At 70.0% G+C, this 115,343-nt stretch carries 94 protein-coding genes, 1 tRNA gene and 1 other RNA gene (2 of these 96 running past the window's edge); 54 read left to right on the plus strand and 42 right to left on the minus strand.

All coding sequences use genetic code 11. From position 1 onward, the window contains the following. Together ITJ62_RS15200 and ITJ62_RS15205 are read left to right on the plus strand one after the other, a co-directional pair. On the plus strand, window positions 1-462 hold the final stretch of the coding sequence (locus ITJ62_RS15200; protein WP_194603819.1) for a Gfo/Idh/MocA family protein. The gene continues 900 nt to the left of window position 1, outside the view; 462 of the gene's 1,362 nt are visible here — the last part of the coding sequence; the start codon falls outside the window, past its left edge; it ends in the stop codon at window positions 460-462. Further along, the gene (locus ITJ62_RS15205; protein ID WP_194603822.1) at window positions 459-1,910 is read left to right on the plus strand and encodes an acetylesterase; all 1,452 of its coding nucleotides are present in this window, start codon (window positions 459-461) and stop codon (window positions 1,908-1,910) included. Before ITJ62_RS15200 ends, ITJ62_RS15205 begins: the two co-directional genes overlap by 4 nt. A 303-nt stretch (window positions 1,911-2,213) precedes the next feature. On the opposite strand, the gene ITJ62_RS15210 is transcribed toward ITJ62_RS15205, so the two are convergent. The 4 genes from ITJ62_RS15210 to ITJ62_RS15225 all read right to left on the minus strand — a co-directional run bounded on the left by ITJ62_RS15210 (window position 2,214) and on the right by ITJ62_RS15225 (window position 7,011). Continuing rightward, window positions 2,214-3,908 carry an aldehyde dehydrogenase (NADP(+)) gene (locus ITJ62_RS15210; RefSeq protein ID WP_194603825.1) on the minus strand — a complete coding sequence of 565 codons (1,695 nt, stop codon included), beginning with the start codon at window positions 3,906-3,908 and terminating at the stop codon, window positions 2,214-2,216. A gap of 81 nt (window positions 3,909-3,989) precedes the next feature. Beyond that, window positions 3,990-5,084 carry a mandelate racemase/muconate lactonizing enzyme family protein gene (locus ITJ62_RS15215; protein WP_194603827.1) on the minus strand — a complete coding sequence of 365 codons (1,095 nt, stop codon included), beginning with the start codon at window positions 5,082-5,084 and terminating at the stop codon, window positions 3,990-3,992. Window positions 5,085-5,086: 2 nt separating this feature from the next. Further along, window positions 5,087-6,028, minus strand: coding sequence for a 5-dehydro-4-deoxyglucarate dehydratase (locus tag ITJ62_RS15220; RefSeq protein ID WP_194603830.1), 942 nt, complete (start codon window positions 6,026-6,028; stop codon window positions 5,087-5,089). Window positions 6,029-6,042: 14 nt separating this feature from the next. Further along, on the minus strand, window positions 6,043-7,011 hold the full coding sequence (locus ITJ62_RS15225) for an NAD(P)-dependent oxidoreductase (RefSeq protein WP_194603833.1): 969 nt from the start codon (window positions 7,009-7,011) through the stop codon (window positions 6,043-6,045). Between the two features lie 126 nt (window positions 7,012-7,137). Here ITJ62_RS15225 and ITJ62_RS15230 point away from each other — a divergent pair, with 126 nt between their 5' ends. From ITJ62_RS15230 to ITJ62_RS15245, 4 genes are read left to right on the plus strand one after another with little or no spacing between them, the layout of a single operon-like run. Further along, on the plus strand, window positions 7,138-9,162 hold the full coding sequence (locus ITJ62_RS15230) for a DUF6807 family protein (RefSeq protein WP_194603836.1): 2,025 nt from the start codon (window positions 7,138-7,140) through the stop codon (window positions 9,160-9,162). After that, the gene (locus tag ITJ62_RS15235; protein WP_194603839.1) at window positions 9,159-10,328 is read left to right on the plus strand and encodes a Gfo/Idh/MocA family protein; all 1,170 of its coding nucleotides are present in this window, start codon (window positions 9,159-9,161) and stop codon (window positions 10,326-10,328) included. Before ITJ62_RS15230 ends, ITJ62_RS15235 begins: the two co-directional genes overlap by 4 nt. Beyond that, a complete protein-coding gene (locus tag ITJ62_RS15240) occupies window positions 10,325-11,374 on the plus strand; it encodes a Xaa-Pro peptidase family protein (protein WP_228498524.1) in 1,050 nt (349 codons plus the stop codon). Before ITJ62_RS15235 ends, ITJ62_RS15240 begins: the two co-directional genes overlap by 4 nt. A gap of 4 nt (window positions 11,375-11,378) precedes the next feature. Then, window positions 11,379-12,491 (plus strand): glycerate kinase, encoded by a 1,113-nt coding sequence (locus tag ITJ62_RS15245; RefSeq protein ID WP_194603842.1) that lies wholly within the window; start codon window positions 11,379-11,381, stop codon window positions 12,489-12,491. Between the two features lie 25 nt (window positions 12,492-12,516). On the opposite strand, the gene ITJ62_RS15250 is transcribed toward ITJ62_RS15245, so the two are convergent. From ITJ62_RS15250 to xylA, 3 genes are all read right to left on the minus strand, one after another. After that, on the minus strand, window positions 12,517-13,560 hold the full coding sequence (locus ITJ62_RS15250) for an NADPH:quinone reductase (protein WP_194603845.1): 1,044 nt from the start codon (window positions 13,558-13,560) through the stop codon (window positions 12,517-12,519). A gap of 161 nt (window positions 13,561-13,721) precedes the next feature. Further along, window positions 13,722-15,155 (minus strand): xylulokinase, encoded by a 1,434-nt coding sequence (gene xylB, locus ITJ62_RS15255; RefSeq protein WP_194603848.1) that lies wholly within the window; start codon window positions 15,153-15,155, stop codon window positions 13,722-13,724. 130 nt (window positions 15,156-15,285) lie between these two features. After that, the gene (xylA, locus tag ITJ62_RS15260) at window positions 15,286-16,476 is read right to left on the minus strand and encodes a xylose isomerase (protein ID WP_064295008.1); all 1,191 of its coding nucleotides are present in this window, start codon (window positions 16,474-16,476) and stop codon (window positions 15,286-15,288) included. A gap of 187 nt (window positions 16,477-16,663) precedes the next feature. On the opposite strand from xylA, the gene ITJ62_RS15265 reads away from it, so the two are divergent. The 7 genes from ITJ62_RS15265 (at window position 16,664) to ITJ62_RS15295 (ending at window position 24,305) form a co-directional block, all read left to right on the plus strand. Then, on the plus strand, window positions 16,664-17,710 hold the full coding sequence (locus ITJ62_RS15265; RefSeq protein WP_194603851.1) for a LacI family DNA-binding transcriptional regulator: 1,047 nt from the start codon (window positions 16,664-16,666) through the stop codon (window positions 17,708-17,710). A gap of 216 nt (window positions 17,711-17,926) precedes the next feature. Beyond that, entirely contained in the window at window positions 17,927-19,117 is a 1,191-nt protein-coding gene (locus tag ITJ62_RS15270) for a Gfo/Idh/MocA family protein (RefSeq protein WP_228498525.1), read from the plus strand. A 50-nt stretch (window positions 19,118-19,167) separates the two neighbouring features. Continuing rightward, a complete protein-coding gene (locus ITJ62_RS15275) occupies window positions 19,168-20,478 on the plus strand; it encodes an extracellular solute-binding protein (protein WP_124769989.1) in 1,311 nt (436 codons plus the stop codon). Window positions 20,479-20,485: 7 nt separating this feature from the next. Then, window positions 20,486-21,412 carry a carbohydrate ABC transporter permease gene (locus ITJ62_RS15280; RefSeq protein ID WP_071258845.1) on the plus strand — a complete coding sequence of 309 codons (927 nt, stop codon included), beginning with the start codon at window positions 20,486-20,488 and terminating at the stop codon, window positions 21,410-21,412. Beyond that, complete coding sequence (locus tag ITJ62_RS15285; RefSeq protein ID WP_194603854.1) at window positions 21,412-22,365, plus strand: carbohydrate ABC transporter permease; 954 nt, start codon at window positions 21,412-21,414, stop codon at window positions 22,363-22,365. Before ITJ62_RS15280 ends, ITJ62_RS15285 begins: the two co-directional genes overlap by 1 nt. A 49-nt stretch (window positions 22,366-22,414) precedes the next feature. Then, window positions 22,415-23,110 carry a ThuA domain-containing protein gene (locus tag ITJ62_RS15290; RefSeq protein WP_064295003.1) on the plus strand — a complete coding sequence of 232 codons (696 nt, stop codon included), beginning with the start codon at window positions 22,415-22,417 and terminating at the stop codon, window positions 23,108-23,110. 61 nt (window positions 23,111-23,171) lie between these two features. Beyond that, window positions 23,172-24,305 (plus strand): Gfo/Idh/MocA family protein, encoded by a 1,134-nt coding sequence (locus ITJ62_RS15295; RefSeq protein ID WP_370581947.1) that lies wholly within the window; start codon window positions 23,172-23,174, stop codon window positions 24,303-24,305. 90 nt (window positions 24,306-24,395) lie between these two features. Here the strand turns inward: ITJ62_RS15295 and ITJ62_RS15300 are convergent, their stop codons facing one another. After that, entirely contained in the window at window positions 24,396-24,899 is a 504-nt protein-coding gene (locus ITJ62_RS15300; RefSeq protein WP_194603858.1) for a metallophosphoesterase, read from the minus strand. A 132-nt stretch (window positions 24,900-25,031) separates the two neighbouring features. Here ITJ62_RS15300 and ITJ62_RS15305 point away from each other — a divergent pair, with 132 nt between their 5' ends. Continuing rightward, window positions 25,032-25,643 carry a hypothetical protein gene (locus tag ITJ62_RS15305; RefSeq protein WP_064295001.1) on the plus strand — a complete coding sequence of 204 codons (612 nt, stop codon included), beginning with the start codon at window positions 25,032-25,034 and terminating at the stop codon, window positions 25,641-25,643. An 80-nt stretch (window positions 25,644-25,723) separates the two neighbouring features. Here ITJ62_RS15305 and ITJ62_RS15310 read toward each other — a convergent pair whose 3' ends face one another. After that, window positions 25,724-26,197, minus strand: coding sequence for a GNAT family N-acetyltransferase (locus ITJ62_RS15310; protein WP_194603861.1), 474 nt, complete (start codon window positions 26,195-26,197; stop codon window positions 25,724-25,726). Window positions 26,198-26,287: 90 nt separating this feature from the next. Between ITJ62_RS15310 and ITJ62_RS15315 the strand changes: the two genes are divergently transcribed. Continuing rightward, on the plus strand, window positions 26,288-27,484 hold the full coding sequence (locus tag ITJ62_RS15315; RefSeq protein WP_370581948.1) for an ROK family protein: 1,197 nt from the start codon (window positions 26,288-26,290) through the stop codon (window positions 27,482-27,484). A 223-nt stretch (window positions 27,485-27,707) separates the two neighbouring features. Here ITJ62_RS15315 and ITJ62_RS15320 read toward each other — a convergent pair whose 3' ends face one another. Next, window positions 27,708-28,727, minus strand: a complete 1,020-nt coding sequence (locus ITJ62_RS15320) for a LacI family DNA-binding transcriptional regulator (protein WP_064294998.1) — start codon at window positions 28,725-28,727, stop codon at window positions 27,708-27,710. A gap of 134 nt (window positions 28,728-28,861) precedes the next feature. On the opposite strand from ITJ62_RS15320, the gene ITJ62_RS15325 reads away from it, so the two are divergent. The 9 genes from ITJ62_RS15325 to ITJ62_RS15365 all read left to right on the plus strand — a co-directional run bounded on the left by ITJ62_RS15325 (window position 28,862) and on the right by ITJ62_RS15365 (window position 40,924). Continuing rightward, a complete protein-coding gene (locus ITJ62_RS15325) occupies window positions 28,862-29,881 on the plus strand; it encodes a serine hydrolase (protein WP_194603864.1) in 1,020 nt (339 codons plus the stop codon). A 513-nt stretch (window positions 29,882-30,394) separates the two neighbouring features. After that, window positions 30,395-31,507: a multiple monosaccharide ABC transporter substrate-binding protein gene (chvE, locus tag ITJ62_RS15330; RefSeq protein ID WP_079706775.1), complete on the plus strand. Its 1,113-nt coding sequence runs from the start codon at window positions 30,395-30,397 to the stop codon at window positions 31,505-31,507. Between the two features lie 137 nt (window positions 31,508-31,644). After that, the gene (mmsA, locus tag ITJ62_RS15335) at window positions 31,645-33,153 is read left to right on the plus strand and encodes a multiple monosaccharide ABC transporter ATP-binding protein (RefSeq protein WP_064295024.1); all 1,509 of its coding nucleotides are present in this window, start codon (window positions 31,645-31,647) and stop codon (window positions 33,151-33,153) included. Window positions 33,154-33,185: 32 nt separating this feature from the next. After that, window positions 33,186-34,439: a multiple monosaccharide ABC transporter permease gene (gene mmsB, locus ITJ62_RS15340; RefSeq protein WP_064294995.1), complete on the plus strand. Its 1,254-nt coding sequence runs from the start codon at window positions 33,186-33,188 to the stop codon at window positions 34,437-34,439. A gap of 41 nt (window positions 34,440-34,480) precedes the next feature. After that, a complete protein-coding gene (locus ITJ62_RS15345; RefSeq protein ID WP_194603867.1) occupies window positions 34,481-36,214 on the plus strand; it encodes a hypothetical protein in 1,734 nt (577 codons plus the stop codon). A gap of 232 nt (window positions 36,215-36,446) precedes the next feature. Continuing rightward, window positions 36,447-38,144 (plus strand): ribulokinase, encoded by a 1,698-nt coding sequence (gene araB / locus ITJ62_RS15350; protein ID WP_370581971.1) that lies wholly within the window; start codon window positions 36,447-36,449, stop codon window positions 38,142-38,144. After that, window positions 38,141-38,848 carry an L-ribulose-5-phosphate 4-epimerase gene (locus ITJ62_RS15355; protein WP_138945110.1) on the plus strand — a complete coding sequence of 236 codons (708 nt, stop codon included), beginning with the start codon at window positions 38,141-38,143 and terminating at the stop codon, window positions 38,846-38,848. Before araB ends, ITJ62_RS15355 begins: the two co-directional genes overlap by 4 nt. Window positions 38,849-38,935: 87 nt before the next feature. Continuing rightward, window positions 38,936-40,453, plus strand: a complete 1,518-nt coding sequence (gene araA / locus ITJ62_RS15360) for an L-arabinose isomerase (RefSeq protein ID WP_056014267.1) — start codon at window positions 38,936-38,938, stop codon at window positions 40,451-40,453. 150 nt (window positions 40,454-40,603) lie between these two features. Beyond that, window positions 40,604-40,924: a hypothetical protein gene (locus ITJ62_RS15365; RefSeq protein WP_194603870.1), complete on the plus strand. Its 321-nt coding sequence runs from the start codon at window positions 40,604-40,606 to the stop codon at window positions 40,922-40,924. Window positions 40,925-40,955: 31 nt separating this feature from the next. Here the strand turns inward: ITJ62_RS15365 and ITJ62_RS15370 are convergent, their stop codons facing one another. The 5 genes from ITJ62_RS15370 to ITJ62_RS15390 are packed head-to-tail and all read right to left on the minus strand — an operon-like array spanning window position 40,956 to window position 46,533. Further along, the gene (locus ITJ62_RS15370; protein ID WP_194603873.1) at window positions 40,956-42,047 is read right to left on the minus strand and encodes a hypothetical protein; all 1,092 of its coding nucleotides are present in this window, start codon (window positions 42,045-42,047) and stop codon (window positions 40,956-40,958) included. A gap of 37 nt (window positions 42,048-42,084) precedes the next feature. Beyond that, window positions 42,085-43,401, minus strand: coding sequence for an alpha-L-fucosidase (locus tag ITJ62_RS15375; protein WP_370581950.1), 1,317 nt, complete (start codon window positions 43,399-43,401; stop codon window positions 42,085-42,087). After that, window positions 43,398-44,276 carry a carbohydrate ABC transporter permease gene (locus ITJ62_RS15380; RefSeq protein WP_194603880.1) on the minus strand — a complete coding sequence of 293 codons (879 nt, stop codon included), beginning with the start codon at window positions 44,274-44,276 and terminating at the stop codon, window positions 43,398-43,400. Before ITJ62_RS15380 ends, ITJ62_RS15375 begins: the two co-directional genes overlap by 4 nt. Further along, a complete protein-coding gene (locus tag ITJ62_RS15385; protein ID WP_194603883.1) occupies window positions 44,273-45,184 on the minus strand; it encodes a carbohydrate ABC transporter permease in 912 nt (303 codons plus the stop codon). Before ITJ62_RS15385 ends, ITJ62_RS15380 begins: the two co-directional genes overlap by 4 nt. Then, complete coding sequence (locus ITJ62_RS15390; RefSeq protein ID WP_194603902.1) at window positions 45,181-46,533, minus strand: extracellular solute-binding protein; 1,353 nt, start codon at window positions 46,531-46,533, stop codon at window positions 45,181-45,183. The genes ITJ62_RS15385 and ITJ62_RS15390 overlap by 4 nt, the downstream gene beginning before the upstream one ends. Window positions 46,534-46,758: 225 nt before the next feature. Here ITJ62_RS15390 and ITJ62_RS15395 point away from each other — a divergent pair, with 225 nt between their 5' ends. Beyond that, window positions 46,759-47,739 (plus strand): cyclase family protein, encoded by a 981-nt coding sequence (locus ITJ62_RS15395; RefSeq protein ID WP_194603905.1) that lies wholly within the window; start codon window positions 46,759-46,761, stop codon window positions 47,737-47,739. 55 nt (window positions 47,740-47,794) lie between these two features. Here the strand turns inward: ITJ62_RS15395 and ITJ62_RS15400 are convergent, their stop codons facing one another. Together ITJ62_RS15400 and ITJ62_RS15405 are read right to left on the minus strand one after the other, a co-directional pair. Then, window positions 47,795-50,677, minus strand: a complete 2,883-nt coding sequence (locus ITJ62_RS15400; RefSeq protein ID WP_194603908.1) for a hypothetical protein — start codon at window positions 50,675-50,677, stop codon at window positions 47,795-47,797. Continuing rightward, the gene (locus ITJ62_RS15405) at window positions 50,674-52,563 is read right to left on the minus strand and encodes an HSP90 family protein (RefSeq protein ID WP_194603911.1); all 1,890 of its coding nucleotides are present in this window, start codon (window positions 52,561-52,563) and stop codon (window positions 50,674-50,676) included. Before ITJ62_RS15405 ends, ITJ62_RS15400 begins: the two co-directional genes overlap by 4 nt. 331 nt (window positions 52,564-52,894) lie before the next feature. Between ITJ62_RS15405 and ITJ62_RS15410 the strand changes: the two genes are divergently transcribed. Further along, window positions 52,895-54,136, plus strand: a complete 1,242-nt coding sequence (locus tag ITJ62_RS15410) for a multidrug effflux MFS transporter (protein WP_205858686.1) — start codon at window positions 52,895-52,897, stop codon at window positions 54,134-54,136. Window positions 54,137-54,347: 211 nt separating this feature from the next. Here ITJ62_RS15410 and ITJ62_RS15415 read toward each other — a convergent pair whose 3' ends face one another. After that, a complete protein-coding gene (locus ITJ62_RS15415) occupies window positions 54,348-54,776 on the minus strand; it encodes a YchJ family metal-binding protein (RefSeq protein WP_194603913.1) in 429 nt (142 codons plus the stop codon). 161 nt (window positions 54,777-54,937) lie between these two features. Here ITJ62_RS15415 and ITJ62_RS15420 point away from each other — a divergent pair, with 161 nt between their 5' ends. The 13 genes from ITJ62_RS15420 to ITJ62_RS15480 all read left to right on the plus strand — a co-directional run bounded on the left by ITJ62_RS15420 (window position 54,938) and on the right by ITJ62_RS15480 (window position 71,445). Then, window positions 54,938-55,723, plus strand: a complete 786-nt coding sequence (locus ITJ62_RS15420) for a phosphatase PAP2 family protein (protein ID WP_228498527.1) — start codon at window positions 54,938-54,940, stop codon at window positions 55,721-55,723. Between the two features lie 262 nt (window positions 55,724-55,985). Then, the gene (locus tag ITJ62_RS15425) at window positions 55,986-57,038 is read left to right on the plus strand and encodes a LacI family DNA-binding transcriptional regulator (RefSeq protein ID WP_194603916.1); all 1,053 of its coding nucleotides are present in this window, start codon (window positions 55,986-55,988) and stop codon (window positions 57,036-57,038) included. 43 nt (window positions 57,039-57,081) lie between these two features. Further along, on the plus strand, window positions 57,082-58,104 hold the full coding sequence (locus tag ITJ62_RS15430) for a LacI family DNA-binding transcriptional regulator (protein WP_194603919.1): 1,023 nt from the start codon (window positions 57,082-57,084) through the stop codon (window positions 58,102-58,104). A gap of 130 nt (window positions 58,105-58,234) precedes the next feature. Beyond that, window positions 58,235-59,572, plus strand: coding sequence for an extracellular solute-binding protein (locus tag ITJ62_RS15435; RefSeq protein ID WP_194603922.1), 1,338 nt, complete (start codon window positions 58,235-58,237; stop codon window positions 59,570-59,572). Window positions 59,573-59,668: 96 nt separating this feature from the next. After that, window positions 59,669-60,625, plus strand: a complete 957-nt coding sequence (locus ITJ62_RS15440) for a carbohydrate ABC transporter permease (RefSeq protein WP_159879807.1) — start codon at window positions 59,669-59,671, stop codon at window positions 60,623-60,625. Further along, window positions 60,625-61,545 carry a carbohydrate ABC transporter permease gene (locus tag ITJ62_RS15445; protein WP_138945098.1) on the plus strand — a complete coding sequence of 307 codons (921 nt, stop codon included), beginning with the start codon at window positions 60,625-60,627 and terminating at the stop codon, window positions 61,543-61,545. The genes ITJ62_RS15440 and ITJ62_RS15445 overlap by 1 nt, the downstream gene beginning before the upstream one ends. Window positions 61,546-61,690: 145 nt before the next feature. Next, complete coding sequence (locus tag ITJ62_RS15450; RefSeq protein WP_194603925.1) at window positions 61,691-63,199, plus strand: alpha-N-arabinofuranosidase; 1,509 nt, start codon at window positions 61,691-61,693, stop codon at window positions 63,197-63,199. A gap of 201 nt (window positions 63,200-63,400) precedes the next feature. Next, window positions 63,401-63,994, plus strand: a complete 594-nt coding sequence (locus tag ITJ62_RS15455) for a TetR/AcrR family transcriptional regulator (protein WP_194603928.1) — start codon at window positions 63,401-63,403, stop codon at window positions 63,992-63,994. Window positions 63,995-64,298: 304 nt separating this feature from the next. After that, entirely contained in the window at window positions 64,299-65,660 is a 1,362-nt protein-coding gene (locus ITJ62_RS15460; RefSeq protein ID WP_194603931.1) for an MFS transporter, read from the plus strand. A gap of 88 nt (window positions 65,661-65,748) precedes the next feature. Further along, a complete protein-coding gene (locus ITJ62_RS15465) occupies window positions 65,749-66,591 on the plus strand; it encodes a sugar phosphate isomerase/epimerase (protein WP_194603933.1) in 843 nt (280 codons plus the stop codon). A gap of 23 nt (window positions 66,592-66,614) precedes the next feature. Beyond that, on the plus strand, window positions 66,615-67,778 hold the full coding sequence (locus ITJ62_RS15470; RefSeq protein ID WP_194604508.1) for a Gfo/Idh/MocA family protein: 1,164 nt from the start codon (window positions 66,615-66,617) through the stop codon (window positions 67,776-67,778). A gap of 102 nt (window positions 67,779-67,880) precedes the next feature. Further along, complete coding sequence (locus ITJ62_RS15475) at window positions 67,881-69,392, plus strand: cryptochrome/photolyase family protein (RefSeq protein WP_194603936.1); 1,512 nt, start codon at window positions 67,881-67,883, stop codon at window positions 69,390-69,392. Between the two features lie 67 nt (window positions 69,393-69,459). After that, window positions 69,460-71,445, plus strand: a complete 1,986-nt coding sequence (locus ITJ62_RS15480) for a helicase HerA-like domain-containing protein (RefSeq protein ID WP_194603938.1) — start codon at window positions 69,460-69,462, stop codon at window positions 71,443-71,445. A gap of 137 nt (window positions 71,446-71,582) precedes the next feature. Here ITJ62_RS15480 and ITJ62_RS15485 read toward each other — a convergent pair whose 3' ends face one another. Next, window positions 71,583-72,458, minus strand: a complete 876-nt coding sequence (locus ITJ62_RS15485) for an aminoglycoside phosphotransferase family protein (RefSeq protein WP_194603941.1) — start codon at window positions 72,456-72,458, stop codon at window positions 71,583-71,585. A 179-nt stretch (window positions 72,459-72,637) separates the two neighbouring features. On the opposite strand from ITJ62_RS15485, the gene ITJ62_RS15490 reads away from it, so the two are divergent. Further along, window positions 72,638-73,240, plus strand: coding sequence for a GNAT family N-acetyltransferase (locus tag ITJ62_RS15490; RefSeq protein ID WP_194603944.1), 603 nt, complete (start codon window positions 72,638-72,640; stop codon window positions 73,238-73,240). A gap of 102 nt (window positions 73,241-73,342) precedes the next feature. Here ITJ62_RS15490 and ITJ62_RS15495 read toward each other — a convergent pair whose 3' ends face one another. Beyond that, entirely contained in the window at window positions 73,343-73,852 is a 510-nt protein-coding gene (locus ITJ62_RS15495) for a hypothetical protein (RefSeq protein WP_194603947.1), read from the minus strand. A gap of 203 nt (window positions 73,853-74,055) precedes the next feature. On the opposite strand from ITJ62_RS15495, the gene ITJ62_RS15500 reads away from it, so the two are divergent. The 5 genes from ITJ62_RS15500 to ITJ62_RS15520 all read left to right on the plus strand — a co-directional run bounded on the left by ITJ62_RS15500 (window position 74,056) and on the right by ITJ62_RS15520 (window position 79,438). Then, window positions 74,056-74,724, plus strand: coding sequence for a GntR family transcriptional regulator (locus tag ITJ62_RS15500; RefSeq protein ID WP_137243771.1), 669 nt, complete (start codon window positions 74,056-74,058; stop codon window positions 74,722-74,724). Window positions 74,725-74,861: 137 nt separating this feature from the next. Then, window positions 74,862-75,872 carry a 1-aminocyclopropane-1-carboxylate deaminase gene (locus ITJ62_RS15505; protein ID WP_194603950.1) on the plus strand — a complete coding sequence of 337 codons (1,011 nt, stop codon included), beginning with the start codon at window positions 74,862-74,864 and terminating at the stop codon, window positions 75,870-75,872. Window positions 75,873-76,242: 370 nt separating this feature from the next. Beyond that, window positions 76,243-77,265, plus strand: a complete 1,023-nt coding sequence (locus ITJ62_RS15510) for an acyl-CoA dehydrogenase (protein ID WP_194603953.1) — start codon at window positions 76,243-76,245, stop codon at window positions 77,263-77,265. Continuing rightward, window positions 77,265-78,710: a bifunctional PIG-L family deacetylase/class I SAM-dependent methyltransferase gene (locus ITJ62_RS15515; protein ID WP_194603956.1), complete on the plus strand. Its 1,446-nt coding sequence runs from the start codon at window positions 77,265-77,267 to the stop codon at window positions 78,708-78,710. The genes ITJ62_RS15510 and ITJ62_RS15515 overlap by 1 nt, the downstream gene beginning before the upstream one ends. Window positions 78,711-78,733: 23 nt before the next feature. Beyond that, window positions 78,734-79,438, plus strand: a complete 705-nt coding sequence (locus ITJ62_RS15520) for a glycosyltransferase family 2 protein (RefSeq protein ID WP_370581952.1) — start codon at window positions 78,734-78,736, stop codon at window positions 79,436-79,438. Here the strand turns inward: ITJ62_RS15520 and ITJ62_RS15525 are convergent. Next, complete coding sequence (locus tag ITJ62_RS15525; RefSeq protein WP_194603962.1) at window positions 79,423-80,187, minus strand: DeoR/GlpR family DNA-binding transcription regulator; 765 nt, start codon at window positions 80,185-80,187, stop codon at window positions 79,423-79,425. The two genes, ITJ62_RS15520 and ITJ62_RS15525, sit on opposite strands and share 16 nt — an antisense overlap. Window positions 80,188-80,243: 56 nt before the next feature. On the opposite strand from ITJ62_RS15525, the gene ITJ62_RS15530 reads away from it, so the two are divergent. Together ITJ62_RS15530 and ITJ62_RS15535 are read left to right on the plus strand one after the other, a co-directional pair. After that, complete coding sequence (locus tag ITJ62_RS15530) at window positions 80,244-80,603, plus strand: DUF4406 domain-containing protein (protein ID WP_194603965.1); 360 nt, start codon at window positions 80,244-80,246, stop codon at window positions 80,601-80,603. A 46-nt stretch (window positions 80,604-80,649) separates the two neighbouring features. Further along, window positions 80,650-81,150: a GNAT family N-acetyltransferase gene (locus ITJ62_RS15535; protein WP_194603968.1), complete on the plus strand. Its 501-nt coding sequence runs from the start codon at window positions 80,650-80,652 to the stop codon at window positions 81,148-81,150. Window positions 81,151-81,359: 209 nt separating this feature from the next. Here the strand turns inward: ITJ62_RS15535 and ITJ62_RS15540 are convergent, their stop codons facing one another. The 8 genes from ITJ62_RS15540 to ITJ62_RS15575 all read right to left on the minus strand — a co-directional run bounded on the left by ITJ62_RS15540 (window position 81,360) and on the right by ITJ62_RS15575 (window position 90,738). After that, on the minus strand, window positions 81,360-82,859 hold the full coding sequence (locus ITJ62_RS15540; RefSeq protein ID WP_194603971.1) for an MATE family efflux transporter: 1,500 nt from the start codon (window positions 82,857-82,859) through the stop codon (window positions 81,360-81,362). Between the two features lie 235 nt (window positions 82,860-83,094). Then, the gene (locus ITJ62_RS15545) at window positions 83,095-83,538 is read right to left on the minus strand and encodes a MarR family winged helix-turn-helix transcriptional regulator (protein WP_194603974.1); all 444 of its coding nucleotides are present in this window, start codon (window positions 83,536-83,538) and stop codon (window positions 83,095-83,097) included. Between the two features lie 298 nt (window positions 83,539-83,836). Then, window positions 83,837-83,924, minus strand: a tRNA-Ser gene (locus tag ITJ62_RS15550). A 143-nt stretch (window positions 83,925-84,067) separates the two neighbouring features. Beyond that, window positions 84,068-86,605, minus strand: coding sequence for a DUF3488 and transglutaminase-like domain-containing protein (locus ITJ62_RS15555; RefSeq protein WP_194603976.1), 2,538 nt, complete (start codon window positions 86,603-86,605; stop codon window positions 84,068-84,070). After that, entirely contained in the window at window positions 86,592-87,974 is a 1,383-nt protein-coding gene (locus ITJ62_RS15560; RefSeq protein ID WP_194603980.1) for a DUF58 domain-containing protein, read from the minus strand. Before ITJ62_RS15560 ends, ITJ62_RS15555 begins: the two co-directional genes overlap by 14 nt. 80 nt (window positions 87,975-88,054) lie before the next feature. Further along, window positions 88,055-89,098: a MoxR family ATPase gene (locus ITJ62_RS15565; RefSeq protein WP_086475010.1), complete on the minus strand. Its 1,044-nt coding sequence runs from the start codon at window positions 89,096-89,098 to the stop codon at window positions 88,055-88,057. Continuing rightward, the gene (locus ITJ62_RS15570; RefSeq protein WP_194603984.1) at window positions 89,095-89,724 is read right to left on the minus strand and encodes a hypothetical protein; all 630 of its coding nucleotides are present in this window, start codon (window positions 89,722-89,724) and stop codon (window positions 89,095-89,097) included. Before ITJ62_RS15570 ends, ITJ62_RS15565 begins: the two co-directional genes overlap by 4 nt. Before the next feature lie 363 nt (window positions 89,725-90,087). After that, window positions 90,088-90,738 (minus strand): SDR family oxidoreductase, encoded by a 651-nt coding sequence (locus ITJ62_RS15575; protein ID WP_194603987.1) that lies wholly within the window; start codon window positions 90,736-90,738, stop codon window positions 90,088-90,090. 154 nt (window positions 90,739-90,892) lie between these two features. Between ITJ62_RS15575 and ffs the strand changes: the two genes are divergently transcribed. The 4 genes from ffs to ITJ62_RS15595 all read left to right on the plus strand — a co-directional run bounded on the left by ffs (window position 90,893) and on the right by ITJ62_RS15595 (window position 95,902). Continuing rightward, an RNA gene (gene ffs / locus ITJ62_RS15580) (signal recognition particle sRNA small type) lies at window positions 90,893-90,989 on the plus strand. A gap of 209 nt (window positions 90,990-91,198) precedes the next feature. Continuing rightward, window positions 91,199-93,367, plus strand: a complete 2,169-nt coding sequence (gene pta / locus ITJ62_RS15585; protein ID WP_194603990.1) for a phosphate acetyltransferase — start codon at window positions 91,199-91,201, stop codon at window positions 93,365-93,367. A 12-nt stretch (window positions 93,368-93,379) separates the two neighbouring features. Further along, the gene (locus ITJ62_RS15590; RefSeq protein ID WP_194603993.1) at window positions 93,380-94,603 is read left to right on the plus strand and encodes an acetate/propionate family kinase; all 1,224 of its coding nucleotides are present in this window, start codon (window positions 93,380-93,382) and stop codon (window positions 94,601-94,603) included. A 186-nt stretch (window positions 94,604-94,789) separates the two neighbouring features. Beyond that, window positions 94,790-95,902, plus strand: coding sequence for a hypothetical protein (locus ITJ62_RS15595; RefSeq protein ID WP_194603996.1), 1,113 nt, complete (start codon window positions 94,790-94,792; stop codon window positions 95,900-95,902). 431 nt (window positions 95,903-96,333) lie between these two features. On the opposite strand, the gene ITJ62_RS15600 is transcribed toward ITJ62_RS15595, so the two are convergent. Next, on the minus strand, window positions 96,334-97,932 hold the full coding sequence (locus ITJ62_RS15600; RefSeq protein WP_194603999.1) for an HNH endonuclease signature motif containing protein: 1,599 nt from the start codon (window positions 97,930-97,932) through the stop codon (window positions 96,334-96,336). 151 nt (window positions 97,933-98,083) lie between these two features. Here ITJ62_RS15600 and ITJ62_RS15605 point away from each other — a divergent pair, with 151 nt between their 5' ends. Further along, window positions 98,084-98,437, plus strand: coding sequence for a hypothetical protein (locus ITJ62_RS15605; protein WP_194604002.1), 354 nt, complete (start codon window positions 98,084-98,086; stop codon window positions 98,435-98,437). A gap of 287 nt (window positions 98,438-98,724) precedes the next feature. Here the strand turns inward: ITJ62_RS15605 and ITJ62_RS15610 are convergent, their stop codons facing one another. The 12 genes from ITJ62_RS15610 to ITJ62_RS15665 form a co-directional block, all read right to left on the minus strand. After that, complete coding sequence (locus ITJ62_RS15610) at window positions 98,725-100,482, minus strand: alkaline phosphatase family protein (RefSeq protein ID WP_194604005.1); 1,758 nt, start codon at window positions 100,480-100,482, stop codon at window positions 98,725-98,727. 129 nt (window positions 100,483-100,611) lie between these two features. Continuing rightward, complete coding sequence (locus ITJ62_RS15615) at window positions 100,612-101,508, minus strand: glycosyltransferase (RefSeq protein WP_194604007.1); 897 nt, start codon at window positions 101,506-101,508, stop codon at window positions 100,612-100,614. Between the two features lie 9 nt (window positions 101,509-101,517). Next, window positions 101,518-102,375, minus strand: a complete 858-nt coding sequence (locus ITJ62_RS15620; RefSeq protein ID WP_194604011.1) for a polysaccharide pyruvyl transferase family protein — start codon at window positions 102,373-102,375, stop codon at window positions 101,518-101,520. Then, window positions 102,369-103,415, minus strand: a complete 1,047-nt coding sequence (locus ITJ62_RS15625; protein WP_194604014.1) for a glycosyltransferase — start codon at window positions 103,413-103,415, stop codon at window positions 102,369-102,371. The genes ITJ62_RS15620 and ITJ62_RS15625 overlap by 7 nt, the downstream gene beginning before the upstream one ends. Beyond that, on the minus strand, window positions 103,405-104,646 hold the full coding sequence (locus ITJ62_RS15630; RefSeq protein WP_370581954.1) for an O-antigen polymerase: 1,242 nt from the start codon (window positions 104,644-104,646) through the stop codon (window positions 103,405-103,407). Before ITJ62_RS15630 ends, ITJ62_RS15625 begins: the two co-directional genes overlap by 11 nt. Window positions 104,647-104,747: 101 nt before the next feature. Next, a complete protein-coding gene (locus tag ITJ62_RS15635; protein WP_194604020.1) occupies window positions 104,748-105,818 on the minus strand; it encodes a glycosyltransferase in 1,071 nt (356 codons plus the stop codon). After that, window positions 105,818-106,768 carry a glycosyltransferase family 1 protein gene (locus ITJ62_RS15640; RefSeq protein WP_194604023.1) on the minus strand — a complete coding sequence of 317 codons (951 nt, stop codon included), beginning with the start codon at window positions 106,766-106,768 and terminating at the stop codon, window positions 105,818-105,820. The genes ITJ62_RS15635 and ITJ62_RS15640 overlap by 1 nt, the downstream gene beginning before the upstream one ends. Continuing rightward, window positions 106,765-107,910, minus strand: a complete 1,146-nt coding sequence (locus tag ITJ62_RS15645) for a glycosyltransferase (RefSeq protein WP_194604026.1) — start codon at window positions 107,908-107,910, stop codon at window positions 106,765-106,767. Before ITJ62_RS15645 ends, ITJ62_RS15640 begins: the two co-directional genes overlap by 4 nt. Next, complete coding sequence (locus ITJ62_RS15650; RefSeq protein WP_194604029.1) at window positions 107,910-109,418, minus strand: sugar transferase; 1,509 nt, start codon at window positions 109,416-109,418, stop codon at window positions 107,910-107,912. The genes ITJ62_RS15645 and ITJ62_RS15650 overlap by 1 nt, the downstream gene beginning before the upstream one ends. A gap of 169 nt (window positions 109,419-109,587) precedes the next feature. Next, window positions 109,588-110,574, minus strand: coding sequence for a hypothetical protein (locus ITJ62_RS15655; RefSeq protein WP_194604031.1), 987 nt, complete (start codon window positions 110,572-110,574; stop codon window positions 109,588-109,590). Next, window positions 110,571-111,170, minus strand: a complete 600-nt coding sequence (locus tag ITJ62_RS15660; RefSeq protein WP_194604034.1) for a low molecular weight phosphatase family protein — start codon at window positions 111,168-111,170, stop codon at window positions 110,571-110,573. The genes ITJ62_RS15655 and ITJ62_RS15660 overlap by 4 nt, the downstream gene beginning before the upstream one ends. Further along, window positions 111,167-112,549 carry a polysaccharide biosynthesis tyrosine autokinase gene (locus ITJ62_RS15665; protein ID WP_194604037.1) on the minus strand — a complete coding sequence of 461 codons (1,383 nt, stop codon included), beginning with the start codon at window positions 112,547-112,549 and terminating at the stop codon, window positions 111,167-111,169. The genes ITJ62_RS15660 and ITJ62_RS15665 overlap by 4 nt, the downstream gene beginning before the upstream one ends. 151 nt (window positions 112,550-112,700) lie before the next feature. On the opposite strand from ITJ62_RS15665, the gene ITJ62_RS15670 reads away from it, so the two are divergent. Continuing rightward, window positions 112,701-113,450: a CPBP family intramembrane glutamic endopeptidase gene (locus ITJ62_RS15670; protein ID WP_194604040.1), complete on the plus strand. Its 750-nt coding sequence runs from the start codon at window positions 112,701-112,703 to the stop codon at window positions 113,448-113,450. 185 nt (window positions 113,451-113,635) lie between these two features. After that, window positions 113,636-115,343: the 5' portion of a DUF4012 domain-containing protein gene (locus ITJ62_RS15675; protein WP_194604042.1), read on the plus strand. The gene runs 17 nt beyond the window's last position; only the first 1,708 of its 1,725 coding nucleotides appear in the window; it begins with the start codon at window positions 113,636-113,638; its stop codon lies off the right edge, out of view.

The following is a 115,343-nucleotide window of genomic DNA, read 5'->3' on the forward strand; positions in this document are numbered from 1 at the left end:
TACGACGGTGGCGCCTCGCTCAGCTACTCCCTGAACGCCCACGCGCCGTGGGAGGGGTATCGCGTCGCCATCAACGGGACGGAGGGCAGGGTCGAGCTCGAGGTCGTCGAGCGCGCCGCCGTGCTCGTGGGGGCCGACGGGCGCGTCGTCCTCGACCCGAGCCTGAGCGGCGACGGCGAGACCGCGGACGGCGCCGCGTCCGTCGCGCCGGTGCGCTCGCGCGGGGAACGCCTCGTGCTGCAACGCCACTGGGAGGAGGCCCGCGAGATCGAGATCCCCGAGGGCGTCGGCGGACACGGCGGCGGCGACGCGTTCCTGCTGCGGCACCTCTTCGACCGCGTCACCGAGGACGAACTGGGACGGCCCGCCGGCTACGACGACGGCGTCCGGGCGATCTCGGTCGGCATCGCCGGGAACGAGTCGCTGCTGACCGGGCGTCCGGTCGCGACGATCGCGCCGTGAGCAGCGGCTCGGAGGCCGGCGCCGGCGCCGACCCGGACGTCGGGTCGACCCCGGCCACTGAGCCGGTGACCGAGCCCGCCCAGATCGCCGAGTCCGTCCCGGCCGGTGAGTCTGTTCCGGTCGCCGAGCCTGTCGAGGTTCGGTCCCGGACAGGGTCGGTCCCGGTCCCGGATGCTGCCTTGCTGGACGGCCCGCTATCGGTCGGCGTCCCGGTTACTAGCCCCGTCCCGGTCACCGAGTTCGTCGAGGTGCGGTCCCGACCGGTCACACCTCCACCTGCGCGCGACCCCGGTCTGCGGGCGCTCGCCGCCCGGTTCCGCGAGTCGATCCGGGGCGTCAGTACCGCAGACGGATCGCTCGACGCCACGCGCACGCGCCTCGCCGAGGTCCTCGGTGTCCTCCCGCGACCGGCGCAGCCCGAGCCGCCCCAGGAGCTCGGCAGCTGGACCCGCGACGGCGTCGACGGGGTCGAACTCCGCTGGTCGACCGGGTTCGGCGCGCCGACGTCGGCGTGGCTCCTGCGGCCGGCCGGCGAGACCGGCGTGCTCCCGGGCGCGCTTGCGCTGCACGACCACGGTGGGTTCACGCGCGTCGGGCGGGAGAAACTCGCGGACGGGCCCGATGGTGTCCCTGCCACGACGTCCGTCGCGCGCGAGGAGTTGCAGGCGTTCCGCGACCGCTACTACGGAGGCCGCGCCGTCGCGTCCGACCTCGCGCGCGTCGGGTTCGCCGTGCTCGTGCACGATGCGTTCGGGTGGGGCTCCCGGCGGATCCCGGACGAGGCCGTCGCCGAACGCTTCCATCGGACCGTCGACCTGCAGCTCGCCGGTCGTCGGGCCGCGGCTGTGCAGCGCGGGGAGCAGGCCACGGCGGTGTCGCCCGGGCAACGGTCCGAGCTCCTCGCGGCGACCAACGAGCCGCAGCTCGCGAAGGAGCTGGGCGTCCTGGGCACCTCGCTCGCCGGTCTCGTCCTCCGCGACGACCTCATCGCGCTCGACCAGCTGGCGGCCGCGCCCGGAGTCCAGTCCGGAGCGATCGCGTGCTTCGGCCTCTCCGGTGGTGGTGCCCGGGCCGTTCTGCTCGCAGCCATGGACGACCGGATCCGCGCTGCCGGCGTGGTCGCGATGATGTCGACGTTCGACGGTGTGCTCGACGGGCATGCCGATCAGCACTCGTGGTCGTTCCTCTCGCCAGGACTGTCACGGGTCGGTGACTGGCCGGAGCTCGCATCCCTGCGCCCCCGCTCGCCGTTGCTCGTCCAGTACGCCGAGCGCGACGAGCTCTTCGAGCCGGCCGGTATGCGTGAAGCGCACATGATCCTCACGGAGCGGTACCGGTCCGGTGGCGAGCGCTCGGCTTACACGGGCACCTTCCACGACGAACCGCACCGCTGGTCCGCGCCGATGCAGACCGAGCTGCGCGCCTGGCTCGCCGCCACCCTCGCCTGACTCGCCCTGGTTTCGTCCCCAACTCAGGAGACGTCCGGTGTGTCGTGCCCGGGCTGGAGCGGCGCGCCGGGGGAGTCCTGAGTTGGGGACGGTGGTCACGGTGTTCGCAATTCAGGACGGGTGCGGCGTGTTGGGGTGTGGGCGGGCGCTGGGGTGGGTGGCGCGCCGGGTGTGTCCTGAGTTGTGAACGTGGGTGGGTGTGGTCGGTGGGGTGTCCCCAACTCAGGAGACGTCTGGTGTGTCGTGCCCGGGCTGGGGCGGCGCGCCGGGGGAGTCCTGAGTTGGGGACGGACAGGACGGCGGTCAGACGCGGGCTGGGACGGGGAGCTCGAGGACGCCGTCGACGCGGCGGGGGACACGGAGCGGGTTCGCCTCGTGCAGGGCCTCGGGGAGCACCCGCTCGGGCGCGTCCTGGTAGACAATCGGACGCTGGAAGCGGCGCACCGCCGACGCACCCACCGAGGTGTGGAGCGAGGTCGTCGCCGGCCACGGTCCGCCGTGGTGCTGCGCCCAGCCCACCGCGACACCCGTCGGCCAGCCGCCGAAGAGCACCCGGCCGGCGATCGGCTCGAGCCGCGACACGAGACCGGTGATGTCCTCACCGGGCGCCGCGTGCACGGTCGCGGTGAGCGCGCCACCGATCTCGGCCAGGACCGCGTGCAGCTCGGCGTCGTCCGCGACCTCGATGACGAGCGTCGCCGGCCCGAAGATCTCCTCGAGCAGGACCTCGGGGGCGTCGAGCACCGTCGCGGCGGTGGTCGCGAGGACGGTCGGAACGCCGGAATCCGCAGCCGTCGTCTCGCCGCCGAGGAGCGTCCGCACCCCGGGATGGCCGGCGGCGCGAGCGGTGCCCGCGGCGTACGCCTCGGCGATGCCCGGCGTCAGCATGCGCCCGGCGACGGTGTCGGCCGCGGCCTGCGCGACGAGCTCGGCGAACCCGCTGCCGCTCGGCACGAGGACGAGGCCGGGGTTCGTGCAGAACTGCCCCACCCCGAGGGTGAACGACGCCGCCAGCCCGCGCGCGAGGTCATGCGCCGCCTCGCCCTGCAGTGCGGCCTCGGTGATGACGACCGGGTTCGTGCTGCCGAGCTCGCCGTAGAAGGGGATCGGGGCCGGTCGCTGCGACGCCAGGTCGAACAGTGCGCGCCCGCCGGCGAGTGAGCCGGTGAACCCGACCGCGGTGATCGCCGGGTGCTGCACGAGGGCGGTGCCCTGCTCACGATCCTCGACGAGCGCGAACGTGCCGTCCGGGGCGCCGACCGAGCGCAACGCCTCGACCACGATCGCCGCGGTCAGTCGCGAGAGCCGCGGGTGGGCGGAGTGCGCTTTGACGATGATCGGACATCCGGCCGCCAGCGCCGACGCCGTGTCGCCACCGGCGACCGAGAACGCGAACGGGAAGTTCGACGCACTGAAGACCGCCACCGGCCCCGTCGGCCGGAGCATCCGTCGCAGCTCCGGCTTGGGCGGGGTGGCGGAGGCGTCGGCGTGGTCGATGACGACCTCGAGGAAGGCCCCGTCGCGGAGGACGGCTGCGAACAGCCGCAGCTGGCCCGTCGTCCGCGCGACCTCGCCCGTGAGGCGCGCGGTCCCGAGGTGGGACTCCTCGTCGGCGAGTGCGACGAGCTCGTCGACCCGGGCATCGAGGGCGTCGGCGACGGCCTCGAGCCAGGCGGCACGGGTCGAGGGCGCGGTGGACGCGAGCTCGGAGGAGGCCGCGGCTGCTGCCGCGGCGACCTCGTCGACGGTCGGAACGGCGGCACGGCCCGCGCCGGACGCGGCGTCGCCAGCGTGACCTGCGGGCGTGACGGTGTCGCCGCCGGGGCTCACGCTGCTGCTGCTGCTGCTGCTGCTGCTGCTGCTGCCGTTGCCGCTGCCGTCGGTACCGTTGCCGTCGGTGTCGTCGATACGGCCGCCGACGCCGTCCGAGTCGTCGGTGCGCGCCCTGGCGGGGGTGGTGCGGTCGATCGTGCCAGTGCTGTGGTCGGTGTCGTGCATGGTGATGACTCCTCGGGGATGCGGGTACGGCTGGTGATGATCGGGGCGTATGGCCGGCCGGCGGACGGCCGAGCGGACGGGTCAGCGCGCGACGGGAGCGCTCTCGGCGATCCGGTCGCGGATCACGAAACCGAGGCCGGGTCGCTGCTCGACCTGCACCAGGCCCCCGGCGATGGTGACCGGCCCGGGCGGGTCGATGGCGCCGATCGCCACGAAGCCCGCGTCCTCGACGTCCTCGACCTCGGTGACCTGCGGGAGGGCGAGGGCGAGCTGTCCGGAGAGGTCGGGGAGCAGGTGCGGGGCGAGCGTCAGCCCGGCGTCGTCGACGAGCGCGGCGATCGCGAGGAAGGGGGTGATGCCGCCGACGCGGACCACGTTCGGTTGCAGGACGTCGGCGACGCCACGGTCGACGAGGTCGCGGAACCGGTGGATCGTGTGCACGTTCTCGCCCAGCGCGATCGGGATGTCGGTCGCCTGACGCAGCCGTTCGTACCCCGCGGTGTCGTCGGAGCGCAGCGGCTCCTCGATCCACGCCGGGTCGACGACGCCGAGCCGTTCCAGGGACGAGACCGCTTGGTCGACGTCCCAGCGCTGGTTCGCGTCGATCATGAGCCGGCGGTCCGGTCCGAGCAGTTCGCGCACCATCGTCACGCGGTCGACGTCCTCGGCGAGGTCGGGCTTGCCGACCTTGATCTTGACGGCGTCGTAGCCCGCCGCGATCCACCGCTCGACCTGCGCGGCGAGCGAGGCGGCGTCGAGGTGGAGGTTCACGCCACTGCCGTACGCCCGGACCGTGTCGCGTCGACGGCCGAGGAGGTCGGGGAGCCCGAGACCGGCCCGCCGTCCACGGAGGTCCCAGAGCGCGGTGTCGAGCCCGGCGAGCGCGATCGTGGTGATCCCGCCACCACCGGCCTCGTGCAGATGCGCCCACAGCCGCGGCCAGAGCGCTTCGGGGTCGGTCGTCGCTCCGAGGGCGGCGGCCGTGATGTCGTCGTCGAGCAGCGCGCGGACGGCCGTGGCCCCGATCGTCGGCGTCCACGTGAAGCCCGACCCGGTCGCCCCCTCGTCGTCGACGACGTCCACGCGGATGAGATGGAGCCACGGCGCCTCGGGCACCCAGGGGCGCGGCATGGTGAACCGGCCGAGCGAGGTGGTGATGGAGGCGATCCCGGGCATCGTCAGCGCCCTGCGGCCAGCGTCGCGTGCTCGGCGACGAGGTCGGCGCCGGTCGCGAGGAGTGCCTCCAGGCGGTCGGTCTGCTCGGGGGTCGGATCGACGAAGGGCGACCGCACGGAACCGACCGGCAGACCGCCGAGCCGCACCCCGGCCTTGATGAGCGACACGGCGAAGCCGGGGGTCTCGTCGCGGAGGGCGACCAGCGGCCGGTAGAACTCGCGCAGCAGGCGTTCGCGGAGCGGCTCGTCGTGCTCGGTGTACGCGCGGTAGAACAGCGTCGCGAGTTCCGGCAGCATGGCGAAGACGGCCGAGGAGTAGAGCGGGATGCCGATGCCGCGGTAGGCGGCCTGCGTGAGCTCGGCGGTGAGGAGGCCGTTGAAGAAGGCGAAGTCGTCTCGTCCCTCCTCGTGCACCGCCAGCACGATGTCCTGGGCGGCCGCGACGTCGCCGACGCCGTCCTTGAAGCCGACGACCTGCGGGTTGCGCGCGAGGTGGCGCATCGTCGCCGTCGTGTACCGGGCGTTGTTCCGGTGGTAGACGATCGCCGGGAGGCTCGTCGCCGAGAGGACGTCCTCGACGTACGCCTGCAGACCGGCCGCCGGCCCGGAGACGAGGTACGGCGGCATGAGGAGGATCGCGTCGGCTCCCGCCTCTTCGGCGGCCACGGCGAGTTCCTTCGCGGTCGCCACGCCCCCTCCGGCGCCACCGATGACCGGGGCGGCGCCGTCGACGACCTCGACGGTCCGCCGGACGACGCGGGCGGCCTCCGACGGCGACATCGCGTGCAGCTCGCCGGTGCCGCAGGCGGGGAACACCCCACCGGGCCGGTGTTCGAGTCGCGACTCGAGGTGGGTGCCGAGGAGCCCCAGGTCGACCTCACCCGCGGCGTCGAAGGGGGTGATCGGGAAGTACAGGACGCCGTCGAAGGCGAGCGGTGCTGGCATGGTGGAGGTCCTCGTCATCGTGGGGCTGGGGCTGGAACAGGAGTGGTGGCCGGCCGGCCGGTGTCGGCGGCGAGCAGATCGGTGAGCCGGGCCGCCTCGGCGGGGCTGAGCGCCGATCGCCAGTCGTGCTCCGGCCGCCACCCGAGGTGGGCGGTGGCCTTCGCGCTGCTGAAGGCGGCAGCTCGGTCGACGAGTCCGTCGGCGAATCCGGCGGCGCTCGGGACCTGCGCCGGCAGCAGGGTGGATAGGGGTGCGAGGGCCAATGCGTCGTCGGCGCCGACGAAGTACACCTCACCGGAGTGCCGGGCCTCCGCACGATCGACCCAGGCGGCGACGAACCGGCCGGCGTCGCGCGCGTCCACGTAGTTGTAGAGGGAGACGGCCGCGAGTGCGGGATCGGCGAGCCGGTCGACGATGGTGTGCCCCTGCTGCGTCGGCGCGCCCTCCCACTCCTCCGGCGAGACGACGAAGCACGGCCGGAACGCACCGGTCACGACGGCGTCGCCGTGGGCTCGGGCGAGCATCGCGACCGTCGACTCGATCGCGACCTTCGACAGCGCGTAGGCGTTCCACGGGGCGACCCGGTGCTCCTCGGTGATGGGGAGCGCCTCGGGCGTCCACCCGTGCGGGGCGCCGTAGCCGATGACGGTCGGGCTGCTCGCGGCCAGCAGTCTGGTCGCTCCGGCGGCGATCCCGGCGGTGAGGGCGGTGAAGGCGAGCGTCTGGTTGGTCGACAGGATGACGTGCTCCGGCGCGCTGAAGGGCACGGCGATCGCCGCCAGGTGCACGACGGCGTCGGGCCGCAGAGCGGCGAAGAGCTCGTGGGTGGCGTCGTGGTCGAGGAGGTCGGCGGTCCGGCCCTCGACGCCGGGGAGTCCGGGGTCGGTCCGATCGACGGAGACGACCTCGTGGCCTGCTTCGGCGAGGGCGCTCGCGACGCTCCGCCCGAGTCGTCCTGCGCCGCCGGTGACGATGATGCGCATCGGTGTCCTCTCTGACCACGTCCGGGTCGACCAGGCCGACCGCACCAACCGGGAAACCGGTTTCTCGGAGTGAGCCTATAGGATCATCGATGACGGCACCACCTGTGACGAGTCGAACGAGGACGTATGAGCAACCGGTTCCCCAGCGCTGGAGCGACACCGACGATCTCCGACGTCGCCGTGCAGGCGGGCGTCTCGAAGGCCACCGTGTCGCGCGTGCTCAACGGCAAGGCGACCGTCGACGCGGCGATCGCCGACCGCGTCCTCGCCGCGGTGGACGCCCTCGGCTACCGGCCGAGCATGCTGGCCCGGAGTCTGTCCCTCGGCCGCACGAACACGATCGGTGTCGTCGTGCCCGACCTCGAGAACCCGATGTTCCAGGAGATCCTGCGCGGGGTCACCCGGGCAGCGGCGGCCGACGGCTACCGCGTCCTCGTGACCGACACCGAGGAGGACCCGGCCGACGAGGCGGCGGCGGCCCGCGAAACCCGTCGTCGGTGCGACGCGATCGTCCTCTGCTCACCCCGTCTGGCCGAACCCGAGCTTCGAGCGCTGCTCGCCGAACTGCACCCGGTCGTGCTCGTCAACCGCGAGCTCGCCGACTCGCCCGTGCCGTCGGTGTCCATCGACTACGCCAGCGGCATGGAGCAGGTGCTCGCCGAGCTGCACGCACTCGGGCACCGCCGCATCCTGTACCTCGCAGGGCCCGCGGCGAGTCAGGGCGATCGCCTCCGACGGGTCGGCATCACCCGCGCGCGCTCGGACCACGACGACCTCTCCGTCGACATCGTGACGGCCGGTTCCGCGCTGGTGGACGGCGCGGCGGTCGTCGAGACGGTGGTGCAGCACGACGCGACCGCCGTGGTCGCCTTCAACGACCTCGTCGCCCTCGGGCTCGTCTCGGCGCTCCGCGGTGCCGGTGTGTCCGTCCCCTCGGCGCTCAGCGTCGTCGGCTTCGACGACATCCCGTTCGCGGCGTTCGCGGTTCCGGCGCTCAGTACCGTGTCAGTCCCGCGACGCGAGCTCGGCGCCGAGGCGTGGACCAGACTGCGCGACACCATCGGCGGCGCGGAGGGTGGACACCCGCTCGTCTTCCGACCGCGGTTCGTCGCCCGGGGGAGCACCGCCGCCCACCCGGCCGCGAGTCCACCGGTCTGGCACGGAACCGAGCAGGCCCCTTCGCCACCGGAGCTGACCGCCCGGCTCGGCGACCGCGAGGTCCTCGTCCTCCACGACGGCAGCGGCCTCGAACCGACCGACGCCCCGCGACCGTTCGCACACCCCGTCACGTCGCTCGGCGGGACCGTCGTCACGGAATCCGCTCCCGACGACCACCCCCACCATGTCGGTCTCTCGATGGCCGTCGCCGACGTCGACGGCGTCTCCTACTGGGGCGGTCGCACCTACGTCGCCGGGCAGGGGTCGACGATGCTCGACAACCACGGTGTCCAGCGCGTCACCGAGACCGAGGCGGACGCCGGTGTGCTGCGTCAGTCCCTCGACTGGATCGGGCGCGACGGGACGACGCGGCTGCGGGAGTCGCGCAGCACGGTCGTCGAGGAGTTCGCCGTGCCTGGCGTCGGGAGCGGGAGGTCGGCGCTCCGCGTCGCCGTCTCCAGCGTCCTCGAGACGACGGGATCGACGGTGACGATCGGGTCGCCGGCCACGAACGGCCGCGAAGGCGCAGGATACGGCGGATGGTTCTGGCGGTTGCCCGCGGACGCCCACCGGTCCGTCCTCAGTGCGGACGGACCAGGGGAGTCGACCGCGCACGGCTCGCGTGCGTCGTGGGTCGCCTTCGTCCTCGACGCCGACGGGCGCGCTGACGCGGAGACGGGCGACACCACCGAGCCCGCCCCGACGCCGGCTCGGCGCCCCACGACCGTCCTCTTCCGCCAGCCCGCAGCGAACGCCTTCCCCTGGTTCCTCCGTGCGGCCGAGTACCCGGGTGTCGGGGTCTCGCTCGCCGCCATCACCCGCACCGCCATCACCGCCGACACCCCGCTCGTCACCGGTCTGGAGGCGGTCGTCGTCGACGGTGCGCTGGACGCGGAGCAGGCGGACGCCATCCACCGGACGCTCCTCATCGCGGAGGAACGCCACACCGAACCGCGCAGTACCGAACCGCGCAGCACAGGGAGTGACGCATGACCAGCACCGACCACACCACCGCCCCGTCCGCCCCGACCGTCGTGGTCGTCGGGATCCACGGCCATGGCGCGAGCCACGTGGCGGCAGCCAGGGCGCTCGCCGCGACCGGCGCGATCCGCCTCGTCGGCCTCGTCGACCGGACCTTCACCGAGGAGGACCGCGCAGCCGGCGACGCACCGCTCCGCGACTCGCTCGAGGAGTGCTTCGCCGCCGGGCGGGTGGACGTGGTCATCCTCTCGACCCCGATCCACACGCACCTGGACCTCGCCGTCGCCGCGCTCGAGCACGGCGCGGACGTCCTGCTCGAGAAACCCCCGGTGACCTCGAACGACGAACTCGACCGGCTGCAGGCCACCGCCGCCCGCACCGGTGGGCTCGTCCAGGTCGGGTTCCAGAGCCTCGGATCGCACGCGATCGGCGAGATCGCCGACGTCGTCGCGGGCGGGGAGATCGGGGCCGTGACGGCGCTCGAGGCGAGAGGCACCTGGGTCCGCACCGTCGGGTACTGGACGCGTGCCGCGTGGTCGGGCAGGCGAACGCTCGACGGCACACCCGTCGTGGACGGCGTCGTCACCAACCCCTTCGCGCACGCGGTCCAGACCATGCTCCGGCTCGGCGGCACGACCGACCGCGCGGCGATCGCCACCATCGACCTCGACCAGTACCGGGCGAACGACATCGAGGCCGACGACACCTCGGTCGTCCGCATCACCCCGCAGCGCGGTCCGATCATGACCGCGGCGCTCACCCTGTGCGCGCAGGAGACGACCGACCCGGTGGTCACGGTCCACGGGGAGCTCGGGTCGATCCGGTTCCACTACACGCGCGACGAGGTCGAGGTGGCCGTCGACGGCGTCACCCTGCGACGCTGGACCACGGGCCGGACCGACCTGCTCCCCGACCTCCTCCGCGCGCGCGAGGCGGTCCGGGCGGGTCAGGACGCCGCCCTCGTCAGCTCCCTCGCCGACGCGGCCGCCTTCACCGCGGTCCTCGACGCGGTCCGGTCGGCCCCAGCGCCACACCGCATCCCCGCTGATCTCGTCGAGTGGCTCGGGACGGGCGACGAGCGCCGCCCGGTCATCCCGAGGATCGAGGAGCTCGTCGCGGAAGCGGCCGCCACCGGCAGCACCTTCGCCGAGCTCGGGAGCGATTGGGCCCGGCCATGAGCGAGCGGCCTGGGCCGGACGAGGACGACCGCCGTCGCAAGCACGCCCGACTGGTGTCGCTTCTGGAGGCTCGCGGAGCGGGCACGATCGTGCTGCGGTCCGCCGCCGCGGTCAGCTGGTACCTCGACGGCTCGCGCGTCCACGTGAGCCTCGCGGCCGACCCGATCGTCGCGGTCGTGGTCTCGCCGGGCGATGCGTGGCTCGTCGCGACGTCGAACGAGGTGGAGCGGCTGCAGGCCGAGGAGTTGCCCGCCATCCGGGTGCGGACGGTGCCGTGGCACACGCCGATCGACGCGGTGCTGCCGAGTGGGGACGGGGTGCTGCAGGAGGCGGACGTCGCCGCCGAGCTGCGGGCGGCACGAGCGTCGCTCCTCCCGGCCGAACTCGCGCGCTTCCGTTCGCTCGGGCGGGAGACGACGTCGGCGCTCGAGGCAGTTGTCGGCGAGCTCGACCCCGTCTGGACGGAACGCGCGGTCGCCGCAGACCTCGCCGGGCGCCTCGTCGCAGCCGGGATCGACCCGCTCGTCCTCCTCGTCGCCGGGGAGGGCAGACTCGCCCACCGACACCCACTGCCGACCGAGGGGCGACTCGGCTCCCGGGCCATGCTCGTCGCCTGCGGCCGCCGCGACGGGCTCATCGTGAACCTCACGCGGTGGTTCGACGAGGGCGGCACCCCGGCTGAGCCGTTCGCCACGGACATGCAGCGCATCCGCGCCGTCGAACGTGCCTATCTCGACGCCACCGTGCCGGGTGTCTCGCTCGCCGACATCCTCCGGACGGGGAGTGCGGCCTACGCGGAGCAAGGCTTCGACGCCGACGAGTGGACGAGGCACCATCAGGGCGGTGCAGCCGGCTACGCGGGACGCGATCCGCGCGCCACGCCTGAGGCGACCGACATCGTCCAGCCGTGGCAGGCGTTCGCCTGGAACCCGACCGCCCCCGGCGTGAAGGTCGAGGACACCGTCGTGGTCACGCCGGACGGTGTCGAGGTGCTGACGACGAGCACGGCCTCGACCCACCCGACCCCGTCCACCGTGGGAGGCTGAAGACATGACCCGGCACATCGTGATCGCACCGGACTCGTTCAAGGGCACGGCGACCGCCGCGGAGGTCGCCGAGGCGATCTCCGAGGGGTGGCGGACCGTCCGGCCCGATGACCTCCTGCAGTCGCTCCCCATGGCCGACGGTGGGGAGGGCACGCTCGACGCGTTCGCGGCGGCCGTTCCCGGCGCGCGTCGGCACCCGATCACGGTCATCGGCCCGGTCGGCGACCCGGTGGACGCCGAGTGGCTCGAGTTGCCCGACGGCTCGGCGGTCGTGGAACTGGCGCAGACGAGCGGTCTCACCCTGCTCGACCCGCTGCAGCCGTTCGCGGCGCACACCGTCGGCTTCGGTGAAGCCATCGCGGCCGCCCTGGACCACGGTGCGCGACGACTCCTGCTCGCGATCGGCGGAAGCTCCAGCACGGACGGTGGAGCCGGGCTGCTCACCGCGCTCGGAGCACGGCTGGTGGGCGCCGACGGGGGACCGGTTGCCGCCGGCAACGCCGGACTCGCGACGCTCCGCGACATCGACACCGCCGGACTCCGCGCGCTGCCGCCGGACGGCGCGGTCATCCTCAGCGACGTGACCAACCCGCTGCTCGGCGACCGCGGTGCTGCTGCGGTCTTCGGTCCGCAGAAGGGTGCGACCACCGCGGACGTCCCCGTCCTCGACGCGAACCTGGCGCAGTTCGCGACCCGCGCTGCGGAGGCGTTCGGGCGGGACCACGCGGAACGCGCAGTGGTCGAACCCGGCGCCGGTGCCGCGGGCGGTGCGGGATACGGCCTCCTCCTGTGGGGCGCCACCGCCACCTCGGGCGCGCGCGGCGTCGGTGAGGCGATCGCCCTCCCGGAGGCGGCCGCCGCAGCGTCGATCGTGATCACGGGCGAGGGCCGCTTCGACGACCAGACGGCCGACGGCAAGGTCGCCTCCTGGGTCGCCGGGCTGGCGTCGGACCGGACCATGCTCGTCGCCGGGGCGATCCAGGCACCCACCGAGGGCATCTTCCTCGCGGCGGCCTCGCTCACGGAGCTGGCCGGCGGTGTCGAGGCGGCGATGGCCGAACCGCTCGTCCACCTGCGTGCGGCAGGGGCGGCACTGGCCACCCAGTACCGCCCCTGATCACCTCACCTGGCGGTGACGTACGTCATGCGGTGACGTCGATGAGGACCTTCCCGACCGTGTCGTCCTCGACGGCGGCGTGGGCCGCAGCCGTCTCGGCGAGCGGGAACACCGTCAGTGCCAGACCGTGGTCTTCGCCGACGTGCAGCGCGCCATCCTCGATCGCTGCGGTGATGTCCTCGGCCGCGGCGTGGAGCGCGGCGTCGCCGACCGTGTAGAGCAGCATGAACTGGAGCCGTGTGTTGAGCCCCATGTGCGGACGGATGTCGAGCGTGACCTGGTCACCGCCGTTGTTCGCGTAGCTGACGACCGTGCCGCGCGGGGCGAGGACCGCCTGGTCGAGGGGGAGGTTCTGCGCGATCGCGACCTCCACGACGAGGTCGACGCCGTCGGGTGCCACCTCGCGGATCGCCGCGGCGGTGTCGCCCTCGCGGTAGTTGACGACGTGGTGCGCTCCCGCGGCGGTCGCGAGGCGGGCCTTCTCGTCGCTGCTGATGGTGCTGATCACCGTCGCACCGGCCCAGCGGGCGAGCTGGATCGCGGCGTTGCCGACGGCGCCGGCGCCGCCCTGGACGAGGACCGTCCGGCCGTCGAGGGCTCCGGGGGAGAGCCGGGTCGGGCCGTCCTGCGCGACGGTGAGGGCGCGGTGCGCGGTCATCGCGGGGACGCCGAGGCTGGCGCCGAGTTCGAAGGATGCGGCGTCGGGCAGGGGGACCACACGGGAGACGGGCTGCACCGTGAACTCCTGGGCCGTGCCCAGCGGGCTCTCGTGTGCGGCGAGGTACACCCAGACGCGGTCGCCGACGGCGAAGGTGGTCGTGGACGCTGCGTCGCCGGCGGCCGGGCCGACCGCTTCGATCACGCCGGCACCGTCGAGGTTCGGGACGACCTCGGGGAAGGGCATGCCACCCGAGGGGCCGCCGCCGCGCCTGGTCTTCCAGTCGGTCGGGTTGACGCCGGAGAACGCGAGCTTGACGCGGACCTCGCCGGGGCCGGGCTCGGGGAGCTCGCGCTCGACGAGGTGCAGGACGGACGGGTCACCGTTGGTGGAGTAGACGATCGATCGCATACCGGGGCCAACGTCTCCGCCCCGCGGAAGATTCCGCGGTGACACTTCGACACGCTCAGTGACCGGGAAGGGTCGGCTCAGCGACCGGGGCGTCGGCCAGGCGCCCGGGGCGTCGGCAAGGCGACCGGTGCTGCTCGGCGGCCGGGAGGCCCGAGACAGGCTCAGGCTCGGGCGGCGTACTGCTCCCGGGCGATGCCGGACGCGTCCGCAGCGACCGCGTCCGCTTGGACCGCGCCGTCGCCGGCCCCCACCGCAGCCCACACCGGCCGGGTGCCGCTGAGTGCCCAGGCCGCCTGCACCGCGGCGCCGTCGGCGACGTACTCCCCGGGGGCCGGCACGACGACCGGCACGTCGAAGACCTCGCGAGCGATCGCCTGCACCGCCGGGTTCTGCGCCGCACCACCGATGAGGAGGACGCGCTCCGCCGTGACGCCCTGCGCGAGCACCGCGTCGAGGCCGTCGGCGAGTCCGCAGAGCAGCCCCTCGATCGCCGCCCGGGCGAGGCCCTCGCGCGTCGTCGACTCCAGGGTCATGCCGAAGAGGGTCGCCGTCGCGTCCGGCCGGTTCGGGGTGCGCTCGCCCTCGAAGTACGGCTGGAGCACGAGACCCCGTGCCCCGGCCGGGGCCTGGAGCGCGAGTCGACCGAGTTCCGTGTGGTCGACGCCGAGCAGCGCGGCCACCGCGTCGAGGATCCGGGCGGCGTTGAGCGTCGCGATGAGCGGGAGGAACGCGCCGTCGGCTGAGGCGAACCCGGCGACGGTGCCCGAGCTGTCGCGGACCACGGCCGGCGTCACGGCGAACACCGTCCCGCTCGTGCCGATCGACACGACGACATCGCCGGCCGTCGCCCCGAGCCCGAGGGCGGCTCCCGCGTTGTCTCCGGCACCCGCTCCGATGACCGTGTCCGGCCCGATGAGGCCGCCGTCGACACCGGTCCCGGCGGACTCCTCGGGTGCGAGCACGCGCGGGAGGATCGCATCGTGGCCGAGCGCTGCGACGAGCAGCTCCCGGTCGTACTCGCCGTCGGCGGGGGACCAGTACCCGGTGCCGGAGGCGTCGGAGCGGTCGGTCGTCAGTTCGGCGAGGTCCGCGCCCAGTGGGCTCTCGTCGGCCGGACCGAAGCCGCGCAGACGCCAGCTCAGCCAGTCGTGGGGGAGCGCGACGGCGGCGACCTCGGCGGCGTTCGCGGGTTCGGCGTCGCGCAGCCAGCGCAGCTTCGTGATCGTGAAGGAGGCGACGGGGACGCACCCGGTCCGCTGGGCGAGTTCCGCAGCGCCGAACTCGGCGATGAGGTCCGTCGCGGCCTGCGCGCTCCGGGTGTCGTTCCAGAGGAGTGCCGGACGGATGACGCGTCCGTCGACGTCGAGCGCGACCATGCCGTGCTGCTGGGCCGCGACCGACACCGCGGCGACATCGGCCAACCCGCCGGCGGCGGCGGCCGCCTCCTGCAGCGCCTGCCACCACGCGGCCGGGTCGACCTCGGTGCCGGCGGGGTGCGCCGAACGACCTTCGCGGACGAGCGCTCCGGTCTCGGCGTCGCGGATGACGACCTTGCAGCTCTGGGTGGACGAATCGATGCCGGCGACGAGCGTCATCGCTCTCCCTGTTCTCGGTGGTGGGGCGGTCGGGTGACCGCCGGGTCTGCTGTGGGGTGGAACGCGGAACGGCGTTCCGCCCCCGATCCTCTCGGATCAGGAGACGGAACGCCAGGTTCGCGGGTGTCGGCTAGCGCGCGCCCATGAGGTGGTCGACGGCCAGCTGCTGCAGGCGGACGAACCCGAAGCCCTTGCCGCCGAAGTAGGCGTCGGCGTCGAAGTCCTCGTACGACGAGCGGTCGGCGAGCAGCTGCTCGACGGTCTCGCCGGGGTTGAGCGTCGGCTCGCGCAGCTCGGGCACGCGGGCGGCGGCCAGCGCCTCCTGCACCTCGGGGTCGGCGCGGAACGCCTCGGCGCGCTCCTTGAGCAGCAGGTACATGCGCATGTTGGCGGCTGCGGAGTCCCACACGCCCGTGATGTCCTCGGTGCGGCTCGGCTTGTAGTCGAAGTGACGCGGGCCGTCGTACGCGGGGCCGCCGTTCACGCCACCGTGCTCGAGGAGGTCGACGAGCGAGAACGCGTTCTGCAGGTCGCCGTGACCGAAGACGAGGTCCTGGTCGTACTTGATGCCCCGCTGGCCGTTGAGGTCGATGTGGTAGAGCTTGCCCTGGTAGAGCGCCTGGGCGATGCCGGCGGTGAAGTTGAGGCCCGCCATCTGCTCGTGGCCGACCTCGGGGTTGATGCCGACGAGCTCCGGGCGCTCGAGGGTCTCGATGAACGCCATCGCGTGGCCGAGCGTCGGGAGCAGGATGTCGCCGCGGGGCTCGTTGGGCTTCGGCTCGATCGCGAAGCGGATGTCGTAGCCCTTATCGGTCACGTAGTCGCCGAGGAAGTTGACGGCCTCGCGGTAGCGCTCGAGGGCCGCCTGCACGTCCTTCGCGGAGTCGTACTCGGCGCCCTCGCGGCCGCCCCACATGACGAAGGTCTTGGCGCCGAGCTCGGCGGCGAGGTCGAGGTTGCGGAGCACCTTGCGGAGGGCGAAGCGGCGGACGGCGCGGTCGTTCGAGGTGAAGCCGCCGTCCTTGAAGACGGGCGCGCTGAACAGGTTGGTGGTCACCATCGGCACGATGACGCCGGTGTCGGCGAGCGCCTGCTTGAGGCGGTCGATCTGCTTCTGGCGTTCGGCGTCGGTCGAGCCGAAGGCGAAGAGGTCGTCGTCGTGGAAGGTGAGGCCGTAGGCGCCGAGGTCGTTCAGGCGGGTGACGGCCTCGACCACGTCGAGGTCGGGGCGGGTGGGGCCACCGAACGGGTCGGTCCCGTTGTAGCCGATCGTCCAGAGGCCGAAGGAGAACCGATCGGCTTTGGTGGGGGTGAGGCTCATGCGTGCAGTCCTTCAACGTCGTTTGTGAGTGGATGATTTGTTGTTAACCACAACTTATGGTCGAGACTAGCAGATCGTCGGCCTCGCGTCACCGGTCGGGTGTCGCGAAATATTTCGTTAGCATGGGCAGAACTTCTCGCTGCAGAGACGGCCGTCCGGCCCGACAGGGAGGGATCGGAGGACTCGGATGAGTGACGACCCCGCGGTGCAGGCCGCTGGACCCGGTGCCGGTGGCGGGCGAGCGACCCTGTCGCGCATCGCCAGAGAGGCCTCCGTGTCGGTGTCGACCGCCTCGAAGGTGCTCAACGGGCGGCCGGGGGTGTCGCCGGACACCCGGGAGATCGTCGAGCGGCTGCTGGACCGCCACGGCTACAGTCGCCGCGGTGCGGAGCTCGCGCAGGGCTCGCTCATCGAGCTCGTCTTCGAGTACATCGACAGCTCCTGGTCGCTCGAGATCATCCGCGGTGTCGAGAAGGTCGCGCGCCAGCACGGCATGAGCGTCACCCTCACCGAGACGGGCGCCCGGCGTTCGACCGGCGAGGGCTGGGTCGAGAGCATCATCTCGCGGAAGCCGGTCGGGGTCATCCTCGTGTTCTCGGACATCGACCCGGCGTACCGGCGCCAGCTCCACACGCGCAACATCCCGGTCGTCGTGGTCGACCCGGCGGGGGACCCGGGCCCGGAGGTCGCTGCCATCGGCTCCACGAACTGGTCCGGTGGGATGGCTGCGACGCGCCACCTCATCGAGCTCGGTCACCGCAGGATCGGCCTGATCTCGGGACCGCAGGACCTCATGTGCTCGCGGGCGCGGGTCTCGGGCTACCGGTCCGCGCTCGAGGAAGCGGGGATCCCGCTCGACGAGAGCATCCTGCGCCGAGGGGAGTTCATCCCGGAGGCCGGACGCGTCCTGGCGCTCGAACTGCTGCAACTCGAGGACCGACCGACCGCGATCTTCGCCGGCAACGACATGCAGGCGTTCGGCGTCTACGAGGCGGCGCGCTCGCTCGGGATCTCGATCCCGGAGCAGCTGTCGGTCGTCGGGTACGACGACGTCCCGCCGGCCAAGTGGGTCGGCCCGGCCCTCACGACCATCCGGCAGCCGCTCATCGAGATGGCCGAGGAGGCCACCCGCCTGGTGTTGAAGCTGCGCTCTGAGACGGTCGACAACATCCGCCTCGACCTCGCCACCTCCCTCGTCGTCCGGGGTTCGACCGCAGCCCCGCCCACCCCCTAGCCCGCGAACTGTCACTCGCTGCTAGTCCGAGCGGCCGGGACTGTGTCGGAGTGACAGTTCGCGGGCAAAGGCGGGGATGGGCGGGCGCGAAAAGTTTCCAATGCGGGATGGGGAAGTTGCGGGCAGACAGGCGGCGGGGCTAGCTTCAGGGCACCGCAGCGAAGCGATCCGGAACCCCGGGGCCGCCGCTGCGCGAGCAGCTCGGGAGCGTTGCACATGGCGGGAAGCGGACGGCCGGAACTCCGGGTCGCGATGATCGGATACGGCTTCATGGGAGCCGCACACTCGCAGGCCTGGCGCACCGCACCGCGCTTCTTCGACCTCGACGCGGAACCGGTCATGGCGACGATCGTCGGCCGCAACGCCGATGCACTCGAGGCGGCCCGCGTGAAGTTCGGCTGGGAGTCGGCCTCGACGAACTGGCGAAGCGTCATCGCCGACCCGTCCATCGACATCGTCGACGTCTGCACGCCCGGCTCATCGCACGTCGAGATCGCGATCGCCGCCCTCGAAGCCGGCAAGCACGTCCTCTGCGAGAAGCCGCTCGCCAACAGCGTCGAGGAGGCGGAGCTGATGGTCGCCGCGGCCGAGGCGGCGAGGGCTCGCGGCGTCCGCTCCATGGTCGGCTTCAGCTACCGTCGGGTGCCCGCCATCGGCTACGCCCGCCAGCTCATCGCGGAGGGCGCGCTCGGGGACGTCCGCCAGATCCGCGCGCTCTACCTCCAGGATTGGCTGCGTGACGCCGAGGGTCCGATGACCTGGCGCCTCGACAAGGAGCAGGCCGGCTCCGGCTCGCTCGGCGACATCGGCGCTCACGCCATCGACCTCGTGCAGCACCTGACCGGTGCCCGACTCGACACCGTCAGCGGGACGCTCGCCACCTTCGTCACCGAGCGACCGCTCCTCGGCGAGACCGTCGGCCTGAGCGGGACCGCCTCGGAGGAACGCGGCGCGGTCACCGTCGACGACGCCGCCTGGTTCACCGCGAAGCTCACGGGCGGACTCGCGGACGGCGCGATCGGTGCCTTCGAGGCCACCCGCTACGCGACCGGCCGGAAGAACGCGCTTCGCATCGAGCTGAGCGGCTCGCGCGGAGCCATCGCCTTCGACCTCGAGCGGATGAACGAGCTCGAGGTCTACGACGCCACTGCTCCCGCCGGCAAGCAGGGCTTCACGCGCATCGTCGTCACCGAGCCGGAGCACCCGTACATGGCCGCCTGGTGGCCGACCGGCCACGGTATCGGCTACGAGCACCCGTTCTCGCACCAGGTGCGCGACCTCGTCCAGGCCATCACCGCCGGCACCGACCCTGAGCCGTCCTTCGCCGAGGGGCTGCAGGTCCAGCGGGTCCTGCGCGCCGTCGAGTCGAGCGCCGCGAACGGCAGCGCCTGGACGCCCACCGACTGATCCGTCCCCATCGCACCATCAGCAGCAGCACCCACCAAGGAGAGAACGCAATGACGCTTCGTACTTCATCCCGCCGTCGGACCCGACTGGCCGCAGTCGCCCTCGGCGTCTCGGCCCTCATGCTCGGCGCGACCGCCTGCTCCAGCGGCGGCGGCGCCCCGAGTGGCAGTGCCACCCTCTGGGGCCTCACCGGCACCGACGAGGACACCGTCCTCGGCCCGTCGCTCAAGGAGTGGAACGGCGCCAACGCCGACGGCCAGATCGCCGCGACCTACTTCCAGAACGACGCCTACAAGACCAAGATCCGCACGGCGGTCGGCGCGGGCAGCGCCCCGACCATCATCTACAGCTGGGCGGGCGGCACCCTGAACTCCTACGTGGACGCCGGCAAGGTCGCCGACATCACCTCGGAGACCGCGGACGCCAAGGGCAAGTTCCTCGAGTCCGTCTGGAACCAGGGCGTCATCGACGACAAGGTCTACGCGGTGCCGATGAACGCCACCACGCCGATCATGTTCTATTACAACAAGGACGTCCTGAAGGCCGCCGGCGTCGAGGTCCCGACGAACTTCGACGAGATCGTCGACGCCATCCCCAAGCTCAAGGCCGCGGGCGTGGCCCCGTTCTCGCTCGCCGGTGCCTCCAAGTGGCCGTCGCTCATGTGGGAGGAGTACCTCGTCGACCGCGTCGCCGGCCCCGAGGCCTTCAACAAGATCATGGCCGGTGAGGCCGACGCGTGGAGCGACCCCGGCATCATCGAGGCGAACGAGAAGATCCAGGAGCTCGTGAAGGCCGGCGCGTTCGTCGACGGCTACGCCTCGGTCACCGCCGACAGCAACGCCGACGTCGCCCTGCTCTACACGGGCAAGGCCGCGATGATGCTCCAGGGCGCCTGGGTCATGACGACCTTCAAGCAGCAGGCGGCCGAGTTCGCCGAGAAGGGTCTCGGCTACACGACCTTCCCCGCCGTCACCGGTGGCAAGGGCGACCCGTCGAACATCGTCGGCAACCCGTCCGGCTACTTCTCCATCTCCGCCTCGGCGACGAAGGAGCAGAAGGCCAGCGCGCTGAAGTACCTCACCGAGGGTGTGTTCGACAAGGGCTACATCGACCGCATGGTGAAGGCCGGCCAGGTGCCGCCCATCACCGACATCGACGCGGAGATCGCGGACGCCGGCGGCGACTTCGGCACGACCGTCTACGACCTGACGAAGAACGCCAAGAACTTCCAGATGTCGTGGGACCAGGCGCTCCCGCCGGCACAGGCGACCGCGCTGCTGACGAACCTCGACCAGCTGTTCAACCTGCAGATCACCCCGCAGGAGTTCTCCGACAACATGAACAAGACGATCGGACAGTGATCTCCCGATGACCGTCACCCGTCCATTGAACGGGGCCCGAGGGGCCGGTGCGGCAGCGATGCGCCGCCGCACCGGCCCCAGCGGCTGGATGGTCGCGCCGGCGCTGGGCTTCTTCCTCGTCTTCGCGATCATCCCGCTCATCGTCGCCCTGTACCTGAGCTTCACCCGCTGGGATGCGATCACCGACCCCGCGTGGGTCGGCCTCGACAACTGGGCCTCCGTCCTCGTCGACCCGGTCGCGATCGACGCCCTCGTCCTGACCCTCAAGGTCATCGTGATCTCGTGGATCGTCCAGACTCCGATCAGCCTGCTGCTCGGGACGTGGACCGCCGGCAAGCAGCGCAACCGGGCCGTCCTCGGCGCGATCTTCTTCCTGCCGCTCCTGCTGTCGTCGGCGGCGACCGCCATCGCGTTCAAGGCGATCCTCGACCCGAACTTCGGCCTGTCTGCGTCGCTCGGCATCCCGTTCCTCAAGCAGGACTGGCTCGGCAACCAGCAGCTCGTGCTGTTCGTCGTGATCTTCATCATCGCGTGGCAGTTCGTGCCCTTCCACACGCTCCTGTTCCAGGGTGGCGTGCGGCAGATCCCGGCGTCCCTCTACGAGGCGGCCGAGATCGACGGGGCTGGGACCGTCAAGCAGTTCTTCCACATCACGCTCCCGCAGCTGCGATACACGCTCGTGACGTCGTCCACGCTCATGATCATCGGTTCGCTCACCTACTTCGACGTGATCTTCGTGCTCACCGGCGGCGTTCCGAGCGCCGGCACCCGCATCCTCCCGATCCTCATGTACGTGACGGGCTTCTCCGCGAGCCAGTTCGGGCAGGCGAGCGTCATGGCGATCATCCTGGCCGTCATCGGTCTCGCCATCGCCCTGCTGCTCACCAAGCTGAGCGGCTTCGCCAAGATGGACAGTCAGCAGGAGGGCCTCTGATGTCAGCGACCAACCCACTCACGAAGCCCGGTGCGCTCCCGACGGGAAGCCTCGACACGGTCAGCGTCTCGACGGCCGGCTCCAAGCGCGGACGCCCGGGCGAGCATGAGACGCGAGGCAGACGCCCCCGCGGTGCCCGCCGCAAGCCGAACATCATCGGCGGGATCGGCGCCTGGATCTGGCTGCTCATCATCGTGCTGCCGATCTACTACATCGTCATCACGAGCGTGCGCCCGCAGGCCGGGTTCTTCGCGAGCAACCAGCTCATCCCGCCGACCGACCCGACCCTCGACGGCTACGCACTCGTCCTGCAGAGCGACTTCTTCCTCTACCTCGGCAACAGCGTCATCATCACCGTCGCGAGCGTCGCCGTCACCGTGTTCGTCTGCCTCATGGCGTCGTACGCGATCGTGCGCACCAACTCCCGGTTCACGCGGGGAGCGTTCTCGTTCTTCCTGCTCGGCCTCGCGATCCCGCTGCAGGCGACGATCATCCCGCTGTTCTACATGCTCAGCAAGGCGGGACTCTACGACACCCTCCTGGCGCTGATCCTGCCGTCGATCGGCTTCGCGGTGCCCGTCACCGTGCTCATCCTGTCGAACTTCATCCGTGACATCCCCAAGGAGCTGTTCGAGTCGATGACCGTCGACGGGGCGTCGAGCTGGCGGACCCTCGTCTCGCTCGTCCTCCCGCTCGCCCGGCCGGCGATCGTCACGGTCGCGCTGTACAACGCGCTCAACGTGTGGAACGGATTCCTGTTCCCGCTCGTGCTCACGCAGTCGCCGAGCAACCGCGTGCTGCCGTTGTCGCTGTGGACGTTCCAGGGCTCGTTCAGCGTGAACGTGCCGGCCGTGCTCGCCGCCGTGGTGCTGTCGACCCTGCCGATCTTCATCCTGTACCTGTTCGGCCGACGCCAGTTGATCAGTGGCATGACCGCCGGCTTCAGCAAGTAGTGCTGATCGCGAGCCGACCAATGACCGAACCATCCCCTGAGAGGAACACATGACTGACAAGCAGGCGCTCGTGGTGCGAGGCGGCTGGGACGGGCACATGCCCGTCGAGACGACCGCGGCCTTCATCCCCTTCCTGGAGGCGAACGGGTTCACCGTCCGCGTCGAGGACGGGACCACCGTCTACACGGACACCGACTACCTCGACACGGTCGACCTCATCGTGCAGATCAACACGATGAACACCATCGAGCCGGAGGAGTTCGCCGGCCTGCAACGCGCCGTCCTGAACGGGACGGGCATGGCCGGTTGGCACGGCGGGATCGCGGACTCGTACCGCAACAACGCCGACTACCTCCACATGATCGGTGGCCAGTTCGCGCACCACGCCGGCAAGGACCCGGCCGAGCGGACGGGGGAGCAGTCCGACAACTACATCCCCTACACCGTCCACATCACCGAGTACGGCCGGACCCACCCCATCACGGAGGGGATCGAGGACTTCGACCTCGTCACCGAGCAGTACTGGGTGCTGAGCGACGAGTACAACGACGTCCTCGCGACGACGACGCAGGAGGTGCGGCCCTGGGACGCGTGGAACCGTCCCGTCACGGCGCCCGCCATCTGGACGCGCCAGTGGGGGAAGGGCAGGATCTTCGTGTCCGCACCCGGCCACCGCATCGAGATCGTCGAAGACCCGAACGTCCGCACCATCATCGAAAGGGGCCTGCTGTGGGCAGCACGCTGAACGGGATCGTCGAGGACCGGTGCGGAAACGCCGGCCGCGCCATGATCGAAAGGGGCCCGCTGTGGGCAGCACGCTGAACGGGGCATCGGAGACCGCCGGAGGATCCGTCCTCCGGGTCGGCGTCATCGGCGTCGGCAACATCTCGAAGCAGTACTTCGCCGAGTTCCCGAAGCTGCCGAACCTCGAGCTCGTCGTCGTCGCGGACCTCGACCTCGCCCGCGCCGCTGAGGTCGCCGCCGAACAGGGCGTGCGGTCGTCGAGCGTCGACGAGCTGCTCGCAGACCCCGAGGTCGACGTCGTCCTCAACCTGACCATCCCGGCTGCGCACGCCGAGGTCGCGCTCCGAGCCCTCGAGGCCGGCAAGCACGTCTACGGGGAGAAGCCCCTCGCGCTGTCGACCGCCGAGGCGCGACCGGTGCTCGAACTCGCGGCGGCGAAGGGACTCCGCGTCGGCAGCGCACCGGACACCGTCCTCGGGTCGGGCGTCCAGACGGCGCTCGCCGTGCTCGACAGCAGCGCCATCGGTCGGCCGATCGCGGCGGCGGTCGCCTGGAGCGCCCCGGGCCACGAGCTGTGGCACCCGGCGCCCGCGTTCTACTACCAGCCGGGTGGCGGGCCGCTCCTCGACATGGGGCCGTACTACCTGACGAGCCTCGTATCGTTCTTCGGCCCCGTCGTGCGGGTGTCGGGGGCGGTCGCGCGGTCGGATCGTGAGCGCTCTGTGGCGACGGGCGCGCTCGCCGGGACGCCGATCCCGGTGCACGAGGAGGTCGACACGCACGTCACCGCGATCCTCGAGCACGCGAACGGGGTGGTCTCGACCGTGACGGTCTCGTTCGAGGTGTGGGCGAGCCGCGTGCCGCTCTTCGAGGTCTACGGGACGGGCGGGACGGTCGCCGTGCCCGACCCGAACCGGTTCTCGGACCCGGTGGAGATCGCGACGGCCGACGACCGCACCTGGCGTGCCGTCCCCGACAGTGCCGGCTTCGTCGACGCCGGGCGCGGCGTGGGCCTGTCCGACCTGGCCGAGGCGATCGAGCAGGACCGACCGCATCGGGCCTCGGGCGACCTCGCGTTCCACGTGTTGGAGATCATGGAGGCGATCATCGTCGCCGGTCGTGAGCACCGCGTCGTGGAACTGACGAGCACCGTCGACCGCCCGGCACCGGTGCTGCAGCCCGCGACCGTCGCCTGACCCTCCTCCCACTGCCCGCGAACGGTCACTTCGGCACAGTTCCAGCCGCTCGGACCAGCGTCGAGTGACCGTTCGCGGGCAGGGGGAGGGTTAGCGGGCGACCGGGATGAGGCGGACGTCGGTGAGGGTGCCGTCTTCAACCCGAGCGGTCATCATCGTGCACTCCGGTTGACGTCGGCGGTCCGTCGGCGAGCCGGGGTTGAGCAGACGCAGACCAGCTGGCGAGACCGAGTCCCACGGGATGTGGCTGTGTCCGAAGACGAGGACGTCGGTTTCGGGGAAGGCCTCGTCGGCCCGTCGCTCGCGACCGGTCGCCGCCCCCGTCTCATGGACGACGGCGAACCGCAGCCCATCGACCTCGAAACGCGCGACCTCGGGGAGACGCGCGCGGAGTCCGGGGCCGTCGTTGTTGCCGAAGACGCCGACGAGGCGGGCGGCGCGGGCCTCGAGGGCGTCGAGGGTCGCCTCGTCGACCCAGTCACCCGCGTGGACGACGACGTCCGCTGCGTCGACGGCGGCCCAGACCGCGTCCGGCAGGACCTTCGCCCGCTTGGGCAGGTGGGTGTCGGCGAGGAGGAGCAGCGAGGTCGGCATGTTCCCACGGAAGCGGATCGCGCCGACCTCGTCAACCGGGTGGTGCTCCCGCGCCCGTCGACCTGCTCGGCGACCGGGCCGCGGACCGCCGTTCACGGATACTCCCGCAGGAGGGGCGACTAGGGTGATCCCATGCCCGCAACCGACCTTCGTTTCTCCGGGAGGATCGCCGGCTACGGCACCACGGGCGGCGTCCGCATCGTCCTCGGGCTCTGGTCCACCTCCCCGTTCGGCTCCTTCGCCGACGCGATGATCGAGGACTCCCGCGGCAAACGCCTGCTCCTCGCGCCGACGCAGGAGATCGCCGACTTCATCTCCTCCACGTATACCTTCGACGACGTCGAGATCGGCACCGTCGGCTGGACGCGCCTGCCGACGGGGCTCCGCTTCGTGGGCGGTCCGCTCGACACGACCCTCCGCATCGGCGGAAGCTCTCCGCTCGGTCGTGCGCTGCGGGTCGTCCCCAAACCCGTGGCGGTGAACCCCGTCTGGTTGCAGACGATCGACCCCCTCGCCCGCGTGCTCCAACCCGGCGCCCGGACGGCGGGCTCCGCCGGCAACGGTCGACGCGAGTACTACGGCGTGACCGGCGCTCGCCGCATCACCGCCGCCACCGCGAGCTGGTCCGGTGCGGACCTCGGCACCCTCGCCAGACTCGACCCGCCCGTGCGCTTCGGCTTCGGCTCCGCGCCGGCCGACCCGCACCTCGTCGACATCGTCACCACGGTCCGCCAGCCCGCGTGAGCTGCTCGGGGGTCGCGCGGCTCACCCGGTAGCCGGTGCGCGCGTCGCAGGAAGAGATCCGCTCGGTGGCAGAACGGCACTCAGCCGAACGTCCTGCTGCCGTGCCGATCTCCTGCTCCCGCGCCGCGGACCATCCAGACGTCGACCTCGTCCTCGCGTTCGAGCGTGAAGCCGTGGCGCTCGTAGAGGCGGCGGGCCGGGCTGCCCTGCAGGACGTTGAGACGGAACGGGCGCGGATCACCGTCATCGGCCAGGAGCCGCGCGAGCACCGCGGTGCCGAGGCCAGCGCCCTGGTGCTCGGGCGCCAGATAGAAGTGCTCCACCCACCGCTCGCAGGGTTCCGGACGGAGGGCGACCAGCCCGGCCGTGACGCCGTCGACCTCGATCACCGAGGTGTGTTCCGGTCGATATCCGTCGAGGAAGCGACGGCGCACGCGGGTCTCGTCGTAGCGACCGAGGCGGTCGAGGTCGGGCCGCATGACGACGGCGCGCAACTCGGCCATCCAGGTCGAGTCGTCGATGGTGGCGGGGCGGAGTGTCCAGGCGGCGGGCATCCGTCCAGTCAACCATCCACGGCTGGCGGCGGGTGAACCGGCGCGTGCCCGGATAGGGAACACTGGAGGGATCGAGCAGAGGGTGTGCGTGTGAGCGAGTCGACAGCGGTCGGGGCGGGTCCGGCGGGCGGATCCGGCATGGGGAGCGGACTCGACTCGGTGCGCCGTCGCAACCTCGGGCGGATCGTCGAGCTCGTGCACCAGGGCGGGGTGCAGTCGCGGTCGGCGCTCACGAAGGCGACCGGGCTCAACCGGTCCACGGTCGCCGCGCTCGTCACGGAACTCGCTTCGATCGGCATCGTCCTGGAGTCGGTCCCGGTCGGCGGGCAGGGTGTCGGCCGGCCGTCGCCGCTCGTCTCGGCCGGCCCGCGAGCCGTCGCCTTCGCGGCGAACCCGGAACTCGACGCGATCACGGTGGCGGCCGTGCGACTCGGCGGCGAGGTCCTCGAGCGCGTGCGTCGCGAGGTCGACACGACACCGACGGCTGCCGAGGCGACGGCGATCATCGCGGAGCTGGTCGCGGAACTCGCCGCCCGCCTGCCCGACGAAGCGCGCGGTGGCGGCGGGATCGGCCTGGCGATCCCCGGTCTCGTCCGGGACGCCGACGGGGTCGTCCGACTCGCACCGCACCTCGGGTGGGTCGACGAGCCCCTGGTCGAACGGCTGCGTGCCGCGACCGGTCGCACGGTGTTCGCGGCCAACGACGCGAGTCTCGGCGCACGGGCGGAGCGGACTTTCGGGGCTGGCCGCGGCATCGACGACCTCGTCTACCTGAACGGTGGCGCGAGCGGTATCGGTGGTGGCATCATCGCCGGTGGCCGACCCGTCGGTGGTGCGCGCGGGTACGCGGGGGAGTTCGGTCACACCTCGGCGACGGCCGCCGGCAACGCGCTCGAAGACGCCGTCCGACGCAGTGAGCTGCTCCACGTCGCCGGCCTCACCGCCGGGGACGACGCGGTCCTCGAAGCGGCGCTCGCCGAGGGCATCGCGGCCGATCCGGCCGGGGCGATGCGGGAGGAGGTCGTCCGGCAGGCCAGGACGCTCGGACGGGCGCTCGCCGGGACGGTGAACATCCTCGACCCCGAACTCGTCGTCCTCGGTGGGCATCTCGGGATCGTGCTCGAACTGGCGTCGGAGGATCTGCACGACGCGGTCCGTGAGCGGGCGCTCGTCCCGCCGTTCGAGGACGTCACGATCGTGCGTGCGGAACTCGGCCAGGACCTCCTGCTCATCGGTGCCGCGGAACTCGCCTTCGATCGACTCATCGCGGACCCCGCCGCCTGGTGATCGTCGCCCTGGGTGCTGTCGGCCTGGTGGTCAGCGCGGTGCGCTGACGCGAGACGTGCTCACCCGGCGTCAGCGCGGTGCGCTGACGCGAGATCGCCTGAGTCGGCTTGGGCGCGGCGCGTGGACTCGAGCGCGGGTCTCCAGAGGGGCGCGCTCACGCGTGTGACCCGCCCTCACGTCAGCGCACCGCGCTGGCTCCACCACCACACACGACCACCAGGGGTCAGAAGGCCGGGCGACCCGTCGACTTCCGTACGATGAGCTCGGGCTCGATCGTTCCGCGGTACCCGACGGCGTCGACCTCGAGGTTGCCGAGCAACCTCGCGACACAACGACGCCCCAGCTCGTCGAAGTCCTGCCGCACCGTCGTGAGCGGTGGCCAGAAGTGCGGCGCTTCCGGGATGTCGTCGAACCCCACGATCGACACGTCCCGGGGCACGTCGTACCCCTCGTCGCGGATCGCGTGGATGAGGCCGAGCGCCATCTGGTCGTTCGACGAGAAGATCGCCGTGAAGTCGCGCACCCGCATGAGTTCGATCCCGGCGCGATACCCGAAGTCGGCGGTCCAGTCTCCGAGGATCGGCGCGGTCGTCGGCACGTCCTGCGCGCTCATCTCGGCGAGGAACCCGTGCATGCGCGCCTCAGCCTCGATCCAGTCCTGCGGGCCGGCGAGGTGGTAGATGTTCCGATGCCCGAGCTCGATGAGGTGCCGCGTCGCCAACCGTCCACCGGCGACCTGGTCGACGCCGATCGAGTGGTCGTCGAGGTCGCCGCCGGACTGCACCGCGATGAACGGCACCCGCACCTGCAACTCCTCGATCGCCCGGAACACCCGGACCTGCGGTGCGATGACCACGATGCCGTCCACCGACTGCGCGAGCAGATGCTCGACGGCCGCGACGATCGACGCGTCGGAGACGTCGGGCAGGTTCGCCGTGCTGACGAGGTAGCCGGCGTCCTTGCTCGCGTTCTCGATCGCCTGGATCATGCTCGCCGGACCGTACTGCGACCGCTGGCTCGCGAGCACGCCGATGGTCCGCGACCGACTCGTCACGAGCGCCCTGGCCGCCCGGTTCGGACGGTAGTTGACCTCGTCCATGACGGCGAGGACGCGGTCGCGGGTGGAGTCGCGGATGCTCGGGTGGTTGTTGAGCACTCGCGAGACCGTCTGGTGGGAGACCCCGGCCAGGCGCGCGACATCACGGATATTGGGGGCTCGCCCCCGTTCGGCGTCGTCGCTCACGGATTCCTCGGACCTCGATGTGCACGGTCACATTTCGTGCTGCACCCATTATGCACACGCCTCAGGCCCCCGACGGATCGGGTCCCCCAGGGTGCGTGGAGCCACGGAGGGGTCCGCGACGGTACCGTTGGGGGATGGATACCGAAAGCGTCGCCCGCGTCATCGAAGCCACCGACTTCTCGGGCGTCGTGCTCGTCAAGCGCGGTGACGAGACGCTCTTCGAGGCCGCCCGAGGCCTCGCCTCGAGGGAGCGCGACGAGCCCATCACCCTCGACACCCGCTTCGACACGGCGTCCATCACGAAGCTCTTCACCGCCGCCGCCGTGCTCCAGCAGGTCGACGCCGGACACATCGACCTCGACGAGTCGATCCACGAGTACGTCGACCTCGACGGCACCACCATCCGCCGCGACGTCCAGCTGCTCCACCTGCTCACCCACACCTCCGGCATCGCCGACGACGCCGACGAGACCGCCGGCGAGAGCTACGACGACCTCTGGGCCGAGCGCCCGGCCTCGTCGATCCGCGAGACCGCCGACCTCCTGCCGCTCTTCGCCGACAAGGAGCCGCTCGCGGCCCCCGGCGAGGAGGCGAACTACGTCAACGCGGGCTACGTGCTGCTCGGGCTCGCCCTCGAGGGCGTGACGGGACTGCCCTACCGCCAGCTCATCGAGCAGCAGGTGTTCGCGTTGCTCGGCATGGACCACTCGGGCTTCGTCGACCGCCGGACGGGTGAGCCCGGCCTGGCCGAGGGCGGCGACGTCGACGACGACGGCGTCTGGCACTCGAACGCCGACGCGTTCCCACCGCTCGGCGGTCCGGACGCCGGTGCACAGTCCACCGCGGGCGACCTCATCACCTTCCTGCGCGCCGCCCGTGACGCGAAGATCCTCACCGCCGAGCTGACCGAGGAGTTCACCTCCCCGCAGATCGAGGTCGACGAGGAGATCTCCTACGGCTTCGGCTTCGAGTTCGACGTCGACGAGGACGGCCAAGTGCGATCGATGTACCTCGACGGTGTCAACCCCGGCGCGAGCGGCATCGTCCGCACCTATTTCGGCCCGACCGCCGCCGACGCCATCGACGTCGTCGTGCTGTCGAACTCCGAGGACGGCGCCTGGGACGTCATCCGCGCGATCGACGCCGAACTCTAGGCGTCCACTGGGATCGCCCGGGCACCTCCCCGGGTTTCGGCCACGCCGATCGGGGCGTACCTGCGCCCCCGGCACGTGCCCGCACGGGCGCACTGAGAGCGCGACCATGCCCCGACAGTCGCCGGTTATGAAAATGAGACCCATCCCGACTTGACATCAGGTGGAGGTCTGGGGCTATCGTGTGACACACAATGTGAACGGTCACATTCGGAGTGACGAGGAAGTCGACGTGGGAACGAAGCGCAATGGAGCGAGCAGGTCGGCGATGAGCCGCCTCCCGATCCACGGCACCGATCGATCCGACCGCAGCTCTCTCTCGGCCCGGCGCTCCGCCGGCCACCTCTCCCTGCACCCTCGCCGGCACCACGACGAGGCGTCCGCACCCGCACCCGCGAACGCCACGTAGCCGATGAGCGGCCTCGATGAGCTGGACACATCGATGCCGACAGACCTGCGCATGACAATGACGTCCAAGCAACTCCCTAGGGAAGGAACCACACAGTGAAGAAGAGAATGCTCCTCGCCACGCTGGCCGCAGGCACGATGGTCGTGTCGCTCGCCGGCTGCTCCGGCGGCGCAAGCGGCGGATCGGGCGGCGGCGAAGGCGACGGCAAGCTCGTCGGCGTCGCGATGCCCACCAAGAGCTCCGAGCGCTGGATCCAGGACGGCAACGCCGTCAAGGAGCAGCTGGAGAAGGAGGGCTTCAAGGTCGACCTGCAGTACGCCGAGGACGACATCCCCACCCAGGTCTCGCAGATCGAGAACATGATCACCAAGGGCGCCTCCGTCCTGATCATCGCCTCGATCGACGGCACCACGCTCACGAGCGTGCTGCAGGAGGCCAAGGACGGCGACATCCCCGTCATCGCCTACGACCGCCTGATCCGCGACAGCGAGAACGTCGACTACTACGCGTCGTTCGACAACTACAAGGTCGGCGTGCAGCAGGCCAACTCGGTCCTCAACGGCCTCGGCCTCGTCGACCTCGAGGGCAAGCCCACCGAGGGCGCACCCGCCGGTCCGTTCAACATCGAGATGTTCGCCGGCTCGCCCGACGACAACAACGCCACGTTCTTCTGGGACGGCGCTCAGGACACCCTGAAGCCGTTCATCGACGCGGGCACCCTCAAGGTCGCCAGTGGCCAGACCTCCTTCGAGCAGGCTGCAACGCTCCGTTGGGACGGTGAGACCGCGCAGAAGCGTATGGAGAACATCCTCACGTCGACCTACTCCGACGGCAGCAAGGTCAACGCGGTCCTGTCGCCCTACGACGGCATCTCGCGAGGCATCATCTCGGCGCTGACCGACGCCGGCTACTCGGTGGGCGACGGCTGGCCCGTCATCTCCGGCCAGGACGCCGAGCTCGACTCGGTCAAGGCCATCGAGTCCGGCGAGCAGTACGCGACCATCTTCAAGGACACCCGCCAGCTGGCGAGCGAAGCCGTCAAGATGGCCGTCGCCGTGCTGAACGGTGAGAAGCCCGAGGTCAACAACACCGAGGACTACGACAACGGCAAGAAGGTCGTCCCGTCCTTCCTCCTCGAGTCGCAGATCGTCGTCAAGGACAACATCCAGGAGGTCCTCGTGGACTCCGGTTACTGGACCGAAGACGAGATCAAGGGCTAGTCAGTCCTGCAACACCCCTTTCGACAGGCTCAGGGAACGGAATCACTTCCGATCCCTGAGCCTGTCGGGGGGCCCGGTTCAACGACGATCACCTGTAAGGAGACACGGTGTCAGGCGAGACCACGAGCATCCTCGAGATGCGCAACATCATCAAGACCTTCCCCGGCGTCAAGGCCCTCTCGAACGTCACGCTCGATGTGCAGCGCGGTACCGTGCACGCCATCTGCGGTGAGAACGGCGCCGGCAAGTCGACGCTCATGAAGGTGTTGTCCGGCGTCTACCCGTTCGGCACCTACGAGGGCGACATCGTCTTCGAGGGCGAGACGATGGAGTTCAAGGACATCCGCGACTCGGAGTCCAAGGGCATCGTCATCATCCACCAGGAGCTGGCCCTCAGCCCCTACCTCTCCATCGCGGAGAACATCTTCCTCAACAACGAGCTGAAGGGGCCGCTCGGCCTCATCGACTGGAACCGCACCAACCAGGAGGCGGCAGCACTGCTCGCCCGGGTCGGTCTGCGGGAGAACCCGACGACCAAGATCCTCGAGATCGGCGTCGGCAAGCAGCAGCTCGTCGAGATCGCGAAGGCCCTCTCGAAGCGCGTGAAGCTCCTCATCCTCGACGAGCCGACGGCCGCGCTGAACGACGAGGACTCCGACCACCTGCTCGACCTGATCCTGCACCTCAAGGAGCAGGGGATCACGTCGATCATCATCAGCCACAAGCTCAACGAGATCAAGAAGGTCGCCGACACCGTCACCGTCATCCGCGACGGCAAGACGATCGAGACGATCGTGAAGAACGACGTCACCGAAGAGCGCATCATCAAGGACATGGTCGGCCGCGACCTCGAGCACCGCTACCCGGACCACACGCCGAACATCGGCGAGGAGATCCTGCGCGTCGAGGACTGGACCGCCCACCACCCGCAGGACCCGACCCGCGTGATGGTGGACGCCGTCAACCTCAACGTCCGCGCCGGTGAGATCGTCGGCATCGCCGGCCTCATGGGCGCCGGGCGCACCGAGTTCGCGATGAGCCTGTTCGGACAGTCGTACGGCAGCCGCATCAGCGGCAAGGTCTTCAAGAACGGCACCGAGATCCGCACCCGCACGGTGTCCGAGGCGATCGACAACGGCCTCGCGTACGCCACGGAGGACCGCAAGTACTACGGCCTCAACCTCATCGAGGACATCAAGCGGAACATCTCGATGGCCTCGCTGAAGAAGCTCGAACGCGGCGGACTCGTCAACGACAACGAGGAGTACAAGGTCGCCGAGGAGTACCGGAAGAGCATGAACATCAAGGCTCCGAACGTGCTCGCGAAGACCGGGAAGCTCTCGGGCGGCAACCAGCAGAAGGTCGTCCTCTCGAAGTGGATCTACTCCGACCCCGACGTCCTCATCCTCGATGAGCCCACCCGTGGCATCGACGTCGGTGCGAAGTACGAGATCTACACGATCATCAACCGCCTCGCCGCCGAGGGGAAGGGCGTCATCGTCATCTCCTCCGAGCTCCCCGAGCTCATCGGCATCTGCGACCGCATCTACGCCCTCAGCGAGGGCCGCATCACCGGCGAACTGCCGATCGAGGAAGCGAACCCCGAAGCGCTCCTCAAACTCATGACCATGGAGAAGCCCCGCTGACGCGGGCGCGGACGGATCGAAGGAGAACCGCAATGTCCGATCTGGACACCAAACCCACCGTCCCGGCAGGCGACGGTACCGCCGCCGGCGGCCTCGTCAACCCGGCCACCAACCGCTTCACGAGCTGGCTGACCCACATCCTCAGCGACCTCGGCAAGAACGGCATCTTCATCGCCCTCCTGCTCGTCGTCGTGTTCTTCGCCGTCATCACCGACGGCATCCTGCTGCGGCCGCAGAACATCTCCAATTTGATCGTGCAGAACGGGTACATCCTCGTCCTCGCGATCGGCATGGTGATGGTCATCATCGCCGGCCACATCGACCTGTCGGTCGGTTCCGTCGCGGCCTTCGTCGGTGCGGTCTCCGGTGTGTTCGCCGTGCAGATGCAGATGCCGTGGTGGATCGCGGTCATCCTGTCGCTCGCCATCGGCGCGCTCGTCGGTGTCTGGCAGGGCTTCTGGATCGCCTACGTCGGGATCCCGGCGTTCATCGTGACACTGGCCGGCATGCTCATCTTCCGCGGCCTCGCGCTCGTGGTCCTCGGCAACGCCAACATCGGTTCCTTCCCGGCGGAGTACCGCGCGCTCGGCAACGGCTTCCTGAACGACGTGTTCGGTGACTTCCCGATCGACCCGCTCACGCTCGGGATCGGCGTCATCGCCGTCGTCGGCCTCGTCGTGCAGCAGGTCCGGACGCGCCTCGGCCGTCAGAAGTACGGTCAGGAGACCGAGCCCTTCCCGTGGTTCGTCGCCAAGCTCGTCCTCATCATCGCGGGCATCGGCTTCTTCGTGTACGCCCTCGCCGCGTACAAGGGCATCCCGGTCACGCTCATCGTGCTGGCCGTCCTCGTGCTCGTCTACGGCATCGTGATGAACCGCTCGGTCTTCGGCCGCCACATCTACGCGATCGGTGGCAACCGTCACGCCGCGGAGCTGTCCGGCATCAAGACCCGCAAGGTCGACTTCTTCCTGTTCGTCAACATGGGCTTCCTCGCGGCGCTCGCGGGCCTCATCTTCACGGCCCGCCTGAACCTCGCCGGTCCGAAGGCCGGTGACGGCTTCGAGCTCGAGGCGATCTCCGCTGCCTTCATCGGTGGAGCCGCGGTGCAGGGTGGCGTCGGTACCATCGGCGGCGCGATCATCGGTGGTCTCATCATCGGTGTGCTGAACAACGGTATGTCGATCATCGGCCTCGGCATCGAGTGGCAGCAGGCCGTCAAGGGCCTCGTGCTGCTGCTGGCGGTCGCGTTCGACGTCTACAACAAGCGCCGCAGCGGCGGACGCTGATCCCGAGGTCCGCGACAGCGGAACCCGGATCGATCCGACGCATGGACATCCACCACGGAGGCGAGAGCACCGGCGACCTGGCCGGTGCCCTCGCCTCCGTGCGTGGTGGCGAGGCGACCGCTGAGCGCGAGTCCTCGTCGGTCCCGCCGGCGCTCGCGATCCTGCGGGACGGCACGCCGCTGCTCGAGGTGCCCTTCGGCACGGTGCACGCCGTGCTCGGACCGGTCTCCACGCTCCGGCACCTGATCGCGCGATTGTCCGGGACGTCTCCCGGAACGCGTGGCGCGGCCAGGGCGTCCGGCTCCGAGACGGTGCTCGTCGCCGGCAAACCGGCGCGGTTGTCGTCCCGGGCCGCGTCGAGCGCCTCCGGGGTGGCCGTCGTGACGGCCGGGCAGGCCATCAGCTGGTCGCAGACCATCGGCGAGAACGTCCTGCTCGGGTCCGAGCGTGTGGCGGGCCTGCGGGAGACGGTCACGCGGTTCCTCCGAGGACCTTCCGGCGACCGGACGTCCGTGGGGCGGAGCGATGCCGCGCGGATCCACCGTGCCCTGAGTGTCGTCGGGCTCGACCGGTCGTCCGCGGACTCCGCCGGTGCCCTGTCGGTCGTGGAGCGTCGGCTCGTGGAGCTGGCCCGGGCGGTCGCCGCTGAGGCGTCGCTCATCGTGATCGACGACAGCGGCCCCGCCCTTCGAGCGGACGAGGTCGAGCGCTGGCGGCAGGCGATGGTCGAGGTGGCCCGAGCTCCTCGAACCGCTGCCCCTGCACCCGGCGTCCTGCTCGCGACCGGGGCCGTCACCGGGCTCGCACGGGTCGCCTCGACGGCGACCGTACTCGCCGTCGGCGGTGCCCCGCCGCCCTCGATCCGGCTGTCGGCCGTCGACGGTGCAGGCGAGGTGCTCGAAGCATTGGCCGCCGGGCTGGGCGGCGTCGACGCGTTCCATCCGGTTGCCGGCGGATCATCGACGTCGGACGGTGCCTCGGTGATCGCGTCATCGGTGACGGCTGCCGGCCTCACCGTCGAACACTGGACCGCGAGCCACCCGGCGGACCCCGAGCGGATCGTCGTCGACGACCTGTCCTTCGCCTGTGCGCCGGGGGAGGTGCTCGGGCTGTTCGGTCCGCCCGACTCCGGTGCCGGGGAGGTACTGCTGAGCGTCTTCGGGCGGTCGTACGGCGCACGGACCCGCGGCACGGTCGCGCTCGACGGTGCGGCGGTCGACGTCTCGACGACGGAGCTGGCGCGCGCCTCGGGTGTCCTGTACACGACCGAGCATCCGATCCGCTTCGACCTCTCCTTCCTCGGCGGGGTGCCGTCGAGCGTCTCCCCGGACGCCCTCACGAGGATGGTCAGGCTCGGCGTGGCCGACCCGCGCCGCGACTACCGGGCGACCACCGTGCCGAGCGGCCTGGTCGCCGCGATCCCCGGCGCACACCGTGGGCCGGACGCCGACCAGTTCACCGAGTCGCTCCGGATCATCGCGGACACGGGGGCGCGCGCCGTGCTGCTCGCCGAACCGTTCGGTGCGACGGGCGCCCCCGGCTCCGAGGACGGACGTCGGCGGGCTGAGCGGTGCGCCCTGATCCGATCACTAGCGGCGTCCGGCCGGGCGGTCGTCGTCTCGAGCGAGGACCCGGCGGCGCTCGCGGCCGTCTGCGACCGGGTCGTCGCCGTCCGCGCGGGCCGGATCGTGGGGACCGTGGGCGCTGCTGACGCGCCGGATTCCGAGCGTCTCGACGCACGCGCCGTCATCGAGGCGATGGGTGGTCTCGCATGAGTCGTGATCGCATCGTCCCGTCCATGGCCACGGCAATATACAACGTTGTACACTTGAGCGCGGCACAGCCTCATCCACCCGAACGAGCAGCCGTCCCCACCCGCTTGCACCACAGCATCGCGAATCAACCGAGCACCAGATCGACGAAGGAGTCCCACCGGTGAACACCGAGCAGAACCCGGCCGCCAGCGCCCCCGAGCAGGCGACAGCCACGCACGCCGAGACCTACACGATCGGCGTCGACTTCGGCACGCTGTCCGGCCGAGCCGTCGTCGTGCGTGTGTCCGACGGCGCCGAACTCGGGTCGGCGGTGCTCGACTACCCGCACGCCGTCATGGACCGCGAGCTCGCCTCGACCGGCGCCGCGCTGCCGCCCGACTGGGCGCTGCAGGTGCCGGCCGACTACGTCGCCGTCATGCAGTCCGCCGTGCCGCGCGCCGTCGAGGCCGCCGGGATCGACCCCGCCGCCGTCATCGGCATCGGCACCGACTTCACCGCCTGCACCATGGTCCCCGTCATCGCCGACGGGACGCCGCTCAACGAGCTGCCCGAGTACGCCGACCGCCCGCACGCCTACGTGAAGCTGTGGAAGCACCACTCCGCGCAGCCGCAGGCCGACCGCATCAACGAGCTCGCCGCCGAGCGGGGCGAGTCCTGGCTGCCGCGCTACGGCGGGCTCATCTCGAGCGAGTGGGAGTTCGCCAAGGGCCTCCAGCTCCTCGAGGAGGACCCCGAACTCTACGAGCGCATGGACCACTGGGTCGAGGCGGCCGACTGGATCATCTGGCAGCTCACCGGCACCTACGTGCGCAACGCCTGCACCGCCGGCTACAAGGGCATCTACCAGGACGGCGCCTACCCGAGCCACGAGTTCCTCGCGGCGCTCAACCCCGCGTTCGAGCGCTTCGCCGACGACAAGGTCGCGCACGAGATCGGTGAACTGGGCGCCGCCGCCGGCACCCTGTCGGCCGAGGCCGCTGGGTGGACCGGTCTCCGTGAGGGCATCGCGGTCGCGGTCGGGAACGTCGACGCGCACGTCGCGGCACCCGCGGCGCAGGCCGTCTCGCCCGGCCAGATGGTCGCGATCATGGGCACCTCCACCTGCCACGTCATGAACGGCGACGTCCTCCGCGAGGTCCCCGGCATGTGCGGCGTCGTCGACGGCGGCATCATCGCCGGCCTCTACGGCTACGAGGCCGGGCAGTCGGGCGTCGGCGACATCTTCGCCTGGTACGTCGCGAACCAGGTCCCCGCCCGGTACACCGAGGAGGCTGCGGCGCGTGGTGTCAGCATCCACGAGTACCTCACCTCGCTCATCCAGGACCAGCCCGTCGGCGCGCACGGGCTCGTCGCCCTCGACTGGCACTCGGGCAACCGCTCGGTCCTCGTCGACCACGAGCTCTCCGGCACCGTCCTCGGCCTGACGCTCACCACCCGCACCGAGGAGGTCTACCGCGCGCTGTTCGAGGCGACCGCCTTCGGCACCAGGAAGATCGTCGAGACGTTCAACGCCTCGGGCGTCCCCGTCACCGAGTTCATCGTCGCCGGCGGTCTGCAGCGGAACCCCTTCCTCATGCAGACGTACTCCGACATCCTCCGCCTGCCGATCTCCATCACGGCGAGCGACCAGGGGCCGGCGCTCGGCTCGGCCATCCACGCCGCCGTCGCCGCCGGGGCCTACCCGGACGTCCCGGCCGCCAGCGCCGCGATGGGCAAGGTGAACCGCGCCGTCTACACGCCGAACGAGGCAGCCGCCGACGCGTACGACCTGCTCTACGCGGAGTACGCGACGCTGCACGACTACTTCGGTCGTGGCGCCAACGACGTCATGAAGCGCCTGAAGCGCATCCGCCGAGCCGCCCTCGGTGGCGGCGTCGACAGCCTGCCGACCGACACCGAGACCACCGCCCTCGAAGGAGCAACCGCGTGAACACCTACTCACCCGAGATCGAGGTCGCGATCGCGCGCGTCCGGTCCGACGTCGCCAAGCTGCACGGCGAGCTCGTCCGGTACGGGCTCGTCATCTGGACCGGCGGCAACGTCTCCGGTCGGGTGCCGGGAGCCGACCTCTTCGTCATCAAGCCCTCCGGCGTCGACTACGACGACCTCGCACCCGAGAACATGATCCTCTGCGACCTCGACGGCAACGTCATCCCGGGCACGCCCGGTGCTGAGCGGTCGCCGTCGAGCGACACCGCGGCACACGCGTACGTCTACCGGCATATGCCCGAGGTCGGCGGCGTCGTGCACACCCACTCCACCTACGCGGTGGCCTGGGCGGCACGCGCCGAGCCCATCCCGTGCGTCATCACGGCGATGGCGGACGAGTTCGGCGGGGAGGTCCCGGTCGGTCCGTTCTCGATCATCGGCGACGACTCGATCGGACGCGGCATCGTCGAGACGCTCACCGGTCACCGGTCGCGCGCGGTACTCATGCAGAACCACGGGCCGTTCACGATCGGGAAGGACGCCCGCGACGCCGTGAAGGCCGCGGTCATGGTCGAGGACGTCGCCCGCACCGTGCACATCTCGCGTCAGCTCGGCGAGCCGAAGCCCATGCCGACCGAGGCGATCGACGCCCTGTTCGACCGCTACCAGAACGTCTACGGCCAGGCGCCGCAGGGCGCGCTCTAACCAGAACGACCTCCGGTCCGATCCCGGTCCCTGAGCTTGTCGAAGGGCCGGGACCGCACACCACCACAGACCAGAAAGAACCCACCAATGCCGAAGCCCACCACCACGCTCGACCACTACACCGTCTGGTTCCTCACCGGCAGCCAGAACCTGTACGGCGAGGAGACCCTCCGTCAGGTCGCCGAGCAGTCCCAGGCCATCGCCGCCGAGCTCGGCGCCGCCGCCGACGTCCCCGTGCGGATCGAGTGGAAGCCCGTCCTCAAGGACTCCGAGTCGATCCGTCGCGCGATGCTCGACGCGAACGCCGACGACAGCGTCATCGGTCTCGTCACCTGGATGCACACCTTCAGCCCGGCCAAGATGTGGATCGCCGGCCTCGACGCGCTGCAGAAGCCGCTGCTCCACCTCCACACGCAGGCGAACGTCGAGCTGCCGTGGTCGGAGATCGACTTCGACTTCATGAACCTCAACCAGGCCGCGCACGGCGACCGCGAGTTCGGGTACATCCAGACGCGTCTGGGCGTCGCTCGCAAGACGGTCGTCGGCCACGTCTCCGACCCGCGCGTCCAGCGTGAGGTCGGCACCTGGCAGCGTGCCGCCGCGGGTTGGGCGGCCACGCATGAGCTCAAGCTCGCACGCTTCGGCGACAACATGCGCTACGTCGCCGTCACCGAGGGCGACAAGACCGAGGCCGAGCTCCGCTTCGGTGTGCAGGTCAACACGTGGAGCGTCAACGAGCTCGCCGAGGCCGTGCACGCGTCGACGGACGCCGACATCGACGCCCTCGTCGCCGAGTACGAGGAGCTGTACGACGTCGTCCCCGAGCTGCGGAAGGGTGGCGAGCGGCACGAGTCGCTCCGCTACGGCGCCGCGATCGAGCTGGGCCTGCGCTCCTTCCTCGAGGCCGGCGACTTCGCCGCGTTCACGACGAGCTTCGAGGACCTCGGCGAGCTGCGTCAGCTGCCGGGCCTCGCCGTCCAGCGCCTCATGGCCGACGGCTACGGCTTCGGTGCGGAGGGCGACTGGAAGACCGCCGTCCTCGTGCGCGCCGCGTCCGTCATGGGTGCCGGCCTCCCCGGTGGCGCGTCGCTCATGGAGGACTACACGTACCACATGGAGCCCGGCAACGAGCTCATCCTCGGTGCGCACATGCTCGAGGTCAGTCCGACGCTCTCCTCGGCTCGTGCGACCCTCGAGGTGCACCCGCTCGGTATCGGCGGCAAGGAGGACCCGGTGCGCCTGGTCTTCACGGCCGACTCCGGCCCCGCCGTGGTCGTCGCGATGAGCGACATGCGCGACCGCTTCCGGCTGACGGCGAACGTCGTCGAGGTCGTCCAGCCCATCGAGGCCCTGCCGAAGCTGCCCGTCGGGCGCGCCGTGTGGAAGCCGGCTCCGGACTTCGCGACCTCGGCCGCCGCCTGGCTCACCGCCGGTGCCGCGCACCACACCGTCATGTCGACCGCGGTCGGGGTCGAGGTGTTCGCCGACTTCGCGGAGATCGCCAAGACCGAGCTCCTCGTGATCGACGAGTCGACCACGACGCGCGACTTCCAGCGCGAGGTGCGCTGGAACAACGCGTACTACCGCCTCGCCCAGGGGTTCTAGCCCCGGGACGATCCGACCGAGACGGCCTCCCGCCGACCAGCGGGAGGCCGTCTCGCGTCGTGGTGTCGTCGATCGTGCGGTGCGACGACGGTGGTTGCTAGCCTGAGGCGACGCGCCGGGGGTGGCGCGCTGAGCGACGGGGGTCGACCGATGACGGATGTCTTCACGCAGACGGAGCAGCAGGAGCCGGGCGACGAGGGGTCGGCCGAGCCGACGAGGCTCGGGTGGAAGCTCGCGATCGGTGGGACCGTCCTCGTCGCCGGTGTCGGAGCGGTCCTCGCGATCGTCGCGGCGACGGGCGGGTTCACCGCCGCCGACCCAGCGGCCGCCGAGCGGGCGATGGAACGGTGCATCGCGGAGCGGGCGAGCACCATCATCGACGTCGGCGACCGCACCCCGGCCGAGGCCGCCGCCGAGGGATGTGCGCTCGATGCCGAGTCGGACACCTTCCTCGACGAGTACGGCGACTGACCCGTACCCCGTCCGGGCGCGTTCGGGCGCGCTACCGGAGCCCGATGATCGTGCCGACGACGAACAGCCCGAGCGCGCTCCACATGAGGATGTCGTCGACGCTCATCCGGACGCTGAGGCGCCGACCACGGGTGCTGACGCGGCCGGCCGCCGCGGTCGAGGCCGGCTCGTCCGCCTTCGCGCTCCGTCGGTCGCCTCGGGTCTCCCGCCACCGGGCCCAGCGTTCGACGCGGTCGTCCACGGCGTCGACGGCGGCGGCGATGTCCTGCCAATCGTCGACTTTCGTCGTGACGAGGTCGTCGCTGGTCACGAGCAGGAGCCAGTCGTCGACGATCTCCACGTCGAAGCCGCGCACGTGGTCGAGCAGTCGCGCCATCACGTCGGGCGTGAACAGGTAGAGGGCATCGGCCTCGTAGCCGATCGGGCAGTAGAGGTGGAAGTGTCGGTCGAAGCCGCCCTCGAGGCTGAGCCGTTGCGCATCGGCCGGGGCGCCGGCGCCAGTCATCCCTCGGCGGCGGCCGTCCTGGGCGCGGAGCAGGATGTGGGGGAGGGCGACGGGCATCCGGAGCGCGCAGTAGCCGCCGAAGGGGGCCGCGAGGTTCTTGCGGTTGCCCATGACCTCATAGTTGGCGATCTCGATGCCACGCGGCTCCCGGCTCCGGAGGACTCGGTGGAGGTTCACCGACCCGCGGCTCCGCCAGGGCATGTCGCGCTGGAGGGCGATGGGACCGACGCGGTAGTCGAACCCGTTGGCCTCGGCGAAGGTGGCGAGGCGGAGGTGCGTGCGCCGCAGGGTCCTGCGTGACCAGACCCGGATCGTCATGCGGACGAGGATCACGGCGAGGAGGATCATGACCACCACGAGCGTGCCCATGCCGAAGGCGATCCCTCCGGCGTTCCTGCCGCCTTGAGCGTAGGCGAGCAGGCCGACCAGGCCGAAGAAGAAGATGCCGAACAGTCCACCGATCGCGCCGAGGGTGGTGGTGAGCCGTCTGATTCGCCCGATGCGATCGCGGGCGCCGGGGTCCTCCCCGACGAAGGCTCGCCACTGCTCTCGAACCTCGTGACGGGGAAGCGGCCGGGTGAGCGCACTCGTGTCGAGTGGTTCGGGAAGCGCCTGCACGCCCTCCAGCCTAGTTCCGCGCCGAGGCGCGGCCCGCTCAGTCGGGGGCGTCCGTCGGGGCCTCGTAACCGACCGGCAGCTCGGGGACGGTGCTCGAGCCAGTGTGGAACGCAGTGACCGCGAGGAGCATCGGTACCGGCGCTTCCGGAGAGCGACCCGCCTCGTCGGTGACGTCGGGGACGAGCGCGATCGTCAGCCGGTCGGTCGTGACCGGTTCGAACACGTGCACCCTCGAGACGCCGACGGAACCGGCTTCGACGAGCGTGCGGCCGTCCGGTGTCCGGACCTCGTGGCGGTCGATGAGCTGTCCGGCGGTGAGGTCCTCGTGCAGTCGGAGGTGATCGAAGGTGACCGGCTCCGCGAACGTGACGGTGACCGTCGACCCGTCGGTGGTCAGCGTTCCCGAGATCGGCTGTGCGAAGCGTCGGTCGCGCTCCGCGGCCCAGGCGGTCACGCGTTCCACATCGGCGTCGGGGAGGAGCCCACGGGTGTCGGGTGGGAGATTGAGGAGCAGGTTCGCGCCGAGTCCGACGGACCGGTAGAAGATCGCGAGCAGATGCTCGACCGACTTCGGCTCGTCGTCCGGGTGCCAGAACCAGCCGCGTCGGATCGAGACGTCGCACTCGGGCGGCAGGTAGAGCGCCTCCTCGAACCGGCTGGTGACGACGGTGTAGTTGCTGAAGTCGGTGTGGTCGACGACGTACCGCACCGGGTCTTCGGCGAGACCGTTCTCGTTACCCACCCAGCGGATCGTCGGGGCGCCCATGTTGAACACCATGGCCTGCGGCTGGAGCCGTTCGATGATGGCGGAGATGCCGGGCCAGTCGTAGGTGTACCCCTCGGACCCGGCGCCGTCGAACCACAGCTCGACGAGCTCGCCGTAATTCGTGCACAGTTCCGTGAGCTGCCGGGCGTACACCTCGGCGTAGCGCGCCTCGTCGGCGTACTCGGGGGCATGGCGATCCCACGGCGAGAGGTACAGCCCCATTCCGAGACCCGCTTCGCGACAGGCTGCAGCGAGCTCGGCCACGATGTCGCCGTGGCCGTCCCGCCACGGTGAGGACGCGACGCTGTAGTCGGTCGTCGTGGTCGGCCAGAGACAGAACCCGTCGTGATGCTTCGCGGTGAGGATGACGTATCCGGCGCCGATCGAGGCCGCGACGCGCACCCACTGCCGCACATCGAGGTCGCTCGGATCGAAGCTCGAGGCGGGCAGGGTGCCGTCGCTCCACTCCTTGCCGGCGAAGGTGTTGACCCCGAAGTGGAAGAACACGCCGAAGCCGTCCTGTTGCCAACGCAATTGGCCCTCGGTCGGGACGGGACGGTGCTCGTGGTGGTGCGGCTGTTGACTCACTTGACTCCTCCTGCTGCGACGCCTCGGTGGAACCATCGTTGCAGCACGATGAACACCACGAGGACGGGGACGACGGCGATGATGGATCCGGCCATCACGACCCTGGGGTCGAACCCGAACGACGACGCCGAGAGTCGTGCGAGTCCGAGCGAGACGGTGAACGACGACTCGCTCCGCAGGACGAGGAGCGGCCAGAGGAAGTCGTCCCACGCAGTGATGAACGAATTGACGACGACGACGAGCATCGCGCCGATGGACGACGGCAGGAACAGGGCGGTGAACCGCTGCCACTCCGAGGCTCCGTCGAGGAACGCGGCGTCCTCGATCTCGTCGGGCACCGCAGTGAACGCGGCCCGCATGATGAGGACGTTCATCGCGGAGACGGCACCGGGGAGCCATGCGCCGACGAGGGTGTCGAGCAGGCCGAGCTCCTGGGTCATGAGGAAGAGCGACACCATGATCGACTCGAAGGGCACGACCATCGACACGATCAGCACGGTGAAGGTGACCCGCCGCCCGCGCCAGCCGCGTCGGGAGAGCATGTACCCGGCGGCGGTCGGCAACACCACCTGGGAGGCGATGGTGAGTGCGCAGACGATCGCGCTGTTCGTCAGGTAGGCGTCCATGGGGATCTGCCGGAAGATCGTGACGTAGGCGTCGAGCGTCGGCGACTGGGGGAACAGGGTGGCATCGCGCCCGAAGAGTGCTTCGCCGAAGCCCTTGAGCGACGACAGGAACTGCCACAACAAGGGGCCGACGGAGATGAGGAGCACGAGGAGCAGGAGCGCGTACCGCACCGGTGTCGTCCTCGACCAGCGCCGACGCCGGCGCCCCAGGAGCGGTCGCGCGGGCGGCTGCTCGATGTCCGCGCTCATGCGTCCCGCTCCCCGCCGAAGCGCTGAGCCAGCACGGCGAACACGGCGGTGAGCGCGAAGAGCGCCACGCTCGCGGCTGCACCGTAGCCCGCGTTGCCGGTGATCGGGTCGAGCGCTGCGTCGCGGATGAAGAACGGGAGTGTCCGTGCCTCGCCTCCCGGACCACCGGTGGCGCCGCCGAGCAGGTAGACCTCGCTGAACACGCGGAGCGACCCGATGCCGGCGAGGAGCCCGACGAGGAGCATCGTGAGGCGGGCGCCCGGCACCGTGATGGTGAGGAACCGTCGCGTCGGGCCGGCGCCGTCGAGCTCGGCCGCCTCGTACAGCTCACGGGGGATGTTCGACAGCGCCGCCAGGTAGAAGATCAGGTACCACCCGAGCCCACGCCACACCGTGAGGGCGATGGCGCTGAGCAGGATGAGCGACCCCTCGGAGAGGAACGGCACCGCCTGCTGGATGAGACCGACCCGCTGGAGCACCGTGTTCACGGGCCCCTGTTCACCGAGGAGGTTCTGCCAGACCAGCCCGACCGCGACGACGGACGCCACGATCGGAGCCGCGTAGGCGGAGCGGAAGAACCCCATCCCGGGGAGCCGGGTGTGGACGAGCTGCGCGAGCAGCAACGGGAGGACGACCAGCAACGGGACGGCGATGATCGCGTACAGGACGCTGTTGCCGGTCGCGGACCAGAACGCGGGGTCCTGCAGGATCGAGCGGTAGTTGTCGAGGCCGACGAACGCTCCACCCATGCCGAGCGGGGACGTGTCGGTGAACGACAGCGCGATGGTCCCGACGAAGGGCCCGACGCTCCAGATCGTGATCATGAGCAGTGCGGGTGCGCACCACAGCAGCGGCACCCAGGGCGGTCGATAACGCGCCGCCCCGTTGAGGTGGATCGCGGTCGTCATCGAGCGTCGGCTCCGATGACCCGGTTGGCCGCGTCCTGCGCGGCCTGGAGTGCCTCACGCGGCGCCTTCTTCCCGGTGAGCGCCAGCTGGAGCTCGGCGTTGACCGCGTTCGCCACCGCGTCGCTCCACTGCACGATGGTGACGATCTCCGCTTCGTCGGCGAGGTCGACGGCGAGACGGTTCGCCTCGTCGATGGGTGCGGTGCCGGTGATGTCCGTGAGCTTCGGGATGCCGAGCGACTCGGTGGTGCTCGGGAAGTTCTGGATGCGTGGGTCGCTGATGAAGCGGTTCTGCTGCTCGGCGTCGAGGAGGAATCGCGCGAAGGCGATGGCGGTGGCCGGGTTGGTGCTCGTGCTCGGGACACCGATGGTCTGCACTTCGGCGATAGCCGTGCCGCGGCGGTCGAGGAGGGACGAGACGCCCACGTGCTCGTAGACGCCCGGGTTGCCCTCCTGCACATATCGGAGCGAGGAGGCGTTCGGTGAGCCCCAGACGGTCGCGCCCTGGGTGAACAGGGCGGTGGGCTCGTCGTCGGACGCGATCGAGTCCTTCGGGATGCCGCCGGCCAGCGCGAGTCGCGTCATGCGCTCGGTCCACTCCTGCACGGCCGGATCGTCGGCGAAGATGAACGCCGAACCGTCGTCGGCGATGACCTCGGCCTCCTGCAGCTGCCACTCGAGCGGGAGTCGCAGACCGAGACTCGCGGAGAAGGCACTGAACTCGCCGTTCGACCGTTCGGCGACCTGATCGGCCGCGTCGAAGAGTTCCTCGAAGGTGGTCGGCGGCTGCTCCGGGTCGAGTCCGGCGCGCTGCATGAGCTCGGTGTTGTACGTCTGGAGGCCGATGAGGCCCCAGTACCAGGGGAGCACGTAGTGGTGGTCGTCGCCCGGGAGGACCAGGCTGTCCCACAGGCTCGGGATGAAGTCGTCGCCGATGCCCGGTGACGCGGCGTCGAGGTCGGCGAGGAAGCCCTGTTCGCGGAGCCCTCCGGCGGTGGCGAGCGGCATGTTCACGACGTCTGCCAGCGAGCACGCCTGCGCGTCCGCGACGAGCCGGGTGGCGAAGCTGCCGTCGCCAGGGTCGTCCTCCCAGGTGACGGTCGTGCCGGGGTAGGTGGCCTCGAACTCCTCGATGAGTTCGGTGAAGTACTCGGAGAACGAGGCCTTCAGTGCGGTGGTCTGGAAGGTGATCTCACCGGACGGCGTCGCGTCGACCGGCGTGCCAGCGGCGAACTCGTCTGCGATCGCGCAGCGACCGACGCGCTCGCCCCCGGCTTCGCCCGTGCATGCGGAGAGCATGGCCAGCGTGGCGGCTGCAGCGGCGATCGACAGGGTTCGTTGGTGCTTCATGGGGGCTCTCCTCGTCCGCGGACGGGTTCGTCAGCCGTCCTTGCATATCGAGGATAGGCATGAGGTATGTGATATGCAAGCCCTGTGTACAAAAGCCTCATGAGGGCTGCTTGTGGAGTGCGCTCAGCCGTCCAATCGACGGAACCCCACGGTCATGGCCGGATATCGGTGGCCCATGGCCGGGAATCCCTCGGCAGGGTTCGCGGCACCCGTCAGAATGAGGGCATGACCGAACAACGCGCCGTCCTCGATGCCACCGTCAGCTTCCTGAACGGCGGCGGTCTCGCCGTCGAGGACTTCCGTCTCGACCTGCCGCCCGCCATCGCGCAGGCGAAGGGGAAGGCGCAGCAGCAGGAGGTCGGTCGGCTGCTCGTCACGCACCTCGGTCTCGCGATGGTCGGCGAGATCCGCATCACCAAGCTCGAGATCGTGCGCGAGCAGCACAAGGGCTCCCGCGGGATCCTGGCGGCGGCTGCGGCGGCCGGGCTCGAGATCCCGGACGCGGCAGCGCCTGCGGACGCCGTGCGCCCTCGTCCGGAAGGCGCGCTCGTCGAACTCAGCCACCCGATCCGGGCCGGCCTCCGCACCTACCCGGGGTTGCCGGAACCCGTGATCCGTCCGTTCCTCACCCGTGAGGACTCTCGCCCGAAGTACGCCGAGGGCACCGAGTTCGCGATGGACATCATCGAGATGGTCGGCAACACCGGCACCTACCTCGACAGCCCGTACCACCGCTACGCCGGCGGCGGCGACCTCGCGAGCCTGACGCTCGAGCAGCTCGTCGACCTCCCGGCCGAGGTGTTCCACCTCCAGGACTCGGCGGAACGCGGTATCGGCGCGAACGTCTTCCTCGAGCGCGACCTGCGCGGGACCGCCGTCCTCCTGCACACCGGGTGGGACCGCCACTTCGCGACCGAGGCCTACACGAAGGACGCTCCCTACCTCGCCGAGGACGGGGTGCGGTACCTCGTCGAGCAGGGCGTGGTGCTGGTCGGCATCGACTCCATCAACATCGACGACACCGAGCCGGGATCCGGTGGCGCGCGTCCCGCCCACTCGCTGCTCCTCGAAGCCGGGATCCAGGTGGTCGAGCACCTCACCGGCCTCGAGCAGCTCCCCGCGAGCGGCGCCGCCTTCACCGCGACGCCGCCACTCGTCGAGGACTTCGCGACCTTCCCCGTCCGCGCCTTCGCGCGACTGCCCTAGGCGCGGCCCGAAGACCGTCCTCGCGGTGCCGTCGGCGCGCTGAGGACGGTCCCGATCACTCCTCGATCTCGGCCCGGAGCAGTGCCGCATCGGTGTGCTGCTCCAAGCGCTCGTATGCGTCCGCGAGCTCGGCCGTGACCGTCGTCCAGTCGGGCGAGCCTGCAGGGAGGCGTCCGCGAGCCGAACGGAACAGGTCGACGGCAGCGGCGTGGTCGTCGACGGCGACCCGGGACCTCGCCGCGAACACCTCGGCCACCGCCGCGCCGTTCTCGTCACCGGCGGCCACGAACCCCGCGGCGGCGAGCCGAGCGGTCGCCGTCGCGTCGTCGGCACGTCCGAGCGCACCGAGCGAGCGGGCCTCCGAATCGGTGATGTCGGCCACGAGCCACGCCGCCTCATGCGCCGAGGCGATGTCACGAGCCTCCGAGTAGAGCGGCAGCCCGGTGTCGTCGCCGAAGACCGCCCGTGCGCTCGCCGCACGCTGGAGTGCCTGGACGAGGAGCTGCGGGTCGCCCAGACGGCGAGCGGCGGCGAGTGCCTGGTCGATGACCTCGATCGCGTCGTCGTCCTCGAACTGGACGAGGAGCGTGCTCAACCCGAAGCCGGTGCGGATGACCACCTGGTCGTTCCCGACCGATGCGGCGTCGTCGAGCGCAGCGCGCCACACGCCGTACGCCATGCCGTGTTCGCCGATCATGCGCGCGGCCTCGCCCATGTTGGCGAGCAGGTCCGCGAGCTCGCCCGGCGCGGCGTGCTCACGCTTCGCCTGGTAGACCTCGTCGTAGTGCTCGAGCGCCGTGGCGGCATCGCCCGCGAACTGGAGGTACCGCGCGAGTTGGAGCGTGAGCGAGTCGAGGTCGGCGTACTCCGCCCGCTTCGCGTGGGTGATCGCCAGCTGCATGCGGGCCGCGGCCTCGCGGTCACGGTCGGCGTCGCTCAGGAGGGCCGCCGACAGAGTGCACGCCTGGATGATGCCGAGCCGGTTGCCGAGGAGTGTCTGGAGGGCGACGAGTTCGTCGGCGAGCGCGACCCCTTCGGCGAAGGCCCCGGCCCCGCCGAGCATGCGGGTGCGGAGCGTCAGTGCGGGGAGGCGGACCGACGCCCGCTGCCCGGGCTCGAGGAGTGGGTCGAGGAGCTCTGCCGCCTCCTCGATCCTGCCGGTCACGGCGAAGAGGTGCGCGTGCAGGAGACGGGCCGGCGGGCCTGCCTCGCCCGGGTCGTCGACCGCGGCGGCGAGCACGGCCTCACCCGCGAGCCGATCGGCGATCCCCATGAACCGTTCCGCGGACTCCTGCTCGGTCTGCGCTCCCGCGAGCTCGAACGCATGGCGCGCGGTGACGACGAGCGTGTGGATGAGCCGGTCCGCGTCGACGGGGACGAGACGGGCGTCGTCGAGCTCGGCGAGCAGGAGGGTGAGCCGGTCCTCGGTCGCCGTCCCGAGGAGGGCCACGCCGAAGCGGGCCTCGACGTCGGCGACCGCGATGCGTCCTGCTGCACGGAGCGCGGTGTCGCGGTCGGTCCAGGCCGCCCCCGCGCGGTCGTCGTCACCCTCGATGACCGCTGCCTGCGCGATCGCGCCGAGGAGCCCGGCGCGGAGGTTCTCGTCGGGATCCGCGTCGTCCGCGAGGAGCGCGAGGCCCTGCTCAGCGGCGACGATCGCACCGCGTGGGTCGGCGCTCTGCAGGAGCGCGGAGGTCCGTTCACGCCACTCGGCGGCCGTGGTCGCCGGTTCCGGCTCGGTGACGGGTGCGGCGAACCCCTCGACCGACAGCGGGAGGTCCCAGTGTTCCGTCGCGAGTGCCCGCGCGGCCTCGAGTCGCTCGGTGCGGAAGCCGTTGCCGTTGCGTTCGTCGAAGGCACGGGTCAGGTGCTCGGCGGCCGCCCAGGCGCGCGCCGCGACCGCGGCGACGGTCCACTCGGCGGCGTCGGTCGACTCGGCGCCGAGGTACTGAGCGAGGTCCGGGGCGTCGGCGCCGCGCACGGGCAGATCGCCATGACCGGCTCGGGCGACGGCATCCAGCAGGACGCCGACCGCGATGAGCCCGTCGGCGTGCCCGGACAGGTTGATGGGGTCGTTGACGAGGGTCGGCAGGTGGCGCTCGAGCATCGCCAAGCCGCGCGCCTCGTTGCCAGTGACGGCGCAGAACACGAGGTGGTCGGCGATGATGCCGAATCCGTCGGCGTTTGAACGGGCGACCCGGTAGCTGCGCTGGTGCGCCGCCTTGGCGTCGTCGAACCGGCCGGCGCGGAGGTAGGGGAGGAGCGCCTGTGCCTCGCTCGTCTCCGGCTCCTCGCCACAGCTCATGCGGTTCTCGAACATCTCGTCGTAGATCCGGATCGCGTCGTCGTCGTGCCCGCGGAGCTGGTGGAACCAGGCGTCCTCGTTGCGCACGCACGCTTCGCAGTGGCTGTAGCGGTCGTCCTCGATGGTCGAGCGGCGCTCCAGGAACGCGGCGGCCTCGTCGAGGCGACCAGTCACCGTCGCGATGTGGAACTGCGACTGCACCACGCCGCTCATCGTGGCGCCCGCGGCCGCGTACCTCGCGCGCATGTCCTCGTGCATGGCCTCGATCTGCGCGAGCGAGAAGGTCGGGTTCGTTGACAACCGGCCGGCCATCCACTTGTACTGGAACAGCAGGTCGCAGCCGTCGACCGTGATCGGGAAGCGCTCCGGGTCTGCGTCGTGCTTGCCGACACACCAGCCGAAGGAGCTGAACATGGTGTCGGTGTCGCCCGTCATGTGCGCCGACTGGGTCAACCGCATGCGGGTCGCGTACGCGGCCTCCTCGTCGCCGGTGGCCTCAGCTCGCCGGAGTGCCTCGTCGAGCAGGGCGCGCTCGGCGGGACCACACGGCAGGGTGTCGGCCTCCTCGAGGAGGTCCTGGACGCTCGCGTCGGGGTCGATGTCGTTCACAGGGGTGGCGGTGGTGTCGGTCATCGGAGTTCCTTGTCGTCGAGACCGACACTGAGGCCGATCAGGTCGGTCATGGCTGCGTCGAGCATGCGGCGGTCGCGTGCTTCGAGGGGGCGGTGCCCGGCGAGGAGCGCCTGGACGTAGAGCAGTTGGATGCTGCGCTCGAACACGAGGTCGTCATCGAGGGTCGCCAAGCGGCGGACCAGCGCCGCGTTCCAGTTGAGGCAGAGCCGGGCTGCGGTGTCGGCCTCAGTGCCTCCCGGGCCGGCGTCGGCGAGGAAGGAGTCGACGGCCCCGACGACCTGCGACCAGATACCCGGCGCGACCGAGGCGGCGCGGTGCCGCTCGAGCCGTCGGAGCACGGACGGGTCGGCGACGTACAGCGCGGCGAGGTCGTCCGGCCGGTACCGGCGCACCGAGACCCGGCACTCGACCTCGGCGAGCACACGGCTGGCGCGGTCCTCGAGTGCCGTCGTCGCGGCGAGGTCGTCCAGGTGCGGCGGCTCGAGGTTGTCGAGCTCGTCGGCGACGGTCACCCGTTCGACCCGAACGCCGTCGATCAGGTGGGGCAGTCGCTCCAGGATCTCCTGGTCGTACACGTACCCGCCGTTGACGATCGGTGAAGCCGGATCGACGACCGCGGCGATCTGACGGAACTCGTCGCGGGATGCCGTGTACCGGATGACACCGGTCTGCGACAGATGTTCGTCGATGGTCATCGTGCCGGCGGAGGTCTCGATCGGGAGCCACCGGACGACGGCGCTCGCGAGGTCGTCGTCGTGAGCGGCGATCGCCTTGATGCCGAGCTGGTGGACGCCGATGAACTCCTGGAGTCGGTGCGGCCGCTGGCGGGCGAGGTCGAGGATCCACCGTCGCAGGGTTGCTCCGATGGCCTCGCGGGTGAACTCCAACGCGTCGTCCTGCACGAGCTGCTCGCGCGACGCCGTCGGGCGGAGCCCCGTCGTGTCGACGATGCAGCGGACGAAGAACGCCCACTCGGGCAGCAGGTCGTCGATCTGTTCGCTCAGCAGCATGCCGCCGAGGTAGACCCGGCTCGCCTGCCGGGCGCCCGGCGGAGGCGGCGAGGGGAGGACGAAGGCGGTGCCGCGGGTGCCGGTGCCTGGCACCACGATCTCGATGGCATCGAACGGGCGCGTCCCGAGGAGGTCCTCCCCGAACGCCAGGAGCGCCTCGCGAGTGGTCGCCTCAGCCGTCCGGAACACCGGGTCGACGTTGATGCGCACCGGGTGGTCGGGTGCGGAGGGATCGACCACCTCGACGTCGAGGTCGAGGAACCGTCCGAAGGTGGTGGCGAGGCCGAGCACCGTGCCGTGCCCGAGCAGACTGCCGTCGTGCAGTGGACCGTCGATGCGTGGGTCGAGTACGACCTCCGAGCCGATCGGCATGGCGGCGGTCGTGGCGTCGTCGAGTTCTCGGATCGTGAACGTGCCGTCTGCGTCGCCGATCCACTCGATGGCCGGACCGCCACGAGCCGAGCGGCTGCGGACGGTGATGGTGTCGGCGACCATGAAGCAGCTCAGCAGTCCGATGCCGAACCGGCCGAGATAGTCGCCGCGCTGGAGTTCGTCGAGGTCGCCGCGCTTGGAGCTGCGGCCGACCGTCGCCAGGAGCTCTGCGGCTTCGTCGCGGGTGAGCCCGACACCGTCGTCGCGGAATCGGAACGGCGAGCCCGCCTCCGAGCCGGACGGTGGCACGTGCGGGGTGATGAGGAGTCTGCCGGGAGGCGCCGTCGGGTCCTCGGCGCGACGGGCTGCGACGGCGTCGCGTCCGTTCTGCAGGAGCTCGCGGAGGTAGACGCGCGGTCCCGAGTAGATGTGGCGGCTGAGCAGGTCGACGACTCCGCGGAGATCGACCTGGAACGGCAGCGGGGCTCGGGAGTGGTCTGGCATGGCTCTCTTCCGTCGGCGGCTACGGGGCCTGCATCGGGGGTACATGCAGGGTGGATCGGGCTCCAGGCAGGCGGACCGCGACCGGTTCGTCTGCAGCCGGATCAGCCTAGCGAACGTCGTGAAACGGATGCTGGGCGGTCGCCTGGGAGTCGTCGAGACGACCCTGCTCCCCAGGGCCTGTGGAGCGAGGTCGACGCCGATCGGTCGTCCGGGGGTGTCGCGAAAACGCGTCCCCGACTGCTAGCCTTGACGCCGATTCTCGAATCGATTCGACATCGATTCGGACCACCCCTCCCACCCCCTCCGCACCTCGCTAGGAATCCGTTCACCAGTGCACACCGCAGGAATCACCGTCGTCCACCCCGGGGACTCGCTCTCGGGCAGGCAGCGCCTCGTCTACATCCTCGTGCTCGGCGCGCTCACTGCGCTCGGGCCGTTCACCATCGACCTCTACCTGCCGGCGTTCCCGATCCTCGAACAGGACCTCGACGTCCCGGTCAGCCTCATCCAGCTCACCCTCACCGGGACCACGATCGGCTTCGCGGTGGGTCAGCTCTTCATGGGGCCCTGGAGCGACAAGGTCGGACGGCGTCTCCCGCTCATCCTCGCGACGAGCATCCACATCCTGGCCTCGGTCGGCGCCGCGTTCGCGCCCGACATCGGGTGGCTCATGGTGTTCCGCGTGCTGCAGGGTGCTGGCGCGGCGGCCGGTGGTGTCGTCGCGATGGCGATGGTCCGCGACCTCTTCGGCGGGAAGCCGCTCGTGCGGATGCTGTCGCGACTCGCGCTCGTCAACGGGCTCGCGCCGATCGCCGCCCCCGTCATCGGTTCGCAGCTCCTCCTCGTCCTCGACTGGCGCGGCCTCTTCGTGTTCCTCGCCGCCTACGGGCTGTTCGTCGTCATCGCGGTGTCGCTCTGGATCGTCGAGACCCTGCCTCCGGCGCGGCGTCGCGACGCCGGACACAGCACCGTCCGCGACCGCTACCGCTCGGTGTTCAGCGACCGCGTGTTCGTCGGTGTCGCCCTCATCGGTGGCATGAGCTTCTCGGGCCTGTTCGCCTACCTCTCGAGCTCGTCGTTCCTCTTCCAGGAGGTCTACGACTTCGACGCACAGGAGTACGGTCTCCTGTTCGCGGTGAACTCGCTCGGCATCGTCGCCGGCGTGCAGATCTCGTCGCGCCTCATGCGCTGGTACGGGCCGCAGTGGATCCTCGCGTGCACGACCATCGTGCAGCTCATCTCGGCGGTCACGATCGTCGCGCTGACGATGGCCGACGTCGGGCTGTTCGGTGTGCTGGTGCCGCTGTTCTTCTTCATCCTGTCGTGCGGCTTCGGCTTCCCGGCGGTGCAGGTGCTCGCACTCGCGAACCACGGGCACGAGGCCGGGACGGCGGCGTCGCTCCTCGGGGCGCTCAACTTCGGGCTCGCGGGACTCATCTCGCCGATCGTCGGCGTGCTCGGGATCGGTACCGCGATCCCCATGGGTGCCGTGATGGCCGCGACCTCGGTCGTGTCGGTGTGTGCGCTCTGGTTCATCGTGCAGCCGAAGAAGGTCCCGGCCCTCGCCGGCTGACCTGGTGGGCTGCGCCAGCGCGGTGCGCTGACGTGAGCGCGGGCCTGTGGCGTGAGCGCGGGTCTCCGGAGCGGCGCGCTCAGGGCTGCGACCCGCGGTCACGCCGGTTCAGGCTCACTCGGGTGGCCGCACCGCGCTGACGCCGGTTCGGGGCCGTTCGGGCCAGCGCACCGCGCCGGGCTCGGGGCCGGATCGGGCGGGCGGGTCCCGGTCAGACGGAGGGGTCCACGCCGTCGACGTACGTCCACGCGCCGGTGTCCTTCGAGAACCGACTCCGTTCGTGTTGGCTTCCTGCGGAGCCCCGCACGCCGGGAACCTTGTGGTGCGCGACGAACTCGACCATCCCCTCGGTGTCGAGCAGCCCACCGCGGGAGGTCGCGACGATGTCGAGCCGGTACCAGCGGAGCGAGCCGTCCAACTCGAGCGACGCCGGCCTGGTCGACGGATGCCACGTGCGCAGCAGGTACTCCGCGTCGCCGACCGCGAAGGCCGAGAACCGCGACCGCATGAGCGCCTCCGCGGTCGCAGCCGCCGACTCGCCTCGGTGCAGGCGCCCGCAGCAGGCGCCGTACGTCTCACCGGACAGGCAGGGGCACCGCGCGTCGTCGGCGAGGAGAGCGGTTCGGGCGTCAGGGGTCACCGCTCCAGTATCGCCCGCCGGGCCCGCCGGTCCTGCTCGTCGGACGTTGGCCGTACTACCCGCCGGCGCGAGTCCGGCGGTGCATCGACGCGGCGATCAGGGCGTCATCCTCCTGGCGCAAGCCCACGCGTGAGACATGCCCGACACGGCATGATGGGACGATGACGGCACCCGACGACCACGACGACCCAGCAGCCGCACCGGCTCCCGAGGTGCACGAGGCGGTCTCGCCCGCCCTCGACGAGTCGGGTGCGCTCGCGATGGATCCGGACCCGGCGTCGATCCGGCCCGATCCGAAGCTCGCCGCGAAGGTCTCCCGACGGTGGCCGTTGATCAGTGGCGCGATCGCCGTGGTCCTCGTCCTCCTGCTCGGCGTGCTGCTCTTCCAGCGTGGTCCGAACGCTCCGTTCGGGTTCGACGAGGAGTGGATGCAGGAGGTCCTCGAGGAGCGTTCGCCGTGGCTCGTCCAGGCTGCGCTCGTCATGAACTGGCTCGGTGGCGGGGTCGTCGCGATCTTCGTCGTGCCACTGCTCGGGATCGCCGTCCTCCTGCTGCTGCGCCGACCGTGGGCCGCCCTGTACTTCGCGCTCGTCTCGGCTCTGAGCGCCGGAGCAGTACAGATCATCAAGAACATCGTCGGTCGGTCGCGGCCCGAGGACATCCTCGTCCACGCGGACTTCGGTTCCTTCCCCTCGGGGCACAGCGCGAACGCGGCGACCATCGCCGTCGCGTTCGGGATCATCTTCCCGCGGGTCTGGGTGTGGTTGATCGGCGTCGCCTACACGCTGCTGATGATGCTGTCGCGGACCTATCTCGGCGCCCACTGGGTGAGCGACACGATCGGCGGGCTGCTGCTCGGTGCCGGTGTCGCGCTCATCATCGCCGTGCCGTTGCTGCACCGGATGTCGACCGAACCGAAGAAACGGGTCCCACTCACCGACGGCTGATCGAGTGGACGCCCGGCGCTCGATGCCCGTCGTCCGGCGCTCGTCGTTCGTGTTCGGTCCTGACGCCAGCGCGGTGCGCTGACCCCAGACCGCCCGGATCGGCGTGAGCGCGGGTCCACCGCGTGGGCGCGCCCCTCCGGAGGCCCGCGCTCACGCCACAGACCCGCGCTCGCGTCAGCGCACCGCGCTGGCGGCCACGACACCCCGTGCCGGCGGAGCGGTAGTCTGCTGACAGCCGGGAGCCGGCCGGGGGAGGAGACGCGTGTCGATCACGATGCACGACGTCGCCGCACGCGCGGGCGTCTCGATCAAGACCGTCTCGAACGTCGTCAACGACTACCCGCACGTGAGCGATGCGACCCGCTCCAAGGTCGAGCGCGCGATCGCCGAGCTCGGCTACCGCCCCAACCTCTCGGCCCGGAGTCTCCGCTCGGGCCGGTCCGGCGTGATCAGCCTCATCATCCCGGACCTCCGAAACGCCTACTTCGCGGAGCTCGCCGACGCGGTCATGCGTCAGGCTCGCGCGCGCGGGCTCTCGGTGCTCATCGAGCAGGTCGCCGGCGGTCGCGACGTCGAGCTCGAGATCCTCCGCGGGCCGCGCATGCAGCTCGTCGACGGCATCCTCTACAGCCCGCTCAGCCTCGACCGCGACGACAGTGTGCTGCTCCCGGACGGGCCCATGGTGATCCTCGGTGAGCAACTGTTCGACGGCGACCGCGACCACGTCACGATGGCCAACGTCGACGGCGCCCGCGCGGCGACCGAACACCTGCTCGCGCAGGGCAGACGGCGCATCGTCGCACTCGGCACCGACCCGCACGACACCCTGGGCCCGGCCGCCCTCCGTCTCCAGGGGTACCGGGAGGCGCTCGAAGCCGCCGGGATCCCTGCCGACCCCGCCTACGTCAGCACCGTCGTCAGTTGGCATCGCAGCGACGGGGCGAACGCGATGCGCGAGGTCATCGCCGCGGGCCTGCCGTTCGACGGCGTGGTCGCCTTCAACGACGCGATGGCCCTCGGTGCCATGCGCGTCCTCCAGGACGCCGGGCTCCGCATCCCCGACGACGTCGCGATCATCGGCTTCGACGACCTGGACGAGACGCGCTACGCCCTCCCGACCCTGTCCACGGTCGACATCGGCCGGGAGGAGATCGCGGAGCGCGCCGTCGAGCTCCTGATCGAGCGGATCGCCGCACCCGGGCAGCCGGAGGCTCCGCGCGCGATCGTCAGCGGCTTCCGCGTCGTCCCGAGGGAGTCCACCGGTTCCCTGACCGCCCGGGGGCAAGGACCTGGGGCCGCTCCTTCAACGTTGTAGAGTGCGTACAGGGCGGCCAGGCATGCCGCCGCCGAGGAGGATCATGGCGACCACCCTGCACGACGTGGCGAAGCTCGCCGGGGTGTCCGCCAAGACCGTCTCGAACGTCGTCAACGACTACCCCCACATCAAGCAGGCGACCAAGGAGCGGGTGCTCGCGGCGATCGCCGAGCTCGGCTACCGCCCGAACCTCTCCGCACGCGGACTCCGCTCCGGCCGGTCCGGCGTCATCAGCTTGATCATCCCCGACCTCCGGAACTCCTACTTCGCCGAGCTCGCCGACGCCGTCATGCACGCCGCCGCGCAGCGTGGTCTGTACGTGCTGATCGAGCAGACCGGTGGCGACCGCGAGCGCGAGGCAGCGCTCGTCCGTGGTCCGCGGACACAACTCGTCGACGGCATCCTGTACTCCGCGCTCGAGCTGGGGGAGGAGGACGTCGACATCCTCGCCGAGGTGCGCACGCCGATGGTCCTCCTCGGCGAGCGGATCTTCAACGCTCCGAACGACCACGTCACCATGCAGAACACCGAGGGCGTGCGGGCGGCGACGGAGCACCTGATCGCTTCGGGGCGCCGACGGATCGTGGCGTTCGGCGCACACCCGGGGGAGGAGATCGGTTCGGCCGGACTGCGCCTCGTCGGCTACCGCGAAGCGCTCGACGACGCGGGTCTGCCGTACGACGAGTCCCTCGTGCGGGAGGTCGAGATCTGGCATCGCCTGGACGGCGCGGTCGCGATGCGCACGATGCTCGACGAGGGAGTGCAATTCGACGGCATCGTCGCCTTCAATGACGCCCTCGCCCTCGGCGCGATGCGCGTGCTGAGCGAGCGGGGCATCCGGATGCCGGAGCAGGTGGCGATCATCGGCTTCGACGACATCGACGAAGGACGGTACTCCCTGCCGTCGCTGTCGACGATCGCGCCGGGGCGCGACCAGATCGCCGAGACGGCCGTGGATCTGCTGCTGGAGCGTATCGAGCGGCGCGACGAGGTCTTCCCGGCCCGCCTGGTGCTGGCCGACTTCGAGCTCGTCCAGCGGGAGTCCACCGCGCTCCCAGTCGTCTGACCCACCACTCCGATTCGTCCTTGACATCGCTGGAACCACCCGGCATCATGCTTTTACAACGTTTACCTTCAACGTTGTAAAACCCGGCACGATGACAATGAAGTTCCATCTCCGAGAGGACAGCACCCACATGAAGTCACGAGTTCTCGCAGCAGTCGGCACGGTCGCCGTCGCAGCGATGGCCCTCACCGGATGCTCCACCGGTGGCGCAAGCGGAGGCGGCGAAGCCTCCTGCACCAACACCATCACCAAGAAGGACGCGCCGCAGGTCACCGTCTGGGCTTGGTTCCCCGCCTTCGAGCAGGTCGTCGACCTCTTCAACGAGACGCACGACGACGTCCAGGTCTGCTGGACGAACGCCGGCCAGGGCAACGACGAGTACACGAAGTTCTCGACCGCCATCGAGGCGAAGTCCGGAGCACCCGACGTCATCATGCTCGAGTCCGAGGTCATCTCCAGCTTCACGATCCGCAAGGCGCTCGTCGACATCGGCGAGTTCGGCGCGAACGAGGTCAAGGACAAGTACACCGAGGGCGCCTGGAACGACGTCACGAGCGGTGATTCGGTGTACGCGATCCCGGTCGACAGCGGGCCCATGGGCATGCTCTACCGCCAGGACCTGTTCGACAAGGCGGGCATCGCCGTCCCGACCACCTGGGACGAGTTCGCAGTCGCCGCGAAGCAGCTGAAGGACGCCGGCACGGGAGTGCTGGCGAACTTCCCGACGAACGGTCGCGCCTTCAACCAGGCGCTCTTCGCCCAGGCCGGCTCCAAGCCGTTCGAGTACGACAAGACGAAGCCCACCGAGGTGTCGATCGACGTGAACGACGACGCGTCCAAGCAGGTCCTCAACTACTGGGACGGCCTCGTGAAGGACGGACTCGTCACCACCGACGACGCCTTCACCGCCGACTACAACACGAGCCTCGTCGACGGCACCTACGCCGTCTACCTCGCGGCCGCGTGGGGTCCCGGCTACCTACAGGGCCTCTCCGATGCCGACGACACCGCCGTGTGGCGCGCCGCCCCGCTCCCGCAGTGGGACGCGGCGAACCCCGTCCAGGTGAACTGGGGCGGATCCACCTTCGCCGTGACCGAGCAGGCGAAGGACAAGAAGCTCGCCGCCGAGGTCGCGAAGGACATCTTCGGTACCGATGAGGCGTGGAAGATCGGCATCGAGCAGGGCGCGCTGTTCCCGACGTACAAGCCGATCCTGGAGTCCGACTACTTCACGAACCTCGAGTACCCGTTCTTCGGTGGTCAGCAGATCAACAAGGACGTCTTCCTCGCCGCGGCGGCCGGGTACAGCGGCTTCACGTTCAGCCCGTTCCAGAACTACGCGTTCGACCAGTTGACCGAGCAGCAGTACGCGATGGTGCAGGGGGAGAAGACCGCCGACGAGGCGCTCGACGACCTCCAGGCGAGCCTCGAGAAGTACGCCACCGAGCAGGGCTTCACCTCGAAGTAGCCCGCCGGGGCGGCCGCCACGTCGCCCCGCACATCCTCCGCCACCGGGGCGGCGCAGTCGCCGCCCCGGTGGTCCCCACGACTCGAAAGCAGCATCATGGCACTCACCACCGGATCGGCCTCCACAGCCGCGTCGGCCGCCAGGATCGTCCGTCCGCGACGAGGCGGCATCGGCGCGATCGACCGCCGACGGCAGCGCTGGGGTTGGCTCTTCGTCGCCCCCTTCGCCGTCGTCTTCGCGGCCTTCCTCATCTTCCCGCTCTGCTACGCGTTCTGGATGAGCCTCCAGACCTCCACCCTCGCGACCGGTACCGAGTTCACGGGCCTCGCGAACTACGCGAAGGCCTTCACCGACCCGATCTTCCTCAGCGGGCTCGCGCGGGTGGCGATGTTCGCCCTCGTCATGATCCCCGCGCAGATGCTCGTCGCCCTCGTCGCAGCCCTCGTGCTCGACAACCTGGCGACCGTCCTGTCGAAGTTCTCACGACTCATGATCTTCGTGCCGTACGCGATCCCCGTGGTCATCGGCGCGCTCATGTGGGGCTTCCTCTACAGCCCGCGCTTCGGTCCGGCGACCGACGTCTTCGCGCTCTTCGGGGCCACGGCGCCGTCCTTCCTCGATCAGAGCAGCATCTTCGGCAGTCTCGTGAACATCGTGACCTGGCAGTGGTCGGGCTACTACATGATCATCATCTACGCGGCGCTCCGCGGGATCGACCCGTCCATCTACGAGGCCGCCCGCATCGACGGCGCGAACGCGTTCCAGACCGCGCTCCGCATCAAGGTGCCGATGATCTCCTCGTCGATGGTCATGGTGCTCATCTTCGCCATGATCGGCACGCTGCAGTTCTTCACCGAACCGCAGGTGCTGCGCGGGGTCGCCCAAGGCGCCATCCCCATCTCGTACACACCGAACATGTACGCGTACTCCCTCGCCTTCTCGTACAGCCAGTTCAACTACGCCTCCGCGATCTCCTTCGCACTCGGGATCATCGTGTTCATCGGCTCGTACGTCTTCCTCTTCCTCACGCGCAAGCAGAGCGGACTCAAATGATGAGCGCCACCACCGCCATCCCGGCCGTCAACCCAAAGGCCGGACGACGTCGTCAGGGGCCCGAGGCCCGCACCGGGGGCCGCCGCGTCGGCTCGCACCTCTTCCTCCTCGCCCTCGTCATCTACTTCATCCTCCCGCTGTGGTGGTTGATCGTCGCGGCCACGAAGGACACCTCCGGGCTCTTCACCGGCTCCGGCGGGCCGCTCTGGTTCGACGGCGAGTTCAACTTCTTCGACAACGTCGCCGAGCTCTCCACCCATCAGGGCGGCATCTACTGGCGCTGGCTCGGGAACTCGTTCCTCTATGCGTTCTCGGGCGGTATCGGGGCGACGGTGCTGGCGGTCCTCGCCGGATACGGCTTCGCCAAGTACCGGTTCCGCGGTCGCTCCCTGTTCTTCAACCTGCTGCTCGGCGCGGTCATGGTCCCGCTCACCGCCCTGGTCATCCCGACGTTCGTCCTGCTTAGCCAGGTCGGCCTCGTCAACACGATCTGGGCTGTCATCCTCCCGTCGCTGCTCAGCCCGTTCGGCGTGTACCTCATGCGCATCTACACCCAGGACGCCATCCCGGACGAGATCCTTGACGCCGCGCGGGTCGACGGCGCAGGGGAGCTGCGGACCTTCTTCCAGGTCGCCCTCCCGCTGCTGCGCCCGGCGATCGTCACGGTGCTGCTGCTCTCGATCGTCGGTACGTGGAACAACTTCTTCCTGCCGCTGGCGGTGCTCAGCGACCCGAACCTGCTTCCCGTGACGGTCGGACTGAACAACTGGACGGCGCTGTCGAACGCGGGTGCCGGCGGCGAGCAGGTGTGGAACCTCATCGTCACCGGGGCGTTCATCTCGATCGTGCCGCTCATCATCGCCTTCCTCTCCCTGCAGCGGTACTGGCAGGGCGGGCTCTCCCTCGGCAGCGTGAAGTGAGCCGCTCCACAGACGCGCCGCCGCGGCGTCGCCCCGACCGGGCACTCCACGACATCATCGACACCACGACCGCCCACGCAACGCACGAACGACCAGCACTGCACGCCACGGCCGACTCCGGCCCGAACGAAGGACACCTCCCGTCATGACCACCGCACGCATCGCCATCGACCCGAACGTCACGGTCGCCCCCGTCAACCGCCGGATCTTCGGCTCGTTCGTGGAGCACCTGGGACGCTGCGTCTACGACGGCATCTACGAGCCCGGCCACCCCACCGCCGACGCCGACGGCTTCCGCGGCGACGTCGTCGACCTCGTCACGGAGCTCGGCACGAGCACCATCCGCTACCCAGGCGGCAACTTCGTCTCCGGCTACCGCTGGGAGGACGGCGTCGGGCCGCGCGAGAACCGCCCCGTGCGCCGCGACCTGGCCTGGCACTCGCTCGAGACCAACCAGGTCGGCGTCGACGAGTTCGCCAAGTGGTGCAAGCTCACCGGCAGCGAAATGATGATGGCCGTCAACCTCGGCACGCGCGGGGTGCTCGAAGCGCTCGACCTCCTCGAGTACACGAACCACCCGAGCGGAACGGCGCTGTCCGACCAGCGGATCGCGAACGGTGCACCCGAGCCCTACGGCATCAACATGTGGTGTCTCGGCAACGAGATGGACGGGCCGTGGCAGGTCGGCGCCATGTCGGCCGACGACTACGGCAAGCTGGCCGCCCGGACCGCGTCGGCGATGAAGATGGTCGACCCGAAGCTCGAACTCGTCGTCTGCGGTTCGTCGAGTTCCTCGATGCCGACCTTCGGCGACTGGGAGCGAACCGTCCTCGAGCACAGCTTCGACTCGGTGGACTACATCTCCTGCCACGCGTACTACCAGGAGCGCGACGGCGACCTCGGGTCGTTCCTCGCGTCGTCCCTCAACATGGAGTACTTCATCCGGACGGTCGTCGCGGCCGCCGACCACGTGCAGCACAAGCGTCACTCCGACAAGCAGATCCACCTCTCGTTCGACGAGTGGAACGTCTGGTACCTCGACGAGTGGAACGCGATCGAGGGCACGATCGAGGAGTGGGCCTACGCGCCCCGCCTCATCGAGGACGTCTACTCGGTCGCGGACGCGGTCGTGTTCGGCAACCTGCTCATGACGCTGCTCAAGCACAGTGACCGCGTCGGGTCGGCGAGCCTCGCGCAGCTCGTGAACGTCATCGCCCCGATCATGACCGAGCCGGGTGGCGGCGCCTGGCGGCAGACGACGTTCTTCCCGTTCTCGGTCACCAGCCGGCTCGCGTCGGGTGTCGTGCTCGCGCCGCGCATCGAGGTCGGCAGCTACACCACGAAGGTCCACGGTGACGCACCGCTCGTCGACTCGGTCGCGACGTACGACGCCGAGGCCGGGACCGCGGCCGTGTTCCTCGTGAACCGCCACCAGGATGAGGCGATCACGGTGACCGTCGACGTCTCAGCGCTCGGCGTCGGCTCGATCGTCGAGGCGAACGGCATCCACGACGAGGACGTGTACGCGAAGAACACCATCGACGACCGCGAGCGCGTCGGTCTCGTCGCGAACGAGAGTGCGTCGCTCGCCGACGGCACCCTGACGATCACGCTCCCGCCTGTGTCGTGGACGGCGGTCGCGCTCGGCGCCTGAGTCGGGAAGCGGGCAGCGGTCTGCGGGCTCCGGTTAGGGGTCTCGACGTTCGCAACTCAGGACGATCGCGGCGGGTCTGCCGCGCTCGCGGCGATCGCGGGACGGAGCGCCGGACCCGTCCTGAGTTGTGCACGTGTCGGCGTCGGCGGCGGGTGGGGAATCCCACCCACCGTCGACGTCGTGCGGCCCTACAATCGGCACATGACGGCACGGGGCTCCTACGCGAAAGGCGTTGCGCGCCGCGAGGAGATCCTGCGCGTCGCGCTCGCGGTGTTCGCGCGCGAGGGGTATCGTGGCACGTCGCTCCGTGAGGTCGCGCGTGAGGTCGGCGTCAGCCTGCCGGGGCTCATGCACTACTTCGAATCCAAGGAACACCTGTTCGCGGCGATCCTGCGGGAACGCGACGCCGTCGACTACGAGGAGTTCGCCGCGGCCGGGTCGCAGGACGCGATCGAGGGTCTGGTCGCGGTCATGCGCCACAACAGCGACGTCCCTGGGCTCGTCGAGCTGTACCTGACGATGGCGGCCGCCGCCGGTGATGCGGAGCACCCGGCGCGGGCGTTCTTCGTCGAGCACGTCGCCGGAGTGCGTCGGAGCATCGCGCAGGTCGTCCGCGACCGCCAGGCCTCCGGGCGGGTCGCCGCGGGCATCGACCCCGATCACGTGGCGCGCGTGATGGTCGCCCTCGCCGACGGCCTGCAGGTGCAGTGGACACTCGACTCCTCCGTGGACATGGCCGGTGACCTCGCGCGCGCCTGGGCTCTCCTCGTCGGCGACGCCGGCGCGGTGCGCTGACCCGAGCGCGGGTCTGTGGGGCCCGGCGCGGTGCGGTGACGCGAGCGCCGCGGAATCGGCGTGGGCGCACCCCGGGCGCGTGAGCGCGCGTCTCCGGAGACCCGCGCTCACGCGGCTAGGCCGCGCTCGCGTCAGCGCACCGCGCTGGCAGCAGCCCCACCGACGGGTTTCGTGAAAACCTATTGACCACTCGGGTTTCGCGCCTATACTCAAAGCCGTGCAGTGATCGGTTTATCGATCCTGCCAGGACAGCACCACCCGCGGGCCAGAGCCGGTCCGCAGCTCAGCGTTGAGAGGAACCCGGATGTCCAACCCACCCCGCCGCCCCAAACCCACCGGCCAGCGTGCCTCGAGCGGCCCCTACGTCAGCCTCGTCACCGGCCCGTCGGGACCGACGGAACGGGCGTCGAAACGGGTCGTCACCACCATGGCGCTCGCCCAGTTCGGCCTGTTCGTGGCCCTGCTCGCCCCCGTCACCGTGAGCCTGGCCCTCAAGACGCAGCAGCTGGTCCCGGGTGACCAGGCGGCGGTCGTCAACGGCAACGTCCTCTCCATCGCAGCCCTGTTCGCCCTCGTCGCGAACCCGGTGATCGGCCGGTTGTCCGACATCACGCTCTCTCGCTTCGGTCGCCGCCGCCCGTGGATGTTCCTCGGCGCCATCGGCTTCGTCGCCTCGCTCACGATCGTCGCGTTCGCTCCGAACGTCCCGGTCCTCATCGCCGGGTGGTGCCTCGCGCAGCTGACCGGCAACGCCATCCTCGGCCCGCTCCTCGCGACGATCGCCGACCAGGTCCCGCCGGAGCAGCGCGGGAGCGTGTCCGCGAACGTGGGGGTCATGCAGAACGTCGGCATCCTCGCGGCAGCATTCGTGGCCAGCTGGTTCGTCACCGACATGCTGCTGCTCTTCGTCGCCCCGGCCGTCTTCGCGCTCATCACCGTGTGGCTGTACTGCTTCGTCCTGCCCGACCGGGCAATCACCACCCGTCCGGACGTCGGCGGGTGGAAGGGTCTGCTCTTCACCTTCTGGGTGAACCCGCTCAAGCACCCGGACTTCGGCTGGGTCTGGCTCTCTCGGTTCCTGCTGACACTCGCGTCGTTCCTCTTCGTCGCGTTCCGCCTGTTCTTCCTGCAGGAGGAGGTCGGGCTGTCGCAGCAGGGCGCCGTCGACACCCTGACCATGGGTGTGCTGATCTACACGATCGCCCTCGTCATCACCGCGAAGCTCGGCGGTTGGCTGTCGGACCGGATGCTCAACCGCAAGGTGTTCGTCATCGGCTCCACGGTGGTGTTCGCGGTCGGGCTCATCCTGCTCGCCCACACCACGACCGTGCCCATGTTCTACGTGGTCGAGGCGATCATGGGAGCGGCGTACGGCGTGTACGTCGCGGTCGACACCGCCCTCGTCGTGGACGTCCTGCCGAACCCCGACGACGCGGCGAAGGACCTCGGTGTCCTGAACATCGCGAACGCACTGCCACAGTCGCTCGCCGGCGCGGTGGGCGCGTTCCTCCTCGGACTCGGCGCGGCGGGCAACAACTACACGGCCCTGTTCTGGGGCGCCGGGGTGATCGCCGTGCTCGGCGCGCTGACGATCCTGCCGGTCCGACACCGCATGACCCGGAACGCCGACGGGACGATCACCGGATCGATCGCGACCCGTGGGTGACCCCGGTCACAGCCTCCCGCACCCAGATCACCGACTCCACTCCACCACCAGCGATGCCAACGACGGCGTCAGAACGGACGACAACACCATGACCGCACCAGCGCTCTCCGTGCAGCTCTACAGCATCAAGGAGCACCTCGACCAGGGCCTCGACGAGGCCCTCGCCCGCCTCGCCGGCATGGGCCTGCACGAGGTCGAGGCGTTCGACTTCATCTCCCGTGCGCCCGAGCTCCGTGAGGCCTTCGACCGCCACGGTCTCGCCGCCCGCACCGGGCACGCGACCCTCCTCTCCGACGAGATCCGCTTCGGCGACCAGGTCATGCCGGTCGCCTCACAGGAGGACGTCTTCGCCGCCGCGACCACACTCGGCCTCGAGATCGTCATCGACTCCTTCGTGAGCCCCGACCGCTGGCTCGACGAAGCAGCCGTCGCCGACACGGCGTCCCGCCTGAACGCCGCGGCGGAGTGCGCCGCCGACCACGGTCTCCGCGTCGGCTACCACAACCACTCCCAGGAGTTCGTCGCATCGTTCGGCGGACGCAGCGCGTTCGAGGTCTTCGCCGACCAACTGCGTGACGACGTCGCGCTCGAGGTCGACCTGTTCTGGGCGGCGACCGCCGGTCAGGACGTCCCCGCGCTGCTCGGCCGCCTCGGCGACCGCGTCCAGGCGCTCCACGTCAAGGACGGCCTGCTGCCCGCCGACCCGTTCGCCCCGGGCGCCGCGCCCTTCGTGCCGACGAGTCTCGACCAGCGACCGTTCGGGCAGGGTGAGGTCCCGCTGCGCGAGTCGCTCGCCGCAGCGCCCTCGGCCCGGTTCGCCATCATCGAGTTCGATCACTACGGCGCCGGCGACATCTTCGACGGTGTCCAGGCGAGCGTCGACGCGCTCGTCGCCGAACAGCTCGTCTCGACCGAAGCGGTGGTCCGCTGATGGCCGCGACAGCGCAGGGCGCGATGCCCGCGGCAGCGCACGGCACGACGGCGCGCGCACCGCAGGGCAGCGGCCCGGTCGGCGTCGGGTTCATCGGCACCGGCATGATCAGCGACACCTACCTCGAGCACCTCACCGCGTTCCCCGACGTCCGCGTCGTGATCCTCGGCGACCTCGACGTCGACCGCGCGAAGGCTCAGGCCGAGAAGTGGGGCGTCGGCGAGTGGGGGACCGCCGACGACGTCCTCGCGCACCCGGACGTCGAGCTCGTCGTGAACCTCACGATCCCCGCCGTCCACGCGCAGGTCGCGTCGCAGGTGCTCGCCGCCGGGAAGCACGTGTGGACGGAGAAGCCGATCAGCGTCGACCGCGCGAGCGGGCTCGCGCTCCTCGAGCAGGCCGACGCCGCAGGACTCCTCGTCGGCATCGCGCCGGACACGGTGCTCGGCCCGGGCGTCCAGTCCGCGCGTCGCGCCATCGCCCGCGGTGACATCGGTCAGCCGCTCACCGCCCAGACCGTCATGCAGTACGCCGGGCCGGACATCTTCCACCCGAACCCGGAGTTCCTGTTCGCGAAGGGTGGCGGGCCGCTGTTCGACATGGGGCCGTACTACCTGACGACGCTCGTGCAGGTGTTCGGTTCGGTCGCCTCGGTGTCGGCTGCAGGCTCCCGCGGGCGTGCGACGCGGACGATCCAGCAGGGCGACCGCGTCGGCACCGAGTTCGCCGTCGAGGTGCCGACGCACGTCAGCGCCATCGCCCGCTTCGTGGACGGCGGCGTGAGCCAGAGCGTCTTCAGCTTCGAGTCGCCGCTCGCGAAGATGGGCGTCGTCGAGATCACCGGCACCGAGGGGACGCTCGTGATCCCCGACCCGAACATGTTCACGGGCGAGGTGCGGATCACCCGCGCGGCGCCCATCGAGCGCATGCAGCAGGATCCGGAATGGGAGGTCGTGCCGACCGAGGGCGTCCTCGCCGGCCGCGGGACCGGGGTCCTCGACCTCGCCAGGGCGATCCGTTCCGGCGGCACGCCGCTCGCCTCGGGCGCGCTCGGCTACCACGTGCTCGACACGCTCGTCTCGATCGACGAGTCCGTGGTGTCCGGCCAGACCGTCGACGTGGCGAGCCGGGTCGCGCCGGTCCCGCTCGTCGCGGAGGACTGGGACCCGTTCGCCGCGACACTCTGAGGGCGGTGAGCCGGGCAGCGCACCGCAGAACACAACCGAGCAGCATCGGAGCAGGCTGAGCAAGCCCCCGGTGGTGTCCGTCGCCCCACGTACGCTGAGGCGATGGACACCACCGGCCGAAGCGCCGCCGAGCACCCCGATGACGCGGCCCCTCGCCGGCGATGGATCCTCACCGGCCAGCTCGGCCCGGCGTTCGACGACGGCGGACCGATCCTGCTCATCGAATCGAAGTCCACCTTCACCAAGCGACCGATGCACCGGGCGAAGGCGCACCTCTTCCTCTCGGCCATCCGACATCGTGCGGCGGAACTCGGCGACCGGGCGGAGTTCCACCAGGTCGACCGCTACGAGGAGGTCGTCGAGGTCGGCGCCGACCTCGAGGTGATCGACCCACCCTCGTGGACGGCTCGGCGCTTCGTCCGTGAGCGCGGACTCCGGGTGCTCCCGAGCCGCGGCTTCGTGACCTCGGAGCCGGACTTCGCGGCCTGGGCGTCGACGCGGGACGGGAAGCGGCTCCTCCTGGAGGACTTCTACCGCACGGTGCGGGAGCGGACCGGGATCCTCATGCGCGGCGACCAGCCGGAGGGCGGCCGGTGGAACTACGACCACGACAACCGGAACCCGCCGCCGAAGGGGGCCGCCCGGCTCGGTCTGCCCGAGCCGCTCTGGCCCGAGGAGGACGACATCGACGCGGAGGTCCGGGAGGACCTCGACCGGTGGCAGCGCGACGGACTGGTCCAGCTGGTCGGCGACGACGGGCCGCGGCGCTTCGCGGTGACAGCGGCCGAGGCGGATGCGGCGCTCGCGGACTTCATCGAGACCAGGCTCGGCGACTTCGGCCCGTTCGAGGACGCCATGCTCGGCGGCGACTGGACGATGGCGCACTCCCTGCTGAGCGCGCCGCTCAACCTCGGCCTGCTCGACCCGCGCGACGCCGTCGAGACCGTGGTCGCCGAGTACCACGCCGGTCGCGCACCGCTGTCGAGCGTCGAGGGCTTCACCCGTCAGATCATCGGCTGGCGCGACTACGTCTGGCATCTCTACTGGCACCTCGGCGAGCCGTACCGGACGAGTCACAACGCCCTCGGAGCACACGAGCCGCTCCCGCGCCAGTTCCGCGAACTCGACGCCGCCGCTATCCAGTCCAACTGCCTCCGCGAGACGATCGACGGGATGCGCCGCCACGGGTGGGCGCATCACATCCAACGGCTCATGGTGCTCGGCAACTGGGCCCTGCAGCACGGGTACGACCCGGTCGCACTCAACGACTGGTTCATCGACATGTTCGTGGACGGCACCCCCTGGGTGATGCCCGCGAACGTCATCGGCATGTCGCAGCACGCCGACGGCGGCATCGTCGCGACGAAGCCCTACGCCTCGGGCGGTGCGTACATCGACAAGATGTCCGACTACTGCGGTGGGTGCGTCTTCAATCCCAAGGTGCGGCTGGGGGAGGACGCCTGCCCGTTCACCGCCGGGTACTGGGCCTTCCTCGACCGCGTGGAACCGCGCATCCGGCACAACACCCGCATGGCGCAACCGCTGGCCGGGATGCGCCGACTGTCCGACCTGCGCGCCGTCGTCGACCAGGAGCGCACCCGCGAACAGTGGTGATCGGAGCAGTCGTCCAGCCCTCGCGCGACCCCTCGACCGGTGGGGAACGCGTCGCTAGGCTCGGCACATGACGCCCAGTGATGCAGCATCCGACCCGCAGATCGCCGCACTCCAGGCTGCCGCCGCCCAAGCCCAGGCCGAGCTCGAAGCCGCCCAGGCGCAGGCGGCGCTCGCCGCAGCGAAAGTGAAGGCGGCCGAGGCGGCAGCGGCGATCGCCGGGGCCGGGATCACCGCGTCGGGCGGTGCCACGGCGTCGGCGTCACCGGTCGAGCCGGCCGCCCCCGGTTCCGCGAGTGGCGCGCCGGCCACCGAGGCCCCGTCCGATGTCCCGACGGGCGAAGCGGTCGCTGCCGACACCAGCAGCGCTGACACCGGTTCCGACGATCTCAGCGCCGACACCATCGGTCCGGGCCCGCTCGGCCTCGACGACGTGCTGAAGATCCGTGACGGCTACCTCGTGCACGGCCCGGCGCTGGAGATGGGTGCCCTGGTCAACGGGGAACCGGTGCCCGGGGTCCAGGTCCGCATCCCGCTCAGTGTCATGAACCGGCACGGCCTCGTCGCCGGCGCCACCGGAACCGGGAAGACCCGTACGCTACAAGGCCTCGTCGAGCAGCTCTCGGCCGCCGGCGTCCCCGTGTTCGCCGCGGACATCAAGGGTGACCTCTCGGGCATCGCGACCCCGGGGGAGTCGAACGAGAAGCTCCTCGACCGCACCCGCGGCATCGGCCAGGACTGGACGCCGGCCGCCACCCCGACGGAGTACTTCGCGCTCGGCGGCGTCGGCAAGGGCGTCCCGATCCGCGCCACCATCGCGGCCTTCGGCCCGTTGCTGCTGAGCAAGGTCCTCGGCCTCAACGCCACGCAGGAGTCCAGCCTCGGTCTCGTCTTCCACTACGCCGACAAAGCGGGCCTGCCGCTCCTCGACCTGAGCGACCTGCGCGCGGTCCTCACCTACCTCGCGAGCGACGACGGCAAGGGCGAGCTGCAGGAGCTCGGCGGGCTGTCGGGCGCCACCGTCGGGGTGATCCTGCGGGAGCTCATCACCTTCGCCGATCAGGGGGCCGACGTCTTCTTCGGCGAACCCGAGATCGACACCGCCGACTTCATCCGCCTCGACCCGAGCGGGAAGGGCATCGTCAGCCTGCTCGAGGTGCCGGGCGTCCAGAACCAGCCGGCCCTGTACTCGACGTTCCTCATGTGGTTGCTCGCCGACCTCTTCAACACCCTCCCCGAGGTGGGAGACCCCGAGAAGCCGAAGCTCGTGTTCTTCTTCGACGAGGCGCACCTGCTGTTCCGCGACGCGTCGAAGGACTTCCTCGCACAGATCACGCAGACGGTCCGGCTCATCCGGTCGAAGGGCGTCGGCATCTTCTTCGTCACGCAGACACCGAAGGACGTCCCGGGCGAGGTGCTCGCGCAGCTCGGGTCGCGCGTGCAGCACGCCCTCCGCGCCTTCACCCCGGACGACGCGAAGGCGCTCAAAGCGACCGTGTCGACCTACCCGACCTCCGGCTACGAGCTCGGTGAGGTCCTCACCTCCCTCGGCACCGGTGAGGCGGTCGTCACCGTGATGAACGAGAAGGGGGCGCCGTCGCCGGTCGCGTGGACGAGACTGCGGGCGCCGCAGGGACTCATGTCACCCAGTGCCGATACGGCGATCGACGCGGCGATCGCGGCCTCACCGCTGCTCGCGCGGTACGGGACGCCCGTCGACCGAGAGTCGGCGAGGGAGATCCTGACGGCGAAGCTCGAGGAAGCGAACCAGGCCGCACTCGCCGCCGAGGCCGAACTCGAGCGGCAGCGTATCGCGGCGGAACTCGCGAAGCAGCAGGCCGCCGCCGATAAGGCGCAGGCCGCGGCGCAGAAGAAGGCCGACGCCGAGTACGAACGGTTGCTCCGGAAGACCGCCGGCACGACCCGTCGGACGTCGACGAGGTCGTCGTCGACGTCGTCGAAGAGTCCGCTCGAGGAGATCCTCGGGTCGAAGGCGACGCGGTCGATCCTCACCGGTGTCGTCGAGGGCATCTTCGGGACGCGTCGCCGCCGCTGAGCTGCTGCTCCGTTCCTCCGAGCGGTGTCCCGTTCCCCTGGCGGTGTCCCGTTCCCCTGGGCGGTTCCCCGTTCCCTCGGCGGTTTCCCGGTCCCTGAGCGGCTCCCTGGTCCCTGAGCTTGTCGAAGGGCGCGAACCTACCGGAGGCCGTCCTCGGCGAGGCGACCGAGCTCGACGGTGGCGCGGGCGTCGTCGAGCAGCCCGTCCTGCAGCGACCACACGGCGGACAGCGCGGAGCGCGCGACCACCCACTCGAGGAGGACGGTTCGCGACAGGCCCAGTGATCGACTCACCAGCCCCACCCGCTCGGTGAACAGCCGCGGCTTCCGCGCCGTCGCTGGATCGGGGTTGCTGAACAGCGCTGTGGCGTCGAAGGCGCGGTGGCCGACGATGCCCTTGGGATCGATGGCCCGCCAGTCGCCGGCTGCGAACTCGAGCACGTTCATGTGGTGGAGGTCCCCGTGGAGCACGACGACGTCGGCAGGCGTCGTGGTGTCGAGCAGTCGACCGGCGAGCTCCCGCCCACGCTGGAGGAAGGCGGCGCTCGCCGGATCGCCGAGGAGGGCGCCCAGGGCGGATGCGTCGTCGGCGAGCAGCTCGCGGAACCACCGGCGGAGCGTGGGGAGTTCGACGATGACACCACCGGCATCGGTCGGCGCCGGGGTGGGGATCGCCGTATGCAGGGTGTCGAGCACGGAGCACAGGATCGCGACGGCTCCGAGGTCGTCACCTGCGCGGGTGAGCGAGGCGAGATCACGGCCGCCCGTCGCGCGTTCCAAGACGATCGCGTGGTCATCGTCCGCGAACACCGCCGCGCACCCGGCGCCGTCCCACGCCGCGAGCAGCTGACCGCCGAGCGCTTCCTCCTCGACGAGGGGGACCTTGAGCATCGCCGGTCGTCCGTGATGTGTCACGGGGAGCAGCCGGCTCGACGGCGTCACGATGAGCTCGCCGTCGCGGACGAGCCGCCACTGCTCGACGGCCGCGTCGATGCTCCCTGGTCGCCATGTCACGGGACTCAGCCTAGGCAACCCGGTCGGACCGAGCGCTGACCCACACCTCGGCCCCTGGTTCCTACCTCGGTCGGACCCGTGGTCGCGCCTCGATCGGTCCCTGAGCTTGTCAAAGGACCCGGGCGAACGTCGCCCTTCGACAGGCTCAGGGACCGGGGAACGCCGGTTAGGCTGGCGCGGTGACCGAGATCCGCGCGTACCGACCGTCCGACCGCGCCGCCGTGGCGGCGATCTGCACCCGAACGGGCGACTCGGGGGCGGACGCGACCGGACAGTTCAGCACGGACGACCTCCTGCCTGACATCTACGCCCTGCCCTACGTCGAGCACGAGCCCGAGTTGGCGCTGCTCGTCGACGCCGGTGCCGGCCCGATCGGGTACATCCTGGGCACCGCGGACACGTCCGCCTTCGACCGCTGGTTCATCGAGCGCTGGTGGCCGACCGTCGAGGGCAAGTACGCGGCGGCCGCGGCCTCCGGTGCCGCCTCGGAGGGGGAACGCGGCATCGTCCGATCCGCGACCGATCGCGGCGGACTGGCCCCGGACCTCCTGGCGCAGTACCCGGCGCATCTGCACATCGACCTGCTGCCGGAGACGCAGGGGATGGGTGTCGGCAGACGGCTCATCGACGCGTTCTGTGAGCTCCTCGCGGAGCGCGGCGTCCCGGGTGTGCACCTCGGCGTCGGCGTCTCGAACACCGGTGCACAGCAGTTCTACCAGCGGACGGGCTTCACCCGGGTCGACGGCGATCCCGGGGCCCACTGGTACGCGAAGGCGCTCTGACCCGGGCGGTCTCCGACCCGAGGCGGATCCCGCGCGATGCGACGTCACCCTCGCGCTCCGCGGCGGTAGCCGGGGCAGGCCGACTCGGCGAGAGCAGTTCAGCTAGAGCAGTTCGGCGCGCGCCCAGCGCAGACGCTCGAGCGGGGTGAGCAGGTCGGGGTGGTCCTCGCGGAGGTCGTCGAGCGAGACCGGCTGGCGAGGTCGTTCCACCGGGCCGTCGTACGCCGCGACGACGGCCGCGATGCTGTCCGTGCTCCACCGGTTGCTGCGCATGCGGAGGAGTGGGCGGTTCTCGGCGTCGCAGACGAAGAACTGCGAGCTCGCATGCAGACCTCGACCCCGGAACTCGAAGAGCAGACTGCGGCCGATCGCCTCCCGTGGAACGAACCGCTGCCGCCCGACGATGGGCTGCTCGATGAACCCGTCATGCCGCACGACGATGCGTTGGCGACGGGAGAGGACGGCGACGCCGAGCAGGACGACCATGCCGATGATGCCGAGCGTGATGACCCACGTGCGTTCGACACTCGGGGCCGGGCCGACGAGCCAGAGCGAGACGCCCCAGACCGGGAGGACGACGATGGCGGCGCTCAGGACGGCGCTCCAGAGCACGCGAGGATGCGGCCTGACCGTCACCGGTTCATCACCCCGTTGCACCACGCACTCACCCCCGCCGACCATCGTGGCCTGCTTTCAGTGGGCGGACAATCCGCCATCTGGGGGACAAGTAGGACGAATGCCCCACTCTTCGACGCGGTCCACCCGGTTGCCCCGGCACACTTGACTTCTCGCTCCTGCGATGTGCAATATATTGCATGCCCGCTCCCGCTCAAGCCAACCCGCATCGCCGAGCGCTCCTCCGCGACGACGTCTACCAGTCGCTCCGCAATGCGATCGTCGACGGGACGTTCACCCCGGGTGAGAAGCTCGTCGACACCGAACTCGAACGCTGGCTCGGCGTGAGTCGCACGCCCATCCGTGAGGCCGTCCTGCGCCTCGCACGGAGCGGGCTCGTCATCGCGAAACCCGGACGGTCGACCGTCGTAGCCCCGCTCGACAGCCGGGCGACGCTGCAGGCCCAGGCGGTCGCCGCGGCCATGCACGAACTCGCCGTCCGCGAGGCGGTACCGCACCTGAGTGCGGCCGACCTCGATCGCATGCGCGCGGCGAACCGCGACTTCGCAGCCGCGCTCCAACGCGACGACGCCGACGCCGCGCTCGCAGCGGACGACGCCTTCCACGCCGTGGCCGTGGACGTCGCCGGGAATCCGTTCATCCGTGATGCGCTCGAGGCGGTCACGCCGTTGCTGCGCCGGATCGAACGGCTGCGGTTCTCCTCGGTCGCCGCGCGCGGGTCGATCGCGCAGCACGACGCCGTCATCGAGCGCTGTGCGGAGGGGGACGTCGATGCGGCGGCCGCGCTCGTCCGGGGCAACTGGACGACCCTCGCCGACCTCGTCCTCGCCCACCTCGACGAGGACTGAGCCGCTCGCGCCACCCGACCCGTTCCCCAGCACCCGACCGGGTGCCCGACGCCCCACCCGTTCCCCGAGCTCGTCGAGGGGCCCGCCGCACCGATCGCCACCACTCAGCCGCACCACCGAGACCCAGGAGCCACCACATGTCCCTCAGCGACTTCTCCCGCTACCCGCTCACCTTCGGACCGAGTCCCGTTCACGAACTCAACCGCCTCACCGCCCACCTCGGCGGCGCGACGATCTGGGCCAAGCGCGAGGACGTCAACAGCGGTCTCGCCTACGGCGGCAACAAGACCCGCAAGCTGGAGTACCTCATCCCCGATGCGATCGCGCAGGGTGCCGACACGCTCGTGTCGATCGGTGGCTACCAGTCGAACCACACGCGTCAGGTCGCGGCGGTCGCGGCGAAGCTCGGGATGCAGGCGGTGCTCGTGCAGGAGAACTGGGTGGACTGGCCGGACGCCGTGAACGACCGGGTCGGCAACATCCTGCTGTCGCGGATAATGGGGGCCGAGGTCCGTCTCGATCCCGCGGGCTTCGGTATCGGCTTCAAGTCGAGCTGGGAGCGTGCCCTCGACGACGTGCGCGAACGCGGCGGCACCCCGTACGCGATCCCAGCCGGGGCGTCGGACCACCGGCTCGGTGGTCTCGGCTTCGCGAACTGGGCCGCGGAGGTCGAGCAGCAGGAGCGTGAACTCGGGGTGTTCTTCGACACGATCGTCGTCTGCAGCGTCACCGGGTCCACGCACGCCGGCATGATCGCCGGGTTCGCCGGGCAGGACCGCCCGCGCCGGGTGATCGGCATCGATGCGTCGGCGAAGATCCAGGAGACCCGCGACCAGGTCGCACGTATCGCCCGCAACACGGCGGAGCTCATCGGCCTCGAACGCGAGCTCCGCGACGACGAGATCACGGTCTTGGAGGGGTGGGCCGGCGACCTCTACGGGATCCCGGTCGAGTCGACGATGGAGGCGATCCGCCTGACCGGTCGGCTCGAGGGTGTCATCATCGACCCGGTCTACGAGGGGAAGTCGATGGCGGGGCTCATCGACCTCGTGACGAGTGGTGACATCCCGGCGTCCAGCAACGTCCTCTATGCGCACCTCGGTGGGCAGCCGGCGATCAACGCCTACAGCGCCCTCTTCCGCGACTGAGCCCGTGCCGGTGTCCCGCCCGAGCGGGGTGCCGGCGCGGTGCGCTGAGCTGAGTTGCCGAAACCTGGCGTCAGCGCGGTGCGCTGACGCGAACCCGAGGGAACCGGCGTGAGCGCGGGTCAGGCGACCGAGCGCGCCCCTCCGGAGACCCGCGCCCACGTCCATGACCCGCGCTCGCGTCAGCGCACCGCGCTGACGGCCCCGCCGCAACCCGCGCTCGCGTCAGCGCACCGCGCTGACGCACTACCAGGGTCGATGGTCGGGGTCCAGGGTCGGGCGGCGGGGCATGGCGGTGCGAGACTTGGACCGCCACGACGCGAGGAGGTCGCATGCGCGCACCGATGGAACCCCGACACCAGACGCGGATCGCATGATCCGTCTGCAGTCGACCGCCTGGCCTTCCAGCGGCACCTCCCTCGACCTCGACGCTCTGCACGACGCGGCGACAGGATCGTTGGCGAGCATCGAGTCGCGCCTGGCCTTCACCTCCACAGCCGTGCGACTCGTCGGCCCGCTCGAACAGCACACCGCCGGGCGCGTCTTCGCGGGACTCGGCGCGATCGCCGCGGTCGACGTCACGCTCGCTCGGGTCGTCGAACCGCACCTCGACGCGCTCGCCATCCTGCATCAGGCCGACCTCGAACCGCCGACCGTCTCCACCTGGGGTGTGTTCGCGGCCGAGGCACCCGGGCTGCGTCTCGACGCGACCCTGGTCGACGACGCCTGGCAGCTGTCGGGCACCAAGCCGTGGTGCTCCCTCGCCTCCCACCTGAGCGACGCCCTCGTCACCGCCCACACGGCGCCGGGGGAGCGGCGGCTGTTCGCGGTCGCGCTCACCGACCCCGGGGTCACGACCGACGACAGCGCGTGGCTCGCCCGCGGACTGCCGCTCGTCCCGAGTGGCCCGGTCGGCTTCGACAGCGTCCCGGCGTCCCCGGTCGGCGACGACGGGTGGTACCTGCGACGCCCCGGCTTCTCCTGGGGCGGGATCGGCGTCGCCGCCTGCTGGTGGGGCGGCGCGGTCACGCTCGTCGACCGCCTGCTCGCCGCGGCACGCACGCGACCCGACGCTGACCTCCTCCTCCGCACGCTCGGCGCCGCGGCCATCGACCTCTCGATCGCCGAGCAGGCGATCGCCGACGCGGCCCAGGCCATCGAGCACGGCCACGCCGACGACGCGGCCGGACCGCGCCTCGCCCAGCGTGTGCGGTCGACGGTCCGCGGTCGGGTCGACGCCATCCGCGCCGGGGTGCTCGGAGCACTCGGCCCCGGCCCGCTCACCTCCGAGCCCGCCTACCTCGCGCGGATGTCCGACCTCGAGCTCTACGTCCAGCAGGACCACGGCGACCGCGACCTCGCGCGCTACGGCCGCATGCTGGTGGAGGCCGACTGATGCCCGCCTTCGACCACCGCGACCCCGGCACGTCGGCAGCCGCCTGGGCGACCCGCTTGCACGAGCTCGACCTGCCCGTCTGGGAGGGCTGGCGCCACGCCACAGGCGTCGTCGTCCTGTCGCCGCACCCCGACGACGAGTCGCTCGGAGCCGGCGGGCTGATCGCGGCAGCCGCAGCCGCCGGGATCCCGCTCGAGGTCCTCCTCGTGACCCTCGGTGAGGGATCGCACCCTGACTCGCCGAGCACCACGCCCGAGGAACTCGCCCCGCGCCGGGAGGCCGAGTTCGTCGACGCGGTCGGTCGTCTCCACCCGACGGTCGGCTACGACGTCCTGCACGTCCCGGACGGCGGCCTCGAAGCCGAACGCGCGGGCATCGCAGGGCGACTGCGTGCAGCGGTCGCCACCGCCGGATCGCGACCGCTCATCGTCGCCCCCTGGCGCGGCGACGGGCACCGCGACCACCGGATCGCGGGCGAACTCGCCACGGCGCTCGCGACCGAGCTCGACCTCGCGCTCGTGGAGTTCCCGATCTGGCTCTGGCACTGGGCCGACACCGACGACGCGACCCTGCCGTGGGCCGAGGCGCGGATCGTCCCGCTCGACGCGGCGGCGCACGGGGCGAAGATCGCCGCGATGGACGCCTACCCCTCGCAGACGGAGCCCCTCTCGGACGCACCGGGTGACGAGGCGATCGTCGACCACCACCACCTGCAGCACTACGCGCGGCGGTTCGAGGTCCTGTTCCCGAACGGCCGTGCGCTGGGCCTGGAGCCCGACAGCGACTCGGATGCACGCGCGGCGGCGGGCTCCGACACCGACACCACCACGGACGCCGTGACAGCTGATGCGACCTCGCGGTCGAAGGAGTCGTTCGAGGACCACTACCGCGACCACCCCGACGGCTGGGACTTCGGGTCCTGGTACGAGGAGCGCAAACGTCGGGTCCTCCTCGCCGCCCTGCCGCGTCAGCGCTACGGTTCGGTGCTCGAACTCGGCTGCGCGACGGGGGTGCTCACGGAGCGGCTCGCGGACCGCAGCGACGACGTGCTCGGGGTCGACATCGCCGAAGCGCCCCTCGAGCTCGCCCGTCGACGGGTGCCCGCCGCCCGGTTCGAGCGGGGCACGCTCCCGGACGACTGGCCGAGTGGTGCCTTCGACCTCGTGGTGATGTCGGAGGTCGGCTACTACCTGTCCGAGACCGACCTCGACCGGGTCATCGACCACCTCCTCGGCTCGCTCACGCCCGGCGGGAGCATCGTCGCGTGTCACTGGCGGCACCCCGACGACCACGCCACGACCTCCGCCGAGTTCGTCCATCGCCGCTTGCTCGAGCGCTGGCCCGGACGTCGGTCGATCCAGCACGTCGAGGACGACTTCCTGCTCGACGTCCTCGTGCCAGCCGACGAGGCGAGCGTCGCCGCGGTGGACGGTCTGACGGGCTGATGCTGCGACGGATCGATGCCGTCGTGCCCGCGCACGACGAGGAGGAGCTGATCGGGGCGTGCCTCGACGCGCTGCTCGTCGCCCGTGCCGTCGTGCTGCGCCGTCGTCCCGAGCTGCAGGTGGGGATCGTCGTGGTGCTCGACGACTGTCGCGACGACACGGCGCGGATCGTCCGGGAGCGGTTGGCGGGCTTCGATTCCGAGGAGGCCGTCACGGTCGTCATCGATGAGCGCAGTGTCGGGGCGGCCCGGCGCGCAGGTGTCGCGGCCGCTGCAGGATCGGGCGCTGCCGGATCGGCCGCTGCCGACGTCTCAGAGCGGTGGATCGCGAACACCGACGCCGACTCGCGTGTTCCTGAGGATTGGTTCTCCGTGCACGCCGATGCCTTCGACGACGGTGTCGACGTGCTCCTGGGGACCGTTCGCCCCGACTTCACTGACTTCTCCGAGGAGGACGTTGAGCGGTGGTCGCTGACCCACCCGCCCGGACATCTGCCGGGCAACGTGCACGGGGCCAATCTCGGTGTCAGGGCCGATCGGCTCGACGAACTCGGCGGCTTCCGAGAGTTGGCCGAGCATGAGGACGTCGATCTCGTCGAGCGTGCCCGGGCGGCGGGTCTCCGGGTCGTGCCGACGCTCGATGCGCCCGTCGAGACCTCGGGTCGGCGACGTGGCCGGACCCCGGGTGGCTACGCCGCGTTCCTCGCCGAGACCTACCCGCGATCCTGACGATCCCGCGCGTCTGAACCCCCGGTCCGCGTCGACGGATCAGGTTCGTCCGCCTGCGGGTCGACGATGACCTCGGTGACCTCGCCGACGTCGAGCACCGGGTACCGGGAGAAGGCTCCGACCTTCTCCTCGCTCGCGAGGACGTAGACGTCGGTGCTGCGTTCGGCGAGAGCGCGCTTCGTCGCGGCGTCGTCGAGGTCGCCGGTGGTGAGGCCGTGCTCGGGATGGAAACCCGTGACGCCGAGGAAGCAGGCGTCGGCGCTCAGGTGTCGGATGGCCTCCGCGGCGAGGGCGCCGCCCGCGACCATCGAGTGACGTCCGAGTTCGCCGCCGATCATGATGACGCGTGCCGGCGAGTGTTCCGCCACGGCGAGGGCGACCGCCGGGCTCGGGGTGATGACGGTGAGGGTCGGATCGTCCGGGAGGAGTCGCGCGAGCGCGAGCGCGGTGGTGCCGGCGTCGATGATGACGGTGCTGCCTGGTCGGATCCGCTCGGCGGCGACGCGGGCGACGCGCTCCTTGCTCGCCGTCCCGAGGGACAGCCGATCCCGGAACGGGCGGTCGGCTGCGGCGACCGGGAGTGCGCCGCCGTAGACGCGGACGCAGAGGCCTGCTTCGGCCAGCTCGCGGAGGTCTCGGCGGATCGAGTCCTCCGAGAGTCCGAGCGCAGCGGCGGCGTCCTTGGCGACGATCCGGCCGTCGCGGTCGAGGAGGTCGAGCAGGTGTGACCGTCGTTGTGCGCTCAACATGCGTGCTCCTTCATGGTGTTGCACGATCGTGCACGGTTAACGCTACAGTGCTGGACATGACATCGCCACTCCTCATCCTCATCGCCGGCCCTTACCGCTCAGGGACCGGTGGTGATCCCGACGCCATCGCCCGCAACCTGGAACGACTCGAGGCCGCTGCAGCGCCGATCTACGCGCTCGGTCATGTCCCGATGATCGGGGAGTGGGTCGCGCTGCCGATCCTGCGCGGGATCGACACCGCGTCGGGCGACGGCGACGTCATGTACGAGACGGCGAGGCGGCTGCTCCAGCACTGCGACGCCGTGCTCCGGTTGCCGGGGGAGTCGTCCGGTGCCGACACCGACGTCGCGATCGCCCGTGAGCGCGGGATCCCTGTGTACACCGACCTCTCGGAGATCCCGGCCATCGAGGGCTGAGGTCGCTTGCCCTCGGAGCCCCCGTGCTCCGGCTAGGCTGACGCGCGTGCTCGACGACCTCAGGATCCGCCGCTACCGCGACACCGATGCGCGGGCGACCAGGTCGATCTTCGAACGCGCGGTGCGGGTGACGGCAGCCGCTCACTACACGGCCGAGCAGCTCGCCGCATGGGTGCCGGACGACTCGCTGAGTGCCGTGCTGGACGACTGGGCCGCCCGCCGCGCGGCTGTGACGACGTGGGTGGCCGAGCTCGACGACGCGGTGGTCGGTTTCACCGATCTGGACGTCGAGATCGGCTACCTCGACATGCTGTTCGTCGATCCGGACGCGGGACGACACGGCGTCGGGTCCGCGCTCATCCGTCAGGTGCTCGACGAAGCTCGGGCGGTGGGGCTCCGAGAGGTGACCGTGCAGGCCAGTCGGACGGCGCAGCCGGTGTTCGAGCGCCACGGCTTCGTCGTGGTCCGCGAGCAGCGGGTCGAGCGTCGCGGGGTGCTCATCGAGAACGCGGTGATGCGGATACCCCTGGACGCCTCTGCGGAGTGATGCTCCCGGGACGTCCCGTGCGCCCGGCGAGGTGTCGCCAGCGCGGTGCGCCGACCCGAGCGCGGTGGTGTGGGTGCCGGCGCGGTGCGGCGACGTGAGATCGCTGCAATCGGCGTGAGCGCGGGTCATGCACGTGAGCGCGGCCCGCTGGAGACCCGCGCTCACGCATGTGACCCGCGCTCACGTCAGCGCACCGCGCTGGCAGTCCGTCAGGCGTCGGCGAGTTGGGCGTCGGCACGCTCCGGGGAACCGGCTGCGAGCCCACGGCTGATGGCACGTCGCGAGCCGAGCCAGAGCAGGACACCGACTAGGAAGACGATGACCTCCGTGACGGTGAGCGACCAGACGATGCCACCGAGTCCGAACCACAGGTTGCCGAGGAGGACGATCGGGACGAACAGCACGCCCTGGGTGACGGCCATGACCGCTGCAGGGAGTGCTCGCCCGGTCGCTTGGAAGAGCGAGGTGATGAGCCCGGTGAACCCGTTGGCGATCATCGCGGTGAGCTGGGCGACGAGGATCGTGACGCCGAGACCGAGGACGGCGGGATCGGCGATGAACGCGGAGACGATCGGCTCACGCAGGACGAAGACGACGCCGGCGAAGAGGATCGAGATCCCACCGACCGTGAGCGCCGAGGCGCGGAGAGCAGACCGGAGGCGTGCGCCGTCGCCCTTGCCGAAGGCGTAGGCGAGGAGCGGGAGTACGCCGAAGGTGACGCCCATGACCAGGAACTCGGGCACCTGGGCGATCCGGACCGCGACGCCCATGGCGGCGAGTGGCGCGTCTCCGTAGGCCGCGGCCAGCGTGTTCAACACGAGTGCGGTGACGATGAGGAACCCCGACTGTAGGAGCGTGCTGACGCCGACACCGAGGACCGGCTTGAGGATCGTCGGCGACAGCGTGAACCAGCGCGGAGCCAGGCTGACGTGCTCGCTGTTGCGCTGCAACCACGCCACGAAGTAGACGAGGACACCGAGGTTCGCCAGTCCCATCGCGAGCGCTGCGCCGGCGACGCCCCAGCCGAACCCGAGGATGAAGACGAGATCGAGGACGAGGTTCGCCACGGCCGACGCGATGAGGGCGATCATGACCTGACGCGCGGCCCCCTCGGCCCGCACCAGCTGTTCCAGACAGAACGCGGTCGCCATGACGGGGACGAACGCGAGCATGACGCCGATGAACGCCGAGGTCGCCGGTGCGGTGACCGCGTCCGCCCCGAGCAGCGACACGAGTGGACCGAGGAACACGAGGCCGATCCCACCCAGGACGGCGCCCGTCAGGAACGCGCCCCAGACGGAGAAGGAAGCGGCCCGTTTGATGTCCCCGGCCTGTGCAGGGTCGTGTTCTGATGCGCCCAGGAGTCTGGAGATGAGCGCGCCGCCACCGACGCCGAACAGGTCGCCGATGGCCATGATCAGTCCGAGGATCGGGGCTCCGAGCGTGATCGCGGCGAGCAGGGTGGTGTCGTGCAGCGAGCCGACGACGCCCGCGTTGATGAGGTTGTAGACGGCGCTGACGACCAGGGCCGCTGCCATCGGGACACACAGATGGATCAGTGCCCGGATGATCGGGGCGGTCGCGAGGTACCAGCGGTTGCTGCCCACCTCGTTCGCTGTAGCGGTCGATGGCGCGTTGGCCGTTGATGGTGCGGTGCCGCTGGGGACGGGCGTTCCGGTCGTGGGATCGGTGTGGTCTTCGGGGTGCATGGCAGGCTCCGTTTCGGGCGGGTTCCGGGCGCGACGATGAGCGCCGGCGCGGCGAAGGTTCAGTGATTGGGGTGGTCGTCCGGCGCGGGCTGAGCGGACGGGCTCAGCGGGCGTTCGGGCGCGACGGACAGCGCCGTCGTGGCGTTCGCGGTCGCCATCGTGTGCGGCGGTCGGTGAGTGACGCGGCGAGTGGTCTCGGCGCGTGGTCAGGGAGCTCGGGTTCTCCGAGCGGTGATCAGCGGGTCGGCTGTGGCAGGTGCGCCGTGAGCTTCGTGAGCAGAGCGTGCAGGGTGTCGCGTTCGTTCTGGTCCAACGGGGTGAGGATGATGTCGTCGGCCTCGGCCATCGCGGTCTCGAACCCGGCGATGAGGTCGGTGCCGAGCGGGGTGGCGTAGACGCGCTTGGTGCGTGCGTTCCCGTCCTCCGTGCGGCGTTCGACGAGGTCTCGACGTTCGAGTCCCTGCAGGAGGCTCGAGACGCTGGCGGCGCTCGTCCGGCTCACCTCGGCGATGTCGCGTTGGCTCGATCCTGGATGCCGGACGAGGTGGCCGAGGACGAAGGCCTGTTCGTGACTGAGCTCGCGGGCTCGGATCCAGTCCTCGCCGGCCTTGCGCTGTGCCCACCCGATCCAGCGGACCAGTTCGAGTGTGCTGCTGAGGGTGGGTGTCTCGTCGTCCATGGTTAGAACGCTAACGCTTTGAGTTCTAACTGTCAACCCTCGAATAATCGACCCGCTCAGCGCGGTGCGCTGACGTGAGATGTGCGGACTCGGTGCCAGCGCGGTGCGCTGGCGCGAAACCGACGAGTTCGGCGTGGGCGCGGGTCGTAGCCTTGAGCGCGCCCCTCCGGAGACCCGCGCTCACGCGCGTGACCCGCGCTCACGTCAGCGCACCGCGCTGGCGCCACGGGAATACGTCACTTGGGTTGACCCCGGAAACGCAGAACGCCCCACGGCGGGCGGGGCGTTCTGGTGAAGCTGGCGGAGAATGGGGGATTCGAACCCCCGAGGGCGTTAACCCAACACGCTTTCCAAGCGTGCGCCATAGGCCACTAGGCGAATTCTCCATGGCTGTTTGTGAAAAACGGCCAGATAGCAGCATACCTGGTTCCCGGACCGCCGCGCGCCACCCGGCCCCGCCACCGCGCTCCGACCCCGGCAGTGCAGGAACGCCCGGAGTCGGAGACACCGGCACGGAGCGCCGTTCGCGTCAGCTCGCAGCAGGCGGTCGCCAGTCCACCCGTTGGTCGCGCCGCAGCACGAGCGACCGCGGGAGGACGGACGCGAGGGCGCGTTCGAGCGGCTGACTCGCCGACCGCAGGGCCGCCTTCGCCTCAGCCAACGCCGCGTCGACCGAACCGGCGCTCGCCGTACCACCAGCCGAGGAACGGCTCCGGGGATCGCCCCCGATGTCGCGTCGCTCGCCAGCGCTCGGCGCGTAGCTCTCCCGCTCGACCGCCGCCACGAGCCGGTCGACGGCCGGCGACTCGATCCGGAACTGCCCGCGCAGCCTCGACGCGAACCCGCGTGGTGACTCCGCCGACGTCACGGGGAAGCCGAGGTCGCGGGCGGTGTCGAGGAACTCCGCCCAGGCCCAGCCCGCCGAGGTCGCCTCGGCGAGTGCACGCCGACGCCCGGCCGCACGCCGGAGTCCCCGGGCGATCGACGGGGTGGCGAGCAGCACGAGCACGCCGAGCAGGATCGCGAGCGGGACGAGGGCCGCGGTGAACGCCCCGCCGGACTGCGTCGAGGTCGGTCCGCCGAGCGCGTCCGCAGTGGGGGTGGGCGTCGACGCCGCGGTCGGAGCCGGACGGCTGTCGGGACTCACCGATCCGCTGCCGGGCGTCGCCGTGCTCGCGTCGCTGAACTGCGTCACGACCCCACGGCTGGCCGTCGGCTCGAACGGCACCCAGCCCACACCCTCGAAGTACAGCTCCGGCCAGGCGTGCAACTGGTCCGAGGTGACGATGTAGGTGTCGCGGTTCGCCGGGGTGTTGTCGATCGTCGTCCCCGGCAGGTACCCGATGGCGATGCGCGCCGGGATGCCGAGGACGCGCGACATCACGGCCATCGCGGACGAGAAGTGGATGCAGTAGCCGGCCTTGCGCTCCAGGAACGTCGCGATGACCTCGGCTCCGCTGCCGTCGAAGCCCTCCTCGACGGGTGCCGACTCCGAGTACTCGAAGGTGCTGCGGAAGTAGCGCTGCAGGGCGATCGCGCGGTCGTAGTCGGTGGAGGCGGTCGCCGTGACGTCGGCGGCCGTGTCCCGGATGATCTGCGGCAGGTCGTCCGGCAGCTCGAGGTACGGGGCGGCTGACGCCGGGTCGGCGACCGGCGGGACGTCGCGCATCTGCTGTGCGGTCGGCAGGATCGCCGTGCTCGTCGCCGTGTAGGTCTGCCCGCGGGTGGATCCACGCTCCGCCATCGCCGTCAGCCCGGCGGCCTCGAACCGCCAGTCACCGCGGAGCCCGTCGACCTTCTGCGTCGGATACGGCAACGGCAGCCAGGGGCTCGACAGCGAGTCCACCGTGACCGTCGTCTCGAAGGTCTCCACCGGGATCGCCTCGCTGAGCCCGGCCGGCGCGGGGAAGGCGTCGAGCGTGTTGCCGTCGTTGTAGCCCGAGTTGTCCGGTCCCCAGACGGTGCCGGTGAACTCGTTGAGGTCGGTGACCTTGAGGTACGGCGGTTCGTCCGCGGTGGTCGTGTATTCGAGCGCGGTCGTGTTCGCGGGGCGCCGCAGACTCTGGCCGAGCGAGATGAGCGGGTTGATGCCGTTCACGAACGGACCGCTGCCACGGGCACCGGCGGTCACGTCCCGGACGGCGAGATCGGGGAGCACCGCCGGCGTGAGGAGGGCGACGACCACCGCGACGGCACTGACCAGGACGGCCGGGCCGAGGCCTCCGAAGCGACCGGCACCGGTCATCGCCGACGGTCCGGCGCCGCGTCCCTCGCCGGCAGCCCGGGCCGAGGCGAGCGCTCGCAGCAACTCGCGGCGTCGGACGTCCTCGCGGAGCAGCCAGAGGAAGGAGAGGGCGACGAACGCGAACACCCACGGATCGAGGGGGAACGACACGGCGACCGTCGGCCCGGCGTACACGGCGAAGACCAGGACGGCCGCGAGCACCGGCGCGTGGCGGCCGAGCACGAGCCAGGCGACCGCCAGTGCGACGAGGCCACCGCCCGCGGCCATGACGAAGACGACGCCTGCGTCGGTGTCGAGTGGGGCCGAGCCGTCGTGGAACGTCTGGAAGCCGGCGTCACGCAACCGCTCGAAGGCGCCGAGCGTCGCCGGGGTCGGGACGATGCCCACGATCGCCGTCTCACTGGCGAAGAACAGCGTGATCGTCAACAGCCACGCGACGCCGGCACCGAGCCACACGAACACCGCAGGCAGTCTCGTGCGCCGGAGGAGGATCGCCGTGGTGAGGACGATCGCGATGACGAGGTTCGTGACGAACCACCAGTCCAGCGCGTCGAGCACCCGCCCGAACCCGAGGCCACCCGTCGCGAGGAGGAGGAAGGCGGCGAGGCCCAGACGCAGGTCGCCGACGTTCGCGGTGTCGCGTGGGTCGTCGCGGCGTCCGCCGGCGCTTCCCGACCACGACCCGCCGCTCGTTCCACCGCGGGACGGTCGCCGAGGGTTCGACGAGCCGGCGCCAGCACGGACGCTCGATGGCACGCCTCCGCGAGACGACACTCGGCCATGGGCTGCGGCCGCCGCGCGGCGTTCCTCAGCGACGGACATACGCACCTCCGGCACCCCGACGACCGCCCCGACCGCCCCGGCTGCCCCAATCAGCGCGGCCGGGCGACGGCGCCAGCGTGGTGGTCGCCGGACCGCTCGTGCCGGACCACAGCGCCTGGAACGATGCGCCCCGCTCGCCGACGTGGCAGCGCCACCCGGCCGACTCCAGGAGCTCGATGCTCCGACGCCGGGCGCCGGCCGGGAGGAGTGCGACGGGGAGCGGTGACAGGTGCGCGACCGCGGTCAGCTCGCCGAGATCGCCCTCCTCGACGTCGCCGAGGATCGCGATGACCGGCTGCGACCGGCGCGCGGCGATGACGGGTGAGAGGTCGAGGAACCGATCGGGCCGGACCGACGGACGCAGGAGGGCCAGGTCGAGCAGGGCGGCGTCGAGGTCGTCCTCCTCGAGATGCTGTCCGCCGCGGGCGAGCGCGTCGCCCATGTCGCCGACGGGGCTGGACCGCAGGCCACCGGCGGCAGATCTCGCACTGATCTCGCGGGAGAGCTCCTCGGTGCCGGCACCGACGAGGTTGACGCGGTAGTCGGCGTCGACGAGGTGGGCGGTGATCGAGGCCGCCAGCGACACGGCCTGCTCGAAGGCCGGCAGGTACGACGGATCGTCGTCGGGCCAGGCCCAGTGGGCTGCGGCGGTGTCGAGGAGGACGGTCGCCTCGGGGTCGTTGCGTTGCTCCTCCTGCCGCACCATCAGCTCACCGTGGTGTGCGCTCGCCCGCCAGTGCAGTCGGCGGATCGCGTCTCCCGGCAGGTAGGGACGGGCGATGATGTCGTCCTCGCCCGCGCCGACGTGCAGCGACGACGGGCGCGTGGAACCGTCGCGGCTGGCGGTGAGTGCGGGGATCTCCGGCAGGACGACGACCTCCGGCAGGACGACGACCGCATGCGTCCCGCCGACGTCGCGCCGACGGACGACGAGGCCGAACGGGTCGCTCACGGTGAGTCCGAGCGGACCGAGCTCGTGTTCCCCGCGACGCAGCGCCGTCACGGTGTACTCGGCGGTCCGACGGCGCGAACCGATGCCGGCGACGCCGGTACTCGGCAGGGTCCCCTCGGCGCTGCCGGCGAGTCCGGCCGGCACGCGGTCCTTCCACTCCGTGTGGACGTGGGGGAGTGCGCTCGTCTCGGCGATCGTGACCTCGACGGAGATCCGACCGCCGACCGCGACGAGGTCGGGGCGGGTGGTGCGGTCGACCCGGAGCGACGGCCGCTCGAGGTAGACCGCGCCGAAGCTGGCGGCGACGAGCGCGACGAGCAGGCCGGCCGCTGCGAGCAACTCCAGCGAGCCGATCCCGCGCGCGAAGATGAGGCACACACCGGCCGCGATGAGCACGCCGACTGCGCGTCTCGTCAACGGCACGCGACGCTTCATGGGCTCAGGACCTCCGGTGCCGGATCACGGCGATCCGGCGGTCGCGTTGCGGGGCCATCGGATCAGGACCTCAGCTCGGTGCGACCGGAGTGCGGCACGGGTGTCCGCTCCAGCAGCTCGACGAGCACTTCGGAGACCGCCTGGACGCCCGAGCGGTCGTGGGCGCTCACCGCGCGGCGGGTGGGGATGAGCCGGTGGGCGAGGACCGGTGCCAGCAGCTGGTCGATGTCGTCGGGGAGGACGAACTCGCGGCCGTCGAGCGCTGCGAGGACCTTGGCCGCACGGACGAGTTGCAGGGTGGCGCGCGGGCTCGCGCCGAGGCGGAGTTCGGGGTGAACACGGGTCGCCTGCACGAGCGAGACGCAGTACTGCTCGACGATCGGCGACACGAAGACACCGCGGGCCCAGGCGATGAGGCGCTCGACGTCGCCGCGTGACGCGACCGGTCCGATGGTGTCGAGCGGGTTGACCGTGTCACGCTGGCGGAGCATCGCGAGCTCGGCGGACGCGTCGGGGTATCCCATCGAGATGCGCGCCATGAAGCGGTCGCGCTGGGCTTCCGGCAGGGCGTAGGTGCCCTCCATCTCGAGCGGGTTCTGCGTGGCGACGACGGTGAACGGCGACGGCAGGGCGTGCGTCTCGCCGTCGACCGTGACCTGACGCTCCTCCATCGACTCAAGCAACGCCGACTGGGTCTTCGGCGAGGAGCGGTTGATCTCGTCGGCGATGACGATGTTCGCGAACACCGCGCCGGGCTTGAACTCGAACTCGCGGTCGACCTGGTTGAAGATCGAGACGCCGGTGACGTCGGACGGGAGCAGGTCGGGCGTGAACTGGATGCGGCGGACGGTGCTGCCGACGGACGCGGCGAGGGCCTTCGCGAGGACGGTCTTGCCGACGCCGGGGACGTCCTCGATGAGCAGGTGACCCTCGGCGAGCATCACGATGAGCGCCATCCGCGCGGCGAACGGCTTGCCGTCGAGGACGCGCTCGACGTTGTCGAGGATGCGCTCGGCGAGCACCTGGAACTCCTCGGCGTTCAGCGCGGGCTTCAGTTCGGCGACGGTGTCCCGTGGGGCGCGGCTGGTGTTGCTCTGCTCGGTCATGGTCGGCTCCTGCGGTCGTGGTCGAGCATGCGCTTGAACAGCAGCGCGACGATGGTGGCGAGGCCGATCGTGATGAGGGTCGGGGCGAGTGCTCCGAGGAACTGCATCCAGAGGTAGTTGTCGGTCGGGCCGCTGTCGCCGACGAACCCGCGGTACAGCAGGGTGAACGACTGCCACAGCCCCACGCCGCCGCCGAGCGTGAAGACGACACCGACGATCCAGAGGACCCGTTCCCACACGACGGCGCGGACGCGATGGGCGTCGACGGCGTCGAGGTACTCCTCGTACCGCTGCTGGTCGAGCTGGGTCTGCTGTGCGTCGGGACCTGCCACCCCAGGCTGATCGGCGACCGCCGTGGTGTCGCCGGTCCGAGCTTCGAACGGGTGGATGCGACGGTCGGCCTGCGAGGGCATGCCGCGGGACGGCTGGGCGCGCGGGCCGTCGTCGAACCGGTCGTCGGTCGGCGGGCGGACGGGGCGACCGTCGGTGGGCGGCTGGATGAGCTGTGGGGCGATCTCCTCGAGCGAGGCGAGGTGGCTGCGGCGGCCGGTGTCACCGGCGTTCGGGCGCGTGCGCTCGTCGGTGTGTCCGCGCTGGAACGCGGGGTCGTAGCGTTGGTCCATCATCGGCCTCCGTCGCGCTGCGTACATCGTCCGGGCCGGAACCCGTTGCCCGATCCTAGGACTGATAACGAACAGGTAACACCCCTGGACGTGTCGCCCACAGGAACTCCATATGTGCGCCAGGTTGCACGCACACGATGCCGCTGCGGGTCAGGGAACTCTTCGGAGCCAGCACCCGCATCGGTTGTGTGGACCCGAGCACTGAACACGTACCCGGTCGGTGAGACGTTCTCCGGTCCCTGAGCTTGTCGAAGGGTGGGGTCTTCTCACGGTGCCCTTCGACAGGCTCAGGGACCGGGTGCGCCCGAGACGACGACAGGCTCGGGAACGGGTGTCCGTTCACCGAGCCTGTCGAGGTGCAGGGACCTACAGCGCCGCGAGCGCCTCGCGGATCGGGGTCTCGCCGCCGATGACCTCGAACTGCGTGCGGGACGCCGAGCCCGACTCGATGAGCGCGAACAGCACGGCGGCGACGTCGGCGCGCGGGATCGAGCCGCGGTCGGTGGTCGACGCGGCGGTGATCGTGCCGGTCGGGGCGTCGTCGGTCAGACCGCCCGGGCGGACGATCGTCCAGTCGAGGTCGCGCCCGCGGAGGTCGGCGTCCGCCTCGGACTTGGCCCGCAGGTAGACCTGGAACACGTCGTCCGACTCCGGGTCGAAGTCGTCGGTGCTCATCGCGGACACCATGATGTAGCGCGGGACCTTGGCGAGCTCGGCCGCCTCGGCGAGGAGGATGGCGCCGTCGCGGTCGAGGGTGAGCTTGCGGTCGGCGCCGCTGTTCGGGCCGGCTCCCGCCGCGAACACGACGACGTCGGCTCCGGCGAGTTCGTCGGCGAGTTCGGCTGCCGAGGAGTGCTCGAGGTCGAGGACGATGGCGCGGGAGCCGATGCCCTGGAGTTCGCCCACCTGCTCGGGGTTGCGGATGATGCCGGCGGGGGAGTGTCCTGCTTCGGCGAGCAGTCGCTGCAGGTGCAGGGCGATCTGTCCGTGTCCTCCGGCGATGACGACGTCGGTCATGTGAGTCCTCTCGTTCGATGCGGTCCCGATCGGTGCGCCGCCCGTTCGTGGGGACGGCGGTCGATCGGTGGTCTGGGGCCAGTGGTCCCAGATCCGCCAGTCAACGCCTCAACCGGGGCGTACGCAACCCGGTCGCGGCTCGGGTACACTAGGTGACGGCTCCCCGCGTGGCGCCATCCAGGCCAACTCCCCCAGGGCGGAAACGCAGCAAGGGTAACCGGGCTCTGGCGGGTGCGCGGGGAGTCTTTTCGTGCCCGCGGTGCCTGTCGCCGACCCTGCACGATCGGCCCCGCCCGCCCGCCCGCGCCGCAGCAGGACATCCGCTCGGCAGCAGGACATCCGGCGCCCGTTCCTCCTGCTCTCGCGCCGATCTCCTGCGCTCGCGCCCGTCCGCCAGAGCACCACGACATTGTGCGCTTACCCAGCCCCCGCAGAGCCCGCCCCCCGTAGGCTGGAAACCGTGGCGCGAAGCATTTACATCATCTCTGCCGAAGGACACTCCGGGAAGTCGACGGTGGCCCTCGGGGTCCTCGACACCCTGAGCCATCAGATCGAGCGGATCGGGGTGTTCCGCCCCATCGCGCGGTCCACCACGAAACCCGACTACGTGCTGCAGCTGCTGCTCGAGCACGACGGCGTCGACCTCGCCTACGAGGACTGCATCGGCGTCAGCTACGACGACGTGCACACCGATCCCGAGGCGGCGCTCTCGCGCATCGTCCAGCGGTACAAGCACATCGAGGCGCAGTGCGACGCGGTCGTCATCCTCGGTTCCGACTACACCGACGTCGGCAGCCCGACGGAGCTCGGCTACAACGCGCGGATCGCCACCAACCTCGGTGCGCCCGTCCTCCTCGTGCTCGGCGGTCGCGCCGGTCAGGGTGCGGGGGAGCAGCTCGGCCAGTCCGTCGCCCGCACACCCGACGACATGCGCAACATCGCCGAACTCGCCCTCGGTGAGCTCGCCGACGCGCACGCCCAGTTGCTCGCCGTCGTCGCGAACCGCGCCGATCCCGACAAGCTCCTCGAGATCACCGCCGCGATCAGCGACGCCATCCACCCGAACGGTTCCGCGAACGGTTCCGTCGTCGCCCCGGCCGGTCACGCCGCCGGTGCCGCGATGGTCCCCGTCTGGGCGATCCCCGAAGACACGTTCCTCATCGCGCCGACCATGGACAGCATCCTCGAGGCCGTCGACGGCACCCTCGTGAAGGGCAGCGAGGAGCTGCTCACCCGCGAGGCGCTCGGCGTCGTCGTGGCGGGCATGTCCATGGTGAACGTGCTCCCGCGCATCACCGAGGGATCCGTCATCGTGATCCCGGCCGACCGCACGGAGGTGCTGCTCGCCGCGCTCATGGCCAACGCCTCGGGCACGTTCCCGTCGATCGCGGGCATCGTGCTCAACGGTGGGTTCCCGCTGCCCGAGGTCGTGGAGGAGCTCATCTCCGGTCTCGGCGAGATCCCGCCGATCGTCAGCACCGACCTCGGCACCTACGACACCGCGGTCCGCGTCATGAACACCCGTGGCCGTCTCGCCGCCGACTCGCAGCGCAAGTACGACACCGCGCTCGCGCTGTTCGAGCAGAACGTCGACGCACCGCTCCTGCTCGAGCTGCTCAACGTGGCGCGCGCCGACGTCGTGACGCCCCTCATGTTCGAATACGGGCTGCTGGAGCGTGCGCGGTCGAACCGCAAGCACATCGTGTTGCCGGAGGGCGACGACGACCGCATCCTCCGCGCGGCCGGCACCCTGCTCGCCCGTGAGGTCGCCGACCTCACCATCCTCGGTGAGGAGATCGAGGTGCGGTCGCGGGCCATCGAGCTCGGCATCGACCTCAGCAAGGCGACCATCGTCAGCCCCTTCGACGCGGTCCTGCGCCTGAAGTTCGCCGAGGAGTACGCCCGGTTGCGGGCCCACAAGGGCGTCACGATCGACATGGCGAGCGACGCCGTCACCGACGTCTCCTACTTCGGCACGATGATGGTGCACCTCGGGCTCGCCGACGGCATGGTCTCGGGCGCCGCCCACACGACGGCGCACACCATCCGGCCGTCGTTCGAGATCATCAAGACGAAGCACGGCGTCTCCGTGGTGTCGAGCGTGTTCCTCATGGCGCTCGCCGACCGCGTGCTGGTCTACGGTGACTGCGCGGTGAACCCCGACCCGACCGACGCCCAGCTCGCCGACATCGCGATCTCGTCGGCCGAGACGGCGGAGCAGTTCGGGATCGAGCAGCGCATCGCGATGCTGTCGTACTCCACCGGTGACTCCGGTGCCGGTGCCGACGTCGAGAAGGTCCGCTCGGCGACCCGGCAGGTGCGCGAGCGTCGGCCTGACCTCCTCGTCGAGGGGCCGATCCAGTACGACGCCGCTGCCGACGCCGCGGTCGCCGCGACGAAGATGCCCGACTCGCAGGTCGCCGGCCGCGCGACGGTGTTCATCTTCCCCGACCTCAACACCGGCAACAACACGTACAAGGCGGTGCAGCGTTCGGCTGGCGCCGTCGCGATCGGTCCGGTGCTGCAGGGGCTCAACAAGCCGATCAACGACCTGTCGCGCGGCGCGCTCGTGCAGGACATCGTCAACACCGTCGCGATCACCGCCATCCAGGCGCAGGAACAGGAATAGGTCCAGACACACATGCCCACCGTCCTCGTGGTGAACTCCGGTTCCTCGTCGTTCAAGTACCAGCTCATCGATGTCGAGACGGAGCGGACGCTCGCCAGCGGGCTCGTCGAGCGCATCGGCGACGCGACGGGTGCCGCCGAGCACCGGTCCTACCTCCCGGATGCGGCCGGTGCGACGACGCCGCCCATCGAGGAACGTTGGGTCATCGAGCGCGAGATCCCCGATCACACGGCCGGGTTCCGGGTCATGCTCGACGCGTTCGCGGAACACGGGCCGTCGCTCGACGAGCACGCGCCGATCGCGGTCGGCCACCGGGTGGTGCACGGCGGGAAGCGCTTCTTCGAGCCGACCGTCGTGACGGACCTCGTGAAGATCAACATCGAGGACATCTCCGAGCTCGCGCCGCTGCACAACCCGGCGAACCTGCAGGGCATCAACGCGGCGCAGGTCGCGTTCCCCGACGTCCCGCACGTGGCGGTGTTCGACACGGCATTCCACCAGACCATCCCTGCGGCGGCGTACACCTACGCGATCGATGCGGAGCTCGCCGCGAAGCACCGCGTGCGTCGGTACGGCTTCCACGGCACCTCGCACAAGTTCGTGTCGCAGGCGGCTGCCGCGTTCCTCGACCGTCCGCTCGGTGAGCTGAAGCAGATCGTCTTCCACCTCGGCAACGGGGCGTCGGCGTGCGCGATCGACGGTGGCCGCTCGGTCGACACCTCGATGGGCATGACGCCCCTCGAAGGACTCGTCATGGGCACGCGTTCCGGCGACCTCGACCCCGCGGTGCTGTTCCACCTGCATCGCAAGGCGGGGCTCGGGTTCGACGAGCTCGACACACTGCTCAACCGTCGCAGCGGTCTGCTGGGGCTGTCGGGTAAAGGAGACATGCGCGACGTGACGGAGTCGGCGTCGAAGGGCGACGAAGCGGCGCAGCTCGCGCTCGACGTGACCGTCCACCGCTTGCGGCACTACCTCGGGGCGTACCTCGCGGTCCTCGGTGGTCTCGACGTGGTGGTGTTCACCGCAGGTGTCGGTGAGAACGCGCCGTTGATCCGCGCGGGTGCGGTGCAGGGGCTCGAGGGGCTCGGCATCATCCTCGACGAGGACCGCAACGCCGAGCGTGCGCGTGGCATCCGGGTGATCTCGACGGACGACTCCCCGGTGACCGTCCTCGTCGTCCCGACGAACGAGGAACTCGAGATCGCTCGCCAGACGGTCGCCGCCCTGGCGTAGTCCCGGCGCTCCGGTCCCTGAGCTTGTCGAAGGGCGCACGGGCGACCCTCGCTCTCATGTCCCCCGAGCGGAGGACAGAAGAATGAGTGGTTCCCCCTATTAACTTTCCCTGGGAATCCGCTTAGTCTCAGAAAACCGACAGGTACGTCGCGCCTGTCGGACCCCTAGACGAAAGTACTCACCTCAGTGAATTTGAAGACGTCACGCCGCACTGCGGCTCTCGCCACCGGCCTCGCAGTTGTCGCCGGATCCACCCTCCTCATCGCAGGCCCCGCGTCTGCAGCTGAGATCCAGGTCACCGATGACCAGGTCGCTGCCAACGAGACGGTGTACACCGGCTGGCACGAAGGCTACGGCCTTCCCGGCTCGACCACCCCGCCCGGCGCTGACGCGGTTGTCACCGACGCCGGCCTCGAGATGACCGGTCCTTCGCAGATCATCAACGGCTACGCAGCTCCGGTCGCGGTCGACGGCGCGGATGTCACCTTCGCGACGATCGCGGCGACGGCTGGAGTCGTGTCGACGAACGACCTGGCCTACTTCCAGATCCCGGTCTACGCCGAGACCGGTGTGACCACGAGCTTCACCACGCTTCGTCCCGAGAACCCGGGCGCAGCGGGCCTCACCGGCAACTGGGTCGCGAGCAGCGATGACATTGCGGGCATCGCCGCGAACACGCCGACGTCCATCGCCGACCTGAGCACCGCGCTCGGCAGCTTCGACCTGCTCGCCTTCGGCGTGCTCGTCATCGCCGGTGGCGACGACGTCGTCCAGACGATCTCGTTCAACGGCGATGACTACAACTTCGCTGCTCCGGTCGTCGCTCCGGTCTTCGACCCGCTGGTGGTCGTCGACCCCGACACGATCTACTTCTCGGACGTCCGTCCTGGTGGTGCGGGCTTCAAGGTGACCGTCACGGGCTTCACCCCGGGTGACACCCTGACGATCAGCGTCATCGACCCCAACGGCGAGGTCTTCGGGTCCGCTGACGGTGGCGACACGGTCATCGCCGACGCAGACGGTGGTTTCGCCGCAGCTGACCTCACCTTCGTGGGCGAGGGCATCCAGGTCGGTACGTACACCTTCCGTGTGACTGACAGCGCGGGTGTCTTCGCCGAGGACGCGATCGCCGTCATCGCCGACCCGGTCGCCGCTGGCGCCCCGGTCGTCCCGACGCTTGCTGACACCGGCTCGGACTCGGGTGTCCTCGTCGGTGGCGCTGCCGCACTGCTGCTCCTCGGTGCTGCGGGCATGCTGTTCGCAGCTGCTCGCCGCAAGGGCGCGCAGGTCACGGCCTAGTCTCACCCTGCGAAGCCCCGTCCTCGACTCCGGTCGAGGGCGGGGCTTCGTGCTGCCGCCGGGCGCCCTGACACGCCTGAGCTTGTCGAAGAGTCTTCCGGGTGACTGGTCCGATCGGGAGGGTCGTCCGTGGTGCATTTCGACAAGCTCAATGACCGGTCTCCGTTCCGGAGCGCTTGCCCCGGTCCCTGAGCTTGTCGAAGGCCTTACGGGAGAGTTCTTGGTTCGAGCCCAGCGGGGGAGGAAGGCGGAGCGGCAGCTTCGTTGCTGCACTCCGCCCGGTCGCATGTGCCGGGACCGCTTGGCCCAGGCCATGCGCGCCGGCCATTTGCGCGTTCGGGTAACGAAAATGACCGGAAACAGTGCTTCGGAGCATCCGGCCGCGTGGATTGGGTTGACGTCGAGATAATCGTCCGGTCGTGCTGAGTGCGTCACGCAGCGCGCAGCCTCGGCTTGCCGCCGCGTCGTGGAATGCGATGCGGATCGATGTGCGCGGGCGGGATGAACCAGGGCACGTGGTCGCGCACGATGACCTCCCAGCCGTCGTTGTGGATGCGATGGTGATGGAAGCTGCACAAGAGGATGCCGTTGGACAGGTCGGTCGGTCCGCCCCGTGACCACCAGACAAGGTGATGGGCCTCGGTATACGACGGTGGATGGGTACAGCCAGTCCAGGCGCAGCCGCCATCGCGCTCAGCGAGGGCCATCTTCTGCCCCTTGGTGAACAACCGTGTGCCGACTCCGAGGTCGAGCACCTGGGACGGCCCGCCGAGCACCATGGGGATGATCCGTCCGTCGGCCGCCATGCACCGTGCGGTGCCGGCGGAGATCGGTTCGGAGACGCCGTCGATGTAGGCCCTGCCGTCGGACCACTGGCCGTCGTCGGCCAGATCGGGTTCGTCCATGCGGATGATGAGGGAGACGGGCGCCAGTTCCATGACCGCCGACTCGCAACCCGCGGCGTGACGGAAGACCCCGACGAGGGCTTCCACTCGACGCTCGTCCATCGTGCGGGTGTCGGGCATCTCTGCGGCCGGAACGTAGGCGTCGTCGAGGGGATCCGCGGAGGGCAGCTCACCGCTGGCTGCTGCCGCCGCGGCCGTTTCATCGGAGGGATCGACGAACCGGACCTGCCGCAGCTGTTTGCCGACGACGGCGTCCATCGTCGCGCGGATCCATCCAGCAGCCTCGGGCGCGAGGAAGGCGCGGAGCTCGGTCATGCCGTCGGGGAGTTCGCGGAGGGTGCAGCGCTGCTGCTTCCGGAGCGCGATCTCGCGCGGCACGGGGCCGTCTTGGTCGAGGCTGGTGCGGACGAGCTTGGCGAGGCTGCTGACCTCGGCGAGCGGTGCACCGTCGCAGTGCTCGATGCCGGCGCTGACGGCACGGTGGACGCGTTCGTCGTCGACACCGGAGCCCACCAGTCGCAGCTCGCGCAGCAGGATGCCCGCGCCCTCGACGCTGAGTGCGGACCGGACGAAGCCGGATGGGGTGGTCGCCTCGTCGTGGTCGACCGTGCACGTCGGGTTGTCGCCTTCGGTCAGCGGCAGGCAGGGGGCGTCGGCGGCGGGCCGGGGTTCGATGGCGGCGGCGATCTCGGGGCGGTCGCATTCGATGACGTCGCCGGTGAGGGCGCGCTTGGGGGTGATCGCCTGAGCGACCGAGGTGATCGTGGCGGCGCGTCCGCGCGGGATGCGCCACCGCTCCGAGAGCATGACGGCCGGCGTCGCGTACCCGTGACTCCGTGCCAGTGGGTCGTGGCCGACGAGGCCGCTGCGGGAGCGCTCCGACACCGAGCCCATGACGCGGGCGGCAAGGACCTCGACCACATGCTGCACCGCACCCAGCTGGTCGAGGACGCGGACCACGCCGGCGTCGTTCATGCCGGCGAGCTGCTCGATGGCGTCGTCGCCCGGGCGGATCGGGTCGAGCGCGCCCGACCAGGTGCGGAGGAATTCGGACACCGTCTCGCCGAGCGTGCCCAAGGGGTCGGCGGCGACCGGACCGAGGGGAACGCGTGGGCTGCTGGACATGGGAACATCCAAACACGAGCCACTGACATTCGAACGCCGACCGATTCAGCCGCTGATCTGGGATATTTAGCCAACGTCTGTTGCGCGCGGATGCCTCGCCGGGCTCTGCGAGCGGCGATGGACTGCTCGTGGGGCCGCGTACACTCGCCATATGCGCGCACTGTCCGACCGCGAGCGCGACCTCATCGTCGCCCTGATCGCTCGCGGAACGGAGCCGGGTGCCGACCGGGCCATCGCCGCCTCCGATCGAGAACGGTGGGCGGGACAGCTCCCGGGCGTCATGGTGCACGGGACGTGCGGGTGCGGCACCTGTCCCTCGATCGACCTGATTCGCGACAGCGGCGGCCGGCCGGCTCCGACGCGTCAGACGGTCCTCGAGGCGAGTACCGCGAACGCGTTCCTCCTCCTCTTCTTCGAGGACGACCGGCCGACCTACCTGGAACTCGCCCCGTTCGGCGATGAGCCGATCACCGAGTTCCCGCCGGTGGCGGACGTCGAGTTCTGAGGTCGCGGGTCATCGGGCTCGCACCTCTCGACGGGGGTCGCCACCCTTCGACAGGCTCAGGGACCGTAGGGGGCTCAGGGACCGGGAAAGGTGCTCGGGGGCCGGGCGGGGTGCTCGGGGGCCGGGCGGGGTGCTCGTGGACCGGGCGGGGTGCTCGGGGACTGGGAAAGGCGCGCCGGGACCGGGAGTGGCGCTCAGGGGCCGGGAGCGGTGCGAAGAACCGAGTCGTTCGCATCCGTCGCGATCCGGTTCGGTCCCTGAGCTTGTCGAAGGGCACCACAGCCCGGTCAGTCGCGCGTTCCGAACAGTCCTTCGCCGTGCTTCGTCAGCACCTCGTACGCGTCGGCGTAGTTGTCCGGCAGCGGGGCACCGGGCTCGTACTTCGCGAGGAGGATCCCGATGAGTCCGAGCGCCGGCGGCGTGAGTGGTCGCTTGCGGTCCTTGTCCTTGTCGGCGCGGGCGTTCGCTTCGGGGTTCGGCGGCACGTAGGCGGGCGTCACCGTCGGCCACAGCACCGGTTGCCGCGGTGAGGTGAGGTTCACGGCGTTGAAGATGCTCGTGGCGGTACGGTCGCGTTCGGTCAGCGGGTCGAGCCCGTGCAGTTCGGCGAGGGTCTTCATGAGTGAGCCGTGATGCATCTCCTCGTTGATGACGCTGCCGGCCTTCGTGTATGCGGAGATGACGATGGTCGGCACCCGTAGCCCGAGGCGGTCGAAGGTGAAGTCCATCTCTCCCGCCTCCGGCTTGCCCGACGGCGGGGTCGCCTTGGGCGGTGCGACGTGGTCGTAGATGCCGCCGTGTTCGTCGAAGGTGACGAGCATGACCGTGTTCATCGCGTTCGAGCCGGTGGTCGACGCCCCGTGTTTGATCGCCGTGTAGACCTCGCCGAGGAGTTGCTCGCCGGCGCGCATGTCGGAGTAGGCGGAGTCGAGCTCCGGGTCGACGTCGTCTCGGCTCGGGTTGTCGGGACGGACGACCGGCGGGTGCATGTCGTTGTGGTCGAACACCATGCGTGGTTCGACGAAGGCGTAGTCGGGCAGGTCACCGTTCGCCGCGTCCTCGTGGAACTGCTCCATACTGCGGAAGTTGCTCTTCCAGTACTGCTCGATCGACGGCGCGCTCAGGAGGCCGGTGAGCGAGACGACCTGTTGGGCGTCGTAGTAGACGCGCCAGGTCTTCCCCGCCTCCTCGAGGCGGTTGAACACGGTGGGGACGGCCGGTGCGCTCAGCCACTTGCCGATGCCGTCGCCCTCGATGTTGGTGACGTACCCGTGGGAGGTGCTCGCGTGGAAGAAGGAGCGGTTGCAGAAGGTCTGGGAGGGGACCGCCGCGTACCAGTGGTCGTAGACGCCGAAGTTCTTGGCGAGTGTGGACAGCACCGGCAGCATCTCGGGGGAGAACCCGCCCATCACGGTGGAGTACTCCTCGGGCGTCGGCTTGCGTCCGCGGGCGAGCGTCGAGTTGACGATGTAGTCCTTGACGAAGCCGTCGTTCTTGGGGGAGGAGGTGTCGGCCGGGAGGTTCCACGGCGGCTGCAGCGGGTTGCGGAGGTCGCCGTTGCTCTCGGGGTCGATGGTGCCGAAGAGCTGCGTGTTGACGTGTGGGTAGAACTCGCCGGGGTCCGGGTCGGGCTGGGCCATGATCTGGTCGGTGGGGCCCGTGTAGACGTGGGCGGGGACGGCCTCGCCGGACTCGCCGGGGTTGCTGTAGTCGCCCTGGGCGAGGCCGTCGAAGGTCTGGCCGGCCGGTTCGCCTCCCGCTGGGTAGAGCCATCCGAGCATGTGGTCGAAGGAGCGGTTCTCGAACATCACGACCACGACGTGGTCGAAGCCCGGTTCGCTGCGCTTGGGGAGCGGCGTGAAGCCGTAGTCCTCCTGCGGGTTGGACGCGGTGGCGGCTGCGATCCCGCCGGCGACGGCACCCCCGGCAGCGAGGCCGGCGACGCCGAAGCCTGCGGCGCGGAAGAAGTCGCGGCGGGAGGTGGGGCGTTTGGGGCGGGGAGTGGCGTCGCCGGTCGGGCTCTGCTGACCCTCATGCTCACTCATCGACGCCTCCTCTTTCGATCCCAGCCCGACGCCCGCACGGGGGCGTCGCTCATGTGTTAAGACAGCGTAGGCGTGCGCACGTCCCGGAGCAGCGGGCGATGGGGGTTTCCGCGACACCCTTGCCGGATGTCATGCTCGCTTGTACTCGTGCACACGCGCGCCGAAGAACGACGACATCACGCCGAGGCCGTTCACAAGCCGGTTGAACGATCGGGCGTGGAGACCACGGACGCGCAGCAGATCGACCAGGCTCAATGCGAGTCCGCTGGCAGTCAGGTAACCACCCTGCGCGAAGGTGATGGCGGCTCCACGTTTCGTCACGCCAATCCTCGCGAGGACGACCCCGTTCCGGAACGCGCGACGTGACACCCACCGGAGCGTCATGCGATCGAACGGTACCGGTTCGAAAACCTCCGCCTGTCGACAGAACTCGATGGTGATGCCTGCGCGGAGCAGATCGGCGAAGAGACGCGCATCGCTGCCTCCGGTCGACGAGAAGGAACGGTCGAACCGCGGCGAACCTGCCCGTTCCCAGCCACTCCGCTTCAGCAGGGTGTTGTTGGTGGCCGCCGCCGTCAGGACCTCTCGATCCTCGTGGAACGGTCGCTGCATGAACTCGCCGCGGGTGACCCAGCGCGGAGTTCCGGCCGGGAAGATCGAGATGACGGGTCCCGTGAGTACTCCTGCGGAAGAGCGTTCCGCGGCACCGGCGAGTTCGGGGTACCAGCCGGGACCGACGTACTCGTCGTCGTCAACGAAGATGATCGCGTCGTAGCCTCGGTCCGCCTCATCGAAGACGTCCAACGACCGGTTCCGGGCTTCCGCAATGCCCGGCTGGGACTCGAGCACGTAGCGGACATCTGGAAACCCCTGCACGGTCGCCTCTGCTGATCCTGCGGGATCATTGTCGACGACCAGGACGTCCATGGTGTGGTGGGACTCGTTGGACGGATCCATGAGCGAGTCGAGGAGGATGCGGAGGTCGTCCGGTCGACGGAAGCTCGCGATGGCGACGAGGGCGTGCATGGGGCCGTCCTAGGGTGTCGTGGGATGGGTCGAGCCGGAGGACCGTCGGGGGCCGGACCAGAGATCCAGTGGGAAAGCGTCGATCAACGGCTGCGCGTCCCAGGCCAACGGGTCAGGTGCCTGCGCGAGTGCTTCACGCAGATCGTGCGTCACCGGGAACGAGTCCCGTCCGGTGCCGCCGTAGTAGTCCTCGTACTTGAACATCGACTCGGCGGCGGGGGCGATCAGTGTGGCCGGGATGCCCAGGCTCTCGGCCACGACGAGGCCATGGAGGGATGACCCGACCACACGCTCGCTCTGGGCGATCCGCTCGAGGATGCCAACCAGGTCTCCGGTCGGGTCGATCGTTGCCGGATGGGACGCCCACACCGGGTGATCATGCAGGTTCGGCACGATCGTCAGCGCGTGCGCCTTCTTCACGGAGAGCGCCGGGAGGTGGTCGAAGACGCGCGGTACAAGCAAACCGGGGTCGCCGAACACCCGCTCGGGTTCGAGGCCGCGAGCTTCGAGGAAGTCGAACGTCCTCGGCCCGCGGACCGCGCGGATGTCGAGCCTGTTGAAGGTGTGCTTCGATTCCGGCATCTTCCCGTTGACGCCAGTACCCCAGACGGTGTCGCCATCGTGTGCGAAATGCAGGATCGACCCGACGGCGACGAGGCGCTTGTCATCCTGCGGGAGTGCACGCAGCGTCGACTGATCTCCGACGCCTTGTTCGAGCAGACGCCGGACGATGACTGGGCCGAGCAGGTCGCCGAAGTTGTTGCGACGCCGTCCGATGGGTAGCCGCGCTCCGACCCGTCCTGAGAATCGCGGCACGAACGGGTTCCAGTGTTCGACAGCGACGCCGTAGATGTTCTCCGTCACCATGCGCGGACCTCCCGGTACACCTTCGCATGCGATTGGGCGATCAGCGACCACTCGCGGGACGACATGTCGATGCTGCCCATGAAGCCGTCGTCGGGGAGCTCCGCGACGGCTGCCGCGAGGGCGGCGCTCGTGAGTTCGCCGTCGAAGAGCTTCACGACATCGCTGCCGAATTCGGTCTGCAGGTCGCGGGTGATCGGATTCGCAGGAATGAGGACCGGGGTGTCGAGCGACAGCGCGAGCAGCACGGCGCCGCTGTTGTGCATGTTCTTATACGGGAGGACGACGAGCCTGGCGCGAGCGATCGCCGCCGCCAGGTCGGCATCCGGCACATATCGGAAGTCCGGCTCGATCCTGGGATCGTCGGCGATGAGCTGTTGAAGCGTTGTGGAGACGCCCGACGGATCAGGCTTCCCGAGGATCCGCAGACGGAAGTGGCTGAGCGCTTCGGCGCCGGAGAACGCTGCGGCCAGGCTGTCGACGCCTTTGTACGACCGGACGAGCCCGAAGTAGAGGAGCTCAGGCGCGCCCGTTTCCGTGAGTGCCGGCACGCGATACCAATCGCGGTAGTGACCATGCGGGATCACCTGTCCTCGCGAACCCTCCGGCAGCGGTGTGTGCGCGTTCATCGTGATCCACGCGTCGGTCGCTCGATCGAAGGCGCTCAAGATGAGTCGCTCACCGGGCCACCCGGATTCGTGAGGAGCGAGGTTGTGTGCCGTGCGCACGATCCGCGTCCGCCTGATTCGCAGCCTCAGGAGGAGCAGCAGGCTGAGCATCAGTGAGGTCGCACGACGAATGCGGCTGGGCCCACGTGTCACCGCCTCCGGCCAGTGGATGTGGAACACGTCGTAGCGGGCGGTGAGCGCCCGGGGCCAGGAGAAGAATTCGACGGAGACCGTCGGGTCCGCTCGCAGGGCGTTGACCAACATCGTGACGAAGGGGTTGATCTTCGTCGCCGATTCGCGGACCGACAGGAGCACCGTCGTGACGTCTTGGGGCGAGCCGGACGGTGCCGGGCGCCCCTTCCTGCTATCGGGCAAGTCGGTACGAGTCCTTCATCGTGACGCGGCTGTCGACGCGGGGTGCACTGCCGATCAGGCCGAAGAGGGTCGCGGCCAGTACCGCGATGAGGAGGTAGAGCACGAGGCCCTGAGGGAACAGGAAGATCCGCCACATCTCGGCGAGTCCGTAGGCGACGACCGCCCCGGCCACGATGACGAGGGAACGGAATCGCGACGCATACCCGGCGAGCATGCTGGCGAGGAACACGGTCGCCAGAACATAGGCGAGTCCCCACCAGCCATAGTCGGCGTAGGTGTCCGCGAATGCGGAGTTCGTCGTGAGGTTCGGCGCGACCTGGACGAAGCTGTCGAACGACCCGTAGGAGCCGAATCGTTCCGGCCGCAGGAAAGTCGGTACGACGATGGCCGCCGCCGACACCACGTCCACAGGTTTGGTGAATCCCCCGTTGGCGATGCCGTCCGCGACACCGAGAGACGCCTGGAACGGTGCTCCAAGGTACGCGGCCACCTGATAGAAGTTCATCGACACCGGATCCGTGATCCCGAGGTTCTCGTAGAAGCCGGCGTTGCGGTAGTAGTTGAATGCGACGAGGGCACCGAAGACCGCTGCACCGGCGATCGCCAGCGGTACCGTCTTGAACTTGATGTCGCGTCTCAGCGTGATCACGATGAAGATCAGCACGACGACGGCCATGATGAATGACAAGCGGCTCGAGAACAGAGCGCTCATGACGAGCAGGAGTACGTTCCAGATGGCCAGGCTCGCGCGTCCGTGCCGGAACCGCCACACGTAGAGCGCGACTGGAGCCGAGATAGCCGCGGTATAGCGGAGCGTCGCGATTCCCGCGGACCCACCGATGGACTCTTTCAGCTGGTTTCCCTGCGTCGCGGAGAGCGCGTCAAAGATGTTCGTCTGCTGCTGGACCAAGTACACGGAGTAGAGCACGCCGATCGTCGCGAACACCGTCAGCACGATCGAGAATCGTCGATCGAATCGCTCAGTGCTCGACGCCTCCACGATGCGCTCGCTCGGACCGGCCATGATGCCGAGACGGAATCCGGTCCAGACGAGGAACGCTGCGACCAGGTAGAAGCAGACGAGCAGGGTCCATCCCTCGAAGGAACCTTCCGCCCGCTGATCGAACCCGCGGAGCTGGTTCGACGTCCCGGGCACCGACCAGACGAGCGCGCTGACGATGACCGGGGCGAGAAGATAGAAGAGCGGGTTCGTGAGCAGTCGCTTGATCACGCCGGCCTCCTTCCCCACGCTGTCGGACACGGCTCCCGGCAACGCTACTGCACGCGTGTCGGTTGAGCGGTGGGCGGTCGGAATCCTCGATGCTGTCGTGGTCATGCGGCCCCGCCCGTTGCGAACCCAAGGAGCGTGCGCGCCTTCTCCGACCACCCTGCCGCGGCTGCTGCCGCGCTTCCCGGTAGATTCGGGCTGGCGGACGCCGTGGCCACCTGTATGGCGTCGGCCGCGCTGCGTGAGCGACCGTAGGAGACCACGCCCGTGTCCGGATCGTCGGTCAGTACATCGGTCTCCCGGGTCACCACGGCCAGGCCCGATGCGAGGTATTCGTACAGCTTCATGGGACTCCGACCGCGGTTCACCGGGGCATCCGACAGCGGGAGGAGTCCGATGCGCGCGCGCCGCAGGATCAGTGGGATGTCGTCGTAGCTGACCGGCCCGCGGAGCAGGACGTTTGCGGGCAAGGGCTCAGGTGCAGCCTGGCCTGGTCCGAAGATGTCGAAGGTCCACTCCGGCAGGCGGAGTGCCATTTCCCGCACCGCGTTCCAGTCGAAACGGTCGTCAAGGGCCCCGATGTACACGGCGCGGTCCTCACGCACATCGTCCTCGGTGAGGATGAAGCGCTCGAGCTCGACCCCGTTCGGTAGGACGAGCGACGGCGTGGACGCAGGGACTCCCAGCGCTGTGAGCACCGCGCCTGACGTCGCCACCACACGATCGGCTGCCGCGACCGCTGCTCGCTGGAATCTGGCCTTCACGCCATGCTCGTAGAGGTCCGTGGGACGGTAGACGACGGTGGTCGCCAGCCGGCGTAGCTCGTTGGACCAGAGTGTGGGCTGGTCCACGAACACGAGGTCGATGCTGGACGTTCCGAACGCCCTGGTGAAGATCGGCGCGAACGAGAGCGGCCCGATGCCGGCGGGTAGGAGGGTGCGCGGCACGAGGTGCATGACGCCGTCAGCGTCCGTCACGATTCCACGGCGAGAGGCCTCGTCTCGGGTCGGCTCTCCCCGCCTGAGGACCCGATGGACGAGCGACACCGGGGTGGACAGGTGCAGCACGCGGTGGCCGAAGCGAGCCAGCTCTCTTGCGAGGTGATGGCTACCGACCCGGAACGTGCCGGAGGTGTCGGTGTGGCTGACGAACGCGATGGTCAGGGTCTCGGCCATCACTGATCCCTCAACGTGCGTGACACGATCTCTGCCGTGCGGTCCCAGCTGTACGTCGCCGCGAGCGACGTGGCGCGCGGCTGCTCAGAGAGCACAGTGTCCATCGCCTTCCCCCACGCGATATCGTCGTGCGCGTGACCGACCGGGAACCCCTGTCCGCTCGAGATCTCCGCGATCGACTCGCAGCCCTCCCAGAAGATGACCGGGGTTCCGCAGGCGATGCTCTCGACCGCAGGAAGGCCGAACCCTTCGACCAACGACGGGAAGACCGTGGCGACCGCGCCCCGGTAGAGGTCGGCGAGTTCCGGATCCGTCAGCCCGCTTCGTACCTCGACGCGATCGGCGACACCGAGTTCCGCTGCACGACGCTCGGCGCCCTCACGGTCGTTCATGACGACGATGAGCTTCGCTTCGGGAACTCGAGCCAAGGCAAGGAACACCACGTCGACGTTCTTGTGCGCCCGCAGGTTGCCGACGTAGAGGAAATAGGGAGCGGAGTCTTCAACAGCTGGTGAACCCCCCGGATGGAACGCCTCCGACAGTCCGTTGCCGGCGTTGACCACTCGGACGCGATCGTCGTCGACCCAGTCCTCGATCGCGCGCTTCGACGTCTCCGACACGGTCAGCACCAGTCGGTTCCTACGGATGATCGGGCGCAGGACAGCCGAATAGTGCGCGAGGTACACGCCACGGCGGTTCGTCGTCGGATGCAGATGGATCAGGTCGTGGACGGTCACCACCTGTGGTGAGCGTGCGAGGAAGCCGTTGTACCCGGGGGAGTAGATCGTCTCGCCGCCGGGTGTCCGGCGCACGCGGAGGAAGTCCTGCGGATCGGAGGGTTTGCCGCCGACCTCGAGCGCCGACCACTCGACGCTCAACCGCGGGAGTACCTCGGACGCATAACGACCGATGCCGTGGACGCCGCTCCACCTGGTGTCGGCAAGGATCATGAGGCGAGGGTCCGATCGGTTCCGTCTGTGCGGGCGGATCGACCGACCCAGCCGGTGAGCTTGGAGGCGAAGGCAGCGGAGCCGAACAGTGCGTTGACGCGCTCCTGAGCCGGAGCCATGTCGACGAGGAGGGCGCGCTCGACCGCCTCGCGTAGCGTCGCGTCGTCGAGCGCATCGACGACGACACCGCCGTCGATGGCGAGCACGCTCTCGGACGCGCCACCTTCGGAGAGCACGAGCGCGGGCGTACCGAGGGCCATCGCCTCGACGGGCATGATGCCGAAGTCCTCGACGGCCGCGAACACGAGGAGTGACGCCGCCTGGTAGAGCGCGAAGAGCAGCTCGTCGCTCGGCCTCGTCATGATGATGACCGGCACCGAGGCGGAGTCCGCGAGCGCCTGCAGTTCCGCGTGCTGCGGCCCGGCACCGGCAAGCACGACCGGCAGACCGGCGAGTTCCCCGGCGCGGATGGCGACGTCGAGTCGCTTGTAGTCGACGAAGCGGGAGGCGCCGAGGACGTACTCGGACGGCAGCGTCGAGAACAGGTAGGCGTCCTCGGCGCTCAGACGATCAGCCCAGGACGGCACGCTCTGGAGGTACTCGACGCGGACCGGCGGATGGATGACCTCGGCTTCGACGCCCCACGAACGTTCCATCCGCTGGCGGATGTAGTCGCTGTTGGCGGCGAACGTCGCGCCGTCCTGCGCGCGCTTGCGGTCGATCCGTCGGAGTGCGGGGGCGAGTGCGCGGGCAGCGAGGTTGCCGCCTCGGACGTCCAGCTCGGGAGCCCAGAGGTATCGAGCAGGCGTGTGGACGTAGACGAACCGCTGCGGTCCGTCGGCCGACTGTCGCCCGCCGGCGTGATGCGCGAAGGCGTGCGAGCTGATGAGGACGAAGTCGGCGGCGGAGACGTCGGTCCTGGCCCAGGTGGTCGGCATGAACGGCAGCGCGGCCGCCTTGCTCTTGCGGAGCGGTGTCCGTGCGATCCAGGACTCGCTCACAGTATGGCCGGGGAAGCGGTCGGGCGCATTGCTCCACAGGCAGTGGATGTCTGCGTCGGGATAGGCGGCTGCCATCGCATCGACGACGTTCTCGGAGCCGCCGTGGCGCTCGATCCACTCGTGGATGATGAGCCCAGCCATCAGTGGGCTTCCTTCCCCGGAGCCACGACTGCGCGGATCGTCCGCCAGAGGATGATGACGTCGCCCATGAGCGACCAGTTCTCGACGTAATACAGGTCCAGGCGGATCGCGTCCTCCCAGCTGAGTGCCGAGCGACCGCTGACCTGCCAGAGGCCCGTCATGCCGGGCTGCACGATGAGGCGACGCTTCGCCGCAGAGTCGTATAGCGCGACCTCGCCCTCACGCTGTGGGCGCGGACCGACCAGGCTCATGTCGCCGCGGAAGACGTTGATGAGCTGGGGGAACTCATCGAGCGAGAACTTCCGTAGCGTGGCGCCGACGCGGGTCAGGCGTGGATCGTTCTGCACCTTGAACAGCGGGCGATCGCTCGTGCCCTGTTGGGCGAGCAACGCGGCGAGCTCGGCGTCGGCGTTCACCCGCATGGAGCGGAACTTCAGCATGTTGAACGGCTCACCGTTGAGCCCGATGCGCTCCTGTCGATACAAGACCGGGCCCGGACTGGTGAACTTCACCAGCAGGGCGACGACGAGCAGGATGGGCGAGGCTACGAGCAGGATGAGGCCGGAACCGAGGATGTCGAACGCCCGCTTGGAGAAGCGCTTGCGACCCTCGTAGCGAGGCGTCTCCACGTGGATGAGCGGGAGACCCGCCACCGGGCGGGTGTGAATGCGCGGGCCGCCGACGTCGGTGAGGCTCGGCGCGACGATGAGATGCTGGCGCCCCGGTTCGAGACTCCAGCTCAACTCGCGGACGCGCACCGGCGTCAACTCATCCGAGCTGGTGATGATGACCGTGTCGGCCCGAGTCGCCGCTAGCGCCTCGAGGACGGTGTCGACCGTTCCTGACACGGGGATGCCGGTGTCGCCGAGCGTTCCTCCGACCTTGCCCGTCGGGACGCAGGCACCGACCACTCGATAGCCGGCGTCCGTGTTGCGGGTGAGTTCTTTGGCGATGTGCTCGGCCGAATCAGCCGATCCCACGAGCAGCACCAGCGACGCATAGCGGCCGTGGGCGCGCTGCACGGACAGCCACTGGCGCCACATCCACCGTGAAAGCAGCAGGACCAGGATCCCCAGGGGAAAAGCGAGCAGGAAGTATCCGCGTGCGAGATCGAGCTTCACGAGGAACGCGATGATCGCGATGATGCCGAACAGGCGGATACTCGCGTCGGCGATGAGCCGGTACTCCGCGTTCCCACTCCCGACCACTCGGTACTCCCGAGTGCCGAAGATGCGAAGCGTCACGAGCCAGGCGACGATGAGGGTGATCGAGATGACGGTGTAGTTCACGACAACGCGTGTCATGTCGAAACCGACCGAGGTCGTCTCCTGATCGAAGTCGAACCAGAACAGCTGGGTGCCGAAGACGATCCAGATGAGGACGATCGCATCGGTGACCGCGAGACGACGAGCGTAGACCCGGCGCCAATCGCGCGCGACAGCGCGAGCTGGGTCGGGGGGAGTGCTCGCAGGCGTCGTTGGCAGCGGCACGGAAGGCTGCGACAGCATGCGGTCTCCGTGGTGGAACACGTAATTACTACGGGTGACGAGGGAAGAGCTTGGTGGTTCGATACGCGGATGTATCGGGACTGCTGCTGAGACTATCGGTGAAGATGCGCAACATCTGTCCTCCTTTTTGCGGGTGACCCCCGGATTGGTGACAAATGTAGGGATAACCCTAGCCCCAGGTGACGCCGCCGTCGCCCGAACGGAGAACGGTGTCGCCGACCCACAACCAGGCTCCAGTCCCGGCGATCGCGAGTGCGGCGGGCGCTGTGACGTCGGCGCCTTCGGCACAACCGACCAGAGATGCGTTCGCGAACGGGGCAGGGATGCCCGTCGTCGCAAGTGCACCAAGGCCGTTGCAGCCGGGCACGCCTCTGGCGACGAACATCAGTCGATCTCCCTCGGTGGCGAGGCCATGCACTCCGGCATAGGGCGTCGCCCCCCACGTTCCCGCGGCGGGATTCCACTCGGCCAGGACGGCGGCGCAGGCGGCCACGGTCCGTGTAGACGTCGAGCTGAGCACGTCCACTGCCGGGCAGGGCAGGCCGACACCCTGACCCGAGACGACGGCAGCGCTATCGTCCGGCGTCAGGTAGCCGACTTCGCCCGGCAACGCGGCATCAGGCGCCCAGGTGTCGCCGGCGTCCTCTGAGGAGAAGCCACCGACCGCGCAAGCGTCGCCGGTGGCTCCGATGATCTCGAGCTCCCCGTCCTCGCCAGTCGTGAGGGCGAGCACCTGACGAAGGTCGAACGCGTTCGTCGCCAGTGGAGCCCAGCTCGCGCCGGCGTCGACACTCCGCTCGACGACAGCCGACGTGGACGCGCACGCGCCGGCTGTGGCGCGCCACAGCGTCTGGCCATCGATGGTGGCGATGAAACGCTTGCCGTCGACCGCCGTGGCGTCCGTCGGCTCGGCCGAGCCCCCAGGTGACGGCGCGGGCTGCGGCGTCGAGTTGAAGGTGACGAGGGGGCGCGGCGTGCGATCGGCCGTCGGGGCCCGGTTGGCCGTGAGAGCGAGCCCGACGAGGATCACGTCGACGATGAGGAAGAGCGCGAGTCCGACGAGGACGAGGACCCGCTGACTGGAACTCAGCGAGTCCCGCCACCGTGGGCGAGCCGGTGCCGACCGATAGGTGGAACGACCGCGCTTGGTGCTCATCGGCGGTCACCGGACCGCGCCAGGTGCGTGACGATGACCTCGATGAGCGCGTCGATCTGCGTCCCGACCCGTTCGTAGGTTTCGGCGCTGCGACGGTAGGGGTCCTCGATGTCGTCGTCGTCGGCGTTCGCGGGCGGTGGGACGAGACCGCGTTCCGCGGCCACCTCGGCGACGAGCTCCCAGAGATCGGCGGCGGGCTCGGTCTCCGCGATCAAGCGAGCGAACTGCGGAACGGTGAATGTCACTCGCGAGGCACGAGGGAGGAGACGGGCGACATCGCTCCGATGTTCTCGCGTCGCGGTGAGGATCAGATCCGCGTCAGCGACGATGTCCCGGTCCAGCTGCCGTGCGACGTGGCCGCTCGGGTCTCCGCCGAACCGACGCGACTGCTCGACGACCTCCGGCGGCATGACGAGTTCGGACTGCATTCCCGTCCCGGCGCTCGACACGCGGATGAGGTGGCCACGCGCGGTGACACCTGCAGCATCGAGCCGCGCCTTCAGGACCTGCGCACCAAGCGCCGACCGACAGATGTTCCCGGTGCAGACGAAGAGCACCGAGAACGGACGGGTGACCGCCGTCGTGGCGTCGGTCACGCCTTCACGTCCTCGGTGTAGCCGTAGCCGGCACCGTAGCCATAACGTGCGTATCCATACGCGTCCGGGCCCTTGGTCGGGACCATGGTCATGACGAGACCGGCGACCGAGGCGTTCACGTGCACGAGCGACTCGAGGGCGCCCTTCAGCTGGTTCTTGTGGGTGCGTCCTGCGGCGACGACCACGAGCGCGCCGCCGGTGTGACGAGCGAGGAGTGCGCCATCGGTGACGGGCAGGAGCGGCGGTGCGTCGATGAGCACGTAGTCGAACTGCTTCTCGAGACCGGAGATGAGTTTCTGCATCACGCTGGAGCCGAGCAACTCGCTCGGGTTCGGCGGGATCGCGCCAGCGGGGAGGACGGTGAGCGCACCGCGGCCCCACGGCTGCATCGTGTCCTCGAGCGTCGCGCGTCGGATCAGGACATCGCTGAGGCCGACGGCCCCTTCAAGGTCGAAGTAGGTGGCGAGCTTCGGCCGCCGGAGGTCGGCGTCGATGATGATGACGCGGTGGCCTGCGTCCGACAGGGCAATCGCGAGGTTCGCCGCCGTCGTGCTCTTGCCCTCGCTCTGGATCGATGAGGTGACGACGTAGCTGCGCGGCTGGTCGGTCACATCGAGGAACTGGAGGTTGGTCCGCAGGCTGCGGAATGATTCGGCGCGCGGGCTCTTCGGATCGGCTTGGACGATCAGTGGGCGCTGCTTCGCCTTCGGGTCGAACGCGATGCCGCCCATCAGTGGGATATCGGTCACGGATTCAACGTCACGCTCATTGCGGATGCGGGTGTCGAGCGTGGTGCGGAGGACCGCGAATGCTACTCCCAACGCCACGCCGAGGAGCGTGCCCATGGCCAGGTTCAGCGGGACGTTCGGGCTGCCTGGCTGGGTCGGCACGTTGGCCTCCTGCACCCGCGTGAGCTTCACCGGGCTGGAACCACCGTCCTCCGAGCTCTCGATCTTCGCGACGACCCCCGTGAGGCTCTCCGCGGTGGTGTTCGCGAGTTCGGCGGCGAGCACCGGATCCGCATTCGTTGCCGTGATCTGGATGATCGTGGTGTCTGCCGTCGACGTCGCGGACACCTGGCCGGCCAGCTGGCCTGCAGTGATGTCGAGTTCGAGCGCCGCGATGACGGGCTGCAGCACGATAGGCGTGCTCACGAGGTTGACGTAGGTTTTCACCCGCTGCTGCGAGTAGGTGTTCCCCTGGGTCAGCTCAGACAGACTGTCGGTCGCCTGCGTCGAGACGAAGACCTTTGCCGACGAGCTGTATTCCGGCGTCCGCGACAGCGAGTACAGGGCCGAGGCGGCCAACCCCGTCAGCGCGAGCGCGAGGATGAGGACCCAGTACTTGCGGAGGATACGGAGATAGTCACTGAGCTCCACGCGGTGGCTTCCGTTCGATGAGGAGGAGAGCGGTTCACCCTGCTGCCAAGGCGTGCCCCGAACAGGGCGTTGGGAGCCATGCTGCCACAAACCGACGCCTGTTCCCGAGCGACCGTGTCATGTGCGCGGTCGATTGCCGTAGTTTGCTCTCGTGACGATCCCAGACGAGACCACGCCGCGCGACGATCAAGAGACGGCGCGGACGCGTCTTGTCATCGCGACGATCGGATTCGTCGCGACCGTCGTGATCGCGCTGGGGTTCCCAGGTGGTGTGCGGATCGTTGGACCGTTCTCGCCGCTCGGTGGCTACTTGCTCGTATGGCTCCCACTGGTGGTCGCGCTCCTCATCGTCCTGCTGGTTCCGAGCCTGCGCCCGACGGTTCCGATGGCAGTGCGGTGGACCATCCGCCCCATCGACCTTCTCTGGGGTGCGGCTGCCGGCCTCCTCCTGAGGATCGTCGTGAGCTCGCTCGAGGTCCTTTCCTATGGCGGGCTTCCCGCCACAGCCGGGAACGCTGTGCCCCTCGCGACCGCGGACGAGGTGGTGTACGTCGTCGTCGCGTTGCTCTCGGTGATCCTCATCGCGCCGGTGATCGAGGAGACCTTCTTCCGCGGGCTCGTCCTCCCGTCGATCATCGGGATGCTCCGCGGCGGGCGATGGATAGCCGTCGCGATCAGCGCGTCGCTCTTCGCGATCTTGCACCTCCTCGCCGTCACCACCGCCGCCCAAGCGGTCGTCGTCGGGGTCGGAACCCTGCTCGTCGGGCTGGGCACGGGAAGCCTTGCCGTTCTGACCGGTCGGCTGGGTCCCGCGATCGTCGCGCATGTCGTGTTCAACGCGTCGATCCTCGCGCTCGGTCTGTCCGCCGTAACCGGTGGCACCGGCGTCGTGATTGAATAACCCCCATGCCGGCACCCGAATCCGACAATCGTCGCTCGCCTTCCTCAGGCCCATCGCGAACCTCCTCCAAGGAAGCCGGAGGCCGGCGGAGCACGACCGCGCGCTCCCGTGCCCGACGACGGGAGAACGCGGACCCCGAGCGACTGCGTGCTCGACGCCGCAGGACCGCGCTCATCGTTTCCGGCGTGCTCGTGTTGTTGTTGGCGGCCGTCGCGTGGATCGGTGTGCGCGCATTCCTCGCCAAGGGGGAACTGGAAGCGGCGGTGCCCCTGGCACAGCAGGTCCGCGAGCAGGTGCTCGGCGGAGACGCAGCTGCTGCAGGCAAAACCGCCCGTGAGCTCGCATCCCACGCCCGCGAGGCTGCTGCGTTGACGAGTGACCCGATCTGGCGCGCCGCCGAGATCGTGCCCTGGATCGGACCGAACCTCGCGGCCGTCCGGAACTTGGCGGGCGCGACCGACGAGGTCGCGGTCGGAGCGATCGCTCCGCTGGTGAACCTCTCTGGGTCGCTTCGCCCCGACCTGTTCAAGCCCGTTGACGGTGCGGTGCCGCTGCAGCCGATGATCGATGCTCAGCAGGACGTCCGCTCGGCCGACGATGCTCTCGAGGGTGCGGCGAAGCGCGTCCGAGGGATCGACCAGTCGAGCCTCATCAGCCAGGTGTCGTCGGCGGTCGACCAGCTCGGACCGGTCCTCACCGAAACCGCCGACACGGTCGATGCGGCGCGGCGCGCGATCGACCTGCTGCCGACGATGCTCGGCGCCGACGGGCCCCGCAACTACCTGATCATGTTCCAGAACCCGGCCGAGCCGCGTGCGAGCGGCGGCAACCCGGGCGCTCTGGCCCTGATCGGCACGGACGGGGGCCGCATCTCGCTCCTGCAGCAGGCGACCTCAGGCGATTTCCCGCGGTTTCCAGAGCCAGTCCTGCCGCTGTCGACGGAGACCGCCGGCATCTACGGCAACATCACTGGACGCTTCATCCAGGACGTCACACTGACGCCTCGGTTCGACGTGTCCGCCGAGCTTGCGTCGGAGATGTGGTTCCAACGGTTCGGGACCCGCGTCGATGGCGTGCTCAGCATCGACCCGGTCGCCCTGGGATACCTGCTCGCGGCGACGGGACCGATCGACCTCCCCTCGGGTGATCAGCTCACGACCGAGAATGCCGCGGATCTGTTGTTGAACCAGGTGTACCAGCGCTACCCCGCCGGGCCCGAGCAGGATGCCTTCTTCGCGGCAGCGTCGGCAGCGGTCTTCGACCGCATCTCGACCGGCAACTTCGACGCCACGAAGCTGGTGGCGGCCCTCGCCAAGTCGGGCGACGAGCGACGTGTTCTGGTGTGGAACGCCGCTGAAGCGGAGCAAGTGCTCCTGGCCGGAACCACGTTGACCGACATGCTCCCGACCGAGGAGCAGCGGGCCGACGCCTTCGGTGTGTACATCAATGACACGACCGGCAGCAAGATGGGCTACTACCTCGATGTGGAGACCCAGAGCGGCATAGCACAGTGCGGTGCTGGAGGACAGGTCTTGGGTTTGCGTCTGAAGATTACGAACACGGCTCCGGCCGACGCCGCAACCTCGCTGAGCGACTACATCACCGGTGGCGGCATTTACGGCGTCACGCCTGGCAACTTCAACTTCAAGGTCGCGGTCTACTCTCCTCCAGGGTCGTACACCGAGGGAATCCAGCGTGATGGTGCGGATCTCCCGGTCCAACCGGCACTCGACGGCGATTTCCCACTGTCTCAGTTCCGACTCGAACTGGCGCCTGGTGAAAGCACGACGATCGACGTGGCGGTGTCGACATCCGGCGTGTCGAAACAACCTTTTGTCGTCTCGACCCCCAAACTTCATCTTTCCGAAACACAACAGCTGGCGCTTACCTGCA

Source organism: Plantibacter sp. VKM Ac-2876 (genome assembly GCF_015350715.1).
GTDB classification, from domain to species: Bacteria; Actinomycetota; Actinomycetes; order Actinomycetales; family Microbacteriaceae; genus Plantibacter; species Plantibacter auratus.

Excerpts from the sequence above, each read along its gene's own strand:
- xylA (WP_064295008.1), bottom strand. The coding sequence starts at position 16,476 with ATGAGCCTCACCCCCACCAAAGCCGATCGGTTCTCCTTCGGCCTCTGG.
- ITJ62_RS15605 (WP_194604002.1), top strand. The coding sequence starts at position 98,084 with ATGCGCGCACTGTCCGACCGCGAGCGCGACCTCATCGTCGCCCTGATC.
- ITJ62_RS15280 (WP_071258845.1), top strand. The coding sequence starts at position 20,486 with ATGACCGTCACCCGTCCATTGAACGGGGCCCGAGGGGCCGGTGCGGCA.
- ITJ62_RS15235 (WP_194603839.1), top strand. The coding sequence starts at position 9,159 with ATGACCAGCACCGACCACACCACCGCCCCGTCCGCCCCGACCGTCGTG.
- chvE (WP_079706775.1), top strand. The coding sequence starts at position 30,395 with ATGCTCCTCGCCACGCTGGCCGCAGGCACGATGGTCGTGTCGCTCGCC.
- ITJ62_RS15265 (WP_194603851.1), top strand. The coding sequence starts at position 16,664 with ATGAGTGACGACCCCGCGGTGCAGGCCGCTGGACCCGGTGCCGGTGGC.
- ITJ62_RS15270 (WP_228498525.1), top strand. The coding sequence starts at position 17,927 with ATGGCGGGAAGCGGACGGCCGGAACTCCGGGTCGCGATGATCGGATAC.
- ITJ62_RS15590 (WP_194603993.1), top strand. The coding sequence starts at position 93,380 with ATGCCCACCGTCCTCGTGGTGAACTCCGGTTCCTCGTCGTTCAAGTAC.
- ITJ62_RS15210 (WP_194603825.1), bottom strand. The coding sequence starts at position 3,908 with ATGCACGACACCGACCACAGCACTGGCACGATCGACCGCACCACCCCC.
- ITJ62_RS15480 (WP_194603938.1), top strand. The coding sequence starts at position 69,460 with ATGACGCCCAGTGATGCAGCATCCGACCCGCAGATCGCCGCACTCCAG.
- ITJ62_RS15290 (WP_064295003.1), top strand. The coding sequence starts at position 22,415 with ATGACTGACAAGCAGGCGCTCGTGGTGCGAGGCGGCTGGGACGGGCAC.
- ITJ62_RS15525 (WP_194603962.1), bottom strand. The coding sequence starts at position 80,187 with ATGTTGAGCGCACAACGACGGTCACACCTGCTCGACCTCCTCGACCGC.
- ITJ62_RS15530 (WP_194603965.1), top strand. The coding sequence starts at position 80,244 with ATGACATCGCCACTCCTCATCCTCATCGCCGGCCCTTACCGCTCAGGG.
- mmsA (WP_064295024.1), top strand. The coding sequence starts at position 31,645 with ATGCGCAACATCATCAAGACCTTCCCCGGCGTCAAGGCCCTCTCGAAC.
- ITJ62_RS15365 (WP_194603870.1), top strand. The coding sequence starts at position 40,604 with ATGACGGATGTCTTCACGCAGACGGAGCAGCAGGAGCCGGGCGACGAG.
- ITJ62_RS15230 (WP_194603836.1), top strand. The coding sequence starts at position 7,138 with ATGAGCAACCGGTTCCCCAGCGCTGGAGCGACACCGACGATCTCCGAC.
- ITJ62_RS15225 (WP_194603833.1), bottom strand. The coding sequence starts at position 7,011 with ATGCGCATCATCGTCACCGGCGGCGCAGGACGACTCGGGCGGAGCGTC.
- ITJ62_RS15570 (WP_194603984.1), bottom strand. The coding sequence starts at position 89,724 with ATGATGGACCAACGCTACGACCCCGCGTTCCAGCGCGGACACACCGAC.
- ITJ62_RS15430 (WP_194603919.1), top strand. The coding sequence starts at position 57,082 with ATGGCGACCACCCTGCACGACGTGGCGAAGCTCGCCGGGGTGTCCGCC.
- ITJ62_RS15515 (WP_194603956.1), top strand. The coding sequence starts at position 77,265 with ATGCCCGCCTTCGACCACCGCGACCCCGGCACGTCGGCAGCCGCCTGG.
- ITJ62_RS15635 (WP_194604020.1), bottom strand. The coding sequence starts at position 105,818 with ATGGCCGAGACCCTGACCATCGCGTTCGTCAGCCACACCGACACCTCC.
- ITJ62_RS15390 (WP_194603902.1), bottom strand. The coding sequence starts at position 46,533 with ATGAAGCACCAACGAACCCTGTCGATCGCCGCTGCAGCCGCCACGCTG.
- ITJ62_RS15305 (WP_064295001.1), top strand. The coding sequence starts at position 25,032 with ATGCCCGCAACCGACCTTCGTTTCTCCGGGAGGATCGCCGGCTACGGC.
- ITJ62_RS15380 (WP_194603880.1), bottom strand. The coding sequence starts at position 44,276 with ATGAGCGCGGACATCGAGCAGCCGCCCGCGCGACCGCTCCTGGGGCGC.
- ITJ62_RS15455 (WP_194603928.1), top strand. The coding sequence starts at position 63,401 with ATGACGGCACGGGGCTCCTACGCGAAAGGCGTTGCGCGCCGCGAGGAG.
- ITJ62_RS15440 (WP_159879807.1), top strand. The coding sequence starts at position 59,669 with ATGGCACTCACCACCGGATCGGCCTCCACAGCCGCGTCGGCCGCCAGG.
- ITJ62_RS15405 (WP_194603911.1), bottom strand. The coding sequence starts at position 52,563 with ATGCCAGACCACTCCCGAGCCCCGCTGCCGTTCCAGGTCGATCTCCGC.
- ITJ62_RS15310 (WP_194603861.1), bottom strand. The coding sequence starts at position 26,197 with ATGCCCGCCGCCTGGACACTCCGCCCCGCCACCATCGACGACTCGACC.
- ITJ62_RS15610 (WP_194604005.1), bottom strand. The coding sequence starts at position 100,482 with ATGAGTGAGCATGAGGGTCAGCAGAGCCCGACCGGCGACGCCACTCCC.
- ITJ62_RS15385 (WP_194603883.1), bottom strand. The coding sequence starts at position 45,184 with ATGACGACCGCGATCCACCTCAACGGGGCGGCGCGTTATCGACCGCCC.
- ITJ62_RS15325 (WP_194603864.1), top strand. The coding sequence starts at position 28,862 with ATGGATACCGAAAGCGTCGCCCGCGTCATCGAAGCCACCGACTTCTCG.
- ITJ62_RS15285 (WP_194603854.1), top strand. The coding sequence starts at position 21,412 with ATGTCAGCGACCAACCCACTCACGAAGCCCGGTGCGCTCCCGACGGGA.
- araA (WP_056014267.1), top strand. The coding sequence starts at position 38,936 with ATGCCGAAGCCCACCACCACGCTCGACCACTACACCGTCTGGTTCCTC.
- ITJ62_RS15565 (WP_086475010.1), bottom strand. The coding sequence starts at position 89,098 with ATGACCGAGCAGAGCAACACCAGCCGCGCCCCACGGGACACCGTCGCC.
- ITJ62_RS15615 (WP_194604007.1), bottom strand. The coding sequence starts at position 101,508 with ATGCACGCCCTCGTCGCCATCGCGAGCTTCCGTCGACCGGACGACCTC.
- ITJ62_RS15400 (WP_194603908.1), bottom strand. The coding sequence starts at position 50,677 with ATGACCGACACCACCGCCACCCCTGTGAACGACATCGACCCCGACGCG.
- ITJ62_RS15245 (WP_194603842.1), top strand. The coding sequence starts at position 11,379 with ATGACCCGGCACATCGTGATCGCACCGGACTCGTTCAAGGGCACGGCG.
- ITJ62_RS15460 (WP_194603931.1), top strand. The coding sequence starts at position 64,299 with ATGTCCAACCCACCCCGCCGCCCCAAACCCACCGGCCAGCGTGCCTCG.
- ITJ62_RS15575 (WP_194603987.1), bottom strand. The coding sequence starts at position 90,738 with ATGACCGACGTCGTCATCGCCGGAGGACACGGACAGATCGCCCTGCAC.
- ITJ62_RS15645 (WP_194604026.1), bottom strand. The coding sequence starts at position 107,910 with ATGGCTGGGCTCATCATCCACGAGTGGATCGAGCGCCACGGCGGCTCC.
- ITJ62_RS15620 (WP_194604011.1), bottom strand. The coding sequence starts at position 102,375 with ATGGTGACGGAGAACATCTACGGCGTCGCTGTCGAACACTGGAACCCG.
- ITJ62_RS15345 (WP_194603867.1), top strand. The coding sequence starts at position 34,481 with ATGGACATCCACCACGGAGGCGAGAGCACCGGCGACCTGGCCGGTGCC.
- ITJ62_RS15240 (WP_228498524.1), top strand. The coding sequence starts at position 10,325 with ATGAGCGAGCGGCCTGGGCCGGACGAGGACGACCGCCGTCGCAAGCAC.
- ITJ62_RS15500 (WP_137243771.1), top strand. The coding sequence starts at position 74,056 with ATGCCCGCTCCCGCTCAAGCCAACCCGCATCGCCGAGCGCTCCTCCGC.
- ITJ62_RS15545 (WP_194603974.1), bottom strand. The coding sequence starts at position 83,538 with ATGGACGACGAGACACCCACCCTCAGCAGCACACTCGAACTGGTCCGC.
- ITJ62_RS15435 (WP_194603922.1), top strand. The coding sequence starts at position 58,235 with ATGAAGTCACGAGTTCTCGCAGCAGTCGGCACGGTCGCCGTCGCAGCG.
- ITJ62_RS15510 (WP_194603953.1), top strand. The coding sequence starts at position 76,243 with ATGATCCGTCTGCAGTCGACCGCCTGGCCTTCCAGCGGCACCTCCCTC.
- ITJ62_RS15650 (WP_194604029.1), bottom strand. The coding sequence starts at position 109,418 with ATGCTGTCGCAGCCTTCCGTGCCGCTGCCAACGACGCCTGCGAGCACT.
- xylB (WP_194603848.1), bottom strand. The coding sequence starts at position 15,155 with ATGACGCTCGTCGCCGGCATCGATTCGTCCACCCAGAGCTGCAAGGTC.
- ITJ62_RS15640 (WP_194604023.1), bottom strand. The coding sequence starts at position 106,768 with ATGATCCTTGCCGACACCAGGTGGAGCGGCGTCCACGGCATCGGTCGT.
- ITJ62_RS15445 (WP_138945098.1), top strand. The coding sequence starts at position 60,625 with ATGAGCGCCACCACCGCCATCCCGGCCGTCAACCCAAAGGCCGGACGA.
- mmsB (WP_064294995.1), top strand. The coding sequence starts at position 33,186 with ATGTCCGATCTGGACACCAAACCCACCGTCCCGGCAGGCGACGGTACC.
- ITJ62_RS15395 (WP_194603905.1), top strand. The coding sequence starts at position 46,759 with ATGACCGAACAACGCGCCGTCCTCGATGCCACCGTCAGCTTCCTGAAC.
- ITJ62_RS15540 (WP_194603971.1), bottom strand. The coding sequence starts at position 82,859 with ATGCACCCCGAAGACCACACCGATCCCACGACCGGAACGCCCGTCCCC.
- ITJ62_RS15505 (WP_194603950.1), top strand. The coding sequence starts at position 74,862 with ATGTCCCTCAGCGACTTCTCCCGCTACCCGCTCACCTTCGGACCGAGT.
- ITJ62_RS15300 (WP_194603858.1), bottom strand. The coding sequence starts at position 24,899 with ATGCCGACCTCGCTGCTCCTCCTCGCCGACACCCACCTGCCCAAGCGG.
- ITJ62_RS15655 (WP_194604031.1), bottom strand. The coding sequence starts at position 110,574 with ATGAGCACCAAGCGCGGTCGTTCCACCTATCGGTCGGCACCGGCTCGC.
- ITJ62_RS15250 (WP_194603845.1), bottom strand. The coding sequence starts at position 13,560 with ATGCGATCGATCGTCTACTCCACCAACGGTGACCCGTCCGTCCTGCAC.
- ITJ62_RS15220 (WP_194603830.1), bottom strand. The coding sequence starts at position 6,028 with ATGCCAGCACCGCTCGCCTTCGACGGCGTCCTGTACTTCCCGATCACC.
- ITJ62_RS15420 (WP_228498527.1), top strand. The coding sequence starts at position 54,938 with ATGACGGCACCCGACGACCACGACGACCCAGCAGCCGCACCGGCTCCC.
- ITJ62_RS15470 (WP_194604508.1), top strand. The coding sequence starts at position 66,615 with ATGCCCGCGGCAGCGCACGGCACGACGGCGCGCGCACCGCAGGGCAGC.
- ITJ62_RS15450 (WP_194603925.1), top strand. The coding sequence starts at position 61,691 with ATGACCACCGCACGCATCGCCATCGACCCGAACGTCACGGTCGCCCCC.
- ITJ62_RS15275 (WP_124769989.1), top strand. The coding sequence starts at position 19,168 with ATGACGCTTCGTACTTCATCCCGCCGTCGGACCCGACTGGCCGCAGTC.
- ITJ62_RS15475 (WP_194603936.1), top strand. The coding sequence starts at position 67,881 with ATGGACACCACCGGCCGAAGCGCCGCCGAGCACCCCGATGACGCGGCC.
- ITJ62_RS15555 (WP_194603976.1), bottom strand. The coding sequence starts at position 86,605 with ATGTCCGTCGCTGAGGAACGCCGCGCGGCGGCCGCAGCCCATGGCCGA.
- ITJ62_RS15465 (WP_194603933.1), top strand. The coding sequence starts at position 65,749 with ATGACCGCACCAGCGCTCTCCGTGCAGCTCTACAGCATCAAGGAGCAC.
- ITJ62_RS15215 (WP_194603827.1), bottom strand. The coding sequence starts at position 5,084 with ATGCCCGGGATCGCCTCCATCACCACCTCGCTCGGCCGGTTCACCATG.
- ITJ62_RS15600 (WP_194603999.1), bottom strand. The coding sequence starts at position 97,932 with ATGTCCAGCAGCCCACGCGTTCCCCTCGGTCCGGTCGCCGCCGACCCC.